The following is a 100,972-nucleotide window of genomic DNA, read 5'->3' as shown; positions in this document are numbered from 1 at the left end:
GCCGCCCGCCGCGCTCAACCGCCGCGCAACGCCCGTATGTTCACCTCAACTGCGCCGCATGCGCCCTCCCGCGCAGCGGGTTCGTGCTTCCACCAAACTGTGCCGGTTGCGATTCTTTATAGCGCGGAGGACCGTAGCACCGCTTTCGGCAACGGCCGGGGCACTTTGGACGCGATGGAGGCTGACCGACGCTCAAATCTCCTCCACGCGATAGGTAGGAGTTCCTGACCAAGTCAGCCTGAAGATCGATCCCTGCGCCACCGATTGAACGGCATGTGGCCATAATGCGACGATGCAGGTGCCGCCTGCGTGCCTAACCGATGGGTAAATGATCCCATTCAATCCTGCCCCGCGCGTTGATGCGGCGAGCGCGTTCCCGGGCGGATAGCCCATCGCCGGATCGGGGTTGAGCGAAGCGTGATCGCGGGCATTCCGCAAATCGACAAACTCGCCAGCCATGCTGGCGTACATCTCGGCATAATCGACCACGGCGTTGAAATCGCCAGTATCGGCAAGCGCTTTGGTCAAGTGATGGCCCACCTCCTCGACACACGTTTCAACCACAAGCGCCGCATACCAGGCGCCGCGATCGGTGCCATTGTAGCGGTTGGACTCGCGCGGCTTGGCATAAGCAAAGCTGGCGTTGATGAACCGCGCGTGCGGAACGCCGTGGACGAGTTCGTCGGCGGGAAGGCCACCCGTACCGCGCTCCTCGGCAACACGACGACTGCTGGTGGCTCCTTCGATCTCCGCCAATGCGGCAAGCTCGTCCTCGTCATCGACGAGGTCGCCGAGCACAGGGGGTCGCAAGCGAGCACTGGCGACGAGGCGGATCGTGCGCGGGAAAGCGTCGCGAACGACCGGAAGGCCGTCCACGCGCGCCGGATCAGAGACCGCCACGCAAGGCGTCGATGTACTGACGGGTCTCGAGCATCCTCGGAATCCCGCCCTCGATCATGGCGGCGACCGGCGACAGCCGCTCGAAGACCGGATCGCGGTTGGGAAGCTTCGGCCAGCGATCGGCCATACTGTCCGCGAACAGCAGATGAAGCCCTTTGAATGTGCCGACGAGCGCCGAAACGCGGGTCAACTGATCCTGGCTCAACTCGCCATCCCATTTTCCAGCTTTGATCCTATCCCAGGTGCTCGCCGACACCCCAAGCAGCGACGCCGCCTCGGCATTGCCGAGATCCCAGTGCTCACGCAGCCGAACGAACGCCTTTAGCGCCGTTGCGGTCAATCGACGACGGTCGGCTTCGGCGGCGAAGGTCTGAAGCTCGTCGCTGTGCGGAACCAGCGGGCGATCGAGTTGAACAACATTGCTCATATTGCGTCTCCTGATGCGCAGATGCGCGTCAAATGACATTATGTCAATAGATAGCCGCAATTGCGTCACCCCGCGTCGTGGCGCGTCGAGACCGTAATTCTCTCGACAGCCAACGGAGCCGATCCTTGCGAGCATGAACCCGAGCGGCTGCTTTGCCCTTGGGGCGGAGCGCCCAATGACCCCGACCAAGTTGCTGATTGGCCAGATCCTCACCGTGTTCGCGATCGTGATCGCAGGCGTCTGGGCGGCGACGCAATGGGCGGCGGCGATGCTGGCCTATCAGCCCGAGCTTGGCGCGCCCTGGTTCCTGCTGTTCCATACCCCGGTTTACCGGCCGTGGGCGATCTTCGCCTGGTGGTATCACTTCGATGCTTATGCGCCGCATGTCTTCGACAAAGCGGGGACGCTCGCCGGCGCCAGCGGGTTCGTCGGCTGCGGCGCCGCCATCTTCGGTTCGTTGTGGCGTGCCCGGCAACAGCGCCATGTCACGACCTACGGTTCGGCGCGCTGGGCCGAGACCCGTGAGATGGAGCACGCGGGGCTGCTCAGTGATTCCGGGGCATTCCTCGGCCGTTATCATGGCCGCTATCTCCGTCACGACGGGCCGGAGCATGTCATGGCGTTCGCGCCGACCCGCTCGGGCAAGGGCGTTGGCCTGGTCGTCCCGACACTGCTGAGCTGGACCGGTTCGGCGGTCATCCACGACATCAAGGGCGAGAACTGGCAGCTTACCGCCGGTTGGCGCGCTCGCTTCAGCCACGCGCTGCTGTTCAACCCCACCGACGCGCGCTCGGCGCACTATAACCCGCTGCTTGAAGTTCGTCGCGGCGAGAACGAGGTCCGCGATGTCCAGAACATCGCCGATATCCTGGTCGATCCCGAGGGCGCACTCGAACGCCGCAACCATTGGGAAAAGACCAGCCATTCGCTGCTGGTCGGCGCGATCCTCCACGTCCTCTACGCTGAAGAGGAGAAGACGCTGGCGCGGGTCGCGACCTTCCTTTCCGATCCGCAACGTCCCTTCATCGCGACGCTCAAGCGGATGATGACAACCAATCATCTCGGCACCAAGGACGCGCCGCAAGTTCACCCCGTCGTGGCGTCCGCGGCGCGCGAGGTGCTGAACAAGTCGGACAATGAGCGTTCGGGTGTGCTCTCGACCGCCATGTCATTCCTCGGTCTGTATCGTGATCCCACCGTCGCCGAGGTCACGTCGCGCTGCGATTGGCGGATCGCCGATCTCATCGAATCTAAACAGCCGGTCTCGCTCTATCTCGTCATCCCACCGTCGGACATCAGCCGCACCAAGCCGCTGATTCGCCTGATCCTCAACCAGATCGGCCGGCGGCTGACCGAACGGCTCGACACCGCCGATACGGCAATCCGCAAGCACAAGCTGCTGATGATGCTGGACGAGTTTCCGGCGTTAGGTCGGCTCGATTTCTTCGAGACCAGCCTAGCCTTCATGGCCGGCTACGGCGTCCGCGCCTTCCTGATCGCTCAGAGCCTCAACCAGATCGAGAAGGCCTATGGCGAACACAACTCGATCCTCGATAATTGCCATGTCCGCGTGGCGTTTGCGACTAACGACGAGCGCACCGCGCGCCGTATCTCCGACGCGCTCGGTACCGCGACCGAGCAGCGGTCGATGCGCAACTATGCCGGTCACCGACTCGCGCCCTGGCTCGCGCACGTCATGGTCAGCCGACAGGAGACCGCGCGACCGCTCCTGACACCCGGCGAGGTGATGCAACTTCCGCCCGCCGACGAACTGGTGCTGGTGTCCGGGCTGGCACCGATCCGCGCGCAGAAGCTGCGCTATTACGAGGATCCCAATTTCACTGCGCGCGTAGCGGCCCCACCCGCGCTGGCGAGCGGCATTTATGCCGACCGGCCCCAGGCACGCTCGAACGATTGGGGCAATTTCGCGCGCCGCCCCGACGCGCGTCTCGTGCGTGCCGAGGATGCCACCGAGCGCGAGTCCGAAGATGGCGGCCTTCAGCAGCAACGTCATCCGGGATTGGCGGAAGAGGCCGCGCCGAAGCGCGAAGAGCCGAAGCAGCTCGAGCTGATCCCGGCCGAACAGGACGATGGCGATCCCGCGACCGACCAAAAGGCGATGGACCGCTCGCGCGGCCTGAGCGCGGTGGCGCGTGGATACGGGTTCAACGAGAGCGGGCGCGACCTGCTGCCGGGGTTCTGACGCCATGAAGGTCCGCCAGAACCTCTATATCGATCAGCCGCTGAGCGACGCGCTTGATGACCTGGCCCGCAGGCCCGGCACGTCCAAGTCGCAGATCGTCAGCGACGCGTTGGCCGCGTACATCGCCCGGCGCGGCGCGAAGGAAATCGACGATCTTCTGAAGGGCAGGCTCGACCGTATCTCGCGCGAGATCGGCCACGCCCGCCGCGACATCGAAGTGCTGCTCGAAAGCCTGTCGCTGTTCGTCCGCTATCAGCTCACCGTCACCGCCCCATTGCCCGACGCGGACGGCCCGGCGCGCGCGGTCGGGCGCGAGCGGTTTGAGGCGTTCGTCGCCCAGGTCGGCCGCCAGATCGGCTCGGGCAAGCGCAGCATTGGCGCGGCCGAAGGCGACGACTCCGCAAGCACGGAGGCACTGCGATGAGCGAGACGCTTTCCTCAGATCGCCGCCGAGCGATGCTGCGCACAGCGATGGGGCCGACCATCGCAGCAGCGCTCGCCGATCCGCTCGTCATCGAGATCATGGTCAATCCCGACGGCGCGCTACGGCTTGATCGCCTTGGCGAAGGCCGCGTCGACACGGGCACACGCTATGATCCCGCACAGATCGAGCGGATCATTCGCCTGGTCGCGAGCCACGCGCGAACTGAGGTTCATGCGGCATCGCCGATCATATCGGCCGAACTGCCGCCGCACGGTGACGGCGCGGGCGAGCGGTTCGAGGGCGTGCTGCCGCCGGTGTCGTTGGCGCCATGCTTTTCGATCCGCAAGCCCGCGGCGAAGATCTACACCCTGTTCGATTATGTGAACGACGGTATCATGCCCGCCGACACCGCGCGGCTTCTGTCGTTGGCGGTGGTGGACCGGAAGAACATTCTTGTCGCTGGCGGCACCAGCTCGGGCAAGACCACGCTCGCCAATGCGCTGCTCGCCGAGATGGCGCATCTCGACGAGCGAGTGATCCTGATCGAGGACACGCGCGAACTGCAATGCGCCGCCTCCGATGTAGTGGCGCTACGCACGCGTGCCAGTAATGCGAGCGGGGTCGGTGCGGTCGCGATGGCCGACCTCGTCCGCTCGACGCTGCGCCTGCGCCCCGACCGCATCATCGTCGGCGAGGTTCGCGGCGCCGAGGCGCTCGATATGCTCAAGGCCTGGAACACCGGCCATCCTGGCGGCATCGCCACGGTCCATGCCAACAGCGCTGTGTCGGCACTCTATCGGCTCGAACAGCTCGTGCAGGAAACCGTCATCACGGTGCCGCGCCGACTGATCGCCGAAGCCATCGACGTGATTGTGTTCATCGCCGGCCGCGGCCTCGCCCGACGCGTCGAGACGATCGCCCGCGTCGCCGGTGTCGATCCCGACGGCGGCTACGCCGTCATCGACCTCACTCCCGATCCAACGACTCAAACCCAAGGAGAATGACCATGCGCCTGTCCCGCATTTCTGACCGCAATCCGGCTATCCTGATCGGCGCCGCACTCGGCCTCGCGCTTGTTGTCGCGACCAATGCCGAGGCCGCCGGATCAGGCATGCCTTGGGAAGAGCCGCTTCAGAAGGTGCTGGAATCGGTGCAAGGGCCGGTCGCCAAGATCGTCGCGGTGATGATCATCATCGTCACGGGCCTGACGCTGGCGTTCGGCGAGACCGCGGGCGGGTTTCGGAAGCTCATCCAGATCGTCTTCGGCCTCTCGATCGCATTCGCCGCGTCGAGCTTCTTCCTGTCCTTCTTCAGCTTTGGCGGCGGGGCGCTGATCTCGTGATCGGCACGGGTAATCATATCGAGGGCTTCGAGGCGCCGCTGCACCGGTCGCTGGCCGAACCGATCCTGCTTGGCGGCGCACCGCGGGCGATCGCGATCGTCAATGGCACGGTCGCGGCCGCTCTTGGCCTGGGCCTTCAGCAATGGATCGCCGGGCTCTTGGTCTGGGCTTTCGGCCACACGCTCGCTGTGTTCGCCGCCAAGCGCGATCCGGACTTCGCGCCCGTGCTGGCCCGCCATCTTCGCCAGAAGGGGCATCTCGGATGTTGAGCTTGCGCGAATACCGCAACCGCGCCGACCGGCTGGCGGATCATCTGCCGTGGGCTGCGCTGGTCGCGCCGGGTGTTGTTCTCAACAAGGACGGCAGCTTCCAGCGCACCGCCCGCTTCCGTGGGCCGGACCTCGAATCTGCAACCGAAGCCGAACTCGTCTCAGCCTGCGCACGGGCCAACAATGTCCTCAAGCGCTTTGGCACCGGCTGGGCACTGCATTTCGATGCCGAGCGGCTTGAAGCGCTTGGCTATCCGGCAAGCCACTTTCCCGATCCAGCCTCTTGGTTGGTCGATGAGGAACGGCGCGCGGGGTTCGAGAATGCGGGCCAGCATTTCGAGAGCCGCTATCATCTGACGCTCACCTATATGCCGCCCGCCGATCAAGCCGACACGGCTGGCCGCGCGCTGATCGAGCGCAGCGACGATATGAAGGGGCGCGATTGGCGGCAAGCGCTCGCCACCTTCGTCGCCGAGACCGATCGCGCGCTCGACCTTCTGTCCGGCTTCATGCCTGAAGTGCGCGCGCTGAATGACTCCGAGACACTGACGTTCCTGCACGGCACGATTTCCGCGCGGCGTCATGCGGTCAGCGCGCCCGAGACACCGATGTATCTGGACGGACTACTTGCCGACACGCCGCTCACCGGCGGGCTGGAGCCGCAGCTGGGTGATGCGCATCTCCGGACGCTCACCATCCTCGGTTTTCCAGGTGTGAGCCGACCCGGGATCCTCGACGCGCTCAACCATCAGGATTTCGGCTATCGCTGGGTCACGCGCTTCATCGCGCTCGACAAGACCGATGCGACCAAGGCGCTCACCAAGCTGCGCCGGCAATGGTTCAACAAACGCAAGTCGATCACCGCCCTGTTGCGCGAGGTCATCTACAACCAGCCCGTCCAGCTGCTCGACAGCGACGCCGACAACAAGATGGTCGATGCCGATCTCGCGCTTCAGGCGCTCGGTGGCGATCATGTCGCGTTCGGCTATCTGACCACGACGATCACCGTCATCGATACCGACCGCGCCCGGGTCGAGGCCAAGGTCCGGCAGGTCGAGCGGATCGTCAACGGCCTCGGCTTCACCACCATCCGCGAGAGCATCAACGCAGTTGAAGCCTGGCTCGGCTCGTTGCCGGGCCACGTCTATGCGAATGTTCGGCAACCGCTTATCCATACCCTGAACTTGGCGCACCTGATGCCGCTATCGTCGGTCTGGGCGGGGCCGGCGCGCAACGCCCATCTCGACGGGCCGCCGCTCATCTATGCGGAGACCAGCGGCTCGACGCCGTTCCGGTTGGCCACCCACGTCGGCGATGTCGGCCATATGCTGATCGTCGGCCCCACCGGTGCCGGCAAGTCGGTGCTGCTCGCGCTGCTCGCGTTGCAGTTTCGCCGCTATGCCGGCGCGCAGGTCTATGTCTTCGACAAGGGCTTCTCGGCCCGCGCCGCGGTGCTCGCGATGGGCGGCGCGCACCATGCGCTTGGGCTTGGTGGCGAGCATGACGGCGAGGCCCGCGCCATCGCCTTCCAGCCGCTGCGCCATATCGATCGCGCCGGCGAGCGGGCCTGGGCGGCCGAATGGGTCGGAGCGCTGCTGGCGCACGAGAAGGTGTCGGTAACCCCTGAGGTAAAGGAAGCCCTCTGGTCCGCACTCAATAATCTCTCGACTGCGCCGGTCGAAGAGCGGACGCTGACCGGCCTGTCGCTGTTACTGCAATCGACCGCGCTGCGATCGGCGCTTGCGCCCTACACGCTGGAAGGCCCGTTCGGGCGATTGCTCGACGCAGCCGATGACGATCTCGCCATCGCGGATGTGCAGTGCTTTGAGACCGAGGCGCTGATGGGCCAGGCCGGTGTCGTCGCGCCGGTGCTGACCTATTTGTTTCATCGGCTCGAGGAACGGTTCGACGGTCGGCCCACCTTGCTGGTGCTCGACGAGGCGTGGATATTCCTCGACCATCCGCTGTTCGCCGCGCGCATCCGCGAATGGCTGAAGACGCTGCGCAAGAAGAATGTGGCGGTGGTATTCGCCACCCAGTCGCTCGCCGACATCTCCGACAGCAGCATTGCGCCGGCGATCATCGAAAGCTGCCCGCAGCGCATCCTGTTGCCCAACGATCGCGCGATCGAACCGCAGAGCCGCGCCGCCTATGAACGCTTCGGGCTCAACGACCGGCAGATCGAGTTGGTCAGCCGCGCGACGCCGAAGCGGCAATATTATCTGCAATCCGCCCGCGGCAACCGGCTGTTCGAACTGGGGCTGGGGCCGATCGCTCTCGCCCTGTGCGGCGCCTCCGACCCAGCGACGCAGGCGCGCATCGATACGATCCTGGAGAAACAAGGTGACCGCGATTTCGCAGGCCACTTCCTGCGCGATGCCGGCCTCGATTGGGCCGCCGCCCTGCTCGCCGACTTTCCCGATCCTCAAAACCCCCAAGAAGGAGAATGATGATGCGTATTCCAATCCAGAAATACCTGATCGCCGGTGCCCTGGGCGTTGGCGCCGCCGGCTCGATGGTCATGGCCGTGACTGTGATCAGCACGCCGGCTCTTGCCCAGATCACCGTGTTCGATCCGGGCAATTACAGCCAGAACATCCTCACCGCCGCCCGCACGCTCCAACAGGTCAACAATCAGATTCAGTCGCTCCAGAACCAGGCGACGATGCTGATCAATCAGGCCAAGAACCTGAGCCGGATCGATTTCCCGCAGCTCCAGGCGATCACCCAGACGCTGCGACAGATCGACCGGCTGATGGGCCAGGCGCAGGCGATCCGGTTCCAGGTCTCCGGAATCGATCAGCAGTTCGGCCAGCTCTTCCCCAGCGACTTCGGCCAAGCGCTGCGCACGAACCAGCAGGTGATCGGCGCACGCTCGCGCCTCGATGCCAGCATGGGCGCGTTTCGCCAGACCATGACCGTCCAGGCACAGGTCGTCGAGAATGTCTCAGCCGACGCGCAGACGCTCGCCGACATCGTGTCGCGGAGCCAGGGTGCCGAAGGGGCGCTTCAAGTCGGCCAGGCGACCAATCAGCTCCTCGCGCTTACCGCCAAGCAGCAGTTCCAGATCCAGAACCTGATGGCCGCGCAATACCGCGCCGAGGCGACGGAAGCGGCACGCCGCGTCCAGGCGGAACAGGAGGCGCGGATCGCGACGAGGAAGTTCCTCGGAACGGGCCAAGCCTACACGCCGCGCTAACGAGACCGGCCGTGGCGGCACGCCCCCTGCCGTCATGGTCGCAGCCCGCGGGGTTCCGGCACCGCTCCCCACCGGAACCCCGCGGCACCAACCATCTTTGAGGACATTTTCGCAGTGAACGACCTCAACGTCATCGACCGCTTCATGGAAACCTTCATCCGCTACATCGACAGCGGGTTCGGGCTGCTCGGCGGCGACGTTCATTTCCTGACCACCGTGCTGATCGGCATCGACATTACACTAGCCGGTCTGTTCTGGGCGATGGGCGGCGAGGACGACATCATCGGCCGCTTCCTGAAGAAGATCCTCTATGTCGGCGCGTTCGCGTTGATCCTGAACAGCTTCTCGACTCTCGCCGACATCATCTTCCGATCATTCGCTGGCCTCGGCCTCACCGCGGGCGGGGGCGGGATGACCGCAGATGACCTGCTCAAGCCCGGCCGCCTCGCCGGTGCCGGATTCTCCGCGGCGTGGCCCCTCCTCGAACAAGCCTCGCAGATGCTCGGGTTCACCAGCTTCTTCGACAATTTCCTGACGATCATCGTGCTGTTGATCGCCTGGGTGATCGTGATCTGCGCCTTCTTCATCCTCGCAGTGCAGCTCTTCATCACGATCATCGAGTTCAAGCTGACGACGCTCGCCGGGTTCGTGCTGGTGCCGTTCTCGCTCTGGAACCGGACCAGCTTCCTCGCCGAACGCGTGCTCGGAAACGTCGTCAGCTCTGGCATCAAGGTGATGGTGCTCGCGGTGATCGTTGGCATTGGCTCGGGTTTCTTCACCGAGTTCGTCTCGGCGTTGCAGGGGCAGGAACCCGATATCGCCCAGGCGATGACCCTCGTGCTCGCCAGCCTCGCTTTGTTCGGCCTAGGTATCTTCGGTCCCAGCATCGCATCCGGTCTGGTCGCCGGTGCGCCCCAGCTTGGCGCTGGCGCAGCGGTCGGTACGGCGATCGGCGCGGGTGCAGCGTTCGCGGTCGGCGGTGGTGCCGTGGTTGCCGCCGCGCGCGGTGTCGCCGGCGGTGCGCTCGGCGCGATCCGGGCCGGCACGGCGATGGGATCGGCGGCTTCCACCGCTGCTCGGCTCGGGCGCGAGACCGGCGGTTCGAGCATCGGCGGCATGGCGGCCGCCGCCAAGGGCGCCATCGCGCAGAAGGCCAGCAGCACATTGGGATTGCGTGCGGCGGCCGAAGGCGGCCGTAATGCCGCATGGTCCGCGCTGAACGGACCGACCGGCTCATCAACGCCATCAAGCGGCAGCAGTGGCAGCGGCGCGGGCAACAACGATGCCGCGCCCGCCTGGGCGCAAAACCTGCGGGCCGAACAGTCCGCCCGGCATCATCGGCAGCTTGCCTATCACACCCTCAAGGAGGGCGACCGCGGTGGCGCCTCTGCCACCCCCGACATCAAGGAAAAGGAGTAAGAGCCATGCGATTCAAGCGCGCCGTACAGCGTTATGGGCGGACGCCCGAACCCGAGACGCCTTACCAACGGGCCGGGCAATTATGGGACGAGCGGATCGGCTCTGCGCGAGTCCAAGCGCGGAACTGGCGACTCATGGCGTTCGGCGGTCTGTTCCTCACGACTGGCCTGTCCGCAGGCCTAGTCTGGCAGTCGATGCAAAGCCGTGTCGTATCCTATGTCGTGGCGGTTGACGCTTTGGGCGAAGCACAGGCCGTTGCGCCCGCCGATCAGGACTATCGGCCGACCGATCCGCAGATCGCTTGGTTCCTTGCGCGGTTCATCACCGACATCCGCGCCAAGTCGCTCGATCCGGTGCTGATGCGCGAGAACTGGCTACAGGCGTATGATTTCGTGACCCCGCGCGGGAGCATCGCCCTCGGCGAATATGCGCGCTCGGCCAACCCGTTCGCCGACATCGGCGACAAGACAATATCGGTACAGGTCACCAGCGTCGTCCGCGCGTCCGACACCAGCTTTCAGGTAAAGTGGACCGAGAGCGCGTTCGAGCGCGGTTCACAAGCTGGCACCTCGCGCTGGACCGCGATCCTCACCGTCACGGTCAAGCCGCCGAAGAATGCGGACACGCTTCGGAAAAATCCGCTCGGCCTCCACGTCGATGCGATCGACTGGAGCCGTGAACTCGACGTCCCGGCGACGGCGCCAACGCCGCCGCCTCCGACATACTCGCCACCGTCGAACATCCCGCTCGGTTCCCCGCTCGCCCCCGACCTCGCCCAGCCTGCGTAATCCCAACAAGAGATCCGTCCATGAAACACGCCCTTATCGCGGTGACCGCGCTTGCCAGCGCCGGGTCCGCCTTCGCCCAGTCCACGCCGCCCGTGCCGCAGGCCACGATCGCGCCGTCTGTTCCGATATCGAACCCGACGCCGCCCCCGGTCGTGGCGATCGCGCCACCCATCATGCCCCACCGCCGATTGCCACCCTCGGCCGCCGAACTGCGCGTGCGCGCCGCCAACCGAGGGGCAACGCGGGAGCCTGCGACGCGCGCGTTCGTCAACGCTGTCCAAGTCTATCCCTATAGCGACGGCGTGCTCTACCGGCTCTTTGCCGCGCCCGAGCGGGTGAGCGACATCGCGCTCCAGCCGGGGGAAGCGATCGTCTCCGTCGCCGCCGGGGACACGGTGCGCTGGACCGTCGGCGACACCACCAGCGGCAGCGGCGAGGCCAAGCGCGTTCATATCCTCGTGAAGCCGTTTACCGCCGGACTCAGCACCAACCTCATCATCACCACCGATCGCCGCGCCTATCATCTCCAGCTGGAGAGCACGTCGGCGACGGCGATGGCCGCGCTGTCCTGGACCTATCCGCAGGACGAGCTGATCGCGATCCGCCGGGCGGCGGAGCAGGCGAAGGCGGGCACGCCGATCGCGACGGGGCTGGCGCTCGACCAGCTCAATTTCGGCTACCAGATCACCGGCGATACGCCGCCGTGGCGACCGCTTCGCACGTTCGACGATGGCCATCAGACTTTCATCGAATTTCCGGCGAGCATCGCCGTCGGCGAGGCACCGCCGCTGTTCGTACTCGGTCCCACCGGCGACGCGCAGCTCGTCAACTACCGCGTGTCAGGGCGCTTCTATGTCGTGGACCGCTTGTTCAGCGCTGCCGAACTGCGGCTTGGCGAGAAGAAGCAAGCCGTTGTGCGGATCGTCCGCGACGTTGGCGATCACCGCCAGAACCGGCGGAGGGCATCATGACCGAGGAAACAACGGAGCCGACCGCGCCCGCCAAGGCCGATCCCGAAACGCTGGTGCTGCGAGGCACGCCAACGCGCGTAGCGCAGTTCCGGCGCGGGGTGATCATTGCTATCGCCGCGCTCGGTTCGACCGCGCTCGTCGGCGTTGCCTGGGTCTCGCTCAAGCCTGCGACATTCAAGATCGTCGCCGGCAACGACGACCGCGCCGAGAGTAGCTCCAAGGCACCAGCCGACGCGCTTGCCAACGCGCCAAAAGGCTATGGCGACGTCCCCCAGCTCGGCCCCCCTTTACCAGGCGATCTTGGGCGGCCGATTCTCGATCATCAGCGCTCGTTGGGCTTAGCACCGCCACCTGTCGGGACGGACGTGGTGGCGCAGGCGGTCGAAGCGGAACTGCAGCGTGTGGTGGCAGAGCGCAAGGCCGCACGCGAATCCGGCGTTATGATGCAAATATCGGGCGCGAACCGCCCAGCATCGGCGGCGCCGGCCGAGGCAACTGCGATGTCTGCCGCGCCGGGCGAAGGTGCGGTGAAACCACGGCTCGCGCTCGATTCCGACCGCGATCCGAACAGCCAGCAGCGCAAAACCGATTTCCTCGCCGCCAAGGACGATAGTGGCGACATCAATCCGCACGCGCTCGTGCCGGCGGTGTCGCCGTGGACGTTGAGCGCGGGCAGCGTGATCGCAGCCAGCCTGATCACCGGGCTGAACTCCGATCTTCCCGGACTGGTGACCGCGCAGGTCACCGAGAATGCTTATGACAGCGTGACCGGCCGAACCTTGCTCATTCCGCAGGGGTCTCGGCTGATCGGCAGCTATGACAGCGTGGTCGCGTTTGGGCAGAAGCGCGCGCTCGTCGTCTGGCAGCGAATCATCCTGCCCGACGGCTCGTCGATCCGCATCGACAATGTGCCGGCGACCGATGCCGCTGGTTATGCGGGGTTATCCGACAAGGTCGATGTCCATACCTGGCAGCTTTTGAAAGGCGTTGTGCTGTCGACGCTACTCGGGGTCGGGACCGAATTGAGTTTTGGCAGTAACGAGAGCGATCTCGTCCAGGCGATCCGCGAATCCGCGCAACAGAGCGGATCGCGCGCGGGCGATCAGATCGTCACGAAGAACCTGAATACCCAGCCGACGCTGCGGGTGCGCCCCGGCTGGCCGCTGCGCGTCGTGTTCCACAAAGATGTCGTGCTGCGCCCCTGGCAAATGGCGGGGAGGTGAGAATGACCGATCTCAAACTCACCAGGCTGCCCGATCGCACGCCGGTCAAGCTGGCGATCACCGTGCCGCCGGAACTCCATCGTGCCCTCAGCGACTATGCCAGCGCCTACGAAGCGACCTACGGGAAAGCGGAGAGCGTCGGCGATCTGATCCCCTATATACTCCAATCGTTCATCGATGCGGACAAAGCCTTCGCCAAACGTCGAAACGATAAATCGCCATCGGGCCGCACATGACGGCCTTTGGGGAGATTTGCGCGCCGGAGGAGCGGCTGACGGTTCGCATTCCCACGGCGATTTCGATGCTCGGGCTCAGCCGGTCCAGGTTCTACAAGCTCATGGACAGCGGCCTGATCGCGACGATCAAGGTGGGTAGAGCGCGGCTCGTCGTCCTGAAAAGTCTGAACGAGTTCGTTCAGCATCAGCTTGACGCCTGACTCGGCGCGGCGCGTGTCCGGGGTGTCGCTATCGTAACACGACGACGCCGCTGGACAGGGCGCTTGATGGGTTCCGCCAGCCGTTTCTTCTTCTCCCGGGCCGTCTCGTCGCCGGCACAGAACCGACCCCAATCATCCATCAGCTTGCGGCGTTTCTCGAAGAAATCGGTGCGCCGATAGGCGGCCTCGACCTTGTTCTCGACCGCATGGGCAAGCGCCGCCTCCGCAATCTCGCGCGGCACATCGGTTTCTTCGGCTACCCAATCGCGAAACGTCGAGCGGAAGCCGTGTACCGTAACCCCAATTTCCATTCCGCGTAGAATTTCCAGCAGGGTCATGTCCGAGAGCGTCGATTGCGAAATCTGGCCCGGAAATACCAGATCACAATCCTTGATCCTGACGCCGTTCGCTTGACGGAACACCTCCGTAGCTTGTGGCGACAGCGGGATGGCATGCGAAACCCCGGCTTTCATGCGCTCCCCAGGGATCGTCCAGATCGTCAAATCCTTGTTGAACTCGTTCCAACGCGCACCGCGGACTTCGCCTGACCGAACGGCGGTCAGGATCAGCGCCTCCAGCGCGAGCCTGCCGACATTGAACGGCTTCGCCCGTATCGCCTTGAGGAAGTCGGGCAGATCCACATGGTCCATTGCCGCGTGATGCGTCGATTTGCGCGGCTGACGCGCCAAGCCTTTGGCGATTGAGCGCATCGGCGCTTCCGTTGCGCGAAACCCCTTTGCGTAGGACCAGTCGAGAACCGTTCCGATGCGCTGTTTCACGCGCCGTGCCGTTTCAGGAACTTTGAGCCAGATTTCCGCGAGAACGTCGCGGATCAGCGGCCCCTCGATTTCATCGACCCGCAAATTGCGCAACTTCGGGAAGGCGTATTTCTCCAACGTCGTGAGCCACTGGTCTGTGTGCTTCCCGTTCTTCCATGCTGGAAGCATTTCCTTATGAACCTGTTTGGCAGCCTGCTCGAAGGTAGGAACGACGATGCGTTCCTTCTTCCGTTCTTCGAGCGGATCGACGCCAGCACGGGCGAGCTTGCGCATATCTGCCGCTTTGGCGCGCGCGGCTGTGAGCGGCGCGTCTTCCAAACGGCCCAGGCCGATATCGCGCCGACGACCGTTAATCTGGACGCGCAACAGCCAGCTCTTTCCGCCGCTCGGGCTGATTTGCAGCATCAGCCCGTCGCCATCGGAGTAGCGGCCAGGCTCGGTGAGGTCGCGTACCTTGTCTTTGGTCAGGTTGCCCATGCCCGGAATATAGCAGATTCAGGCGTGAATTGAAGCCGTCCAGCCCCACACAACCCCACACCCAACCCCACAGTCGTCAGAAAACGTCCGGACACACGGAGAAACGTCAAAGGACATTTTATCAATCTTTTCAGTGTCTTCTAGGACATCTGGGTATGTCGGAGGATGCCGGAAAATGCAAAATTGGCGGAGACGGAGGGATTCGAACCCTCGGTGCCAGTAAACCCGGCACGGCGGTTTAGCAAACCGCTGGTTTCAGCCACTCACCCACGTCTCCAGACCCGGCGGCAAGCGGCGGCTATAGCGAGGGCATGCCCGACGATCAACAGGGCGATGACAGTTAGATGATCGCGCACCAAATTGTCACGGTTCCGCCATTGGGCGCGAAATCGACTCAGGTCATCGCTGCGTTCATTGCGGGTCAATCACGACACGCGCTAGGCTTTGTAATTGGGCGCGTCGGGGGAGTGATACCATGCGCAAGTTTATTTCGACGATCATCGCGGCAACACTGATGCTGGGCACCGGACCCGCGGGATTCGCGCAGGTCCGCACGATCGATCCCAACCAGGCGATCGATTCCGACTTGTCCCGCCCGTCAGCGCAACCGCGGGATGCGCCCGTCCCCCTCGACCAGGCGCCGTCCTATCCGGAATATACGCCGCCGGCCGATCAGGACCCGGCCAACCCGCAGGCGCAGTATAATACGCCACAGGACAGCGCGTCCCAGTATTCGCAGCAATCCGACATGCCGCAGTCCGACATGCCCCGCTCTGCCGACCCGGCACAGGATGCCAATCGCGCGAGTGCCGAAGCGGAAGTCGCGACGGCCACCACTTTCAAGCGTGAAGAATTGCTGGTCGCCGCAGAGCACACGTTCGGCAAGGGCGCTTCGGGCCTTGCCGGGATGCTTGAAAAGCTGCTCAAAGAACAGGGCGAGCCCAGCGCCTATATCGCCGGCAGCGAAGCATCGGGCGCGATTGTCGTCGGTCTGCGCTATGGCAAGGGCGAACTGTTCCACAAGGTCGAGGGGCAGCAAAAGGTCTATTGGACCGGACCATCGATCGGCTTCGATCTGGGTGGCGACGGCAACAAGGTCTTCGCGCTGGTCTATAACCTCCATGACTCGGAAGATCTCTACAAGCGCTTCCCTGCGGGCGAAGGCCGACTGTATTTTGTCGGCGGGCTTGCCGCGACTTATCTGCGGCGCGGTAATATCGTCGTCATTCCGATCCGTCTTGGCGTTGGATGGCGCCAGGGCGTCAATATCGGCTACATGAAGTTCAGCCACACATCGAAGTGGTTCCCGCTGTAACAGCCATCTTCTCCGACACCAGGGCCTCCCTGTCGCACGGCGCTGAACGCGCTCGAACGGCTCTCCGTTGGTTGCTCGCTGCGGCATATCTGTTCGCCGGTATCGCGCATCTGCGATCGCCCCAGACATTCCTGGCGATCACCCCGGACTGGGTTCCGTTTCCACTGGAGACGATAATGGTCACCGGGATATGCGAGATCGCGGGCGCGCTCGCCTTGCTTACGCCAAAGCTGCGCTGGATCGCGGGAGTGATGCTCGCTGCCTATGCGGTTTGTGTTTACCCCGCCAACATCAAGCATGCGATCGACGGCATCGCGATCGGCGGCAAGACGCTCGGCCTGTGGTACCATATTCCGCGCCTTGCGTTTCAGCCGGTCATCGTCTGGTGGGCGCTGTTCGCCGGCCGCGTGATCGACTGGCCGTTCCGGCGGCGCGCCTATTCCAATTAGGATATGACCATGACCGATTCGATCGATGATACGATCATCGAAACGCCCGACGGCCCAATGACCTGGGCGCAGTGGAAAAAGAAGAACCCGGTGCAAATCCCTTCGCGCCGTACCAAGGGCAAGGACCTGCCGGTCAAGGTCAAGCTGATCACCGAGAAGAAATAGCTCCCCCCGTTTCAGCGTCTCAGCCGAACTCGACCGCCTCGAACCGGATCGGCTCGCCGATCGCCGCCTCGGCCAGCACACCATCCCACATCACACGGCGGCCGCGCACGATCGTACCGATCGGCCTGCCGGTCAGCTCCATGCCGGTAAAGGGCGACCAGCCGCATCGTGACGCGAGCCAGTCATCGGTGATCGTCCAGCGCGCCTTCAGATCGACGATCGAGAAATCTGCGTCATAGCCGGCGGCGATCCTGCCCTTGCCAATGATATTGAAGACGCGCTGCGGCCCGGCGCTGGTCAGATCGATCACGCGTTGCAGCGTCGTGCGGCCATGCGCGACATGGTCGAGCATCAACGCCAGCATCGTCTGCACGCCGGGCATGCCGCTCGGGCTGTCGGGATAGGGCTTGGCCTTTTCCTCGCGCGTATGCGGCGCATGATCGGAGCCGAGAATGTCGGGCACGCCCTGGTTTAGCCAGTGCCACAATCCGTCGCGGTGCGCGCCGGAGCGGATCGGCGGGTTCATCTGCGCCCAGGTGCCGAGCCGGGGATAAGCCTCCTCGCCCGCCAGGGTCAGATGCTGCGGCGTCACCTCGCAGGTCGCGATATCCTTATTCTGCCCGAGCAGTTCCAGTTCCGCCGGGGTGGTCACGTGCAGCACATGGATACGCCGCCGAGCCGCGCGCGCGAGGTTGAGGATGCGCCGCGTGGCGAGCAACGCGCTTTCATCATCGCGCCACACTGGGTGCGACGACGCATCGCCCGCCACCCGCTCGTTCGTGCGCGCATTCATCCGCGCTTCGTCCTCGGCATGGATGGCAACCCGGCGATGGCCCGATGCCAGCACCTCGGCGAGCGAAGAATCCTCCGCCACCAGCAGATCGCCGGTCGATGCGCCCATGAAGATCTTGACGCCCGCCGTGCCCGGCATGCGCTCAAGCTCGGCGAGGCTCGCCGCATTATGGTTGGTCGCGCCAACATAAAAGGCGTGATCGCACCACATGCGGTGATGCGCGCGCGTCAGCTTCTCTTCGATCGCCTCGGCGCTGTCGGTATTGGGTTTGGTGTTGGGCATCTCGAACACCGCGGTCACGCCGCCGAGCACCGCCGCGCGGCTGCCGCTTTCCAGATCTTCCTTGTGAACCAAGCCGGGCTCGCGGAAATGGACCTGAGTGTCGATCACGCCGGGCAGGATATCGAGCCCGGTACAATCGATCGTCTCGTCCGCATCGCCGACCGGTCGATCCGGCGCGCCGATCTCGACGATCTTGCCGTTGCGCACGCCGATGCTCGCCTGTAGCGGCCCGGCGGGCAGATGAACGGTGCCATTGGTCAGCATCAGGTCGAACTTGGCCATTATCCGCCTCTTTCACTGGGCCCCTTCAACTGGGGTCACCGCACCCCTACCTGTTCATCATGAGCGAAACCACCCCGACGATGCTGGACGACCGTGCGCTGATCCGGATCGCCGGTGAGGATGTCCGCAGTTTCCTGCAGGGCCTTGTCAGCGCGGACACGATGGGGCCATTGCCGGCCTGGTCGGCGCTACTCACCGCGCAAGGCAAAGTGCTGTTCGATTTCATCATCTGGGCCGACGGTGACGGCGTCCTGATCGATTGCGAGGCCGATCAGCTCGATGCGCTTATTCGGCGTTTATCGCTCTATCGGTTGCGCCGGTCGATCACGATCGCGCGAGACGAAAGCCTGGCCGTCCATTGGTCGCGCGACGCCGGTTTGGGTACCCCCGATCCGCGCCCCGACCCGCGCCCCGACCCACGCCTTGCCGAACTCGGCCATCGCTGGCTCGCACCTCCAGCCGCACCCGCCAGCGGCTGGCGCGCACATCGCCTGTCGCTTGGCGTGACCGAAGGGCAGGCCGAACTGGGCAGCGACAAGATCTTGTGGCTCGAATGCAATGCGCGTGAACTGAACGGCGTCAGCTTCACCAAGGGTTGTTATGTCGGTCAGGAGAATACCGCGCGCATGCATCACCGGTCGAAGGTCAACCGTCGCCTGGTCGTCGCACCGCTCGGCGAACCCGGCGAGCGGACACGCGCTTGTTATCCCGAACTCGGCCTGATGGTTGAGCACCGCCGGGCCGAGGCGCTTGGCGACGCTATCATACCCGGCTGGCTCGCCGCCGCGCTATAACCCGCCAAACTCTATAACTCGCCGAACTCTATAGCCCAAACGTCACCATCCCGCGTTCGTCGATCGACCAGGCGGGGTTCCACGCGATCTCCCAGGCATGCTCGTCAGGATCGGCGACATAACCGCGAAATCCGCCATGCTCGGGCGCATCGCCGGGCCGCAAGATCGTTCCACCCGCCCGGGCCAGCCGATCTATCAACGGCTGAACGTCATGCTGTCCGGGCACATTATGCGCCATCGCGAACGCTCCCGGCCGGCACAAACCGCTCCGCTGCATATCGGTTTCGAGCGCTGACTGCAGCCACGTTCCGAGTATCAGGCCATTCATCTGGTAAAAGATGATCTCCTCATTCTCGAACACCGGCATCCAGCCGAACCCATCGCCATAGAAAAGCCGCGAACGGGCCAGATCGGCGACGCCGATGGTGATGACGGAAATCTGTTGCTGCATGGTCCACACTCTTACGTTCGCTGGCGCACCATCTGTCGGCGTTCTCAGTCGCGAGACCGATGGCTAACGATCGGACAGAACACCCGCAGGTCAGCGCCCGATTGAGCTATAGGCGAAACCGGCGCGCTCGACCTCGGCGGGTGGATAGACATTCCGCAGATCGACCATCACCGGCGCGGCCATGACGCCGGCAAGACGCTTCAGGTCGAGCGCTCGGAACACGTCCCATTCGGTTACGATCACCACCGCATCCGCGCCCGTCGCCGCCTCATAGGCGTTGCTGCAATAGGTGACGTCGGGCATCATCGCCTTGGCCGGCTCCATCCCCTCGGGATCGTAACCGCGCACCTTCACGCCGGCATCGAGCAGGCTCTGCACGATCGCCAGGCTCGGCGCATCGCGCATATCGTCGGTGTTTGGCTTGAACGTCAGACCGAGCACCGCCACGGTCTTTCCCTTTGCCCCTGTCGTGCCGTCGCCGCCCAGCGCGCGGATCACCTTGCGGCCCATCGCGCGCTTGCGGTTGTCGTTGACCTGGACCACCGCCTCCACGATCCGCACCGGCGTTTCATAGTCCTCGGCCGTCTTGAGCAGCGCAAGCGTATCCTTGGGGAAACACGATCCGCCATAGCCCGGGCCGGCATGAAGGAACTTCGAACCGATCCGGTTGTCGAGCCCGATGCCGCGCGACACGTCCTGCACGTCCGCGCCGACCGCCTCGCACAAATCGGCAATCTCGTTGATGAAGGTGATCTTGGTCGCGAGAAATGCGTTCGCGGCATATTTGATCAGCTCGGCGGTGCGCCGGCCAGTAAACAGAATGGGGCTCTCGTTGAGGTAGAGCGGGCGATAGATATCGCGCATTACTTGCATCGCGCGCGTATCCTCGGTGCCGATCACGATCCGATCGGGCCGCTTGAAGTCTCCGATCGCGGCACCCTCACGCAGGAATTCGGGGTTCGAGACGACCGCGATATCCATGTCCGGCGCGACCTCGGCAAGGATCTCCTCAACCTTGTCGCCCGTGCCGACCGGGACGGTCGACTTGGTCACCACGACGGTCGGTCCGGTCACCGCTGCGGCGATTTCGCGTGTCGCGGCGAAGACATAGGAAAGGTCGGCATGGCCGTCTCCCCGTCGTGACGGGGTACCAACGGCAATGAACACCGCATCCGCACCGGCAACCGCGCTCTTCAAATCGGTGGTGAAGTTCAACCGCCCCGCCGCGACATTGGCCGCGACCAGCTTGTCGAGGCCAGGTTCGAAGATCGGCATCCGGCCAGCTTCGAGCGCGGCGATCTTCGATTCGTCCTTGTCGACGCAGATCACGTCATGGCCGAAATCCGAAAAGCAGGCGCCGGAAACCAGACCAACATAGCCCGAGCCGATCATCGTGATGCGCATTGTGAAACCAATCCCATTTATTGCGGGCGTCGCCGCCCGTGTCTCCGCGACCCTCTAGCCGAACATGATCCAATTGCCACCCCATTGGGACGTACAAAGGGATAGTGGCGTCAGTTCACGGTCGATGGCGCATCGGGCCAATCCTGGAGAGCGCGCCATCAAAAGGCGGCACGGTCGCCGCGAACCAGTGCGCGCTTCAGGCAAAACAAAAGGGAGGCCAGCAATGCTGACCTCCCTTCCGTTTTTCGTACGAGACTTAGGCTTAGTTGCCCGAGCCAGGTCCGTAGCTGATTTCCACGCGACGGTTTTCCAGCTCGCGAACGCCATCGGCGGTCTCGATACGGGGACGGCTTTCGCCGAACGCCGAGGTGGAGATCACGCCGTCGGGGATCGAACGCGAAGTCAGGTAACCCTTCACCGCGTCTGCACGACGCTGCGAGAGGCCCAGATTGTACTTCGGCGAACCCGACTTGTCGGCGTGGCCGGCAAGCATGACCTGCGTGTTACCGCAATTCTGGTACTGCGAGATCGCGTTGTCGAGCAACGACGCAGCCTGCGGCGTAACGTCCGACTTGTCCCACTCGAAGAACACGATGTACGGCCCAGGCGAGCACTGCATTGCCTCAGGAGGCGGTGGCGGTGGCGGTGGCGGTGGAGGAGGCGGTGGGGGCGGAGGAGGCGGCGGCGGCGGTGCAGCCGGCTCACCGAAGTTGTAGGTCAGACCGCCCAGAATGCTGTGCGACCGATAGCGACCTTCAAATTCACGACCCGTAACATCGACCAGACCAACCTTGGCGGCGTTGAAGAAGCGATACTTCAGCGTCGCGTCGATATGGCTGCTCAGCGGAGCGCGGATACCCGCAAGACCCTGCCATGCGAACACGGTGTCGGAGTCGTCCAGGAATGGACCGTTGGTGTTCAGCGCATAGCCGTTCGCCTTGATGCGAGCGACACCGACGCCGCCGCCGACAAAGCCCTGAATGCCGTCATCGTCGCCGAAGTCGAGCAAACCGTTCAGCATGAAGCTGAGCGCCGAAGTCTTTCCGCCGGCATAGTCATATGTGCCTGCGGGGAATGCCGGGTTGAGAGCGCCGTTCGCCAGATAGACCGGAGTCGTCGTGGTCGAACGATATGACTCAACATTCGCACTCTTGTAGCCGACTTCCGCTTCGACGCGGAAAGGGCCAAAGTCATAGCCGATGACGCCATCGACGTCGTAGCCATATTTACTGTCGACCTGGCCAGCACCCGTCAGGGCACCGATGTCGAAATTGATGTCTTCCACGATCATCGCGCCACCTTCGACGCCCACGTACCACGAATCGTCGCGGGCGAGAGCTGGTGTGGCGAGAGCAGTGGAGGCAAGCGCCATTGCGATGGCAAGCTTCCGCATAAAAATCCCCTTTCGTCGTTGTCACTCGGACAGCGCAAACTCCCTACCCAAAGGTTGGTTTCCACGCAAGCGCACAAATTTTTCGCGCTGTTGCCCGAACGCAACAGAAAGCAGGCAATTCCCTATATTTCGATTGAGAGCCTCAGGCGCTTGCTGAGCGATGGCAATGGACGTTGACGACGGGCAGATACCCTTTCCATCGACCGTATTTTGGGCATCGATCCGACGCGCGGTATCGCGAAAACCACGCAATTGCGCGATTGTCGATGGATGATGTCGATGATTCATATCGTCGCCGGATCGGACCAGCGCCTTACCGCGCAAGCTCCTCTTCGCGGCCCCAGCGCCGCCAATGGCATTCCTAGGGCGATTTTTCCGCTCGGACAGATAGCGGACAGCGAGTGAAGATCGACGTTTCCGAACGGAGCGATTCTTTTCCTGCGCCTAGTCGGCTGGCCGCGGTCGATCGAGGCCTTGCCGATTCGCTTCGGCGCTCACTTCCTTGCCTTGGGAAGTCGATCCTGGTTCGGCGTGGTGGAAACTGTCGCTATCGGGCAACAGGCTGCTTGATCAAGGCTTGGGCGGAACTGCGTCGTCGCCGCAATATCCCGCACCGCGGCATTGCAACCGAATAGCCGCAAACAAGCCATGAATCGCAACCGGATCGGATCAATTTGTTCGACGGAATATCCGTGAAGGTCTTTCGTCAGGCCGGCGAGTCAGGCCGAACGAACCGCCAGCCAAATCAAGTGGCGCGCGCCTTTGCCGCCGCTTCCTGACCGAACCACGATTTCCTCAACGGCGAATCCGTCGCGCAGGCGCCGCGCGAACGCCGCATCCGCGCCCGCCGACCAGATCGCGAGTACGCCGCCGGGCCGCAACGCGGACCGTGCTGCGGCAAGGCCGCGCGTCGAATAAAGCGCGTTATTGCCGCCACGCGTCAACGCGTCCGGGCCGTTATCGACGTCGAGCAGGATCGCGTCATATGCCTCCGACTCCGCCCGGATCAGCGTGCCAACGTCGATTTCGATCACCGCCACCCGCGGATCATCGAGACTCCCTTCATGCACCGCCGCCATCGGCCCGCGCGCCCAGTCGATCACTGCCGGCACCAGCTCGGCGACCGTCAGCCGGCCGGCCGCGCCGAGCACTGCCAGCGCGGCGCGCAAGGTGAAACCCATACCCAGCCCGCCGATCAGCACATTCGCGTCTGCACGCCCAACCCGCTCCAGCGCGAGGGTCGCCAGTGCCTCTTCTGACCCGCGTACCCGGCTGCTCATCAATTCGTTGCCGCCGAGCATGATCGACCAGTCGTCACCCCGCCGAAAAAGCTTGAGCACGCCGCCCCCGGGTATTCTGGCCCCGGGTATTTCGGTCCCGGGTATCTCAGCGCTGTCGATCAATTCGCGTGGAACCATGGCCTGATCTAACGGGGCGATGGCGCTTGCACCACCCTTTCGGGAGATTTGTCTCGACGAACCGTTCCGCATGTCCAGGGAACCCGATCGGTACCCGCATGGTTGTTCGGCACACGTTCTGTGAAGTCTGACCGGCCGGACGACCCCGGCCTTTGATAAGGAAAAAGCCGATGCTCTGGACAATCGCCATCATCCTGCTCGTTCTCTGGGCGCTTGGCTTCGGCCTTCATGTTGCAGGCGGATTGATCCACATCCTGCTCGTGATCGCAGTGATCGTCGTCGCTTTCCGCTTGCTCAGCGGACGAAGCGCGGTCTGACCAAGCTATGACATGCAAGGATCGGCGAAACGCGCCCGCGTCTCGCCGATCCTTTCAGTCTAAAGCCGATCTTTGGAATCCGGCGATATAATGCGGCGGATCCCGACCTCAATCCTTACTCAGCGGCACTTCACCTGCTGGTTGTTCTGGTCAATCGATTTACCCGCGACCCCGCCGACGATCGCGCCCAGGATCGTGCCGACGCCGCGCGAATGGCCGCCATCGATCACATTGCCGAGAACACCGCCGCCGATCGCACCGACGATTAGTCCGGTCGTGCCATCATTGCGCTTGCAATAATAACGCCCGTCCTGGCCGCGATAGACCCGGTCGTCCGAACTCAGCACGCGCTCCTGATAATTGCCCTCGCGATAATAGCGCGACGGTTCGTAACCGGATTCGACCCGGTCGTCGTTGTAACCCGACGCGTCGTTATAGCCGCCCGGGCCGCCATAGCCGGACCCACCGTTATAACCGCCCGGTCCGGGACGCCCGCCGCCGCGGTTGCGTGCCTGCTGATAGCGATCATATTCCTGCTGGAATACGCGAAGCTCATCCTGCAGTCGCTGTTGTGCCTGCTGGAAGCGCCGCTCTTCCTGCCGTGACTGGGCGCTGGCGGGCGCTGTGAATGCCACCAGGCTGGTGGCGCAAAGCGCGGCGACGATCATGAAACGAGACATATATGTTCTCCGGTTTGGTTCGCTGATCCTCAACCGTCATGGACGCTCTTTGTTGCGTCGCTGTCAAATCGTTACGCATCCGATATCGCTACATCGCGCCGCAACGGCGAGGATTTCAGGCCGCCACCTCAGGCGATCCCGTCGACCACTGCCGCCCAGGCGGCGATTTCATCGTTGAAATGCCGATCGACCTTCATATCGCCGGCGATCCCGCGATCGGCATCGACCTCGGCCGATCCGCTCCAGTCATAGGTCGCGTTGCCGGACAGCCGGACCATCCCGTCACTCTCCGCCTGTGCCCTGACCAGGCCGCCGCGATTGAACACGTTCAATTCCACACCAAACTCTGCCCGCCCCGTCAGGCATGCCGCGAACACCGACGCGGCCATCGCGCTGCCGCAACTATCGGTCAACCCGACCCCGCGTTCGAACGTGCGTACGAACAGGTCCGCGCCGCGCTGTTCGACGAAAGAGACGTTGGCGCGGTTGGGCAGCCATGCGGGCGCCGCCTCACAGGCTTCGCCGACCGCGACCAGTTCCTTTTCGTCGACCGTCTCGACAAAGCTCACCAGATGCGGATTGGGCATCGCGACCGCAGTGAAATTGCGCCGCGAGGGCAGCATCGCGATGGGCCGCTGTACGATCTCATGTCCCGCCCCGGTGTCCGCTTCGATCAGCGGCCAGTGCGTCACGTCGAGATCGGCCGGCCCAACCGTTTCGCGCACGCTGACCACGCCCGGCGCAAGGTCGGCATCGCGTTCGGCACGGGCGCTCGATGTCTTCAGCCGCACCTCGGCCCGATCGATTCCCAGCGCATCGAAACCCGCGCGCGCCACGCAGCGCAGGCCATTAAGGCATGTCTCGGCTTCGCTCCCGTCGGAATTGAACATGCGCATGCCGAAATCGTGCAGCTTGTCGCCATCGGTCAGCAACAACAGGCCGTCGCCGCCGACCGGCCCGCGCCGATCGGCCAGCGCCCGGGCAATGCCGGCCCAGGCGACATCGTCGAGCTCGATCGCGCGCGCGTCGATCAACGGGAAATCATTACCCGACCCATGGCATTTGACGAAGTCGAACCGCATTTCGGGGCTTATAGCGAAGCGGTGCGCTTCGCGCCATGATCGACATTCGACCTCGCGCGCCAAATCGACGAGCGCGACTGCGGCCGAAGAGTCTGTTTGAAAATGCGCCGGCAGGCGCATTTGGCGGTATCGGCCCGCTCCCCCTCCCGGCCACCCATTCAGGATATGCTGTGGGTGGCCGGGAGGGGGAGCGGGCCGGCACTGCCTTGAAATTCGCTCTTTCGCGAATTTCCAAACAGACTCTTGATTACCAGCGCATCACATAACCGATATCGGGCCTTGCCCGGCCCGCCACCTGATCACGCCAGACGCGCTGCATCGCCTCTGGCCCGCGCTGTTCCTCGACCGTCACCCAGCCCGCCGCATCGATAACGAAGGTGCGCCAGCGTTCGGCCACCGCGCCCTGGAAACCGTCCTGCCCGATCGCGCCGATCAGCGCCGCGGCCGCATCGGGCGCGAAGAACCAGACCGGCCTGGGTCCGCTCGTCATGCCCGCCCCGCTCTTCATGCCCGAATCGCCGCCTTCGTCGTGATGCGTCACGCCGACCTTGAGGATATGGACGAGCCGTTCGGCCAGCCGCGCATGAACATCGGAAAGCACGCCGGCATTCCCGGCAAAATCGACCAGCACTGCATGACCCGCCACGTCCAGCTCATCGAGCGCGTCATAGGTGATCACCTGATCGTACAACCCAGTATCCTGGACGAAGCGGAGATTGGATTTGCTGGTCAGGCCGACCCGCCTGATGCCCGGGCTGCTCGTCCGTGCGACATGGGCGAGTCCCATCGCGGTCTTGCTCGACGCGCTGGTCAGGATCACGGTGCCGGCACCATGCCAGTCCTGACGGCGCAGCTGATCATCGATCAGGAAGCTGGTCAGGAACAACGGCTCGAACAACATCCGTTGATCCTCGCGCGCCGGATCATGCGACGGGTCGGCGGCGAGCCGGCGATACTGGTTATAGACCGCCGCCATCGGCTGACGATGAGCGGCCATATCGCGAAACATTCCGCTCGAAACCTTGCCCGGTTCGACGATCAGGTGAGTTGCCGTCGGCAGATAACCATAGACCCGCTCGCCAACCGCGATCTCCGGATGCCGCGACGCCGTCACGCGCGCATGGCCCCAGACCGGCACAATCCCCCAACCTTCCGCGGCGGGAAAGAAATACCAGTATTTGACCTGCTCGCCCACCACCGCATAGGTGACATTATTGGCGGTCAGCGCGAACGCCTCTATCTCCAGCAACACTTCGCCGTCGCTGGGCTCGGGCGCGATCGTCTCGTTGATCGCGGTTTGCTCAAGCGCATCCTTGCGCACCATCATCTCGCGCTTGATCGGCATCGCTTTCTCCCTGGGGTCGATCGTTCGATAGCTATTTTCGTGGCAAGAGTCAGCGCGGATGAGGTCAGACCGCCTCCAGCCGCCGATGCTGCCCGGTCGGGACGGTCACACGCACCGTATCGCCGGGTCGTATCTCACCGCCAGCCACCACGACTGCCATCACGCCGGCCTTGCGGATCAGCGATCCATCAGGCGCGCGCGCCAGCACCGCCTGCATCAGTCCTGCCTGAACCGCCTCGAGTTGAAGACAGGGATTGCGCAGGCCGGTGATGCGAATCCGTGCATCGTCCCCGATGCGAAGGATCGTGTCGGTCGGCAGATCGAGCAGCGCGATCCCTCTCACGGTGATGTTCTCGCCGATCCGACCAGGGCCGACCGCAAAGCCTCGCTCGGCTAATTCGTCGAACAGCTCGGCATGGATGAGATGGACTTGGCGCAAATTGGGCTGGTCCGGATCCTTCGCGACCCGCGACCGGTGCTGGACGCTCACGCCGGCATGCGCATCGCCCGCGACACCCAGCCCCTCGATCAGATGAATTAAGTCGCGGCAAGGCTTGGTGAAGCGATGCGCATCGTCGCACGCCACCGCCACCACATGCCCGATCTCGCCAGCTTCGTTCATCCTGAACATCATGGCTCATCGAAATGTCGAAAACCAGCATGGGGTTGATCCCGGCATATGAACACTTGCCAGATCGGCCCGTTTATCGCACAGATATAAAACCGATCTGGTTAGGGATGATGATCGATGATTACCGCGATCCGCGAAGTCCGCCGCGCCAGAGGAATGACGCTCGACGATGTTGCGCGGCGCTGTGCCCCGCCGACCACCGCGCAGACGATCGGCCGGCTCGAGACGGGAACACGCACGGTATCGGTCGGCTGGCTCAACCGCATTGCGGGTGCGCTCGGCGTTACCGCGGCGGATCTCGTCAGGCTGCCGACGCGCAGCGACATTCCGGTGGCGGCGATCCTCGATTCCGGCGGCGTCCATGCGCCGAAGCATGAAACCACGCTCACCCCGCCATCTCCCGGGCCCGGCCTGGTCGCGGTAACCGTGGCGGCCGGAATCGGCGATTATCGCAGCGGTGACGAGCTTTGGTGCGAAACACTGGCGCCCGACAGTTTCGCGCAGGCGATGAACCGCGATGTGCTGGTCCCCCGCCCCGCCGGCCGCTTCCTGTTCGGTCGCCTGATCGGGCGAGAGGACGGCAAGCTCCATCTGCTTCCACTCGGGCCGGGCGGGCGCCAGCAAGTCGTCGCCGATCCACCCTGGATCGCCCGCGCGGTTCGACTGGTGCGTTCGCTTTAGATTCGGGGGTGGTGGGCGATGACGGGCTCGAACCGCCGACATTCTCGGTGTAAACGAGACGCTCTACCAACTGAGCTAATCGCCCCCATGCGCCGCATGCCAAAAGCTGACCGTGCTGGCAAGTTTCAAGCGGCCGATATCAGGAGATCGGCAGGCCGGCCCGCTTGATCGCCGTCAGGTAACCGGTCATGCCCATACTCGCCATCGGTGACAGCGCCATGAAGGCGCGGCGGCGATCGAAAGGATCGGCGTGCCGCTCGAGCAAGCCCGCTTCGCTCATCTTGGCGATCCAGCGCAGCGCGGTGGTCGGCGCGACAGCCGCGGCGATGCACAGGCTCGACACCGAAACCTGGGAACGCTCCAGTTCGGCGGCATAAAGATCGAGCAGCATGTCCCAGGCGGGGTCCTCGAGCAGGCTGGCCTCGAAATATTGCGCGCGCAAGCGCCGCGCCCGGATCGCGGCACGGATTTCCTGCGCATCGATGACCACGGCGTCGGCCCCGGCTGGTGCGGCGTACGGCATGCGCCGTTCGCCAACGAGCCGCATCGTGCGTTCGGGAAATTCGGTACCCTCGCTCCGGGTCAGCCGAGCGAGCGTCTCGGCGATCCGGGCGACCTCCTCGTTCAGCCGCCTAAGCCGGGTCTCTTCGCTGTCACGGCCCGATTCGCGCGCGAAATCGGCGCGCGTTCGCGACGCAATCGTCAGTGCGACAACGCGCTCGGCGACCGAGGGCCGGCAAAGCAATTGCACATGCGACCCGAATATCGTCGCAGCGACCAGGTCGATTTGCTCTTCCGCCAGCGTCACGATGATCCGCGCGCGCCGGTTGAGCGCAACGCTGTCGAGCAATGCCAGGACCACGGCAATGGTTTCCGGGGGTATCGATACCGCCTCGACGACGATCACATCGATCGCGGGATGGTCGGCGATTCGGTCGGCGACCTGATCCCAGCGCAGCGTCGCCTCGATCCGCCCACCGGCCAAAACCGCCGCTTCGGACACCAGTTGCGCCGCGCCGGTATCGTCGGCCACGATCAACATCTGTGGTGTCACCGCATAATATGACGCCGCCGTGTCCATTCTGCCCCGCCCCATTACCCTGACCCGTTCGCAAACTACGTAGTTTGCAGGGTGTGCGGTAGCCGACCTTGTCCATAATGGACCTAATCGCCGGCCGAACACGAAATTTGCTCGAAACCCCGGTCACACGGGACAGCAAATCACGTCAATCGAGTGACTTGACGATTTCCTCGACCATCTTCTTGGCGTCGGCGAGCAGCATCATGGTGTTGTCCATGTAGAACACATCATTGTCGACACCGGCATAACCGACACCGCCCATCGAGCGTTTGATGAACAAGACGGTCTTGGCCTTTTCCACGTCGAGCACCGGCATGCCGTAGATCGGCGATGACTTGTCGGTCTTCGCCGCCGGGTTGGTCACATCGTTGGCGCCGATCACGAAGGCGACATCGGTCTGCGCGAATTCGCTGTTGATGTCCTCCAGCTCGAACACGTCGTCATACGGCACATTAGCCTCGGCGAGCAGCACGTTCATATGCCCCGGCATACGCCCGGCGACCGGGTGGATGGCGTATTTCACGCGCACGCCATGCTCCTTCAGCTTGTCACCCATTTCGCGCAGCGCATGCTGTGCCTGCGCCACCGCCATGCCGTAACCGGGAACGATGATGACCTGTTCGGCCTGTTGCAGCAGGAACGCCGCATCCTCGGCCGAGCCGCGCTTCCATGGCCGGTCGGTCGCCGCCGCGCTGCCTGCGCCACTGGTGTCTCCGCCAAAGCCGCCGGCGATGACGCTGATGAAACTGCGGTTCATCGCCTTGCACATGATGTAGCTGAGGATCGCGCCCGACGATCCGACCAGCGCGCCGGTGATGATCATCGCGGTATTGTGCAAGGTGAAGCCCATCGCCGCCGCCGCCCAGCCCGAATAGCTGTTGAGCATCGACACCACGACCGGCATGTCTGCGCCGCCGATCGGGATGATCAGCAGGAAACCGATCGCGAAGCTCAAGCCCGTGATCGTCCAGAACACCCATTGGCTCTCGTCCTGAGTGAAATAGCCGACCAGCCCGACGATCCCGGCGAGTACCGCCAGGTTGATGACGTGCCGCGCGGGCAGCATGATCGGCTTGCCACCCATATTGCCGTTGAGCTTGAGGAAGGCGATGACCGAACCGGAAAAGGTGATCGCGCCGATCGCGACGCCAAGGCCCATCTCGATCTTGCTGACGGTCAGGATCTGGCCGTCGGGCCCAAGGATACCGAATGCTTCCGGGTTGAGATAGGCGGCGGCCGCAACCAGCACTGCGGCCATGCCGACCAGCGAGTGGAACGCCGCAACCAGCTGCGGCATGTCGGTCATCGCGATCTTCCGCGCGGTGACGATGCCGATTGCCGCACCGATGCCGATCGCGGCCACGATCTCGATGATGCCGACATTCATATGGAGATAAAGCGTCGTCGCGACAGCGAGCGCCATGCCCGCCATGCCGAGCCGGTTGCCCCGCCTGGACGAGGTCGGGCTCGACAGGCCACGCAGTGCGAGGATGAAGCACACGCCGGCAATGAGGTAGGCGAGTGCGGCCCAGGCGGGCGTGGCGATGGCGGCTTCGTGCATTGTCTTATCCCCTTGTCGTCACCCGGCGCATCGCGCGGGTAACCACCCCTTTTACTTGGCCGCCGGGCGGTCCTTCTTCTTGTACATGGCGAGCATGCGTTCGGTGACCGCGAAGCCGCCAAAGATGTTCACACTGGCCAGCGCGACCGCGATCAGCCCGAGCCATTTCGAGGTGGTCGAGCCCGCCGCCGCCGAGGCGATCAGCGCGCCGACGATGATCACCGACGAGATCGCGTTGGTCACCGCCATCAGCGGCGTGTGCAGTGCGGGCGTGACCGACCAGACGACATAATAGCCCACGAAACAGGCCATCACGAAGATCGACAGGATTGCGATGAAGTCCATGATTGTCCCCTAACGGTCCATCTAGCGGTCTAGTTTCTGGGCAAGAAAGCTTTGCAGCCCGCGCATATCGGTATTGCGCCCGACCTTGAATTCGATCGGTTCATGGCCGGACAGAAAGATCTTGATCTCGGCATCGAGATCGAACGTGCCCGCCGTCTCGACCGCGAAGGCGGTGATCGAACGATACGGCACGGTCAGGAATTCGCGCTTGCTGCCGGTAATGCCCTGCACGTTGATGTACAGCACGCGCCAGTTGGTGAAGGCGATATAATCGCGGATCGTCTTGTAGACGAAATAGATCGTCTCGCCATCGGTCAGCGCCTCACCGTGCTTGTCGATCAGTTCGCGCGGGTCGGCCGCGGTGGCGTTCAAGAGTCCCACTAGAGATACTCCCCGGCACGGGGAGGGGGACCATTTGCCTCTTCCGGCAAATGGTGGAGGGGGCGGGCCGCATACACGGCGATCGCTTCGGCTGCGGCATCCGGGTCTTTGAGGATGCGAGCGGCCGCGACGTGCAGGACGTTCAATCCGTTTTCCTGAAGAAACGCGTCACGCCGTTCGTCGCGCTGCGGGCGTTCGCCACGATTATGGCCTCCGCCATCCACTTCGATCGCGAGAGCCGCTTCACGACAATAAAAATCGATCACATAAGGTCCAACCGGATGCTGACGGCGGAATTTGAGGCCCGACTTCTGACCGCGTAAACGCCGCCACAACATTGCTTCTGGCAAGCTCATCTCTTTGCGCAGCTTGCGGGCGAGTGCCACCTCCGGGCGGAGCGTGTGCGGCACGCCCCCTCCACCGCCTTCGGCGGTCCCCCTCCCCGTTCCGGGGAGGATCATGCAGTTAGCCGTGAATTGACGATCTGCCCGCCCCTGGTCAGCCGGATCGCGTCACCGATCTCCTCGTCGAGCACCGGCTTGCCGCTTTCCTTGTCCCAGAAGGCGCTGAGGAAATTGTACAGGTTGCGCGAGAACAGGGCGCTGGCATCCGCCGCGAGGCGGCCGGCGACGTTCTTGTGGCCGACGATCTTGACGCCGCCGATCGTCACGACCTCACCCGCGACCGCGCCTTCCACATTGCCGCCGGCCTCGACCGCGAGATCGACGATCACGCTGCCCGGCTTCATGCTCGCGACCTGCGCGGCCGAGATCAGCCGTGGCGCGGGGCGCCCCGGAATCAGCGCGGTGGTGATGACGATGTCCTGCTTGGCGATATGACCGGAGACCAGTTCAGCCTGCGCCGCCTGATATTCGGGCGACATCTCGCCGGCATAACCGCCCGATCCCTCGCCCTCGATGCCCGCGACATTCTCTACGAAGATCGGTTTGGCGCCGAGCGATTGAATCTGCTCTTTCGTCGCCGAGCGCACATCAGTCGCGGAAACCTGCGCGCCGAGGCGGCGGGCGGTGGCAATTGCCTGAAGGCCGGCAACGCCGACGCCCATCACGAAAACGCGCGCGGCGGAAATCGTGCCCGCCGCGGTCATCATCATCGGAAAAGCGCGGCCATATTCGGATGCCGCATCGAGCACAGCCTTGTAACCGGCGAGGTTCGATTGCGAGGACAGGATATCCATCGACTGCGCGCGGGTGATGCGCGGCATGAATTCCATCGCCAGTGCCTCGATACCCGAGGCGGCATAAGCATCGACCCGTGCGCGCTCAACGAACGGGTTGAGGCCCGCGACCAGCCAGGCGCCAGGTGCGGCCCCGCCGATCGATGCCGGATCGGGCCCCTGCACACCAAGGATGATATCAGCACCCTTCAGCGCTTCCGCCCGGCCGCCGACCTTTGCCCCCATCTCGGCATATTGGGCGTCGGCGATCGATGCCGCCTCGCCCGCACCGCTCTCGACCGCGATCTCCGCGCCGAGCGCGATGAATTTCTTGACCGTTTCCGGCGTCGCGGCAACGCGGCGCTCGCCCGGGACTTGTTCCTTGAGGACCGCGATCTTCACCGGGGTCTAGGCGATCAGCCAGATGACCGCGGCTGCGATCACGGCACAGGCGACAGCGCCCCATTTCAGCAGGCCGATGATGCTGTGGTAGGTCGCTTCGTGCGCTTTCATATCACCGTTGCCGGCCATGATCTCATTCCCTGGTTGTCGGTTCCCCGATTGCGCTTAGCGGCCTGCGCGCCGTCCCTCAAGTCCTGTCCCATGAGTCCCATTAGGGGCCAGTTTAAGCCCGTCTTTACCCGGCATCGTTAAGGTTACCCGTGAACGGGGTAACTTGGGTATGGCCGAATGACGCGCAACGGACAGCGCCTGCTGATGCTGATCGACGACGAACCGGCGCAGCGCCGACTCGTCGCCGCGCTCGCCGCCCGTCGCGGCTGGCGCGCGGTGTTCGCGCAGGATGGCGAAATGGCGATCGCTATGCTCGGAACGCAGGACGGCATGCAGCTCGATGCGATCCTGCTCGACCATTGGGCGCCCGAGGCCGACGCCAGCGCGCTGATCGCCGAGATTCGCGAACGCCGCCCGGCGCTCCCCTTGCTGATGCTCACCGCCAACGGATCGGTCGCGCAAGCGGTCGCCGCGATGCGTGCCGGCGCGACCGACTTCCTGGTCAAGCCGCTCGCCCCCGAGCGCTTGCTTGCCGCCCTCGACGCGGCTGTCGCCGGCAAGACGTCGGGCGAACTGCGCCCGCTGAGCGAAAAGATACCCGCGCTGCTCGCGTTCGACGAGATCGTCGGCTCGGCGCCCGATTTCCGCGCCGCGCTCGCCATCGCCGCCAAGGCCGCCCGTGCCCGTGTCGCGGTGCTGCTCGAAGGTGAAAGCGGCGTCGGCAAGGAAGTCGTCGCCGAGGCGGTCCATGCCGCGTCCCCGCGCGGCAAGAAGCCGATGATCACGGTCAATTGCGGCGCGATCCCCGCCAATCTGGTCGAGAGCGAGCTGTTCGGTCACGAAAAAGGCGCCTTTACCGGCGCGTTCGAACGCAAGATCGGCCGTTTCCAGGAAGCCGATGGCGGCACCCTGTTCCTCGACGAAGTCGGCGAGATGCCGCTTGAGACGCAGGTCAAACTGCTTCGCGTGCTGCAATCCGGCGAAATCCAGTCGATCGGCGCGCGTCACACCCGCGAAGTCGATGTCCGCGTCATCGCCGCGACCAACAAGAGGCTGATCGAAGAAGTCGAGGCGGGCCGGTTCCGCGAGGACCTTTATTACCGCCTCAACGTCGTGCAGGTGACGATCCCGCCTTTGCGTGAACGCACCGGGGATATCCCCGCGCTCGCCCGCCATTTGCTCGCACGGATCGCGCAGCAGCCCGGCCTGCGTCCGCTCGGCATCACCGACGATGCGCTGGCGCTGCTTGGCCAATATGACTGGCCGGGCAATGTCCGCCAGCTGCAGAACGCGCTGTTCCGCGCCGCCGTGCTGTGCGACGGCGCCGCATTGACCCGTGACGATTTCCCGCAGATCGCCGCGCTCGGCGCACAACGCCACACCACGCCGGGACCATCGCCGATGGCGACCAGTGGCGGTGTCACGCTGTTCCACGCCGACGGTAATCTGCGCGCATTGGAAGAGATCGAGGCCGATGTCATCCGCCTCGCCATCGGCCATTATCGCGGCCGCATGACCGAGGTTGCGCGGCGCCTCGGGATCGGACGATCGACCTTGTATCGCAAGCTCGGTGAACTCGGGATCGACAACGCGGCGGCGTAAGGCTGGGCCTCCGAAACCAAGTCGGATGCGGGCGTCCGGGGCACGGTGATTCAACCGGCATTGCTGACCCGACAACTGGCCGATAATCATGCCGAGTTCCCGTGGCTGCGGGAAACTTGCGGGAAATATGCTTTTTTGCGGATTCTGCGGGAAACTGCGGGAAAAACTGCGGGAAAACCGACATGCGCGCACGGGAAAAATGCCGGCGCTTAACGGGAAAATCGGGAAATGGCTGGTGGGCATGATCTGCTCGCTTGCGGTCCGTTCGATTCAAGACGATCCGTCGGAAAAGCCGGCATGACGATGTCCGAAAGCGATGTGAATCGATCGGTAGACCATCGCCCGTTCTCGGCTCCATTCGCGACGTCGGGCTAGGATCGGACATGACCATTTCAGCGATGGACGACCGGGTTGCCTCGATCATTGCCGATCTGCGGAACCATGCCGACACCGGCTATCGCGACGATCTGGCGGCGCGATACGGGATCATCGCGCCAACCGCGATCGGCGTCCGCATGACGGACATCAAGGCGATCGCAAAACGGCTTGGGCGCGACCATCCACTCGCACTGGCACTCGCACTCTGGGCGAGCGACATCTATGAGGCGCGGCTGCTCGTGTCGCTGATTGCCGATCCGGCCCTGACGACGCCGGAAATCATGGACGCATGGCGTGGCGATTTCGACAATTGGGCGATCTGCGACACATTGTGTTTCAATCTGTTCGACCGCACGCCCCATGCGCTGGACAAGGTCCGCGCGTGGAGCCGGCTGAACGATGAGTTCGGCCGCCGCGCCGCGTTCGCTTTGCTCGCCAGCATCGCGCTGCATGACCGCAAGGCGCCGGACGAGCCATTCCTCAATTGCCTGCCGCTGATCGAGGCCGCAGCGACCGACCCGCGCAATTTCGTCAAGAAAGGCGTGAACTGGGCGCTGCGCGCGATCGGCGAGCGCAATGTGGCGCTGAACCGCGCCGCGACCGAGCTTGCCGAACGGCTTGCCGAATCGGATGACCGGACCGAACGTTGGATCGGCAAGGATGCGCTCAAATCTCTGACCGGCCCGAAGCTGAAGGCAAAATTCGATCTGTAGGACCATCAGCGTGGCGGCGTAATCGCCGATCCAGCCAACGTCGGTGGCTGGAAGGAGCGAGGGAGGGAACAACGATCCCATCCATGCGCTGTTCCGCAAATACAGGAAGCCAAGCCATGCTGGGTATTGCCGCACTCATCGCCGCCGCACTGTTCTCGGGCGCCGCGATCTATGTTCTGGTTGCCGAACACCCTGCGCGCGCCACGCTCAACGCACGTGCACAGCTGACGCAGTGGAAGCCGTCCTATGCGCGCGGCACGGTAATGCAGGCCGGGCTCGCGCTGCTCGCCGGGCTGCTCGGGATCGCCACCGGGCTTATCGGGGGCGGCACGCTGTGGATTATCGGCGGCGTAATGATGCTAGGGGCGATCGCCTATACGTTCCTGGTCATCTGGAAGCTTAATGGGCAGCTCAAGGCGACGCCGCTCGACCAGGCTTCATCCGAGACGATCGCGATGCTGCATCGCTGGGGCCAGCTCCACGCCGGGCGCACCGCGATCGGGGTCGTGGCGATGCTGATCTATGCGATCGCGCTCTGTGGTGCGGCTTAGGGTATTTTCGAACCGGACTGTTACGCCATCCGTTCGTTTCGCGCGAAGTCGAGAAACTTTACGCAGCGCTGGCGGCCTGTTTCTCGACTGCTTGCCGCTGATCGAAGCTGCGGCGACCGACCCGCGCAACTACGTCAAGAAAGGCGTGAGCTGGACATTGCGCACGATCGGCGAGCTCAATATGGTGCTGAACCACGCCGCGACCGAGCTGGCTGACCGGCTTGCCGTATCGGACCGAAAGATGGATCGGCAAGTACTGTTTTGAAATCGCTTACCGGGCCGAAGCTCAAGGCGAAATTTGGTCTTTAGATCGTGAACGACAAGCGGGAACATCCGATTTTGGCGGATTTGCGACGGTCAGCTTATGAAGGAGCCGCCCTCGAAGGCTGCCGGCGGCGTTACGCCAAAGCCGTAGGCATTAAAGCGTTGAAACGAGTTATTCGGGACGATAGACTCAAGGCGGAAGGGGGTAGTGGGTCAGTTTGAAATCTAGGGTAGGGTAAAGCTTTGACTGTAGGAAAAGTGCGTGTCGTCCTCTGCATGTCAATGTTACTGGCGCTGCTAGGGGGCTACCCAGCTGTGGCCCGTGCGCAAACCGGCGGCATCGTGGTGGTCGATCGTCAGGAGGGCTCACCGGGCGCTACCATGAGCTTACCCATGAGTGGCGTTACCCCGGCGCCCGCGCTCAGCGCAGCAAGTCGGGCAGCAGCGGTCGCCGCGGCCGCCGCAGTCGTGAAGCCCGGCGGCTACAAGGCTTTGCAGGGCAAGGTCGATATTCAGGTAATTGCCTTCACGCGCACTGCCGAAGGGGTTACCTGGCGCAAAGACAATCTCGCCGATCCACTCAGTCGGTGGGCGGCGGGATGCACGCCGCTTGCGCCCGAAGACCTCGGGGTGCAAAAATTGAACAGCCGTGCATACTTCCTGATTCGCCTCAACTGCCCGACGCTGGAGGCCGAAACGCCGGTGCGCCTTCTCACAGTGGGAGTAGACGGCGCGGCGGTGCGCACCCTCTTTCTGACGATCACGCAAGTGCCCTTTTATCAGACGGCACAGCCGGCGCGCGGCGCGCCGGGCGATCGCCGAATGCCCTTGCGGGGCGGCCCTTGGGACGGCCTGACGATCGGCGACGTTGTCTCTCCCGGAGGCAAGCCGACGCGCGCGCTCGAACCTTCATCGCGCGATGCCTCGCCGCTTCCACCGGCCTACGCTCCAGCTGTCGCGAATTTTTTAAAAGACTATGGGGATGGGCTCCTCGGCCCCTCGACCACATCCGTCGATGTCGGACCGAACAACCGAGCTTGTCGCTATGTCGGCAACACACCATGCGTATTGCTGAGCAATTTCCAGGGTATGCCATTTGACGAAAAATGCGTTCCTAACGCGCCATATTATTTGCGCGATAGCGACCGCGTCCGCATCGAATGGATGTTCAACGGCAAGCTTTATTACATCACGTGGCTGTCGGTGCGGCACGGCAAGATCATCGACATCGGCACGGCGCCGGCCGATATCCCTTATTTCCGGCCAAATTAGGCCGACCTGACATTCTTGATAGCCATATTCTCTCAGCGGCGACATGAACCAAGTTGGTGCACGATGAGACTTGAAAGCACCTCGACTGAACCAATGGCTACTATCAAGCGAGGCTATCACGTTCGCGAATGGCGAGCACTGGGTCGGTAGTCGCTGGGCTACTTTTTCTCCTCAAAAGTATCCGATCGTTTTTGGGAAGCGGTAGGCAGCTCTGCGACGGCTGGGCGGCGAAGAGCGTGGAAAGCAAACTCAAAAACCGGTCGGGCTGAACCTGTCGAAGCCCCCATGCCACAGGCGACCTCCCGCTCTTGGCGAGCTGTCCTTCGACAGACTCAGAGCGAGCGTTGCAAAATGCGACTGCTCCACTCGCTCTTTAGCCCGCGACCAGCGCCTGGTCCTTCATTCCGCGCCAGACCTTCAGCGCCTGCGCGGTTTCGGCGACGTCGTGGACGCGGAGCAACTGCACCCCTGCCTCCGCGCCCTTCAGCGCCAGTGCGAGCGAACCGCCGAGCCGTTGATCCGCCGGCGCCTCATTGGACAGCGCACCGATCATCCGCTTGCGGCTCGCCCCCAGCATGATCGGGCAGCCAAGGCCATGAAACAGCGCAAGACCATTCAGCAAGGCGAGATTGTCCTGCAGCGACTTACCGAAACCGATGCCCGGATCGACAATGATCTTCGCACGATCGATCCCGCCCGCGACCGCCGCGGCGATGCGCGCCTCGAGCCAGTCATAGACTTCGGTCAGCACGGCCTTGTAACCGGTGCCGCCATGCGGGCCCTTTTTCGGGTCGGGCGAATGCATCAGGATCACCGGGCAACCAGCACGCGCGACGATTTCCAGCGCGCGGTCATCCCATAGCAGCGCCGAGACGTCATTAACGATCGCCGCCCCGGCCTTGAGCGCCGCTTCCATCACCGCCGCCTTGCGCGTATCGATCGAGACCAATGTCCCGCCGCCCGCCAGTTTCTCGATCACCGGGACGACGCGGGCGATCTCATCGCCTTCCCACACGGTCGGCGCGTTGGGACGGGTCGATTCGCCGCCGACATCGATCAGCGCCGCGCCTTTCACCGCCATGTCGAAGCCAGCGCCCGCCGCGTCATCATGCTTGCCGCCGTCGGAGAAACTGTCGGGCGTGACGTTGAGGATGCCGGCGATCAGCGGCTGATCGAAGCGCAGCACCCGATCGCCGAGCGTCAGCGGCGTGCGTGGGGTGGTGATTGCCTGATGGAGTTTTGCGGCGCGTTCGTCGGATCCAAGTGCGCGGTCGAAATCGGCGATCTGGACGGTACGCCGTGCGCCGCCTTCGATCACTTCATAGGCGGCGAACCACTGCATCCCGCCGGCAAGCCGCACGACCTCGCCATCGCGGCCGACCGGCGTGTCGACAAACTGGATCGGGCGGAGGTGGAGGGGCGGTGCAGTCATGATTACTTCCTTCCAGTGTCCCTTCGCTCACCTGCCCAGGTGCTGGGAACCGGCATCACGTCCGTCGCGATGGCGTACCGATCGCCCCGCCACAAGGGCGAATGATCCATATTGCGCCAAACCGATGAGTTTCGATCAGCACAGTTAGTCTGTGGGGCAGTTTCGCTGCGGCCCTGAGTGCGGCGCGTCGATTCAACCATTTCGTCCGCCCGCTACAACTCGCTCCGTCACGATGGCGAGGCGATCACGCGCCGGTCCGTGACGTCACGGGAGATGTCGGTGCAGATACCATCCGAACTTGACGATGCGGTCGATCCGGGCCGGGCGCAGCGTCGGCTTACGTTACAACTCCATGCGCGGATGATGACCGATCTGACGCTGCTGACCGGCGGCAAGCGCCTGCCGAGCGATGGAGATCCAGACCGAGCTGCGCCGCGCCGCGCAGGCTTATGGTGTGTGGACCCCACAGCTTGAAGCGGCCTGGCAAAAGCGGACGAGCAGTGTGCAGTCGGGGTTGCAATTAGCGTCATATGGGACGCCCGACGGCTTCGCCGCAGACGGCATCGCCAGTGTCACGATGCATGGGCCGATCCGTGATGCCGCGGTCAAATATGCGCCGGTTGAGCCTAAATCCGGCGCCGGCGTCGCAGAGTCTCGCGACCTTGTTCGAACCCAGGTGCAGGATCTGTCCGTGCAGCCCGTCGGCTGGCCCGAGCCCGTCAATGACCAACGTGTTGTCGGCAATTCCCAAAGCACCGATGGTCAACCGAACGCCGCCGTCCCTGAATTCACTGTGCCGGCCAACCAAACCGCCCGAAGGATGGATGGTACCACGCCGGTCGGGGACTATGTTCGGGGGAAAAATGTCCCGGTCGAGGAAAACTCGGCAATTCGGCTGAGCGAAGTCAATGCCTGGCTGAAAGCCGCCACGGTCCAGAATGCCGCCAATTTGGCGATCGAGCAGGCCAAGCCTAAACGCCCTCTTACAGCTGGCCCTGGAATTGACACGGCCAGCTCGCTGACCAATTCGTACGACAACGCCAGGACCGGGTACGAGCTTGCTTCGCTGGCCGAGTCATCGCGCGCCCTCGTCGCTGCCAACCCTGATTCCCCGGAATCCGATAAAAACCATCTGCTGGAATTCGCCAATGCACTGGAACTGGCATCGACCGCGATGTCGGACGGGCGATGGATTGGCGCGAATCCGATTTCCGATTTCTTCAGCTATAATGGGATCGATTATCCGGATTTCGCCCTCGCCAATCAGGCTCGTCTGCATAACCAGTCGACGCAGCCGAGCGTTTCGGCGCTAACCCCGGAAATGATCGAGGAGCGGGAGAAGGCTGCGCTGGATCGACAGATCCTGGCAGACCGTAATGACGCCTTGCCGAGTGCGGTCGAGCGGACTTATTTTACGGCGCGGGCGCAGGGCGCGAGCCTGGCGGAACTCAAGCAGGTTATTGCCCGAGGCCAGTTCATGGATGCCACGCTTGGCGTCGCCGGGGCCGTTGCTGGGGCCGGTGCGGCCAGAGATGGTGTATCGCAGGCGCGACCTCCGGTCAGCTATGGCACCGCCATCACGAAATTTGACAATCGACCTTCCGGTCTGGCCGAAGGCTCTTTCCTCGATCTTTCGCGCGCCGCCAATTACCAGCCGGGCTTCTATCGTGCGCACCCAGGCGCAATCCGCTATGGTCAGCATGCGGCCAGCCCGAATTTCAGTAAGGATGGAACGATCCGCGAGCTCATCGCGGAACTCAAAAACGGCAAGTCACCCGATCTGGTTGGAACTCCGATCAGAGTGATCTTTCTGAATGGGAAGGCATTCACGCTGGATAACCGCCGGCTTGTGGCTTTCAAGGCCGCCAAGCTCAATAACATCCCAATTCAGGTAATGAGCCCCAATGACCCGACTGTCTTGAATTTGTTGAAGAATAAGACGCGAATGGACCCTATCGCTGGAGAAGGTCATGTCATTGCGATCGTTCCAAAAAACGGCAAATCAAACCAAGCCGAGATACGACGAGCGCTTCGTGAACGCAATCTTATTAAGGGACAAAATAAATGAATAGAAGCGAGGAAGAAATAACATATAGTGATTTTGTAGAACACCCAGTGTGGCATTTTGATTATGAGACTGAAGAATACTCTCCAGTTTTATCACTTGATCACCCAATTGATTCGATTGACTATTTGTTCTACCGGGCGAAGTTCACGTCCCCTCAGGGATTTGAATTCGAAGGGCGATTAACGTCGACAGGAGAAGATGCCATTGCTGTATTTCGTAATGGACGGTGGTATGGAGCAAACAAAGCTTGGAAAGAAATATCCATTGCTCAATTCTACAAGCTCGCCCTGGACAGCACAGATCTCGATATCAGTGACGGGCTTAGGCTATTCCCGCTGACTTTTCAGACAATAATTAATCAAGATCCGTTTATTGATTGGTCCGGTATTTTTGATCTTCCTCGATAGATCATATTTTTTTGTCAATTTTCTCAACCGGGCCTCGACCTTCGCCGGGGAAGCAAAGAAAAAATTAACTGGCTAAAGAGGTAACCCCGGCCAAGTCCGGGGTGACGGATATGCTAGAGTCGTTTTCAGCTGAATTGAATCGGCACCTGAAAACGACTCTAAATCTGCGTCGCGAGCAGATAGGTCTGGCGCAGATCGTCGATCGGCTTCAGCCCGTTGGGCGTCTCATAATGCCAGAAGGTCCAGCCATTGCAGGCCGGTGCGCCCTGCAGGACCGAGCCGAGCTTGTGGATCGATCCGGTCGTATCGCCCGACATGACCGACCCATCGGCGCGTACCGTGACGCGGTGGCGACGCTTGGCATCGGTCAGCACGGCGCCGGCGACGAGCATACCGTTTTCGACGATCGTGCCGAACGCGACGCGCGGTGCGGCCTTGGGGCTCTGCATCGTCTTCAAGGCGGATTCGTCGAGCGGCAAGGCCGCCTCGATCCGCTCGATCGCCGCCGCGCAATAATTTGCCTCGCGTTCGATCCCGATCCAGCGCCGGCCGAGCCGTTTGGCCACTGCGCCAGTCGTGCCGGTGCCGAAGAACGGGTCGAGCACCACGTCACCCGGCTTGGTGCACGCCAGCAGGATGCGATAGATCAGCGCCTCGGGCTTTTGCGTCGGGTGGACCTTCACCCCGTCGCGCTTCAATCGCTCCTGCCCGCCGCACACCGGGAATTCCCAGTCGCTGCGCATCTGCAATTCGTCGTTCAGCGTCTTCATGCTGCGATAGTTGAAGGTGTAGCGCGCCTTTTCACCCATCGACGCCCAGATCAAAGTCTCGTGCGCATTGGTGAAGCGGGTGCCCTTGAAATTGGGCATCGGGTTGGATTTGCGCCACACCACGTCATTGAGAATCCAGTAACCGAGATCCTGGATCGCCGAGCCGACCTTGAAGATATTGTGATAGCTGCCGATCACCCAGATCGCGCCATTGTCCTTCAGGATGCGTTTCGCCTCGGTCAGCCATTCCCGAGTGAATTTGTCATAAGCCGCAAGGCTGTCGAACTTGTCCCAGTCATCGGTCACCGCATCGACATGGCTGCCATCGGGCCGGCTGAGATCACCGCCGAGCTGCAGATTGTACGGCGGGTCGGCGAAGATCATATCGACCGACTTGGCCGGCAGCGCGCGCATCGCGGTGATGCAGTCCTGCATGATAATCTGGTCCAGCGGCAGGCCATCGACCACCGGCGCATCAACGCGCGCCTTAACCTTATCGATAACACCCATTCGTCACGCCCCCGTCTCTAGCCCGCCCATCCCTGCGGATGTGCGGACTCCGGTCAAGCGGAGATTAGTTAACGATTGCGGTTGCCAAATCGTTAACGAAGCGGAACATTTTGGGAAGGCGGCTAGATGTTGAGTCGGCGGGAGTCGGCGGACTCAATCCATGGTGTGTGGCGTAAAAGACTCACACGCCGAATTCCGGCGCTTAAAAATCGAGAAACATCTGCGCGACCGGCCGGAAGCTGCGCCGATGCAGCGGCGAGGGCCCATATTCGCGCAGTGCGGCGAGGTGCGTGCGCGATCCGTAACCCTTGTTCGAATGCCAGCCATAATGCGGATGCGCCTCGGCATGGGCGATCATGATCGTGTCGCGGGTATGCTTGGCGATGATCGACGCGGCGGCGATCGACAGCGAGATCGCATCGCCCGAGACGATCGCGGTCGCCGCATGGCCCCAGCGCGGCAGGCGGTTGCCGTCGACCAGTACATGGGCGGGCAAGCAACCAAGCGCCTCGACCGCCAGCGTCATCGCCTTCATCGTCGCCCAATAGATGTTGAGCGTGTCGATCTCATCCGCCTCGACGATGCCGACGCCGATCATCGCGCAGCCGCGCAGCCGGTCGTGCAGCCGCGCACGTTCGGCCGGCGACAGTTTCTTCGAATCGTCGATGCCTCGCGGAATGCCCTTGGCGGGCAGGATCACCGCGGCCGCGACCACCGGTCCGGCAAGCGGCCCGCGCCCGGCCTCGTCAACACCCGCAACGGGCGCGAGGCAGAGCTTTTCGTGGCGCAGCGAGGGTCGGACAGAAGCGGACGACCTTTTGCTTTCGGGTGATGCGGTCATAGAAAGTCCGTTACGAATTGCTGACCCATGGGGCCATGCCCTTTGCCAAGGCCGGGCGCTTCGATCAGCGCGATACGGACGAAGGATACCGCGCGGGAGAATGCATCGACGATTGGCATTCCGTCACCAAGCCCACAGGCAAGTGCGCTCGCCAGTGTGCAACCCGTGCCATGCGTACTGGTCGTTTCGATGCGTTTGCCGCTGAGCTCGGCAAGCAGACCAGCCGGGGCCCAGAGCCGATCGGTGACGATGTCGGTTGCTCCATGCCCGCCCTTCTCGATCAGATGGCAGCCATAGTCGAGAATGACCGCGCGTCCCCCCAATGCCTCAAGCTCCGGCAGGTTCGGCGTGACGACCGAAGCCAGTCGCATCAGCCGCCCGAACGCTGCGATCGTCGCCTCGTCCGCGAGCACCGATCCGCTCGTTGCGACCATCACCGGATCGAACACGATCGGCACGGCGAGCTGTTCCAGCCGCGCCGCCACCGCATGAGCCGTCTCGGCCGATCCGATCATGCCGATCTTCACCGCATCGACGCCGATATCGCCGACCACCGAATCGATCTGCGCGATGACCATATCGGTCGGCACCGGGTGCACTGCCTGCACGCCCAGCGTGTTCTGCGCGGTGATCGCGGTGATCGCGGTCATCGCGTGGCCGCCGAGCATCGTCACCGTCTTGATATCGGCCTGAATCCCGGCACCGCCGCCCGAATCCGACCCGGCGATGATCAGGATGCGCGGTGCCACTGCGGGCCTTTATAGATCCGTATCGTCGATGCGGGATGGCGCTCCAGCCGGGGTCCGGTGCGGGTTGGACGGTCGATCAGCTCGCCGCCGCAATTGGGGCAATTATCGTCCATCGCCTCGGCACAGGCCGCACAAAAAGTACATTCGAACGAGCAGATGAACGCGCCCGGCGCATCGGCGGGAACGTCAACGCCGCAGCGTTCGCAATCGGGTCTCATTTCAAGCATGGGCATACCTTAGCCATAAAATCCGCTCGTTTCGAGCGAAACGAACGGGTTAATTGGTGCCTTTCAGCCCGCCGCAATCCGCACCGCGTCGCAGATGCGGTCCACAAGGCGCTCGACCTGCGCCGAATCGTCGCCTTCGGCCATCACCCGGATCACCGGTTCGGTACCCGAAGGGCGGATCACCAGCCGCCCCTTGCCGTCGAGCTCGGCCTCCGCCTCGGCGATCACTGCCTTGACCGTTTCGTTGTCGAGCGGCTTGCCGCCCTTGAAGCGGACGTTCTTGAGCAATTGCGGCACGGGATCGAAGCGGTGCAGGAACTGGCTGGCCGGCGCGCCGGCCCAGACCAGTTCGGCGAGCACCTGAAGCGCGGCGACCAGCCCGTCGCCGGTGGTCGCGTAATCGCTGAGGATGATATGCCCCGATTGCTCGCCGCCGACATTATACCCCTGGACGCGCATCGCCTCGAGCACTTGCCGGTCGCCGACACCGGTGCGGATCAGGCCGATGCCCTGCGCCGCGAGATGACGTTCGAGCCCGAGGTTAGACATTACCGTCGCAACCAGCCCGCCATTCTTCAACCGCCCGGCGCGCGCATAACCGCTGGCGATCGTCGCCATCAGCTGGTCGCCGTCAACGACATGGCCGAGTTCGTCGACCACGATCAGCCGGTCGGCATCGCCGTCGAGCGCGATGCCAAGCTGCGCCCCCGAAGCAACGACCGTCTCGCACAACAGGCCGGGCGCGGTCGAACCGACGCCATCATTGATATTCTTGCCGTTCGGGCTGACCCCGATCGCGATCACGTCGGCACCCAGTTCCCACAGGGCGGAGGGCGCGACCTGATACCCCGCGCCATTGGCGCAATCGACGACGATGCGCATACCGTCGAGCCGCAGGCTTTCCGGGAAAGTCGATTTGGCGAAATGAATATAACGACCCTTGGCATCGTCGACCCGCCGGGCGCGGCCGATATCCGGTCCGGGAACGAGCGGAATATCGCCATCGATCAGTGCCTCGATCGCCAGTTCGTCCTCATCGCTGAGCTTGTAGCCATCCGGGCCGAACAGCTTGATCCCGTTATCGGCATAGGGATTGTGGCTGGCGGAGATCATCACGCCGAGATCGGCGCGCATCGAATGAGTCAGCATGGCGACGGCGGGCGACGGCATCGGGCCGAGCAGCACCACGTCCATGCCGACGCTGGTGAACCCGGCAACCATCGCCGATTCGAGCATATAACCGGACAGACGCGTGTCCTTGCCGATCACGACGCGGTGCTTATGGTCGCCGCGCTGGAAGTGCGCGCCCGCCGCCATGCCGACCTTCATCGCCATCGCCGCGGTCATCGGATGCGCGTTGGTCGCACCACGAATACCGTCGGTGCCGAAATATTTCCTTGCCATTCCGCGCATTCCCATCCGCTATGCGAGCAGCGTTTCTAGCGCCATCATCGTAAAAGCAGCCATATCGAAGGATCAGCATGTCGCAAGCCACCCGTATCCTTCTCGCGCTCGTCGCCGGACTGATTATCGGAATCATTGCCGCCTCGCTCTCGCCCGACTGGGCGCTCGGCGCGACCAAGATCACTCAGCCGATCGGATCGGCCTGGCTGCACGGATTGCAGATGGTGATCGTGCCACTGATCGTCGGCCTGCTGGTGACCGGCGTCGGCGCGACCGCCGATGCGGCACGCGCCGGGCGGATCGCCGGGCGCTCCGTGGTGATGTTCGTCATCCTGCTGTGGAGCGCGACGATCATGTCGGCGCTGCTCGTGCCGTTGCTGCTCGACCTGTGGCCATTGCCGTCCGCCTGGGCCGAGGCCCTGCGCACATCGCTGAGCGGTGCGGCGGCGCCCGCCGGCACGGTGCCGAGCCTCGGTGCGTTCTTCGACACGGTGGTGCCGACCAATGTCGTGACCGCGGCGGCGGCCGATGCGTTTCTGCCGCTGACCGTGTTCGCGATCACCTTCGCCTTTGCGATCACGCGGCTGGCGCCCGAACCGCGCGCTCTGCTGACCAATTTCTTCCAGGCGATCGTCGATACGATGCTGGTGATCATCACCTGGGTGCTGAAGCTTGCCCCGATCGGAATTTTCGCGCTGGCATACGGCGTCGGTGCGCAGACCGGCGCGGCGGCGTTCGGTGCACTGCTCCATTACATCGTCACCGTTTCTGCGATCGGGCTGATCGTGTTGCTCGCCGCCTATCCGGTGGCGGCGATCTTCGGACGGGTGGGCATCCTGCGCTTCGCCCGCGCGGTCGCCCCGGCACAGGCGGTCGCGATCAGCACGCAATCCTCGCTCGCCTCGCTCCCCGCGATGCTCAAGGCGAGCGCCGAGCTTGGCGCGCCCGCGACCAGCGCGGGCATCACCTTGCCGATCGCGGTGGCGATCTTCCGCGCGACCAGCCCGGCGATGAACCTGGCGGTCGCGCTGTATGTCGCGCACCTGCTTGGCGTGCCGATCGGGCCCGGCGCGCTCGCCGCCGGCGTCGCGACTGCCGCGATCACCACCATGGGATCGGTCAGCCTGCCCGGCACGATCAGTTTCTTCGCCTCGGTGGCGCCGGTCGCGGTGGCGATGGGGGTGCCGATCGAGGCGTTGGGGCTGCTCGTCGCGGTCGAGACGATTCCCGACCTGTTCCGCACCGTCGGCAACGTGACGATGGACGTCGCCGTCACGATATCGGTCGCGCGCGCCGATCGCGGCAGCGCCGAAGCGGACCCCGAGACGATCGCTTGAAGTATCTCATGCGAGAGATGAGAATGTCAGTCTTCGTGGTGTGAAAGAGCGGGGTGGCGGGAAGCGAAGTGCCAGGAAGGATTCCTCAAACCCAGCGCCACACTCCCGCTGCCCAGCCCGCCAGCGGCAGATGCGCCCAGGTCGCAACCAGCCACAACACGACCCCACCGGCGATATCATGGGGCCGGAAACCCCCGAAATTCGCGCGGCCGGCGACGATCGCTGCAAACGGCCAATAGCTCGTCTTCGACTCCCATGCCGGCCAGCGTTCCGGCTGCAACGCTTCCTTCTTCTTGTCCTGCAACGCCGCCCCGGCCAGTGCGAGAATGATCACTGCGCCCGACAGAACGATGTTGGCGGGTGCCGGAAACACCGCGATATGGCTCGCGCCCCACAGGGCAAAAGCCCACATCATCGGATGCCGCGTGACCGCGAACACGCCGCGCGCCTCCGCTGGCGCGGCGCCCGGTGTACCCGGATTTGGCAGGGCGGGATTGCCGATCAACGACCCGATCAGCAGCACGCTCGCGATCAGCATTACCACCGTTACCACCGCCCACAGGCTGTCGCTGACCTGCCAGAGCGGCACCTCCGGCCCGGCCGCGCGATAAGCGAGGGCAAGCCAGCCGAGCGTGATCGCCGCGACGAGCGAATAGAGGCCGAGGAATGGCCCATCCCCGATCTTCGCGACGATCGGCCGCCTGAGCGGATGCGACAGCAGGAAGTGCGAGCCGACGAACGCGACCGCCGCTGCGAGGACCATTTCCGTGCCGTTCATCGTCGACCTCCCCGATTATTTGACGCCGTGCATCCATTTTTTGAGCGGCCAGGCGAGAAGCAGGAGCAGTATGCCCAGGCCGATCGCCCATTCCGAAATCAACGTGAACACGCCGCTATAGGTCGCGAGGCTAACCTTCAAATTGGTCACCTGACCACCCACCGTATCGACGCTGGCGATCTGTGCAATCATCCCGGCAAAATATTGCGCCACTGAAATCGACAGGAACCATACGCCCATCATCAACCCGACCACGCGGGCGATGGATAGCTTTGTAATCATGCTGAGGCCGACCGGCGAGATGCACAATTCAGCGAAGCTGTGGACGAAGTACAGCCCGGCGAGCCACCACATCGCAACCTTGAAATCGGGCCCGACGAACGTCGTGCCCCAGACAAGGACAAGGAAGCCCAGGCCGACGCCGATCAGTGCGATACCGAATTTCACCGGAATCGACGGTTCGATCCCCTTCTTCGCCATCTTGGTCCACATGATGCTCATGATCGGTGCCAGGGTGACGATGAAGAACGCATTGAAGAACTGCGTCTGGCCGGCCGAGATTGGAATACCAAGCAGATATGGGTCGGTATTGCGATCGGCAAACAGCGTCAGCGACGAACCCGCCTGTTCGAACAACGTCCAGAATACGACGTTGAAGATGATCAGCACCATCGCGGCGAGCATCATCTGAAACTCTTCCTTGCTGCCCTTGTTGAACGACCAGACCAGGATGCCTGGCACCGAGATCAGGAAGGTGCCGAAGAGCAATTTTCCCATCAGCGAGAGCGACGCGATATAACCGACGATGCCCGAACCGGGCTCGGGCGGGGCCATGTTCATCAGATTGACGAACAGCAGGTAGAAGATCGGCACGCCGAGCAACGCGGCGGCATAGATACCGAGCGCGCGGTCCTTTTGCCCTTCGCGCACCGGCGGCTCGCCATAACCGGCGAGCTTACCCCCATCGAACTGGATCAGGGTCCAGGAAAACGCCATGCCGATCGCCGCCAGGCCGAAACCCGCCCACCAGCCGACCGCGTCCGCCAGGAACGGGCAGAGAATCTGCGACCCGAGTGAGCCGAGATTGATCCCCATATAGAAGATGGTGAAGCCGGAATCGCGACGCCGATCGCCCTGTTTGTACAGTTCGCCGACCATGGTCGAGATATTGGGTTTGAAAAAGCCATTGCCGACCGACACCATCGACAGGGCGACGAGCATCAGTGCGAGATAGAAGGGGCTGCGATCGGCATCGGATTCGAAGCCGCCCTTGGCGATAGTGCGCGTGGTGGACCCGTCCGGCGCAAGCAGCGCGACGCTGCCGTCGTCATTGCCCTTGATCTTCAGCTTTTTGTCGCCGTCGACCACATAACGTGTCTCGGCCTGGCCGGCCGTCGCGATCTGCACCTCGTAACGCTGGCCGTCGATCTTGGCGAAGGGCGTTGCGGTCTGGCCGCCGAAACAGAGCGTGAAGTAACCGAGCGACATCAGGATCGCGCCGAACTTCACCGCGCGTTTCGAGCCGAGATACTGGTCGGCGAGATATCCGCCAATCAGCGGGGTCAGATACACAAGGGCGGTATAGCCGCCATACAGGCCGGTCGCGGCGCGGTCGCCGAAGACGAAATGCTTGGTCAGATATAGCGTCAGCAGCGCGCGCATGCCGTAAAAGCCGAAGCGCTCCCACATCTCGGTGGTGAACAGCCGCGCAAGTTGCGGCGGATGGCCGAACCAGGTCTTGCTCTCTGCCGGATTCTCGTGGCTGATATCCGGCTCTCGCGGATTGTCCGCAGTCGGGGTGTCCACCATTTTTACTAGCTCCCTGAATGTCTTGGCGCCGTCGAAACGCGGCGTTGCTGATGGCGCGGGAGACTAACGGCAATCGCCGGGGTGTAAATATGTCGTGCCGTACCTAGATGGCGGCATGTTCAACGACCTTTCCACCCCGCTTACCTATCTCGCCACGCGCCGATCGGGCAAACCGCGCGACCTGGTCGCGCCCGGGCCCGACGATACGCAGCTTGCGACGATCCTGCAGATCGCCGGCCGCACGCCCGATCATGGCAAGCTCGCGCCATGGCGCTTTGTGATCGTGCCGGCCGAGGCGCGCGAAAGCTTCGCGGCGATGCTGGTCGACGCCTATCGGCTCGAGCGCCCGCAGGCCGCACGGATCGAGATCGAAGCGATCGAGCAGTTCGCGCACCAGGCACCGACCTTGGTCGTCGCGCTCTTTTCGCCGCGAATCGAAAGCCATATCCCGTTATGGGAGCAGGAATTATCGGTCGGCGCGGCGTGCATGAACCTGCTCCATGCCGCCAACACGATGGGTTTTGCCAGCGGCTGGCTGACCGGATGGGCGACCTACTCCGACGCCGTGCGCGATTCGTTCGGCGGCGCGCCGGAACGAATTGCCGGCTTCATATTTCTCGGCACGCCGAAAAAGGAATTTGAAGAGCGTCCACGCCCGGATTTGCGCACGATTATTACCAATTGGGACGGGTAAAGTTGCTGGACTAATCAGCCAATTGCTGTATTAAAGCAGCATGACAGCGCTTAATTCCGAAGACAGTCCGGTCTATATCAAGCTGCGGGCAACCATTTCGGCAGCGATCCTGCGTGGCGATTTCCGCGCGGGCGACCAACTTCCCTCGGTCCGGGCGCTGGCCGCCGAACACGGCGCCAATCCGCTGACCGTGGCCAAGGCCTATCAGAGCTTCCAGGACGATGGTTATGTCGAGGTCCGTCGCGGCGTCGGCATGTTCGTACTGCCTGGCGCCGCCGAAAAACTGCGCATCGCCGAGCGCGACCATTTCCTGAATACCAGCTGGCCGCGCATCCGCGACCACATCACCCTGCTCGGGCTGAGCGCGAGCATCCTGCTGGAGCGCGAGAACGTCTGATCGGCGAGCCGACCTCCCCGTCGGATGATTTCCCGACCCCGTCATCGAACCGTCACCCTAATGTCCTAGCGCCGCCTTGAGTGGCCATGCGTTCGGCCACCCGAAGCACAGGGAGACGCACGCCGATGCTTGCCGCCAAATCGCCCAAAAACCGTGCCGTCCGCGCCGCCGTTCATCGCCACGATCATCTGTCGAAGCAGGGGCTGCTCGAACGCGCCTTCACCTTCGCCTTTCGCGGACTGGTCTATGCGCAGATCTGGGAAGACCCGGCGGTCGACATGGAAGCGCTGGCGATCCAGTCCGACAATCATGTCGTCACGATCGCCTCGGGCGGCTGTAACGTGCTGTCCTATCTGACCGCAGATCCGCGTGCGATCACCGCGGTCGATCTCAACACCGCGCATATCGCTCTCAACCGGCTCAAGCTGGTCGCGGCGCGCCATTTGCCCGATTACGAGGCGTTCCACCGTTTCTTCGCGCGTGCCGACAGCCAGGCCAATGTGCTCGCCTATCGCGCCTATATCCGCCCGCATCTCGACGAGACGACGCGGCGCTATTGGGAGGGGCGCGACCTGATCGGCCGGCGGCGCATCGCCGGCTTTGCGCGTGGCGTCTATAAAAGCGGCCTGCTGGGCAATTTCATCGGCGCGGCGCACCTCGTCGCCCGGCTCGGCGGGGTCAATCCGAAGATCCTGCTCAAGGCACGGACGATCGAGGAGCAGCGCGAGATCTTCGACCGCGACTTCGCACCCCTGTTCGACAAGGGTTTCATCAAATGGCTGACCGACCAGCCCGCTTCGCTGTTCGGCCTGGGCATTCCACCGGCGCAATATGAAGCGCTGGCAGGTGACGAAAAGATGGCCGTGGTGCTGCGCGAGCGGCTCGAAAAGCTTGCTTGCGATTTCGACATCAAGGACAATTATTTCGCCTGGCAGGCGTTCGGCCGCGGTTATGGCCGCGGGCCCATGGCCTCGCTGCCGCCCTATCTGCAGCACGATCATTATGACGAGATCGTCGCGCGCGCCGACCGGATCGACGTGCGCCACACCAATTTCACCGACTATCTGCGCAGCCGGCCCGATGGCTCGCTCGATCGTTATATCCTGCTCGACGCGCAGGACTGGATGACAGACGAGCAGTTGAACGACCTGTGGAGCGAGATCACGCGCACTGCGCGCGGCGGCGCGCGCGTCCTGTTTCGTACCGCCGGCGCACCGACCATCCTGCCCGGGCGCGTGGCCGACGCGATCCTGTCGCGCTGGGATTATCGTGCCGGGGAGTCACTCGATTATACCAGGCGCGACCGCTCCTCGATCTATGGCGGGGTGCATCTCTACATCCTGGAGGCCACCGCCTGAGATGGGGTCGTCTCATGCCGGGCATATGGATGCGATCTATCGGACGCAGCGTCATTTCTACGACCTGACGCGCAAATATTATTTGCTCGGCCGCGACCGGCTGATCCGCCGCCTCGCCCCACCCAAAGGCGGCAGCGTGATCGAGATCGGCTGCGGTACCGGTCGCAACCTGATCGTGGCGGCGAAAGCCTGGCCCGAGGCGCGCTTCTACGGCATCGATATCTCCGAGGCGATGCTGGAGACGGCACGCGCGAATGTCGCCAAGGCCGGCCTTACCGGCCGCATCACGCTGGCGCAGGGCGACGCGACCGCTTTCGATGCGCAAGGATTGTTCGGCATCGCGAGTTTCGACCGGGTGTTCCAGAGCTATACGCTGTCGATGATCCCCGACTGGCGCGGCGCGTTGCGCGAGGGCGCGGGCAAGCTTGCACCCGGAGGGCGGCTCGACCTGGTCGATTTCGGGCAGCAGGAAAGGCTGCCCCGCGCGTGGCGAGCGCTGCTCCTTGCGTGGCTGGCCAAGTTCGACGTATCGCCGCGCGCAGAGATGAAGGCGGCGATCAAGGAGGTCGCGCACGGCCTTGGCGCGCGAGGCGACTTCACGCCGCTCTATCGCGGTTATGCCTGGGCCGGGGCGATCGAACGGGAGGGTTGATGTCAGCCCATTCCCTGAAGGGCAGCATTTCACGCGCTTGTCGGTAGCCCGCCCGAATCGGTACCATGCCACACTCAATGAAAGTCCCGCGACTTGGGGATGATCCGCACGTCGCGCGGGTGGCGGTGCTTGCCCGCGCCCGGATGGCGCGGCGGCTGCGGATTTTCGAACACATCGGCGCGCGACAGCTGTGGCTTGGCCTGGTCGGTATCGGACAGATGGTCGAGCAGGTCGGTGCAGTCATGGATATGGCTCGCCATAAGATGGACCACCCCTTCCGGGCTCTTCTGCAATTCGCCCTCGACCATCATCAGCCGCGACGCCATCACCGCGCGGCGGAAGCGTTCGAACATCCGCGCCCACAGCACGATATTGGTGACGCCGGTTTCGTCCTCGATCGTGACGAAGATCGCATTGCCCTTGCCCGGGCGCTGGCGGACCAGGACGATGCCGGCGGTCTTCACGCGGCGGCCATTGTTGGTTGCCGATGTCTCCGCGCAGCTCAACACGCCCCGGGCGGTGAAGATCGGACGCAGGAAGCGCATCGGATGCGCCTTTAGCGACAGCCGCGTCATCTGGTAATCGGCGACGACATGCTCCGCATCGGTCATTACGGGCAGCGCCATGTCGGCTTCCTTGCCCAGTTCCGCCGCGCGGGCCGCGGCGAACAGCGGCAAAGCGGCTGACGGCGTGCGCCGCGCGTCCCACAGCGCATCGCGCCGGTCGAGCCCGATCGAGCGAAACGCATCGGCATCGGCGAGCAGGCGCAGCGCGCGTTCGGGCAAGCCAGCGCGACGGGCGAGCGTTTCGATCGAAGTGAAGGTGCCGCCTTCACTGCGTGCCTTGGACAGGGCGTCAGCCCATTCCTGCTTGAACCCGCTGATCTGACGCATGCCCAGGCGCAAGGCGAAGGCGTAATGTCGAATGCCATCATCCTTCTTCACCCGAAAACGGGGGTGGCAAAGCGATGTAGAGAGATTTGGGTGGACCGGCTCCAGGCTGTTATCCCACCCGCTCGCATTCACATCGACCGCGCGCACTTCGACGCCATGCTCGATCGCATCGCGTACGATCTGGGCGGGCGCATAGAATCCCATCGGCTGCGAATTAAGCAAAGCGCAGGCGAACACCGCCGGATGATGGCATTTGATCCAGGACGAAACATAGACCAGTCGGGCGAAGGACAGCGCATGGCTTTCGGGGAAGCCATAGCTGCCGAATCCCTCGATCTGCTTGTAGCAGCGTTCGGCAAAGTCGCGTTCGTACCCGCGCCCGACCATCCCCTCGATCAGCTTCTCCTTGAAGTTGTGCATGCCGCCGACATTGCGAAACGTCGCCATGGCGCGGCGTAGCTGGTTCGCCTCCGACGGTGTGAACCCGGCGGCGGTGATCGCCAGTTTCATCGCCTGTTCCTGAAACAGGGGGACGCCGTAAGTGGAACCCAAAAGAGTATAGAGTTCATCAGCCGGGCCATGATTTGGGCTGGGCTCAGGGTATTCCACGGCCTCAACCCCCGACCGTCGACGCAAATAGGGGTGAACCATGTCACCCTGGATCGGCCCGGGACGAACGATCGCGACCTGTACGGTCAGGTCATACAGGTTCCTCGGCTTCAACCGCGGCAGCATGTTGATCTGCGCCCGGCTTTCGACCTGGAACACGCCGATGCTGTCGCCCTTGCACAGCATGTCATAAACCGCCGGATCGTCGGTATCGATATCGACCTCGAGATTATGATCGCCCAGCCCGTGATCGCGCAGCAAATCGAAGCTCTTGCGGATGCAGGTCAGCATGCCGAGCGCGAGGACATCGACCTTCATCAGGCCGAGTGCATCAATATCGTCCTTGTCCCATTCGATGAAACTGCGGTCCGCCATCGCCGCATGATGCAGCGGCACCGTCTCGTCGAGCCGGTTCTCGGTCAGCACGAAGCCGCCGACATGCTGCGACAAGTGGCGCGGAAACGGCGCGGAGAGGATCTGATCCATGATGAAGCGCAGCCGCACGATTTCGGGATTGTTCAGGTCGAAGCCGGCATCGACGATGCGCCCGTCCTCCATATCTCCCGAATAGCTGCCCCAGACGGTGCTCGCCATGCGTTCGGGAATATCCTGGCTCATGCCCAATGCCTTGGCGACTTCGCGCACCGTGCTGCGCGATCGGTAATGCGCCACGGTCGCGGCGATGCCCGCACGGTGCCGACCATAGCGTTTGTAGATATATTGCATCACCTCCTCGCGCCGCTCATGTTCGAAATCGACATCGATATCGGGCGGCTCGTCGCGCTCCTCCGACACGAAGCGCGAGAAGAGCAGGTCATGCTGCATCGGATCGATCGAGGTGACGCCGAGCAGAAAGCAGACCGCGGAATTGGCGGCCGAGCCGCGCCCCTGGCACAGGATCGGCGGGTTTCGCGAACGAGCGAACCGCACCAGATCATAGACGGTCAGGAAGTAATAGGCGTAGTTGCGCTGGCGGATCAGGGAGAACTCCTCGGTCAGCGAGGCAAGAACCTTGTCGGGCATGCGATCATAGCGATCGATCGCCGCCTGCCAGGCGATGTGTTCCAGCCAGGCCTGCGCTTCCCACCCTTCGGGCACCGGTTCGTGCGGGTATTCGTAGCGCAATTGCCCCAGGTCGAAGTCGATGCGCGACAGCAGGATTTGAGTCTGCGCGATGGCATCGGGGCAGTCGCGGAACAGCCGCGCCATTTCCTCGGGGCTTTTCAGATGCCGCTCGGCATTGGCCTCGAGCCGCTTGCCCGCCGCGGCGATCGTCGTGCCTTCGCGGATACAGGTCAGCACATCATGCAACGGCCGCTGCCCGGGCGTGGCGTAGAGCGCGTCATTGGTTGCGATCAGCGGCACCCCCGCCGCATGCGCCGTCGCTTGCAGCTTGCTCAGCGTGCGGCCGTCACGACCCCGGCGCGGCATCGCCGCCCCGAGCCAGACCCGGTCGGGCGCGACGCGTAACAGACGAGACAGTACATCGCCGACATCCTCGGGCGGTGATGTGACGAGACGCAGCAACGGCCTGGGCGGATCGCCCACGTCGTCGAAATTATAGTCCACCGGGTTGCGGTGCGCCTCTTCCTCCCGCGCGGTGGCATAGGGCAGCACGATCAGCAGCAGATCCTGGCTATAATCGAGCAGGTCGTCGAATTCGAGGATGCAGCTGCCCTTAACCGCAGCCAGATTGCCGACCGTCAGCAAGCGCGTGAGCCGCCCCCAGCCATAACGCGTCGCGGGATAGGCGACGATGTCCGGCGTGCCGTCGGAAAACACCAGCCGCGCCCCGACCACGAGCCGCAGATGCACCTCGCAGCTGGCCCATTCCTCCGGCGTCAGCACTTCCGCTTCGCCCTGGGCCTTCTTGTCGGCAAGCCATGCCACGCGCGCCTTGTCCGGTGCTTCCCTGAGCGCACTATAGGCACGCACCACGCCGGCCACGGTATTGCGGTCGGCGATGCCGATAGCTGTCATGCCGAGCTTGTTCGCCTGATGGACGAAGTCCGACGGATGCGATGCCCCGCGCAGGAAGGAATAATTGGTCGCCGCGACCAGTTCGGCGAACTCGGTCATCTTAAGCCCCTTCCCTTCAGGGGAGGGGTTGGGGGTGGGGTCGTGCAACGAGCGTAACGTTTCTGGATAGGCCCCACCCCAACCCCTCCCCTGAAGGGAAGGGGCTTAAAATCGAGCTTCATCACGCGAACATCTTCGTCAGGATCGCTCACGCGAACAGGCCATGCACATACCAGCCCGGATCGCGCTTCTCGGTGCCGTAGAGTCCATGCCGGAACACCCAGAAGCGCCGCCCACGCGCATCCTCGATGCGGTAATAGTCGCGCGTCAGGCCGCTGCCCCCCGCCCCGTTGGCGCCGCGCTTCCACCATTCGGCGGCGATGCGTTCGGGGCCTTCGAAGCGCGTCACCTCATGCAAGGTGCGGCGCCAGCGGAACTGGCGCGGCGGGCCGTCGGGGACTTCGGCGGTGACCTGGATCGGCTGGGGCGGATCGAACAGATGCAAAGGTCGCAGCGGCGGCTCGCCCGGTTCCGCTTCGGGCCAGTTTTCGGGCGAAACCGTCTCGATCGCGGGCAGCGCCAGCACTGCCTGTTCGGGGATATGCGTGTCGCGCGGGGTGAGCCGGCGGAAGCGGCCCCGCCCCATACGCACGCTCAGCCGGTCGATCAGCGCGGCCAGCTCGCCTGCCGCGACCTCGCCGCCTTCGAGCAGCAATTGCGTCGGCGCGAGCGGGGCGAGCGCGGGCACCGCGAGCCGGATCAGGTCGAAACCGAAGCCGGGGTCGAGCGGATCGGCCAGGCTGTCGAGCCGTTCGTCGAACAGCCGCATCACGATCGCTGGATCGCGCACCGCGAGACTGGTTTCGACCGCGAGATCGATCGCGAGCCCGTCGCTACGGAAGAAGCGCGCGGCGAAGCGGCGGCCGCCGAGATGGCGCTCCTCCATCGTCTGCGCTGCTTCGGCGACCAGCTCGCCAAGGATCGCCAGCGCGTGCTCGGTCCGCGCGATCGGCTCGGCCAGGCGACGCTCGACCAACAACGCCGGGGCCATACGGCGCGGGGTGATGCGGCTGTCCGATTTGCCAAGCAGCCGCGCAAGCAATGCCGTCACATCCTCGCCAAAGCGGGTCGAGAGCGGTGCGGTCGGGCGACCGGCGAGATCGGCGATGGTCTTCAGCCCGGCGCGGCGCAGCGCCAGTTCGGTCTCCTCATCCAGGTCGAGCGCGGCGATCGGCAAGCGGCGCACCGCGGCCTGTTCGTCGGTCGCCGGCATGGTCTGGTAGCGCGCCAGTGCTTGCGCCGCCTCGGGCGTGCCGGCGATCGCATGGCGCAGTTTCATGCCATACGCGGTCAACCGCGCCTCGATATCGGCGGCGAGCGCGACTTCATTGGCAAAGCCCCAGCTACAACCGGTGCCGCAACCGGTGATGTCGAGCGTCAGCCCATCGGGCGGATCGACCGCGACCAGCGGCGTATAGCGGTCGCAGCCATCGGCGATGCGTTCGAGCAAGGCGAGGTCGGCGGCCGGATCATGATCGATCACGGCAAGTTCGGGCACTCGCGCCCGCGCATCGGCCAGCGTCAGGCCCAGTCCGAGCCCCAGGCTCTGTGCCGCCGCATCGACCGCGACGAGGCGCATCGTGCCGCGCTGCTTCTCGACGAACACATACGGCGCATCATCCGGCACGCCGACTCGGGCGAGGCGATTGGCGGGAAACAGCGGAAACCACAGCGCCAGATAGCGCCGCGCTCCGATCGACTTGGGGATTGTTTTGGGGATAGATTTGGGGTCCGGCTCTGGGTCCGACTCCGGGCGGAGTGCCGGTCTGGCTGGTACCCGCCTGGTCACGGAAGATAGCCTGGTCACGATCCCACTCCAAAATCCATCGCCCCCCGGCCCTCCCGCCGCGCTGGCGCACCAATTCCACCTCAAGCGCGGTGTGCCCCGGGGCATCCGCCTCAAGCGGCGATGCCGCGACGCTACGCACGCGCCAGCGCGTATGCGCCGCACTTGGCGCGTCCTCGGCAGCGACGCGCAACAATAACGCGGTCACGCCCGAACTCTCCGCCGCCACCGCCAGCCGCCGCGTCGCGGTCAGGTCGAGCGCACGCGGGCTCTTCCACAATTCGATCACCGCCACCCCGACATCGGGACAGCGCACCACCTCCGCCGCGACGCGCAGCAGCGACAGCGCATCGGGCAGCACCCCGATCACCAGCCGCGCCGGATCGATCCCGAGATCGACCAGCCCCGGTGCATAAAGCCCACCCCCACCACGCTGCGCATCGCCTTCGCGCAGCCACATGATCGTCGCCCCCGACCCAGGCCCTGGCGGCGCGACACGCCGCGCCAGCATCGAGGCGAAACCCGCCGCGCTGCTCGCATCATCGGCTTCACCGGCAATCACCTCATGCAAATGCCCGCGCGCCAGCCCGCCTTCCAATCGCGCATCGATCCCGGCATGACCGAGCGACGCGAGATTGGCAGACTCGGCCGCATGCATTCCCCCCATGGCAGCGATCCGCCGCCGAAGCGCGGTAAGGGGTGAGAGCGACTCGGCCATTATCGTTCCTGATATGTTCTTTAAATGGGCGCAGGAGCGGGGGTGAGTCAAGGCGGATCGAGCATGCGAGATTGAATCAATGCCTCCAACCGGATCGGCCCATCCGAATCCGATGCGCCGCTAATATGGTCAAGCTTCCCGCAGCTGCGGGAAGCTTTGCGGGAAAATGCTTTTTTGAGCGTTCTGCGGGAAGCTGCGGGAAAAACTGCGGGAAAATCGACACGGCGTAACGGGAACTTCTCGGACGCTTTACGGGAATATCGGGAAATGGCGGGGGCGGAAATCATGGGTCTGCTCGGCTCCGTGTCTGCCCGACTCAACTGGTCGGTCGGCCGGGCTTAACCGTCATGCAATGACCCGCCGGAGCAGAGATGGCGATGTCGGAACACAATGTGAATCGCACCGGGCGATATCCCATTATCCGCGTCTCCGCACCGACAGCCCTGGCTCATGCCTTAACCAGCGAGACTGTCAGTCCGCCGCTAAAGCCGAAGGCGCCGCGATCTCCCGCACCGTCATTCGCTTGAACGCCTCGACCAGCGCGCGGCCCTCGGCCGGTTCGACCGAGATCGCGAGCCGGATCGTCGCTTCGCCCAGTTCCCAGATGAGGAACGCCGCCATTTCGAGTCGCGCCGGGTCGATCGCCGGATGCGCCCGCGCCATCGCGGCGGCCAGCATCGCGCCGCAAATCCGGCTCTCGGCCAGTTGCAGCGCCATCAATTGCTTGTCCGCCTGCATCCCCGACCAGATGTCGCGCATCACCGGTTCGGCCATGACGATCTCGTAATATTGATCGATCAGCCCGGCATAGGCTTTAAGCAGATCGTCGAGCGTCGCCACGCCGGTCAACGCCTCCTCGATACAGGCGCGGCTCGCGGCATTGTACCGCTCGGCGAGCGTACGGATCAGCGCGCTCTTCTCCGAGAAATATTGATAGAGCGAGCCGATCGAGATGCCGGCCAGCGCCGCGACCTCGTTCATCTTCACCTGATCACTGCCGGTGCGCACGATGAGCTCCGACGCCATAGCGAGAATGCGTTCGAGCCGATCCCGGCTGCGCTGCTGCATCGGCTTACGCCGCGCCGCCGGGGTTTCCTGATCAAGACGATCGGTCGCGTGTTCGATTATGTCCATTCGCGCTCCAGGCTGTTGACAAGCCAAAATGTGAGTATATATCACATTTAATGTGAGTAATGCTCACGTTAAGGCGAGGAGTGGACCATGACAAGCGGAAACATGACGGCCCTGCCCGGCACCATTCTCGTGCTCGGCGGCACTGGAAAGACCGGCAGCAGGGTGGCAGCGCGGCTGTGGGACACGGGCCATCAAGTGCAAATCGGATCGCGTTCGGCAACGCCCCGTTTCGACTGGGACGATCGCGGAACCTGGGGCGCGGCGCTGGCCGGCGTTTCCGCGGTCTATGCCGCCTATCAGCCCGACCTTTGCGTACCCGGCGCGGTCGAGACCGTCACCGATTTTTTCGACGTCGCGGCCAAGGCGGGCGTCGCCAATGTCGTACTGTTGTCCGGACGCGGAGAACCCGAGGCCCTGGATGCCGAATGCGCGCTGCAGGCGACCGCACTCGACTGGACGATCATCCGCGCGAGCTGGTTCTTCCAGAATTTCAGCGAGAATTATTTCCTCGACGAAATCCTTGCCGGCGAGATCGCGCTGCCCGACGGCCTTGCCGATGAGCCGTTCGTCGATGCCGAGGATATCGCCGACATCGCCTTCGCGGCGCTGACCGGCAACCGCCACAACCACCAGATCTATGAAGTCACCGGACCGCACGCGATCGGCTTTCCCGATGCGATCGCGCAGATCGCAACCGCCACGGGCCGCGAGATCGCTTATCACAAGATGCCGATGGAGATGTATCGCCAAAGCCTGGAGGCCGCGCAGCTACCCGTCGATGTCATCGACCTGATCGTCTATCTCTTCGACACCGTGCTCGACGGGCGCAACCTTCGCACCACCGATGACGTCCAACGCGCACTCGACCGCGCGCCGGGCAATTTCGCCGATTATGTCGCGCGCACCGCAGCGACCGGCGTGTGGGAGGCGAAGCGATGACCGGCAAATCGATCCCAACGCTGCTCCTGCTTGCCACCGCCGTCACCAGCGCGCTGACCGCAGGCGTGTTCTACGCCTTTTCCTCCTTCGTGATGGCTGGTCTCGGCAAGGTTTCGGGCGATCAGGGCGCCAATGCGATGAATGCGATCAACCTGACCGTTATCACACCAAGCTTCATGATCCTGTTCATTGGCACCACGCTGCTCTGCACCTTGTTGGGCGGCTGGGCGCTGATGTCCTTCTCGGACCTGGACTCCAAGCTTATCCTGACCGCTTGCCTCGCCTATCTGATCGGCTGTTTCGGCGTGACCATGGCGTTCAATGTCCCGCTGAACGATCAGCTCGCCGCTGCCTCCCCGGCCGAAATCGGCGCGATCTGGCAGAATTACCTGCGCGTCTGGACGCAGTGGAACACAGTCCGCACGGTCGCCCCGACGATCTCGGCGATCCTTTTGATCATCGTGCTTATTCGGCGCTGAGCGGAAAAAAATCGCCTCGACACACCCGCTTAAGGAAAACAATCCTTAACCGGGTCGCGTTAAACCCGTTCCAGCGATCGGAACGGGCCGACCGGCCAAGCCGCGGAACCAAGATGAGCTTCATGCAGGAGATCGGTACGCTGGAGCGGCAACTCCGAACCAGTCGCCAGATGTTCCGCGCGAGTTTCCATGCCGCGGCGATCGGCAAGGCGATCATCAGCGTCACCGGCCAGTGCGTCGAAGTGAACCACTCCTTTGCGACGATGCTCGGCTATGCGGCCGAAGATCTTACGGGCATGCACTTTTCCGACTTCACCCACCCTCATGACATCAAGGCCGACCTCCATCTGTTCGAAAGCGTGATGCGCGGCGAGCGCGACACTTATCAAATGGAGAAACGCTATCTGCGGCACGACGGCGAGATCCTGCATGTCCTGCTCAGCGTGACCGTGGTGCGCGAAGAGGACGGCACACCGATCCAGTTCATCTCCGAAATCGTCGACCTGAGCGAGCGCCGGCGAGTCGGCCTCGAACTGCAGGAGGCGAACGCCAGGCTGCGTGAGCAAGTGGTGCGCGATCATCTGACCGGATTGTACAATCGTCGCGGTTTTGAGGAGATGCTCTCCACGCCGATCGGGACGGGCAATCTGGGCGCTCGTTCGGCCTGTCTGTTGCTGATCGACCTCGACAATTTCAAGCATATCAACGACCATATGGGTCACACGGCCGGTGACATGGTGCTGTGCGAAGTGGGCAAAAGGTTGCCGCGACAGGTGCGCGAGAGCGATTATGTCGCGCGTGTCGGCGGAGACGAATTCGGCATCATCCTGCTCGATGCCGACCGGTCTCTCGCCGAGACGATCGCCGAACGGATCGTCGTCGAACTCGGGTCGGCCTTCCAGATCAAGGGATCATGCGCGCATATCGGCGCGAGCGTCGGGATATCCTGTTCCGGCGGTGGCAAGGTCACCCTGCGCGAGATGATGGCCCAGGCCGATGTCGCGCTCTACGCCGCGAAACGCGCCGGTCGCGGGCAATGGAGTCTGGCGACCTAACTTCCCCTTCTACAAGGGAAGAGCTCGGCGCTTCGCACCGAGTGATGCGCTTCGCTGTCACACCCTCCCCTTACCCCTGCCATGAAGGGAGGGGATTGAAACAGCGGACTTAGCCGCCCCCGTTCAGGCGCCGCAGGATTCGCGGACGATCAGGTTGGTGGGCAGGCGTTCGGGCTGATAATTATTCTCGTGATCGAGGATCCTCGACACCAGTTTTCGTCCACCCTCCTGCGTGTCCTGCCGGATCGTGGTCAGCGCCGGCGTGCTCAGGCGGCTGAGCAGCATATCGTCATAACCGACCACCGAAACATCTTCGGGCACCGACAGGCCGACGCGCCGGATCGCGCGGATCGCGCCGAGTGCGATCAGGTCGCTCGACGCCACGATTCCGTCGAACGCCACGCCGCGGCGAAGCAGGCCGCTGACCGCCGCTTCGGCGGATTCCAATTCGAATTCGACCGGCGCGACCAGCTTTGGATCGACCTCCAGCCCGCTCTCCTTCATGCCGTCGAGATAACCGCGGCGGCGCTGCAATGCCTCGGGATCATTGCCGCCGAGAAAGATGATCGTCTTGCGGCCCATCCGCGCCAGATGCAGCGTGGCCCGCCTGCCGCCGGCCAGATTGTCGGTGCCGATCGAGCAATATTTCTGCCCCGGCAGCTCGGCACCCCACACGACGAAGCGCGCATCGGTCCCGGCCAGCCGGTTGAGTGCATCGTGCAGCATGCTCTGGCCGAGAAAGATCACGCCGCTGGCGCGGCTCGTCGTGGTGGTCAGGACCAGGTCCTCGTAATTCTTCGGCGCGGTATGGCTGACGGTGACATCGCACGCCCGCGCACGCGCCGCCTCGCCGATATTGGCGAGCAGTTCGAGGAAGAACGGATGCGACAATGGCAGCGGCCCGCCGCGCATATGCGGCGTCACGATGGTGATCGCGCCTTCCGCGCCGATCGGGCCGGATGGCATGTAGTGGCGGAACGGATATTCATGGTCGCGCGCCAGCGCCCAGATGCGCTGTTTGGTACGCGTGCTGATCAGCGGCTGATCGTTGAGCGCGCGCGACACCGTCGAAACCGAGACTCCGGCGAGCTTGGCTAGGTCCTGCAGTGTTGTATTGTTGTTGCTCCTGCTGCCCATTGCGTCCAAGCTTAACCACCGATTTCGACCACCTTAATGCATCGAAACGGGGGGAATGCAAGCAAGGGGAGGACCGCGTGCGACAACGCGGGATCGGTACAGCGACCCACATGGGAACCCGAATGGCGGCCCGAATGCCGGGGAGGCCGCGCCTTGCATTCTTTCAGATATGGAACCTGTGCTGCGGCCTGTTCGGGGTGCAAATCGCCTGGGGCCTGCAGAACGTCAACACCAGCCGCATCTTCCAGACGATGGGCGCGGACGTCGATGAACTCGCCATATTATGGATCGCGGCACCGATCACCGGCCTGCTGGTGCAGCCGATTATCGGCCATCTCAGCGATCGCACGCGCGGGCCGCTCGGTCGCCGCCGGCCCTATCTGCTTGGCGGCGCGATCCTGAGCGCGCTGGCGCTGTTTGCCATGCCCAATGTCCATTCGCTGCTGTCGGCAAGCCTGATGCTGTGGCTGCTCACCGCGTCGATCAATGTCGCGATGGAGCCGTTCCGCGCCTTCCTCGCCGATATGCTGCCCGAAGAACAGCGCACTACCGGCTTTGCGATGCAGGTATTCTTTATCGGGCTTGGCGCGGTCTTCGCATCGGCTTTACCCTGGATGCTGACTCACTGGTTCGGGGTGAGCGGCCAGGCCGGACCGGGGCAGTTGCCGCTATCGGTTCATCTGGCATTCTATATCGGCGGCACGACTCTGCTCGTGGCGGTAATGTGGACGGTGTTCACCACGACGGAGAGTCCCGGCCCGCTCGACACACCCGAGCTGGCCGGCCACACCGTGCCGACCGCCAGCGGCAGCGCCGCGCTCACGCGCGCCGGCATGTTATGGGCGATCGGCGGAATCGCGCTCGCGCTGATCGCCGCGGTGCAGGGATATGAACGCGAAATCTATGTCGTCGCGGCGATCGCCCTGCTGTTCGGCGTGACGCAGATCGCAGCGGTGTGGCTGCGCCGTGCCGGCCGGACCTCGCTTGGGCTGATCGAGATCGTCGAGGACATATTGCACATGCCCCGCGTGATGCGACGGCTGGCGGTGGTCCAGTTCTTCACCTGGTTCGGCATGTTCGCGATGTGGGTCTATGCCGTCCCGGCGGTCGCCACGCGCCATTATCGCACCACCGACGTCGCATCCGCCACCTATGGCGCGAGTGCGGACTGGGTCGGCATATTGTTCGCGGGCTATAATGGCGTGGCGGCGATCGTCGCTCTTCTGCTGCCCGCGCTGGTTGCGCGGATCGGCCGGCGCGCGAGCCATGCTTTATGCCTGCTGCTCGGCGCCGTGGGGCTGGTCGGGTTCGTCCTGCTCGACGATCCCCGGCTGTTATGGTTGCCCGCGATCGGCATCGGCTGCGCCTGGGCGTCGATCCTCTCGATGCCCTACGCGATGCTGTCCGACGCGGTGCCATCGCATAAAATGGGCGTCTATATGGGCATTCACAACATGTTCCTGGTGCTGCCGCAGCTCATCGCCGCCACCGTACTCGGCTTTCTGGTCGAGCATGTGTTCGGCGGGCAGGCGATATCGGCGCTTGCCCTGGCGGCTGGATCACTCGCGCTGGGCGCTGTCTGCACATTGGCCATTCCCGAAAAGACCGACTGCGCCACCATCGCTTGAACTTTCGACCATCCCGCGCACCGTAGTGATCCGGCTCTGGCGAGTCGGCGATTTTTCGCTGCGTCGAGCCCGATCAATGCAAATGTTGCATAAACTGCTTCGCTCTGGATTGGTTTTCGGGAAATGCGCGCGTCATTCATCAACGCATGATTACTGATCCCGGGACCGATTTACTCGATTGTCGCCGAAAATATCCTGTGATATCAACTGATAAATCAGTATCGCGTCAGGTGAGATTATCGCTCTTGCGTTCGCCGCAAGTTTACGCAAAGATATGCAAGTTGGAGCTTGGGGGTCGATCAGCGATCCTGCGGCTCGATCATCCAGCGGGCATGACTGCAACAAAGCAGCGCCGCGGACCGAGGGGGGATATTTTATGGGATTTCGCGCACCGCGCGCGCTGCCTCGATCGGGCCGGAACACCGCCATGCCGGTGTTCGCGATCGCGGCGCTTCGAACATCTTTGCCATTACCGACCCGGTGCCGCGCGGCGCCGGGCATTCGGTTGACGGCCTGAATTGGGGATGGTGTCGGGCAAGGCTGCCCCGGCATCTGTGTAGTGGAAGATCGATCGCTTCGTTCGAGAAGCGGCAAACGGGAGGGGATATGATGAAAGACATGCGTTCGAATCGGGGCCGTGGCGCCATTTTGTGTGGGGCGTCGCTGACGGCGCTGATGGCGATGGGCTTGGGTGGCGCTGCACAGGCGCAGACGTCGCTCGCTGCCAACGCAGTGGCCGATGCAGCGGTCCAGCCGCAATCATCGTCCGGCAGCGCGCCGGCGACGGACGTGGCAGCCGACGATACCGACATTGTCGTGGTCGGCGTGCGCCAGGCGCTCGCAACCGCGCAAAATACCAAGAAGAACGCCGACACGGTGGTCGATTCGATCTCGGCGACGGACATCGGCGCCTTTCCCGACAAGTCGGTCGCGGCAGCACTTCAGCGCGTGCCCGGTATCACCGTCTCGCGCCTCCAGTCGAGCGACGACAGCACCCATCCTTCGGGCGAACCGACCGGCGTGCTGATCCGCGGCCTGCCGCAGGTCCGCACCGAGTTCAACGGCCGCGACAGTTTCTCCGCCGACGCATCGCGCGGGCTCAACTTCAACGACGTCTCGCCGGAACTCATGGCGGGCGTCGACGCCTACAAGAACCAGACCGCCGAGATGATCGAGGGCGGCATCGCCGGAACGGTCAATTTGCGCACTCGCCTGCCGCTCGATACCGAGGGCCTGCTTGTCGCGGGCAATTTCAAGGCCACTTATGGCGACCGGTCCAAGGACTGGAATTATGAATATTCCGGTATCCTGAGCTATTCGGCCGATACCGCCATCGGCAAATTCGGCCTGCTCGCCAATTACGCCCATTCGCATGTCGTGACGCGCACCGAGAGCGTGATCATGGACAAGATCGACACCTATTGCTCGGCCGGTGCGGTCGATGCCTTAGGCCAGGCGATCATCAGCGCCGACGGCACGATCGGCTGTACCGCCAATCCGTTCGGCGGCACCAGCTGGGCCTATGCGCCCGACGGTATCCGCTATTCGCAGGTCGATTATGATCGCACCCGGCGCGGCATCGCGCTGGCCGCGCAATATGAGGATCCGACCGGCGATTTCCGCGCCAGTGTGCAATATAATGATTCCAGATATCGCAATGCCTGGCTCGAGCGCGCCTCGCACACGCTCTTCGACGGCAATTATTACGGCACGTCCGCCTTCAACCCGCGCTCGTCAACCACCCTCGGCCCAGCACCCGGCACGTCCGCCTTCGTGTTCGGCCCGAACGGAATGCTGCAATCGGGCACGCTGACCCAGGGTCATGGCACTTGGCGCGGCAGTTTCGACAGTGTGCAGACCGCGATCGACACCGGCTCGGCCGTTCCCGGCCTGCCGTTCGTCAATTTCTGCGGCGCCGGATCGTCCTGCAGTTCGCTGCGCGATGGCCTTTACTTCCAGAACGAAGCACGGAACTTCGATCATAGCGAACGGACCCAGGATCTTTCCGCCAATATCAAATGGGATCTGAACGACCGGCTCCACCTCAATCTGGATGTGCAGAAGATCTGGGCCCACACCAAAAACAACGACATTCTGGTCGCCGTCGGATCGATGGCGAACATGGAATACAGCGTGGACCGCGACGGCACGCCGACGGTCAATCTGTTGCCGGGTTCGAACGTCAATTATGCGCCGGGCGGGCTCGCCAATCCGCACAATTACTGGCTTCCGTTCATCCAGGGCCATCTGGAAGACAATGACGCGGACGAGTTCGCGCTGCGCGGCGACGTGGAATATGAGTTCGCCGATGGCGGTTGGCTCAACTCGCTCAAAGTCGGTGTGCGCTATGCCGATCGCAGCCAGACGGTGCGCTATTCGACCTTCAACTGGTCGCCGATCGCCGCCCCCTGGAACTGCAACGGGCCAGGCTTCAACATCGACAACACCGCGCCGGCCGTTTACCCCGCCTGTGCGCAGCCGCATGACGATTTCCAGGGCTATGGTGCGGGTATCTGGGAATCGACCAGCCTGGGCAGCGGTTTCTACAATGGCAATGTCTATGACAATGGCAATTTGGTCTATCTGAACCGCGAGACGCTCAGGAATTTCGACTCTCTCGTCTCATCGCTGAGCAAGCCTAACACCAACTCGCCGCTCGACCCCGGCTGGTCGCCGATCTGCGACCGGAGCGGCCTCATCGCCGATAGCTGTTTCCTGCCGCAGGAAGTGATGCAGGTAAAAGAAAAGACGACCGCCGGCTATGCGATGCTGCGCTTCGGCGGGGATGACAAGACGATCTTCGGAGACGTTGGCATTCAGGGCAATATCGGCGTCCGCGTGGTCAGGACCAGTATCGACAGCGTCGGCAATATCGGTTTTCCGAATGCGAATACTTTTGATAATGCGACACCCTGTTCGGGTCCCCGGCCCGTCAATTGGGTCGTAAATCCAAGCTGCTTTCTGACACCTACGGTTCGAGCCTTCGCAAATGGCGGAAGCGAAGCCAACAATTACAAGACAGACTATACCAACGTCCTGCCGACCTTGAACGTTCGCTTCGGTCTCGACAGCAAGCAGTTCATCCGCTTCGCGGCATCGCGCGCCATGTCCCGTCCGGATTTCGGCCTGTTGCGGAATTTCGTCGCCATTCAGGCACCGGTCTACGACGGCACCGCAACCTCCCCCTATATCGTGCGTGACGCACAGGGAAACATCACGGGATATAATTTCGTGTTCCGCGCGGAATCGGGTTTTGCCGGACTGAAGCCGGTACTCGCCGATCAGTTCGACCTCACCTATGAACGTTATATGGGCAAGAGCAGCTCATTCAGCTTCGGCGCGTTCTACAAACAGCTGCACAACAGCATCGCCTATGGCGACTTCACGCGTGAACTCACCAACAATGGCTCGACCCAGACGGTGTTGTTGCGCGGGCCGCGCAACGAGAAGGGCGGCGGCAAGCTCTATGGCTTCGAAGCTGCGTACCAGACCTTCTTCGACTTCCTGCCCGGAGCGCTCAAGGGTCTGGGTACCCAGGTCAACTACACCTTCGTCAAACAGTCGGGGATCAACAATTCGAACCTGATCGCCGTGGGCGCGCTCGATGCCGGCGGCACCGGTGGCCAGGGCGCCGGGCTGGACGTGAGCGGCGGCCGCGGCCCGGTGATCGATTCGCATCGCCTGGCGGGTATCTCCGATCACACCTTCAACATTGTCGGCCTGTACGAATATGGCCCGGTCGGCCTCCGCGTCGCCTATAACTGGCGGTCGCGCTTCCTGACCAACAATCTCGACTGCTGTATCGGCCTGCCGGTGTTCCAGAAGGCAGCCGGTTTCCTCGACGGGTCGCTGCGCGTCTCGGTCAATAAATATATCGAGCTGTCGGTCGAGGGATCGAACCTGCTCAACACGACGACGGTGTATCAGCAGCAGATCTTCGGCGACACGATAAGGACACCGGGCGCCAAGCCGGTCTTTCTCGACTCGAACTGGGGACGCAGCGACCGGCGCTTCCAGTTCGGCGCGCGGTTCAAGTTCTGACCTTCCCTTGGCGTCGTCGCGCACTGCGGCGACGCCTTTTTTCCGATGTGGTCGGGTAACAGACGCGCGTGCAGCAGGAAGAAGCAACCATGCCCCCGCCCCCGTTCGGGATCGTCCCCCGGTTCAGGATCGTCATCGTCGGCGGCGGCACGGCTGGCTGGATGTGCGCGGCGGGGCTGATCGGGCGGCTCGACCCGGCGGACTATGCGGTCACCCTGATCGAGTCGGACGAGATCGGCACGGTCGGCGTCGGCGAGGCGACCCTGCCGCACATCAAGATCTTCAACGACATGCTCGGCATCGACGAAGCCGAATTCATGCGCGAGACCCAGGCCACGTTCAAACTGGGCATCCAGTTTCGCGACTGGCACCGCAAGGGCGAGGCTTATATCCACCCGTTCGGCGTGTTCGGCGAACCATGGGGCGGGGTCGATTTCCAACATCACTGGGTCCGTGCACGACTGGCGGGCCGCGACGTCGCACCGCTCGACGCCTATTCCTATGCGGTCACCGCTGCCCGGCTCCATGCCTTTGAATTTCCCAACGAAGACCTCAAATCGATCCGCTCGACCTATGCTTATGCCTATCATTTCGACGCCGGCCTTTATGCCCAGTTCCTGCGCCGGTGGACGGTCGCGCGCGGGGGCCGGCGGATCGAGGGTCTGGTCAACGACATCGCGCGTGACGCGCAATCGGGCGATATCACGGCGCTGACGCTGAAATCCGGCGAGCGGATCGAAGGCGATCTGTTCGTCGACTGCACGGGTTTCCGCTCGATGCTGATCGGCGGCACATTTGACGTCGCATGGCAGGATTGGACGCACTGGCTGCCATGCGATCGCGCGCTGGCGGTGCCGTGCGACCGGACGGATGACTTCCCGCCCTATACGCGGTTGACGGCGCAGCGCGCCGGCTGGACCTGGCGCATTCCGCTGCAGCACCGGACCGGCAATGGTTACGTCTTTTCGAGCCAGTTCATCGAGGTCGAGGACGCACGCGACACGTTGCTCGCCCAACTCGACGGTGCGGCGCAGGGAGAGCCGAGACTGCTGCGCTTCTCGCCCGGTCGACGGGTTCGGGCATGGGCGGGCAATTGCGTCGCGATCGGCCTGGCGAGCGGTTTTCTCGAACCGCTGGAATCGACCAGTATCTTCCTGATCCAGGCCGCGGTCATCGACCTGATCAACCTGATGCCGTCCGCCGGTCAAAGCGGAAAGATCGACCCGCGGCTGGCGAGCGAGTTCAACCGTCTCGCCGAGATGCAATATGAGCGTGTGCGCGACTTCCTGATTCTGCATTACATCGCCAATGAGCGGATCGGCGAACCGCTGTGGGACTATGTCCGCGACATGACGGTGCCCGACAGCCTGGCACACAAGATCGAACTGTTCCGATCGCGCGCGACCGCCCCCAATTACCAATATGGACTGTTCGCGCGCGACAGCTGGCTGTCGGTGCTGATCGGGCAAGGGATCATGCCGGGCGGTTATGACCGGCTGGCCGATGCGCTTGACCTCGACACGCTCGACACGAAGCTGACCGACCTGGCCGACCGGATCGCGACCAACACTGCGGCGATGCCGTCGCACAGCGAGTTCGTAGCGGGGTATTGTGCCGGCGCCGATGTGGCGGGGATGCCGTCATGAGTGACCTGGCGCCGAGCCGGGTGGTGGTCGCCGGCCGCGACGCGGCGTTGTGGATCTCGGCCAGCGTCATCCAGCGCGCGCTGGGGCCGGCCGGGGTGAAGGTCGAGGCGGTCGAGCTGCCGAGCCGATTGCGCGCCGCCGATGTCATCGTGACGCAGCCGCCGCTCGAGGCGCTGCACAACCAGCTGCGGCTCGATGAGGCCGTGTTGCTGCGTACGACCGGCGGCAGTTTTTCCTTCGGGCAGAATTTCGTCGACAGCAGCGGCACGACCCCGTCCTTCATGCACGCGAGCGGATCCTATGGCGCGCCGATCGATCGCAACGCCTTCTTCCCTTATTGGGTCAAGGCACGCGCGTTCGGGCTGGATGTCGCGTTCGAGGATTTCTGCCTGACCGCCGCCGCCGCGAAGCAGGGGCGGATGATGCTGCCGGACGAAGCAACCGAGACGTTTGGCCGGACCGATTATGCCTATCACCTGCCGGCCATTCGTTATGTCGCCACGCTGAAATCGCTGGCCGCTCGGTTCGGCGTGGTCATCAATCGTGCGAGCGAGATGAGCGTCGAGCGCGACGCCGAACACGGTATCCGCGCGCTGACACTCGACGGTGGGCGCCGAATCGATGGCGAACTGTTCGTCGATACGACCGGACCAGAAGCGTTGCTGATCGGCAAAGCACTGGGCGTCGGGCGCGAGTCCTGGCGCGCGCAATTCGGGGTCGATCGCAAGCTGAGCGCGCAGGCACCGCACTTCGCCTCGGTTCCAGCCTATGGCGAGATCCGCGCTTCGGCCGCAGGCTGGACCGGGCTGTTCCCCAGCCAGATCGCGACCCATCTCGTCCACGCTTATTCGAGCGCCCGGTGCAGCGACGATGACGCGCTGCGCGCCATGGTGGTGGCATCGGGGCTGAACGTCACCGACGCGGCGATCGAGACGATCGATCCCGGTCGAAGTCTCTCCGCATGGGAAGGCAATTGCATCGCGATCGGCGCGGCCGCGTGCGCATTCGACCCGGTCCATGGCGTCGATCTCCATGCAAGCCAATTGGGGCTGGTCCATCTGCTTCAGCTGTTCCCGGTGAGCGGGCAGTTCGCCGCCGAACGCGCCGAATACAACCGGCTGATGCGATCCGCGCAGGAGCGCGTGCGCGACTTCCAGGCGGCCTATTATGCGCTCAACCGCTATGGCGATTCCCCGTTCTGGTCGGCGGCGCGCGAGGGCGAGCGGCCGGACTCGCTGGCGCACAAGATCGCGACCTTCGCGGCACGCGGCGATGTCGCGCCGATGGAGGACGAGAGCTTCTCGATCGACAGCTGGCAGGCGCTGTTCGTCGGCCTGGGGCTGATGCCCGAAACCTGGCCGCCGGCGATCAATCGTACCCAGGCCGATTTAATGAAGCAGGAGTTCCGCCGCATCCTGGGTTTCATCAAGCAGGAGGTGCTGAAACAGCCGACGCACGATGGGTATCTGGCCAGCTTCTGCCGGAGCGAAGCGGCATGAACGCGGCCGTGGCACATCACCTGGAGATCGACCCGTTCGATGCCTTGCCGCGCGTCGCGAGCGGATCGGCCGCCTCCCCCGCCGAGCTGCAGGCCCTGGCGGCGGCCGGACTACCGCTGGTGCTGACCGGCCTGTTCGATACCTGGCCGGCGCTGGCGGCGGGGCGACAATCGGCCGAACGGCTCAACGACTATCTTCGGGCGATGGATCGCGGCCTACCGGGGCCGGTGATGGAAGCGCCGGCGCGGAGCGGCGGGCGCTTTGGTTATGCCGCCGACCTGCGCGAGTTCAGCTTCTCCAAGCGTCAGCGTGCGATGCGCGAGACGCTCGACCGGATCGAGCGGCTGACCGGCATGCCCGATGCGCCCTATGTCGCGATCCAGATGCTGCCACTGGCCAGCGACCTGCCCGATTTCGTGCGTGACAACCCGATGCCGCTACTGCCGGCCGTGCCGCCGCGCTTGTGGCTGGGCGGCGCAGTACGCACCCAGACGCATAACGATCGCGACCATAATCTCGCTTGCGTGATTGCGGGCCGGCGGCGCTTCCTGCTCTTCCCGCCCGACCAGGTCGGCAATCTTTATATCGGCCCGTTCGACAACCCGCCGCCTTTGTCGCTGGTCGATCCCGAAGCGCCCGATCTCGATCGTTTCCCGCGTTACCGCGACGCGATCGGCGCGGCGCAGGTGGCATATCTCGCGCCGGGCGATGCGATCCTGATGCCGAAATATTGGTGGCATCATGTGACCTCGCTCGATCCGTATAATGCGATGGTCAATTACTGGTGGGGCGACGCCGCAACCGGCATCGAAAACCCAAACGACATATTCCTGACCGCCCTGCTCGCGATCAAGGATCTGCCGCCGGGCGAGCGCACCTATTGGCGTGCGATGTTCGAGACATATGTTTTTGCTGACGACGACAACGCCGTTGCGCACATCCCCGCGCCGCTGCGCGGCCTGCTCGGGCGCGCCAGCCAGCACTTGCGGGCGACATTGAAACAGCAATTGCTCAAGGCCTTTCTCAAATCCCCCTGACGCCGCCGCCCCGGCCCCTTGCTCCCCAGAAAAGAGACCTGATGATGATCTTCCGTTCCCTCCTAACGCTTGCCGCATTAAGCGGTGCGACCGCCGCGCAAGCCGCAACGCGCGAATGTGCCCAGTCGCCGGGCAAGGTGATCGAGGTCTGTGTGTTCGTCGAGGGCGGCCAAGCCTTTTACGCCGTGAGCCGCAAGGGCGCCGTCGTGCTCGCGCCCTCTGCGCTTGGGCTGCAGTTCGCGGGCGAGCCGGGTACGCGCTACAGTGCGGTGAGTGCCGCGCGGCGCACGACCTCGGACAGCAATTGGGAACAACCCTGGGGCGAACAGCGCCTCATCCGCGACAATCATACCGAGTTGAGCGTGACGCTGTCCGGCGACACGCCGCTCAACAAAAGCGTCGGCCTGACCTTCCGCCTGTTCGATGACGGGATCGGGTTTCGCTACGGCTATGGCGCGATTCCCGCCGGCCAGGCCGTGTCGGTGACTGGCGACCGCACCCAGTTCCACACCGTCGGTGCCTATCAGGCCTGGTGGTATCAGGGCCTCGGCCAGGAGCGCGACGAATATCTCTATACCCAGACCGATGCGCGGCGCATCACGCTCGCCGAGACGCCGCTGACCCTGAAAGGCGAGAACGGGCTGTACCTGTCGTTCCACGAAGCGGCTCTGGTCGATTTCCCGAGCATGCTTCTCGAAGGTAATGGCACCGGCACCTTGACCGCTTGGCTAATGCCCTGGCCGGACGGCGTGCTGGCGCGCAAGACCGGTCCGTTCACCACGCCGTGGCGCACCATATTGATCGGCGACAGCGCCGGCGCGCTCGCCGACAGCCGGATCGAACTCAATCTCAACGAGCCGAGCAAGATCGCCGATATCTCGTGGTTCAAGCCGGGCAAATATGTCGGCGTGTGGTGGGAAATGCATCTCGCCAAAACCACCTGGGGCAGCGGCGTGCGACATGGAGCGACCACCGCCAATGTCGAACATTATATGGACTTCGCCGCAAAGTACGGATTCGACGGCGTGCTGGTCGAGGGCTGGAACCAGGGCTGGGATGGCGACTGGATCGCCAATGGCGACAAGTTCAGCTTCACCAAATCCTATCCCGATTTCGACCTGAAGTCGATCATCGCTTATGGCAAAGCCAAGGGCGTCAAGCTGATCGGGCATCACGAGACCGGCGGCGCGGTGGTCAATTACGAGAACCAGATCGAGGACGCGATGAAGCTCTATCAGAGCGTTGGCGTGTCCGCGGTGAAGACCGGCTATGTGCGGCACAGCGGTGAGATTATCGACGCACAAGGTGGCCATCAATGGTTCGCCGGGCAATATATGGTGCGTCACAATTTGCACGCAGCCCAGGTCGCGGCGAAATATCACATCGCGATCGACGCGCATGAACCGGTCAAGGACACCGGCATGCGCCGCACCTGGCCGAACATGATCAGCCGCGAAGGCGCGCGCGGCCAGGAATTCAATGCCTGGGGCAGGCCGACCAACCCGCCCGAGCACACCGTGATCCTGCCCTTCACGCGCATGCTGGGGGGGCCGATGGATTATACCCCGGGCATTTTCGACATCCCGCGCGGCACGACCGAACTGACACGGCGCGTACAATCGACCTTGGCGACGCAGCTCGCGCTCTATGTCGTGCTTTACAGCCCGGTGCATATGGCGGCCGACCTGCCGGAGAATTACGAAGCGCGGCCTGACGCGTTCCAGTTCGTCCGCGACGTACCGACCGATTGGGAGACATCGAAGACGCTGGCCGGCGAGATCGGCGACTATATCGTCGTCGCGCGCCAGCCACGCAGCGGCAAGGACTGGTTCCTCGGCGCGCTGACCGATGAGTCCGCGCGCAAACTGACCCAGCCGCTCGACTTCCTCACGCCGGGCAAGAAGTATGAAGCGCAAATCTATCGCGACGGGCCGGGCGCGGATTACCGCACCAACCCGACCGCGCTTCAGGTCGTCAAACAGGCCGTGACCAGCAAGGATAGCCTGACCTTCGATATGGCGCCCGGCGGCGGCACGGCGATTCGGTTCAGGCTGATCGATTGATGCGGTAGCGATTCCCCAATATCAGGCGGCGGCGTTATACAGGCGATATGAGGCGGCAGCGCAGGATCAGGATTTTCTTCGATGGCGGCTGCCGCCCCAACCCCGGCGAAATGGAGATCGCGGTCGTCGCGTTGGGCCGCACTTATGTCTCGCAGAATCTCGGGCTCGGTACGAACAGCGACGCCGAGTGGCTGGCGCTGATCGAGGGTTTGCGTATCGCGCGGTCGCTCGACCTGACCAACTTCGTGCTGGTCGGCGATTCCGCGATGGTGGTGAACCAGGCCAATGGCGCTAAATGCGGCAGCACCGAACTTCGCGCCCATCTGGAAACATTCCGGGCACTCGCTTTGCCTTTGGGCAGCGCGCGGGTCAGACGGATCGGGCGAGCGCAGAATCTCGCCGGGATCGCGTTGGCGAATTTACACGATCGCTGAACGGGCCCACCTGGCTTCGCGGCTTGCGCGGACGGTTAGAGTCGTACGCCCGGTCGATGCGGTCGAGTGATGCCGGGCTTTCTGCCGGCGGCGCGCGCTGTTAGCATCGTGCCCGATCAGAGGCGCGACGCGGGATATTCCAGATGACCGACACTTGTCCCCATCAACAGGGCATCGCGGATGTGACGCCGAGCGCGGATGGCTGCGAGGAATGTATGCGCATCGGCAGCTGGTGGGTCCATCTACGGCTGTGCCGGACCTGTGGCCATGTCGGTTGCTGCGACGATTCGCCCAACAAGCACGCGACCAGACATTACCATGCCACCAGCCATCCGATCATCGAGGGTTATGATCCGCCCGAAGGATGGGGCTGGTGTTATGTCGATGAAATCGACTTCGACCTGAGCGACCGGATGACGCCGCACCCGCGGCCGATCCCGCGATTCATCTAGGGCAGGGGAAATGATGCGATGTCGATAAAAGCCGCGCTGCTGGCGCTTTACCTGTCCATCCCTGCGGTCGCGCATGCCGCGCCCGGCGCGGAGATGCTGCGCTGGAAGGCGCAGGCGGCGCGGGTCACCATCACGCGCGACGATTGGGGCATTGCGCATGTCGCCGGGCGCAGCGACGCCGATGCGGTGTTCGGCATGATCTACGCCCAGGCGGAGGATGATTTCGGGCGGGTCGAGGCCAATTACCTGACCGCGCTGGGCCGCACAGCCGAGGCGCAGGGCGAGGCGAAGATCTGGCAGGATCTGCGCCAGCGTCTCTATGCCGATCCGGTCGGCCTGAAGGCGCGCCATCGCGCCAGCCCGGCCTGGCTGCGCAGCCTGATGCAGGCCTGGGCCGATGGGCTGAACTATTATCTCGCGATGCACCCGCAAGCGCATCCTGCTGTGCTGACCCGTTTCGAGCCGTGGATGGCGCTGTCCTTCACCGAGGGTAGCATCGGCGGCGATATCGAGCGGATTCCGCTATCCGGCCTGGCCAGTTTCTACGGCAAGCAGCAAGTCGCCGCGACCGCCGAGGAGCGCGGGGCTATTCCGAAAGAACCACGCGGATCGAACGGCATCGCGATCGCACCGAGGAACACGGTCGCCGGCCGCGCGCTGTTGCTGATCAACCCGCACACCAGTTTCTATTTCCGGTCCGAGCTGCAGATGACCAGCAGCGAGGGCCTCAACGCCTATGGCGCGGTGACCTGGGGACAATTCTTCATCTATCAGGGCTTCAATTCGAAGGTCGGCTGGATGCACACATCGTCCGGCGTCGACAATGTCGATCAGTTCGCCGAAGACATGGTGCGGCAGAATGGCAAGACCTTCTATCGCTATGGCAAGGCATTGCGGCCGGTGACCAGCGACACGATCGCCCTCGCCTTTCGCAAGCCCGACGGATCACGAAGCGAGCGATCGTTCACTGTCTATCGCACGCATCATGGGCCTGTGGTCGGCGAGCAGAAAGGACGCTGGATCGCCCAGGCGCTGATGTGGAAACCGATACCCGCGCTCGAACAAAGCTGGCTGCGCACCAAGGCGACCGATCTCGGCTCCTATCTCAAGGTCGCGGCACGCCAGGCCAATTCATCCAACGATACGCTGTTCGCCGACAGCAAGGGAGAGATCGCTTATCTCCACCCGCAATTCGTCCCGATCCGCAGCGATCTGTTCGATTATACTCAGCCTGTCGACGGATCGGATCCGGCGACCGACTGGAAGGGGCTGCATCCGCTCGCCACGCTGCCGAGCGTGATCGATCCCACGGTCGGCTGGGCCAAGAACACCAATAACTGGCCGTGGACGGCGGCCGGCCGGGACAGTCCAAAGGCGGCGGATTTCCCGCGATACATGGACGATGCGGGCGAGAATGCGCGTGGCGTGCATGCCGATATGCTGTTGGCGGGTCGGCATGATTTCACACCCGAGCGGTTGATCGCGGCGGCGTATGACAGCTACCTGCCCGCCTTCGCCACGTTGATCCCGCAGCTCACCGCCGCCTTCGACGCGCTGCCCGCCGCCGACCCCGCGCGCGTCAGGCTCGCCGGGCCGATCACTGCGCTGAAGGGTTGGGATTATCGCTGGGGCGCCCAATCCGAGGCGACCTCGCTAGCTGTGTTCTGGGGTGATGCGCTGTGGGGCGAGGTCGGGTCGTTCGCTCAGGCCGAGCGGATCGACATGCCCTCCTATATCGCCAAGCGCGTTTCGCCCGAGGCGAAGCTGGCGGCGCTGAGCGCGGCGGTCGATCGCCTGACCCGTGATTTCGGCGGCTGGCGCGTACCATGGGGCCGGATCAACCGCTTCCAGCGGATCGACGATTCGATCGAACCGCATTTCGACGACAAGAAGCCGAGCATCGCGGTACCGTTCACCTCGGCGCAATGGGGTTCGCTCGCCTCTTTCGGGGCGAAGCGTTATCCGAATACGCGCAACTATTACGGTAGCAGCGGCAACAGCTTCGTCGCGGTGGTCGAGTTCGGCCCCAGGGTCCGTGCCTGGGCAGTCACCGCCGGCGGCGAAAGCGGTGATCCAGCGTCACCGCATTTCAACGATCAGGCGCAGCGTTACGCCGATGGTCGGCTGCGCCCGGTCTATTTTTATCCCGAGGATCTGAACGAGCATGTTGCACGGCGGTATCATCCGTGATCGCCACTGCCCGTTCGGGCTGAATGTCCCTTCCCGCGGGCCGCTTTCGTCCTAGCGCTTCGTAACCGCCTTCATCGATGCAGCGGTCTTTTCCGCCCCTGCCATCACTCGCAGGATGTTGCCGCCGGCCAGCTTCGCGATGTTCGCGTCGCTCCAGCCGCGCCGCATCAATTCGGCCATCAGCTTGGGATAGGTCGAGACATCGCCAAGGCCATCGGGCAGATTATTGCCGACGCCATCGAAATCCGATCCAATGCCGACATTGTCGAACCCCGCGACACGCGCGATGTGATCGATATGGTCGGCGACCTGCGCCAGGGTTACGCGCGGCGCCGGATGTTCCTTGCGCCAGGCGTCGAGCGCGGCGGTCGCCTTGTCCGGCTGACCGATCAGCAAGCCGCCATAGGGCGGTGAGTTGAGCCGGGCGCGTTCCGCCGCTTCATCGGCGGCCCAGCGCCGATAGGCGTCGGAGACATAATTCGGCGCGTAGTTTACCATCACCAACCCGCCATTTGCCGCGACCAGTTTGAGCACCTCGTCGGATACGTTGCGCGGATGATCGTCGAGCGCCCGTGCGCTCGAATGCGAGAAGATCACCGGCGCCTTCGACACGCGCAGCGCGTCGCGCATCGTCGCTTCGCTGACATGGCTGAGATCGACCAGCATGCCGAGCCGGTTGAGTTCGCGCACCACGCCTTCGCCGAACTCGGTCAGGCCGTCATGCTTGGGATTGTCGGTGGCGGAATCGGCCCAGTCGATCGTCCGGACATGAGTCAGCGTCAGATACCCCGCGCCAAGATCATGATAGGCGCGCAGCACCGCCAGGCTGCCATCGATCTGGCCGCCGCCCTCGACGCCGATCAGCGACGCGATGCGGCCTTCGCGCTGGATGCGCCGTACATCGTCGGCGGTGCGGGCGAGTGCGAAAGTTTCCGGGTAGCGCGCGACCATGCTGTGAACCAGGTCGATCTGCTCGATCGTTTCCTTGACCTGTTCGGGTCCGGGCAGGTCGGCCGACACAAAGACCGACCAGAACTGACCACCGACCATGCCCTTGCGCAGGCGTTCGATATCCGTGTTGTACGGCGCCGGCTTGCGATCGAGGCCGCGACGCAGGTCGAGCGTCCAGCGCCCCTCGCCTTCGCGCTCGCGCAGCACCTCCGGCCAGTCGTTATGACCGTCGATGATCGGCGTCGATTTGAGTACGCGCGCGACGCGTGCCGCCTCGTCCTGCGCCAAGGCAGGCGCGGCACAGGCGAGCAGCGCCGTCGATACGAACAGGCCAGTGCCCTTGATGGTGCGGATCATTTGGCGGGAGCGACCGGAGCGAAGAGAAGATCTTGATAATCGTAACTGAAATCCGCAATTGGAGAGACCGGCTTCATCGTGATTCGCTCCACTTTACCCTCGGCATCGAGGCCGAAGGTCACATATGCCGGTTCGATCGTCTTGTCGTCAAACCGCGTGACGAACGTGTCATATTGCCAATGTTCGAGCCGCCCGCCCATGCGCGGGGTCGATTTGAAATCGATCGTCAGGCCCGATTTACCCTGCGCGACCGCGATATTACCGTACCATGGATCGGCGAACGTGCCGGTGTAGCGCGTCAGCGCGAGCGACGGCCCGACCTTGGCCGGCCTGGTCCCGCTTGCCTTGAACATCGCCAGCCCCTTGGCGACGCGGTCCTTTTTGTAAGCGGCGAATTTCTCCGGCCATCCCGCCTTGGGCAAGTCCATATAATGGTCGAGCAATTCGTACATCAGCCCGATGATCAGTTCGCCGTCCTCGCTGTTGATTTCGATCGAGAATCCGACATTCTTTTCCGGGATCAGCACGACCGCGGTCTGGAACCCGAACACCGCGCCGCCGTGCCAGATGATCTTCGCGCCGCGATAGTCCTGCACGTCCCAGCCCAGCGCATAAGTGTAGAACATCGGCTGAGTCAGTTTCAAGCTATCGGGCTTGGGCGAGATCGGCTGCAGCGTCACCGGCGCCCACATCTCCGCCGCCTGCACTTCGCTGTAGAGCTGCCCGCCGCCGGGCAGCTTGCCGTGCGCGAGCTGGACGGCAAGCCATTTCGCCATGTCGGTCGGGCTGACCGCGAGACCACCTGCCGGTGCCGCGTTGCGCGCCAGGCCGTCGCGCTCGTCGATCACTTCCTGATTGCCGATGCCGCGCAACCCGCTGCTCATCCGCGCATGCGGCTGGGCCCGGTCGGCGGTGGCGAAATAGCTGTCATCGTCGCTGGTCGATACGGTCATGCCAGCCGGTTTCAGCACATGATCGACGACATACTTCTCCCAGGTCTCACCCGAGACGGATTCGATCAGCTGGCCGGCGACCATGTAGAGGACATTGTCATAGGCATAGCCGCTGCGAAAACTGGTCGCCGGCTTGATATAGCGCAGCCGCTTGACCGCTTCGGCGCGCGGCAGGTCACTACGCGGCACGAATAACAGGTCACCCGCGCCGAGGCCAAGGCCGCTGCGATGGACCAGCAGGTCGCGGATCGTCATCTCGCGCGTCACCCAGGGATCGTACATCTGGAAGCCGGGCAAGCGGTCGATCACCTTGTCGTCCCAGCCGATCTTGCCGGCATCGACCAGCGTGGCAAGCGCCGCCACGGTAAACGCCTTGCCGGTCGATCCGGTCGGGAAGATGGTATTGGGGGTGACCGGATCGTTCGAACCGAGTTTCTTCTCACCCCAGCCTCGCGCCAGCACGGTCTTGCCGTCCTCGACGATGGCAATCGCCATGCCGGGCACGCCGGTCGCCTTGCGCAAGGTTTCGACACGCGTCTCGAGATCCTTGGGCGGCGCCGCCCAGAGCGGCGTAGCGAGTTGGGTCGATGCGAGCGCAAGTGCGAATACGAGCCGTTTCATTGGACCTCCGGGGTTGGATTGTCGCGACGCCACAGGCGGAAGACGCCGAGCGTCATCAGCGGCAGGACGTAGACGGCGAGGAAGATATAGGCGAGCGCGCGGTACCCCTTGGCGATCAGGGTCACGAGCCCGAAGCGATCGGCAAGCAGCATGCACATGACGAGCAGCGCGATCGCGATCGTCAGCCGCCAGCCATTGCCGAGTACCGCGCCGCGCCGGATATGCCAGGCCTTGGCGACGCGTTCGTTGACGGCATGGACCGCGCCCGTGCCGCTTTCGAGCAGGGCGGCGAAGATCATCAGCTGAAACAACAGGTGGAATACCGGATTGCCGAGCTTGGTCAGCAGGTAATCCGATGGCAGCACCTCGGTGCCGATCTGCGGATAAAAGGCGATCATGCACACAAAGAAGATGATCGCCGGGATCATCGCCAGCGGCCCCGCGATCAGCCCGGCGACCAGCGCGTCGCGGTCGCTGGTCATGTGGCGCAGCACCGGCAAGATCACCACCGCGCCGATGATGTTGTAGCCGGCATAAGTGATGCCGCCGAGCGCCCAGCCATCCGAGACGGCCGGTATGGCGAAGCCGGTGGCGATACGGTCGCCGAAGCCGGACAATGCGAGCACCAGGAACAGAGCATAGACGCCGTAGAGCAGGAACGAGACATATTTGAACAGCTGCTCGACCGCCGTGTTGCCGTAACCGGCAAAGATCGCGATCCCGGCCATCAGCGCGAGCGTGCCGATGATCGGCGGCAGCCCGAGCGCGGCCTGCGCGATTGCCCCCGCCGCTGCACCGAACACCGCGAGGATCAGCACGATGAACAGGATATAGGCGATCTCGAACACCGCCCAGCCGCGGCCGAGCAGCGCCTCGAAGAAGCTGCGATAGTCGCGCGCGCCGGTCATTCGCGCGAACAGGAAGGTGGCGGCGGCGACCGCACTCCAGATCAGCATCGCCAGGATCATGCCGGCGAGCCCGCCCCATGGGCCGCTGGGCAGGAAGAATTCGGCGAGTTCGCGCCCGGTCGCATAGCCGCCACCGATGATCACCGCCTTGAAGGCGAACCCGGGCAGCAGGAAACGCTGGAACCAGCTCGGCCCGGCGCCTGCCGCCGCCTGCGTCATGCGAGGCAAGCGTCGATGAGTTGCTCGAATGCAGCGCCACCGCGGATCGGGTCGGCGACCGGGAGGCCGAGCCGGTTGGCCTCGGCAGCGATCAGCGATTCCGCTGTATCCGCGCCGAGCGCCCCAGTGTTGAGGCTGATCCCGACGCAACGGATCGCCGGATTGGTCAGCCGGCCGAGCGCCACGGTCTGTTCGATCACCGTCTCGATCGAGGGCAAGGTATAACCGGGATGGCCGAGCATCGCGGTGCGTCCGGGCTCATGGCAGACGACGAACAGATCAGGCTGACTGCCATGGAGCAGACCCAGCGTCACCGCGCCATAGGCCGGATGGAACAGCGACCCCTGCCCCTCGATCACATCCCAATGATCGGCCGGCGCGTCGGGGCTGAGCATTTCCGCCGCGCCGGCCAGAAAGTCCGACACCACCGCGTCCATCGGGATGCCACCCCCGGCGATCATGATGCCGGTCTGCCCGGAGGCGCGGAAGTCGGCCGCGACGCCGCGCGCCTTGAACGCGCGGGCGATTGCCAGTGCGGTATATTTCTTGCCCAACGCGCAATCGGTGCCGACGGTCAGCAACCGCTTGCCGCCGCGTTTTGCGCCAGTGCCGACGCGAATACCCGGCGGCGGCGTGCGCACGTCGATCAGGTCGCGACCAAGGCGGTCGGCGGCGTTGCGCAAGGCGGGCATATCGCCGAGCTTCATATGCATGCCGCTGACCAGGTCCAGCCCGGCCTCGAGCGCCTCGACCAGACCGCCGATCCAGCTCTCGGGGATCATGCCGCCCGCATTGGCGACGCCGATGATCATCGCACGCGCGCCCTTCAGCCGCGCCTCGGCCGGAGAGAGGCGCGGCAATCCGGTCGAGACTGCCGCGCCAGCGAGCACGAATTCGCCGACGCAGGAGTCAGGTGCCCAGTCGCGCAGGCCGAACGCGGTCTTGGCATAACCCGGTTCGGTCGTGTCCCCCAGGAACAGGAGATAGGGTTGCGGTATTTGCTCGAACATGGATTCGCGCGGTTTACGCCGCTTAAGTGCGCTTGCCATATTGTCGCTCATCAGAAGCTGACGCCAAGGCTCGCGCCAATCGTGCGCGGCCGGATGACGCCGGTGTCGATCGCGCCGGCCGGATAATTGCCCAGCGCACCCGTCGATTGTTTGCCATCGCTGTCGCCCAGATTCTTGACATAGGCCTCGATCGAGAAGCGATCCAATGTCACGCCCGCCCGCAAATCGATGACTTCGTACGAGGCAATCTGCCGCTGGCGACCGTTGGCCGTGCGGAAGGCGTTATCGAACGCCGCATTCTGCTTTGACAGGAAGCGGAGCGAGCCGCCGAGATAGGCGGTCGCCTGATCGCCAACCGCCCAGTGATAGTCGCCGTTCGCGCTGACGCTGATTTTCGGCGTGTAAGGCAGCTTGTCGCCCGCCCGTCCGCCTACCAGGTTAGGACCGGGAACGCCGTTGGTGATGACAGTCGTGTCGCTGGTCAGCCGAGCATTGGTATAGGCACCGTTCAGCGACACCTCGAAACCCTTGATCGGCCGCATCGACGCGGTGAATTCGACGCCATCGCTCTTCGCGCCACGACCGTTGGTATTGACGTTGAACGAACCGATCGCGGCAATCAGCTGAATACGGCTCCAATCGATATGGTAGGCCGACAGGTCGATGCTGAACGTCCGATCGGGTGTCTGGAACTTCACGCCAGCTTCATAGCTGATCACCGAATCCGATTGATAGGTCCGGACACTGTCCGGCGCGCCGGGCGCGAGCGCGTTCGGGCCGCCGGGGCGGAAGCCCTTGGCAACGCGCGCGTAGATTGCGAGGTCTTTGCCGAACTTGAGCTTGGGCGCGACCGAATAGGTGAACACGTTGTCCGACGAATTCTGTGACAGGTCGGACGTGCCGCCGGTGAGTGCCGGCAGTCCGTCGGTGGTCTGACGCCCAATCTGGCTGTTGTGACTGTAGCGGCCACCAAGGTCGATATCGAACATGTCTCCCAGGTGGACAGTCGCATTGGCGAAGCCAGCAATTTCCTCATATTTCGAATTGAGCCCGACAAGCGCCAGTAGCGGGAGGGTCGTGATGACGGTGGGGCCAGCAAGCGCGTTAATGGTGCCGGCCGGAAGCGTCGTGATCGGGGTCAATGTTCCAGGCGCCACCAAGATATATTGTTGACGGATCAGACCCTTCTCGTGCGTGTAATAGCCGCCGAGAACCCAATCGAGCACTGGGCTGCTAGACGAGGCCAGGCGCACTTCCTGGGTGAATTTGTCGACATTGGTGTTCTGCGCGAGAAGAGCTTCATTCGGGAGGAACGCAGTCGGCGTCGCACCAACCCCGGGCACCTGGAAGATGAAGCCGAACGTGCCGCTCAACGAATTTGTTATGTCGGTCCGCTGCGTTTTGTGCTGCGTGCTGTAGCTGCTCGACGAGGTCAGCGTGGCAAAACCGAGATCGAAATCGGCGACGCCGTTATAGATGCGATAATCGATATTCTTGAACGGCGCGACGAAGATGGACTGGGTTGGACGACCGTAAAGCGTCTTCAGCGTCGCCGGGTTGCTCTCGACCGTGGTCGGTGCGTCGGTTTCGATATTCTGCACCAGCGCGTTCAGGCGGAACGACATCGTGTCGGTCGGCTTGAACAGCAGCGATGCACGACCGCCAAAGTTCCGCGAGCCGTTGATATTGTCACGAACCCGCGATCCGCCGGTGCCGATCGAATCGATGAAACCGCCATCGTTACGGTACGACCCCGAAGCGCGAAAGGCGAGCGTGCTCGACAGCGGTACGTTGACGACGAGATTGCCGTAATAGGATGTGTCACCGCCCCTGGTCGTCTCGACACCGGCGCGGCTGCGCACGAGGAAATGTTCGGTATCGGGCGCGTTGGTCACGAACTTGAGCACGCCACCGAGCGAGCTTGCACCGTAGAGCGTGCCCTGCGGCCCGCGCAGCACTTCGATCCGCGCCACGTCGAAGGTGTCGAAATCGCCGGCGAGGATCGCGCCGTTGGCAAGGCCGCTGCTCGACCCGAACGGAGTCTCGTCCTCATAAACCGCGACCGTCGAGGCGACTCCGCCGGTGTTGAGGCCGCGAATGACGAGGCGGCTTTCCCCGGGCGTCGACTGGGTAAGCTGGAGGCCTGGAATGAGCTTCAGATAGTCGCCGAACGTCGCCGCGTGCTGCTCCGCGAGCGCAGCGCCCGATACTACCGTGATCGATTGCGGCACATCGATCACAGTCTGTTCGCGCTTTTGCGCGGTGACGATGATGTCCTCATCGGACAGCGTGGCGGCATCTTGCGCGAAAGCGGGCATTGAAAGTGCGAGCAATGATAGAGCCGTCGAGGTCGCGAGCGTCTTGCGAATATTGGTCATGATCTTTTCCCCTTAAATATAGTTCGAGCCGTCTTCGCGGCGTTTTGTTACTTCCAGACAGCGCCGAGCAGGCGGCGGAAGTTGCCGCCGAGCACCAGCGCGATATTGGCGTCGGACCAGCCGCGCCGGATCAGTTCCTCGGTCAGGTCGAACATCTTCATCGGATGATCGAACCCCTCGATGTCGATCTTCTCGCGAAAGGCGTAGCTCGCCTTGTAACTTGCCTTGAGCCGGGCATATTGGTCCGGGGGCATGTCGTCATAGCCGTTGAGATCGGCGTCCGAGCCGATCCCGACATGGTCGATCCCGATCAGCTTCACGACATGATCGATATGGTCGACCATGTCCGACAGGGTGGTCGGATCCTTGTCCTTGACGAACATGCGCACACCGCTGATGCCCATCACGCCATCGGTCTTGCCAAGCGCGAGGATCGCCTCGTCGGTCTTGGCACGCGGATGGTGCGACAATGCGCGGCAGTTGGAATGGGTGATGGCGATCGGCTGTTTCGACAGCTTGATCGCGTCGAGCGTGGTGCGGTCGCCGCTATGCGACACATCGACGAGCATGCCCGCCGCGTTCATCGCCGCGATGATGCTCTCGCCGAAATCGCTGACCCCGCCATCGACCCGGTCGGTGCTGCCCGACCCGATCAGATTCTGCGAATTATAGGTCAGCTGCGCGCAGCGCAGGCCAAGCCGATAGAACAACAGGACATCTTCGGGCGCGGAGAATTGTTCGGCATTCTGGATGCCCATGATCATGCCGATCTTGCGCTCCTTCTTGGCGCGATCGAGATCGTGCACGCTGCCGACGAGCGAGAAGAGGTCGCTGTTGCGCCCGGCGAAACCCTGCCATGCGGCAAGGAAGGTCAGCGCCTCCTCACGTGCCTGTGGCCCGCCAATACCTTCGGAATTATGGAAGCCGGTGATCCCGCAGCTGCGAAAATCAGCGATTTGTTGCGCGGTCAGCGGGCGTGAAAAGACGTCGGGCGAAAAGTCGATCTTGGGCACTGCCAGCATGTCGATGACCAGAGTCTTTTCGATCAGGTCGAGCGCGCGCTTCGAATATCGCTTCGTCGAGCCCGGCGCGGCAGCGAAGCTGCCGGAATTGATCATCGGGAAACCAAGTGACGAGCCCGCGACCAGGCCTCCGATCACGACGCGACGGCTGAAGCGGGGCAATGTGGTCATATCGATCCCCTTTCTCGTGTTCGTGGCCTATTTGGGATACTATTGTCCTGATCGGAGAATTGTCAATGGCTATCGTAAAGGCCAGGTGGTTTGCTGACGATTCAGGCGTTTATGGCGCGTACAGCTTCGGCTTCCAGGGCGATGACGGCTTCGCGCATGCCGGTCGGCGCGCCGAAACCGCCTTCGCAATTGACCGTGAGCGCAACCGTCGTGCCGCGATCGGGGAAACTCTTCATCCGCGCGACGAAACCCATCAGGCCACCGGTGTGCGAAATCACCCGCCCCTGCTCACTCGTCGCCACCTGAAGGCCCATGACATGGCCGCTCGGTGCACGCTTCGCGCCTTCGCCTTCCATCGCGAGCGTGCCGTCCGTCAGCCGCGCCGGCGCGAGCATCGCCGCCAGACTCGCGGGTTGGAGCACATGCCCGCCCAGCAGCCTGTCGTGCCAGCGGCACAGATCGGTGACGGTCGAGCGGACATTGCCCGCCGCGCCGACAAAGCTCAGCGAGAGGAACGATGCGTTGGCAAAGCCGGTGCCGGCCGCGGACGGCGTATAGCCAGAGACTCGCCCGGGCACGATCTCCGCCGAATCATCGACGCGAGTATCGCTCAGGCCCATGGGATCGAACAGCTTTTCGCGCAACAGCAGGGCCAGCGGTGCCCCGGCCACCCTGGCGGCGACCATGCCGAGCAGGACATAGGCGGTGTTGCTATAGGCCCAGCTCTTGCCCGCCTCGAATTTGAACGATGTACCCTTTGTCAGCAGGATCTGGATCAACTCGGCATCGTCATATTCGGACCGGGCGGTGTTGAGCAGCAGCTTCACATTCTCGATATCGGTGTAATTGCCGAGCCCGCTCGTATGGTTGAGCATCTGGCGGATCCTGATCGTACCGGCGCGCGGAAATTCCGGCATGTGCCGCGCAAGCGGATCGTCGAGCGACAGCTTGCCCTGTTCGGCGAGCAGGAACAGCGCGGCCACGGTGAATTGCTTGCTGAGCGAACCGATCCGCCACGGGCTGTGCGGCGCGGGAACTGTGCCCGTCTCCATGTTGGCGAGGCCGGCGTAGAAGCTGTGGACGATCTTTCCGTCGCGCATCGCGGCATATGAAACGCCTGGCGCAAGACCCTTGGCGATCACTTGATTGGCGGCCGCATCCGCGTTCTCCCACGCGCCCGGTGTCGATGCGCGCGCGATTGGAGCCGCTGCCACGACACCGGCGATGCCCATGCCGAGTGCGCCGCGTCGGGTCAGTGTTGCGCCGGTCATGCGGCAATCCTTTCGGCAGGAGAAATCCAGGTCGGATCCACGCTCCGCACCTGGCGATCGAGCGAGCGCAGCAATGCGGCCGCAACCAGCGCGATGACCGCGAGCAAGGCGAAGAACGACGCATGGGCGGTGCGGCTCCACAACATGCCGACCAGCCCGGCCGACAGGCTGCCGCTGAAAATCGCGAGATACCAGGCTGCAACGGTGGTCGCGCCAAGCCGTGGCGGCGCGAGCCGCGCGAACAGGCCAAGCCCGGTCGGCAGGATGAACAGTTCACCAAGTGTGAAGACCGCAAAGAACAGCACGAACCACAGCCAGTCGGCGCGCGCACCGCCGCCGGTCCATTCGACCAGTGCCAGCAACAGATAAGCGGCCGCAACGATGGTCGCGCCCAGCGCCATGCGCCGCGCCGGCGACGTGTCGCGTCCGGCATCGGCACGCCGCCGCCAGTATGCGAGCAGGGGCGGCGTCATCAACATCACCATCAGCGGGTTGAGTGACTGGAACCAGGTCATCGGGATCGACGCGCTGCCCAGTGATCGATCGACGCCAGTATCGGCCCATAGCGCGACGGTATTGCCGACCTGTTCATAAGCACCGCGGAACACGGTGACCGACAAAGCGATGGCGAGCAGCACCATGAAGGTCCGCTTGTGATCGGCCCAGCGCGTCGCGGGCAGATCCTCGGTCGGCACGCGCGGTGCCTCGGGCGGGAGGTAGCGCTGGCCCTTCACATAAATGATCAGGCCGAGCAGCATGCCGATCCCGGCGGCGCCGAAACCATAATGCCAGCCATAGACTTCACCCAGCGTGCCGCAGATCAGCGGCGCGAGGAATCCGCCGATGTTGATGCCGACATAATAGACATTATAGGCCCAGCTACGGCGCGGATCGCCCGCCTTGTAAAGGTCGTTGATCTGGCTCGGCAGGCTCGGCAGGAACAGGCCGTTGCCCAGCGCGATGGTGACCAGCCCGGCATAGAAGAGCGCTTCGAACGTCATCATGAAATGCCCGGCGGCCATGATGCTGGCGCCGATGATCACCGCGCGGCGCTTGCCCAATAACCGGTCGGCGATCACCCCGCCGATGATCGGCGTGAAATAGGCGCAGGCGGTGTAGGCGCCATAGATGAACGACGAATGCCCCTGCCCCAGCAGCAGCTGCTTGGTCATATAATAGACCAGCAGCGCACGCATGCCGTAATAGGAGAATTGCTCCCACATATTGGTCAGGAACAGCACGGTGAGTCCGCGCGGCTGTCCGAACCAGGTCGGTTCGGACGCCGGTTCGGACCCCGGTTCGGACCCCGGGCCTGCCCCCCTGCCCGGCCCAGTCCCTGCCCCCGTATCGGTCACGCGGCGACCCGAGCTTCGGCGCCCCACACCGCTTCGGGACACCAGGCGGTGCCGTCGCGATAGACCATGCCCGGCGTGCGATCCTGTTTGAGGAAGATCGGCCCGTCCAGATCATTAAGGTCGCAGACCTGGCCGAGCACGAAACCAGGCGCCATGCCCAGGCTGGAACAGACCATGTTGCCGACCATCACGCCGAGCCCAGCCTCGCGTGCGGCAGCCGCAATCATCAGCCCCTCGGTCAGGCCACCACATTTGTCGAGCTTGATGTTGAACACATCGAACCGGCCGACCAGCGCGGGGACGTCGGCGAGCGTCAGCGCGCTTTCGTCCCCCGCGATCGGGATCGGCGAGCGATAACCGTCGAGATCAGCTTCGCGACCGCGCGCGAGCGGCTGTTCGATCAGCGACACATTGGCCGCGACCATCGCCGCGACCAAAGCGTCGAGATCGCCGATCGCAAAGCCCTGATTGCCATCGACGCCAAGCCACACATCGGGCCGCGCCGCCCGGATCGCCCCGACCCGAGCGATATCGAGATCAAGCTCGCCGGTGAGCTTGATCTTGATCGAGCGGGCATGGTCAAACGCCTTGGCGCCAGCCGCCATTGTCGCCGGATCGTCGGCGCCAAGGGTGAAGGTGGTGACCAGCGGACGCGGCGCATCGAGCCCCGCCAGCGCCCAGACCGGCTTGCCCGTTTGTCGGGACTCCAGCTCCCACAACGCCGCATCGATCGCATTGCGCGCGCCGCACGCTGGCAACAGATCGCGTAGTTCACTGCGCGAGATGCCGTTCTCGACCGCCCCCCGTGCCTCCTCGACGGCGGCAAGCATCGCCGGCACGTCGTCGCCGAGATAATAGACCCCCGACGCCTCGCCGCGCCCCTGGTGATCGCCGTCGTCCAGGGTGACGATGATCACGTCCGAGCTGTCGAATACATAACCCGAGATGCGAAAGGGTGCGGCGAGCCGGAGGGTTTCGCTGACCACCGACAGCTTGATCCTGGCCATCAGTAAAGCACCGTCATGGCGAGCAGGCCAAAGGTCCATGTCACATAGAGCACGGTCAGCATCGCGATCAGCACCAGCACCGACCACAGCTTGCCGAACCAGCCGCGCTTGCCCGTCCAGGTCAGCCACAGGTTCCAGCCGGCGAGCAGCACTCCGCCGACAAAGACGATCGCGCCGAGGATCTGAAGCGACCACAACATGCCGTCCGACGACGCGGTGAGGTTGGCAATATCGCCGGTCAGCTTCGAAAAGCCGATCATCCAGGCGACCAGCATCACCAGCACCAGTCCGGCGCCGGCACGAACGCCGCGATAGGCCTGACGGGCACGTCCTTCGATCGCGAGCGGCGCCTTGTAGCGACGGCGGATCAACGCGGCGACCGGCCATTGCAGCAGGGTCAGCGCGAGAATGCCGAGACTGACATAGAGCAGCGGCATGATCCAGGCGGAGGATTGCGAGGCGGGCGCGCGGTCGAAGACCATGAACGGCGAGACACCGTCGATGCTCCAGCGCACGACCTTGCCATCTACGACCTTGGCGGCGAGGCGCTCATGCCCGCCGACCTGGCGCCATACGAACGGGGCGATCTCGACCCATTTCATCGGCACGCCGTTAAGGTCGTGCGCCAGCGGCACGACGAGATTGCCCTTGCCGTCGATGCTGATCGCGACCTGCCCGATGAGATTGCCGATCGCCATGAAATTGGTTTCGTCGCGGCGGCTGTTGAACCAGTGGCCGACCATCAGCTTGGCATGTTCGGCCGAGGTCTTGGCGTCGACCTTGCCGTCGGCGGGTGCGATCGACGGGAGATAGCGGTCGGCGAAATCCTGGAACATCGCACCGCGCAGCGCGCCGACCGCGCCGTTCTTTCCGGCGCTGTTGAACGAAACATAGAAGCCGACATTTTCTTTTGTGAATAGATGCAGCGAGGTGTGAAAGACGGTGGTGTCGCCGAGATGGGCGATGACCTGGCGACCGTTGATGTTGGTTTCGAAGAAACCGAGCTCCATGCGGTTGAGCGGCGGCACGACGTTAAGTGGGGAATCATGCATGATCCGCGCGGTCTCGGGCTTCATCAGCCCGGCGCCCTGATTGAGATGGGCGACCATGAACCGCGCCATGTCGGTGCCGGAAGAGGCCAGGCTGCCGGCCGGTGCCGGACCGACGATCTCATATTTGATCGGATCGGCCGAGGCCTGCGGATAACCCGTCGCCATCAGCGGCGCGAGTTGCGCGGGCAAAGGCTGGCGGAAGCTCGAATGAGCCATGCCGAGCGGCTTGAAGATGCGCTGATCGACATAATCATCGAACGACAGACCGCTGGTCCGCTCGACGATATACCCGGCGAGTGCGGTCGCATAGTTCGAATAAGCCGGCGTGCTGCCCGGCGCGAAGATGCGGTGCGGCAGCCCCTCCTTCACATAATTGCCGAGCGTCTTCAGGTTCTTCGGATCGAAGAACATGATGTCCTTGCCATGTTCCTCGAAGCCCGTGGTGTGCTGCATGATCTCACGCATGGTGACGGGCTTGCCGTCCTTTGGCGGGATGGTGAAATCGAGATATTTGTTCACGTCGGCGTCAAGGTCGATCTTGCCCGCCTCGACCTGCTGCATGACCGCGGTCCAGGTGAGCAGCTTCGACACGGAACCGGGACGGAACAGGGTGAGATCGGGATCGACCGGCTTGCGCTTGGCGATATCGGCATAGCCGAAGCCGCGCTTGGAGACGATCTGGCCGTCCTTGACCACGACCACTACCGCGCCGGCAATGTCGCCGGTCTTCAGCGCATAGGGCATGTAACCGTCGAGCCACGCGTCGAGATCCTGCTTGTTCAATGGCGCCTGCCCTTCGCCAAGCGGCGCGGCGGGAGTCGCAGCGGCAATCACCGGCTTGCCGGCAAGGGTCGGTGCGAGCGTCGGCGCCAGCGGCGCCGACTGCTGCGCTGCGGTAACGCCCCCGATCAGCAGCAAGGCTGCCGCGGCGAATAACTTGATCGATCGCATGTCCAGGTCCCTCTTTTCCGGTTTCCCCTGCAGTCGGGATTGCCTCGCTGCGGATGAACCATTACCTTGGTCGAAATGTTCTGATTGGGACATGATGATCCTAATCAGAGAATTGTCAATATGGCTCCGGGAAGATTTGGCACCGCATGGCATCGACCAACCCCACACTCGGCGCGCTGCTTCGAGGTCTGCGTAATCGTGAAGGCTGGACGCTTAAGGAGATGAGCGCGAAGAGCGGCATCCCCGTCTCGACCCTGTCGAAGATCGAGCATGACCGCCTCACCCTGACCTATGACAAGCTGCTGCAGTTGAGCCAGCGGCTCGGCCTGCGCATGTCCGAGCTGTTCGCCGAATCGACCAGCGCGGCGGAACAGCCGGTCACCGCACGACGCAGCATCAGCGACATGGCGCGCGCGGTGCATGTCGAAACGCCCAATTACGATTATTATTATCTGTGCACCGAACTGCGCCGGAAACGGATGATCCCCGTGCTGACCAAGATCCGCGCCAAGAGCGTCGCCGAGTTCGGCGAGCTGGTCCATCATTCGGGCGAGGAATATATCTTCGTTATCGAAGGCGGGATCGAGATCCACACCGAATTCTACGATCCGGTCGTGCTCGAAAAGGGCGAATCGATCTATATCGATTCGAACATGGGCCACGCCTATCTGACCGCGCCGGGCTATGACGAAGCGCTGGTGCTCGGTGTGTGTTCAAGCGCCGATGAAGGTCTGATGGAATCGCTGCTGACACTGCACGGCGATGGCGAGGGTGCCGCACCGGCAAGGACCGAGGCTACGAGTTAGACGTCCCCATCCAGCGCGTCGGACTTCACAGGGATCGGGTGCTGCCTGTCCGCTCGAACGCGGATGCACCATCACCTGATCACGAATAGCGCTGCTCCGCCCATGGATCGCCGCGCATGTGATAACCGTTGACCTCCCAAAAGCCGGCTTTGTCCGCGCCAAGGAAGTCGATGCCCTTGATCCACTTCGCGCTCTTCCAGAAATAGAGGTGCGGGATGATCAGGCGTGCTGGACCGCCATGCTCGCGGGTGATCGGTTTGCCTTGCCAGCCATGCGCGATCAGCGCGTGTTCGGACGCGAAGTCGGCGAGCGGGACATTGGTGGTGTAGCCGTCATAGCCATGGAGCATCAGGAACCCCGCTTCGTCGCGCGGGCCCACCAGGTCGATCAGGTCGCTGGTCGCGACGCCGGTCCAGTCATTGTCATAGCGCGACCAGGTCGTGACGCAGTGAATGTCGGTGCGCAGCGTCGTTTGAGGCAGCGCCATGAACGCCGCCCAGTCGAGATCGACCGGGCGTTCGACCATGCCGCCGATCCTGAGCCGCCAGCGTTCACGCGCGATATCGGGTTGCTTGCCCAAATCGAGCACCGGCCAGTCACGCACCAGATGCTGGCCGGGCGGCAAGCGTTCCGATTCCGGGCGCGTGACATGGCCGGTGAGGAACTTGCCTTCGCTCGCCCAGCGCTGTTTGGAGCGAGTCAGCTTGCTGTCGTCGGGCAGATCGTCATCGGACATGGTCATCGCCTCGCTCGGCTTCGGATGGCGTGAGTCTAGCCAATCCGGGCACCTTGCTCCATCGCGATTGCCCACCGCCGGGGACGAAACGATGCGTTCGGACTGCAGCGGGCATCATTGCCGGCATTTTGACCCGTCACTTGCGCGAAAATTGGATGCTTGGTGGTTCGCCCGGCCTCCCATGGCGACACGAACCGTAACAGCCACCGCTTTTCCTGGTTCGGCTGCTAGCGCCACGTCCAATCAGCGTGTCGACGTCGATCGAGCCGTATCGCTCACCCTTCGCGGAGCGTCGCCAGCGCAGCTAGCGCCCCGCCTGCTTCGAGCAAAGCGAGCCAATGTTCCAGTTCGTCGCGGAGCGGGGCATTTGCGGCGAGTGATGCCGGGAAGATCGTGTCCAGCGCGAGCAGCGCGGCGACCCGGTCACGTGCGTCGTTTGCGCCAGCAACCGCCGTGGCGGTGCGTGCGGCCAGCGGATCATCGACGGTGATCGCGGTGTCGGCATCGTCGCGCCCGCCCTGCCAGCGCATCCACGCGGCGACCGCCAGCGACAGTGCCGGTGACGAAAGACCGCGCGCCCGGCGCCAGGCAAGCGGGGCGAGCAATCGTTGCGGCAGTTTCTGCGAGCCGTCGGCGGCGATCTGGCGCGTGCGATGGGCAAGCGTCGGGTTGCCGAAACGGGCCATCAGCGCGGCACGATAGGCCGCGAGATTCAGGCCGGAAGGCGGGGTGAGCGAAGCCTGGCTCTCGTCCCACAGCGCCTCGACCAGATACCGGCCATTGTCGCGCGCGACGAACTGGTGGACGAAGTCGATCCCCGCCAACCCTCCAAGATAGGCGATCGCTGAATGTGCGCCGTTGAGCAGGCGGAGCTTGGCCGCTTCCCACGGCGCGACATCATCGGTCAGTTGCACGCCGAGCGCGACGAAGTCGGGGCGCGGGCCGCAAAAGCGATCTTCGATCACCCATTGGAAATAGGGTTCGGTGACGACCACCGCCTGATCCTCGATGCCAGTAGCGGCCGCGAAAGCGGCGATGTCGTCGGCGGTGGTCGCGGGAACGATCCGATCGACCATCGTGCCGGGGAAGGCTGCGGTCTCGGCGATCCAGCGCGCCAGGCCGGGGTCTCGCGCATCGGCCGCGTCGAGCACGGCACCACGCAGCCGGGCGCCATTGTCCGACAGATTGTCGCACGACACGGTGGAGAACGGCGCGAGGCCGGCCGCGCGCCGCGCAGCGAGCGCAGCGACGATCAGCGTGGCGGCGGTGGGTGCGGTGCCGGTCGCGGGCAAATAGCCCTTTTCGGTTATGGTCAGCGTAACGACATGCGTGTCCGGGGCGGCGAGAGCGGCGATCACCCGCGCAGGATCTTCGGGAGCGACCAGCACGTCACGGATCGCACCGACTAAGCGGTGCCGCGCGGCCCCGCCATTTCGCTCGACCACAGCGTAGAGCCAATCCTGCGGCCGCAGGCGGTCGCGAATCTCGGGCGAGCGCATCGATACGCCGGCAATCCCCCATCGCGGATCGCCGGCGGCGAGCGCATCGTCGAAGACGATCGCCTGATGCGCGCGGTGAAAGGCACCGAGGCCGAGATGGACGACCCCGGTGCGGATCGCCGCGCGGTCATAAGCCGGCCGGGCGACGCCATCGGGCAGCCGGTCGAGCATGGTCGCCGACAGTCTCACCGCCTGTTCACACCAGCCGCTCCGGCGCGACGGGTTCGTAGCGCGGGGCCAGCAGATGGACGACAAGCAATGCCAGCAGATAGGCGCACGCGGCGACCGCGAAGATCGGCTGGTAACTACCGACGGTTTCCAGGATCACGCCGGCGAACTTCGCCATCAGCATGCCGCCCATCGCACCGGCAAGGCCGCCGAGACCGATCACGGTGCCTGCGGTACCGCGCGGGAAAAGATCGCCGGGCAGTGCGTAGAGATTGGCCGAAAAACCCTGATGCCCGGCACAGGCAAGACCGATCAACGCCACCGCCCCCCACATGCCTGGCACATAAGTCGCGCCGGCGATCGGTACGGCACACAGCGCGGCGGCGAGCATCGCCAGCTTGCGCGCGCGGCCGACGCCGACGCCCCGCCCGATCAGCCGCGACGACAGCCAGCCGCCACCGATCGAACCGATATCGGCGAGCAGATAGATCGCGACCAGGGGCGGACCGAATGCCAGCATGGTGATGCCATATTGCTTGTTGAAGAAATCCGGCAGCCAGAACAGGAAAGTCCACCACACCGGGTCGATCAGGAAGCGCGCGAGCAGATAGGCCCAGCTCTGGCGTTGCGCGAGTACGCGGCGCCACGGCACCGCGCGCTGCACGATCGCCGGCTCGGCCTCGATCCAGGCGAGCTCTTCGGCGGTGACGCGCGGGTGTTCGCGCGGTCGGCGATAGAAGAACAGCCATGCGGCGAGCCATATCACCGTGAGCAGGCCGGTCAGGACGAACGCCCAGCGCCAGCCCATCGTCACCGCGATGACCGGTACGATCAGCGGGGTGACGATCGCGCCGACATTCGATCCCGCATTGAAGATGCCGATCGCCAGCGCACGCTCACGCCGCGGAAACCAGTCGCTGGTCGCGGCAAGCGCTGCGGGAAAAGTGCCGGCCTCACCGATCGCCAGCACGATTCGCGCCCAGGCCATGCCGGCGGTCGAGGTGAACAGGACATGCGCGAGATGGCCGATCGTCCACAGTGTGACCGCGACCACATAGCCGACCCGCGCGCCGAACCTGTCGACGAAGCGCCCGAACCCGACATAGGCGATGCCATAGGCCGCCTGGAACCAGATCGCGAGATCGGCATATCCAGTCTCGGTCCAGCCATAACGATGTGTCAGGTCGGGCTTCAGCGTCGGCAGGACCAGCCGGTCGATATAGGACAGCACGACCGCGGCGAAGAGCAGGGCGCACACGACCCAGCGGACTCGCCCGTGCGGCTTGACCGCTTGAGTTTCGGTCAGGCTCACCAGCTGAACAAGGTGCCGTCTTCCAACCGGTTCACCGGCAGGTAGGCGCGCTTATACTCATATGTCGCGGCCAGATCCTCGTCGATCTCGACGCCGAGCCCGGGTGCGTCGCCGGGGTGCATCATGCCCCGGTCGAAACGATAGGCATGCGGAAACACCGCGTCCGTCTCCGGCGTATGGCGCATATATTCCTGTACCCCGAAATTGGGTACCGACAGGTCGAAATGCAGCGCCGCCGCCATCGCCACCGGCGACAGGTCGGTCGCGCCGTGACAGCCAGTGCGGACATTATGCAGATCGGCGAGCGCGGCGATGCGGCGCAGATGAGTCAGGCCGCCGGCATGGACCACGGTCGCGCGGATATAATCGATCAGCTGGTTCTCGATCAGCTCGCGGCAATCCCAGATCGAATTGAAGATCTCCCCGACCGCGAGCGGCGTCGTCGTGTGCTGCCGGATCAGGCGAAACGAGTCCTGATTCTCCGCCTGGGTCGCATCCTCGAGCCAGAACGGCCGATAGGGCTCGAGATCCTTGCCCAGCCGCCCGGCTTCGATCGGGGTCAGCCGGTGATGCGCGTCGTGGAGCAGATGGACGTCCCAGCCAAGCGCGTCGCGCGCCTGCTGAAACAACGGCGCGACCGAGCGAAGATATTTCTCGGTCGACCACAGATTCTCGCTCGGCAAATCGGCGTCGGCGGGTTCATAGAAATAACGATCCTTCGACACGCCATAGGTCGAGGCAAGGCCGGGCACGCCAGCCTGGAGCCGGATCGCGCGATAACCTTCGGACTGATAGACCAGCGCCGCATCGACCGCTTCCTCGATGCTCGCGCCATTGGCATGGCCATAAACCATCACGCCGTCGCGTGCCGCGCCGCCAAGCAGTTGATAGACCGGCAGGCCCGCGACCTTGCCCTTGATATCCCATAACGCCATGTCGACTGCGGCGATCGCGGTCATGGTCACCGGCCCGCGACGCCAATAGGCACCCTTGTAGAGATACTGCCAGATATCCTCGATCCGGTGCGCATCGCGGCCGATCAGCAGCGGTACGACATGATCGGCGAGGTAGCTTGCGACCGCGAGTTCGCGGCCATTGAGCGTCGCGTCGCCGATCCCGGACACACCCTCGTCAGTCTCGATCTTGAGCGTGACGAAATTGCGTCCGGGGCAGGTAACGATGACCCTGGCGTTGGTGATCTTTGGCATGGGCCTCCGTCAGTGTCGGGAATCGTGATCAGAAGGAATAGGAAGCGCGGACACCGGCATAGCGCCGGAAATCGCGCGGCAGATAGCTTTGCGTCGCGGTCGCGCCACCATAATTGCCGCGCGAGTCGGTTATGTTCGAGAAATATTGTTTGTCGAACAGGTTGTTGACGAACGCGACCAGTTCATAGCCGCGATCCCGATCACGAATACCCGCCGACAGATTGACGATGGTGTAGCCGCGCTGGACCGTTTCCGGATCCTGGTTGAGCGAATAGTTGATCTTGCTTTGATAGGTGGCGCTGCCCTGGATCAGGCCCTGGAAAGGCAGCGAGCCGAGGTCGTGCGAGAAATCGAAACTACCCGCCAGCTTCCATTCCGGTGCCTGTGGCGGACGCTTGCCAGCAAGGTTCTGGCTCGCCGGCCGGCCACCCGTTCCCGCAACGCAGCCGGGCGACAGGCCGATGGCGACCGGATAGCATTGGGCATCGGGGAATTCGGTGATCGCGGCGTCGAGATAGGTGCCCGAAGCCCCGATGGTCAGCCCCGGAAAGACCCGTGCCGATGTTTCGAGTTCGATGCCGCGGGTCTTCAGCCGGCCGACATTGGTCAGGCGATAATTGACCGATCCGTCTGAGAAGGTCTCGATCCCCTGCGCCTGGAAATTCTTGTAGCGGGTATCGAACAGCGTCAGGTTCACAGTGACGCGCCGATCGAAGAACTGGGTGCGCGCGCCGATCTCGTAATCGTCGGACGTTTCCGGCCGCACTGGCCCGGCCAGCGCGCGGTTGCGATTGAACCCGGTGCCCAGATCATAGGATTGCCCCTTGTGTCCGGTCGCGAAGGTACCGAACAGCATGATGTCGTCGCCCAGCTTCTGCTGCAGTCCCGCCTTGTAGGTGGTGTAGGTATCACCAGCATTGCCCGAGAAGAAGGCGCCGCCGTTCCGGATATCGCGGAAGGTATAGGCGATGTCCTCATGCCCGCGACGGATGCCGCCGATCACCGTGGTTTGCGGCAGGATGTCGAATTCGAGCTGCCCGAACGCCGAATAGGCATCCGATTTCGAGGTCGCGAACCAGCGCGCCTGCGAATAGACCGGCCCGCGGGTGAAATCGCGCGAATAGTCCACATTCGCGTAGAACAGCCCGAGCGTATAGCGGAAGCGGTCGGTGCCCGGCGACACCAGCCGGATTTCCTGCGTGAACTGGGTCGATTTGAACGTACCGGTCTGGCGATTGTCGAATGCCGCGACCGCCGATTCGTCCTGATCGAGCTGATCGTGGAGCGTAAAGGCATCGTGCGACGCGATCAGCATCAAGGTCGGGCCGCCGAGATCGCCGACGATGCGCAGCGACTGCGCGAAATCGTGATATTGCGTGCCGGAATTGATGTTGTTGACGACATCGTCGTTGTCCAACCCGGCGCGCACGCCCGGCGCGTGCACTGCGGGCGTCAGGCCCGGCGTGTTACGCAGCAAGGCATTGGGGTCGAGCCGCGCGAACGGGCGGCCGATGGTCGTCGTACCGTCGATATAATCGACCCCCAGAGTCACGTTGAGCGTGCTGGTGGGATCCCAGACAAGCTTGTT

At 63.6% G+C, this 100,972-nt stretch carries 93 protein-coding genes and 2 tRNA genes (1 of these 95 running past the window's edge); 46 read left to right on the top strand and 49 right to left on the bottom strand.

Going from position 1 to position 100,972, the window contains the following annotated elements; genetic code table 11:
* Positions 1 to 192: 192 nt before the first annotated feature.
* Positions 193 to 756, bottom strand: a complete 564-nt coding sequence (locus ACVWZA_RS14085; protein WP_457311870.1) for an RES family NAD+ phosphorylase — start codon at positions 754 to 756, stop codon at positions 193 to 195.
* Between the two features lie 130 nt (positions 757 to 886).
* A complete protein-coding gene (locus ACVWZA_RS14080) occupies positions 887 to 1,327 on the bottom strand; it encodes an antitoxin Xre-like helix-turn-helix domain-containing protein (RefSeq protein WP_457311869.1) in 441 nt (146 codons plus the stop codon).
* A gap of 175 nt (positions 1,328 to 1,502) precedes the next feature.
* Here ACVWZA_RS14080 and ACVWZA_RS14075 point away from each other — a divergent pair, with 175 nt between their 5' ends.
* The 13 genes from ACVWZA_RS14075 to ACVWZA_RS14015 all read left to right on the top strand — a co-directional run bounded on the left by ACVWZA_RS14075 (position 1,503) and on the right by ACVWZA_RS14015 (position 13,601).
* The gene (locus ACVWZA_RS14075; RefSeq protein WP_457311868.1) at positions 1,503 to 3,530 is read left to right on the top strand and encodes a conjugal transfer protein TraG; all 2,028 of its coding nucleotides are present in this window, start codon (positions 1,503 to 1,505) and stop codon (positions 3,528 to 3,530) included.
* Positions 3,531 to 3,534: 4 nt separating this feature from the next.
* Entirely contained in the window at positions 3,535 to 3,954 is a 420-nt protein-coding gene (locus tag ACVWZA_RS14070) for a ribbon-helix-helix protein, CopG family (RefSeq protein WP_457311867.1), read from the top strand.
* Complete coding sequence (gene trbB, locus ACVWZA_RS14065) at positions 3,951 to 4,958, top strand: P-type conjugative transfer ATPase TrbB (RefSeq protein WP_457311866.1); 1,008 nt, start codon at positions 3,951 to 3,953, stop codon at positions 4,956 to 4,958. The genes ACVWZA_RS14070 and trbB overlap by 4 nt, the downstream gene beginning before the upstream one ends.
* Positions 4,955 to 5,296 (top strand): TrbC/VirB2 family protein, encoded by a 342-nt coding sequence (locus tag ACVWZA_RS14060; RefSeq protein ID WP_457311865.1) that lies wholly within the window; start codon positions 4,955 to 4,957, stop codon positions 5,294 to 5,296. Before trbB ends, ACVWZA_RS14060 begins: the two co-directional genes overlap by 4 nt.
* On the top strand, positions 5,293 to 5,565 hold the full coding sequence (locus ACVWZA_RS14055) for a VirB3 family type IV secretion system protein (protein WP_457311864.1): 273 nt from the start codon (positions 5,293 to 5,295) through the stop codon (positions 5,563 to 5,565). Before ACVWZA_RS14060 ends, ACVWZA_RS14055 begins: the two co-directional genes overlap by 4 nt.
* Positions 5,559 to 8,015, top strand: coding sequence for a conjugal transfer protein TrbE (gene trbE / locus ACVWZA_RS14050; RefSeq protein ID WP_457311863.1), 2,457 nt, complete (start codon positions 5,559 to 5,561; stop codon positions 8,013 to 8,015). The genes ACVWZA_RS14055 and trbE overlap by 7 nt, the downstream gene beginning before the upstream one ends.
* Before the next feature lie 2 nt (positions 8,016 to 8,017).
* Positions 8,018 to 8,764, top strand: coding sequence for a P-type conjugative transfer protein TrbJ (gene trbJ / locus ACVWZA_RS14045; RefSeq protein WP_457311861.1), 747 nt, complete (start codon positions 8,018 to 8,020; stop codon positions 8,762 to 8,764).
* Positions 8,765 to 8,878: 114 nt separating this feature from the next.
* Complete coding sequence (gene trbL, locus ACVWZA_RS14040; protein WP_457311859.1) at positions 8,879 to 10,183, top strand: P-type conjugative transfer protein TrbL; 1,305 nt, start codon at positions 8,879 to 8,881, stop codon at positions 10,181 to 10,183.
* A gap of 5 nt (positions 10,184 to 10,188) precedes the next feature.
* Positions 10,189 to 10,971, top strand: coding sequence for a conjugal transfer protein TrbF (gene trbF, locus ACVWZA_RS14035; protein ID WP_457311858.1), 783 nt, complete (start codon positions 10,189 to 10,191; stop codon positions 10,969 to 10,971).
* Positions 10,972 to 10,991: 20 nt separating this feature from the next.
* Positions 10,992 to 11,942, top strand: a complete 951-nt coding sequence (gene trbG / locus ACVWZA_RS14030) for a P-type conjugative transfer protein TrbG (protein WP_457311857.1) — start codon at positions 10,992 to 10,994, stop codon at positions 11,940 to 11,942.
* Positions 11,939 to 13,165 carry a TrbI/VirB10 family protein gene (locus ACVWZA_RS14025; RefSeq protein WP_457311856.1) on the top strand — a complete coding sequence of 409 codons (1,227 nt, stop codon included), beginning with the start codon at positions 11,939 to 11,941 and terminating at the stop codon, positions 13,163 to 13,165. Before trbG ends, ACVWZA_RS14025 begins: the two co-directional genes overlap by 4 nt.
* A 2-nt stretch (positions 13,166 to 13,167) precedes the next feature.
* Entirely contained in the window at positions 13,168 to 13,401 is a 234-nt protein-coding gene (locus tag ACVWZA_RS14020) for a DUF2274 domain-containing protein (protein ID WP_457311855.1), read from the top strand.
* Positions 13,398 to 13,601, top strand: a complete 204-nt coding sequence (locus ACVWZA_RS14015) for a helix-turn-helix transcriptional regulator (RefSeq protein ID WP_457311854.1) — start codon at positions 13,398 to 13,400, stop codon at positions 13,599 to 13,601. The genes ACVWZA_RS14020 and ACVWZA_RS14015 overlap by 4 nt, the downstream gene beginning before the upstream one ends.
* On the opposite strand, the gene ACVWZA_RS14010 is transcribed toward ACVWZA_RS14015, so the two are convergent.
* Together ACVWZA_RS14010 and ACVWZA_RS14005 are read right to left on the bottom strand one after the other, a co-directional pair.
* Positions 13,586 to 14,857, bottom strand: a complete 1,272-nt coding sequence (locus ACVWZA_RS14010; RefSeq protein WP_457311853.1) for a tyrosine-type recombinase/integrase — start codon at positions 14,855 to 14,857, stop codon at positions 13,586 to 13,588. The genes ACVWZA_RS14015 and ACVWZA_RS14010 overlap by 16 nt on opposite strands.
* A gap of 184 nt (positions 14,858 to 15,041) precedes the next feature.
* Positions 15,042 to 15,134, bottom strand: a tRNA-Ser gene (locus ACVWZA_RS14005).
* Positions 15,135 to 15,332: 198 nt separating this feature from the next.
* On the opposite strand from ACVWZA_RS14005, the gene ACVWZA_RS14000 reads away from it, so the two are divergent.
* From ACVWZA_RS14000 to ACVWZA_RS13990, 3 genes are read left to right on the top strand one after another with little or no spacing between them, the layout of a single operon-like run.
* Positions 15,333 to 16,172, top strand: a complete 840-nt coding sequence (locus ACVWZA_RS14000) for an EipA family protein (RefSeq protein WP_457311852.1) — start codon at positions 15,333 to 15,335, stop codon at positions 16,170 to 16,172.
* Positions 16,157 to 16,621, top strand: a complete 465-nt coding sequence (locus ACVWZA_RS13995; protein WP_457311851.1) for a DoxX family protein — start codon at positions 16,157 to 16,159, stop codon at positions 16,619 to 16,621. The genes ACVWZA_RS14000 and ACVWZA_RS13995 overlap by 16 nt, the downstream gene beginning before the upstream one ends.
* Before the next feature lie 9 nt (positions 16,622 to 16,630).
* Positions 16,631 to 16,786 (top strand): hypothetical protein, encoded by a 156-nt coding sequence (locus tag ACVWZA_RS13990; RefSeq protein ID WP_457311850.1) that lies wholly within the window; start codon positions 16,631 to 16,633, stop codon positions 16,784 to 16,786.
* Positions 16,787 to 16,805: 19 nt separating this feature from the next.
* Here ACVWZA_RS13990 and ACVWZA_RS13985 read toward each other — a convergent pair whose 3' ends face one another.
* Entirely contained in the window at positions 16,806 to 18,143 is a 1,338-nt protein-coding gene (locus tag ACVWZA_RS13985) for a dihydroorotase (protein WP_457311849.1), read from the bottom strand.
* Positions 18,144 to 18,202: 59 nt separating this feature from the next.
* Here ACVWZA_RS13985 and ygfZ point away from each other — a divergent pair, with 59 nt between their 5' ends.
* Entirely contained in the window at positions 18,203 to 18,937 is a 735-nt protein-coding gene (gene ygfZ, locus ACVWZA_RS13980) for a CAF17-like 4Fe-4S cluster assembly/insertion protein YgfZ (RefSeq protein WP_457311848.1), read from the top strand.
* Between the two features lie 28 nt (positions 18,938 to 18,965).
* On the opposite strand, the gene ACVWZA_RS13975 is transcribed toward ygfZ, so the two are convergent.
* The 3 genes from ACVWZA_RS13975 to ACVWZA_RS13965 form a co-directional block, all read right to left on the bottom strand.
* On the bottom strand, positions 18,966 to 19,388 hold the full coding sequence (locus tag ACVWZA_RS13975; RefSeq protein ID WP_457311847.1) for a VOC family protein: 423 nt from the start codon (positions 19,386 to 19,388) through the stop codon (positions 18,966 to 18,968).
* A gap of 90 nt (positions 19,389 to 19,478) precedes the next feature.
* Entirely contained in the window at positions 19,479 to 20,792 is a 1,314-nt protein-coding gene (locus ACVWZA_RS13970) for a UDP-glucose dehydrogenase family protein (RefSeq protein ID WP_457311846.1), read from the bottom strand.
* Between the two features lie 262 nt (positions 20,793 to 21,054).
* A complete protein-coding gene (locus tag ACVWZA_RS13965; protein WP_457311845.1) occupies positions 21,055 to 22,185 on the bottom strand; it encodes an OmpA family protein in 1,131 nt (376 codons plus the stop codon).
* 210 nt (positions 22,186 to 22,395) lie between these two features.
* Between ACVWZA_RS13965 and ACVWZA_RS13960 the strand changes: the two genes are divergently transcribed.
* The gene (locus ACVWZA_RS13960) at positions 22,396 to 22,590 is read left to right on the top strand and encodes a hypothetical protein (protein ID WP_457311844.1); all 195 of its coding nucleotides are present in this window, start codon (positions 22,396 to 22,398) and stop codon (positions 22,588 to 22,590) included.
* Positions 22,591 to 22,904: 314 nt separating this feature from the next.
* Here the strand turns inward: ACVWZA_RS13960 and ACVWZA_RS13955 are convergent, their stop codons facing one another.
* Positions 22,905 to 23,603: a spermine/spermidine synthase domain-containing protein gene (locus tag ACVWZA_RS13955; protein ID WP_457311843.1), complete on the bottom strand. Its 699-nt coding sequence runs from the start codon at positions 23,601 to 23,603 to the stop codon at positions 22,905 to 22,907.
* A 170-nt stretch (positions 23,604 to 23,773) separates the two neighbouring features.
* Between ACVWZA_RS13955 and ACVWZA_RS13950 the strand changes: the two genes are divergently transcribed.
* Positions 23,774 to 23,920: a lmo0937 family membrane protein gene (locus ACVWZA_RS13950; protein ID WP_457311842.1), complete on the top strand. Its 147-nt coding sequence runs from the start codon at positions 23,774 to 23,776 to the stop codon at positions 23,918 to 23,920.
* A 119-nt stretch (positions 23,921 to 24,039) separates the two neighbouring features.
* Here the strand turns inward: ACVWZA_RS13950 and ACVWZA_RS13945 are convergent, their stop codons facing one another.
* From ACVWZA_RS13945 to ACVWZA_RS13930, 4 genes are all read right to left on the bottom strand, one after another.
* Positions 24,040 to 24,600: a glycine zipper 2TM domain-containing protein gene (locus ACVWZA_RS13945; protein ID WP_457311841.1), complete on the bottom strand. Its 561-nt coding sequence runs from the start codon at positions 24,598 to 24,600 to the stop codon at positions 24,040 to 24,042.
* Between the two features lie 128 nt (positions 24,601 to 24,728).
* Complete coding sequence (gene dapF, locus ACVWZA_RS13940) at positions 24,729 to 25,682, bottom strand: diaminopimelate epimerase (protein ID WP_457311840.1); 954 nt, start codon at positions 25,680 to 25,682, stop codon at positions 24,729 to 24,731.
* Positions 25,683 to 25,929: 247 nt separating this feature from the next.
* Positions 25,930 to 27,027, bottom strand: a complete 1,098-nt coding sequence (locus tag ACVWZA_RS13935; protein ID WP_457311839.1) for a DUF2855 family protein — start codon at positions 27,025 to 27,027, stop codon at positions 25,930 to 25,932.
* 64 nt (positions 27,028 to 27,091) lie between these two features.
* A complete protein-coding gene (locus ACVWZA_RS13930) occupies positions 27,092 to 27,649 on the bottom strand; it encodes an MOSC domain-containing protein (protein ID WP_457311838.1) in 558 nt (185 codons plus the stop codon).
* Between the two features lie 126 nt (positions 27,650 to 27,775).
* Between ACVWZA_RS13930 and ACVWZA_RS13925 the strand changes: the two genes are divergently transcribed.
* Positions 27,776 to 28,339: a helix-turn-helix domain-containing protein gene (locus ACVWZA_RS13925; protein ID WP_457311837.1), complete on the top strand. Its 564-nt coding sequence runs from the start codon at positions 27,776 to 27,778 to the stop codon at positions 28,337 to 28,339.
* Positions 28,340 to 28,348: 9 nt separating this feature from the next.
* Here the strand turns inward: ACVWZA_RS13925 and ACVWZA_RS13920 are convergent.
* From ACVWZA_RS13920 to ACVWZA_RS13885, 8 genes are all read right to left on the bottom strand, one after another.
* Positions 28,349 to 28,424, bottom strand: a tRNA-Val gene (locus tag ACVWZA_RS13920).
* 54 nt (positions 28,425 to 28,478) lie between these two features.
* Entirely contained in the window at positions 28,479 to 29,420 is a 942-nt protein-coding gene (locus ACVWZA_RS13915; protein WP_457311836.1) for a hypothetical protein, read from the bottom strand.
* 145 nt (positions 29,421 to 29,565) lie between these two features.
* Positions 29,566 to 30,981 (bottom strand): NAD(P)(+) transhydrogenase (Re/Si-specific) subunit beta, encoded by a 1,416-nt coding sequence (locus tag ACVWZA_RS13910; protein ID WP_457311835.1) that lies wholly within the window; start codon positions 30,979 to 30,981, stop codon positions 29,566 to 29,568.
* Between the two features lie 51 nt (positions 30,982 to 31,032).
* On the bottom strand, positions 31,033 to 31,326 hold the full coding sequence (locus ACVWZA_RS13905) for an NAD(P) transhydrogenase subunit alpha (protein WP_457311834.1): 294 nt from the start codon (positions 31,324 to 31,326) through the stop codon (positions 31,033 to 31,035).
* 21 nt (positions 31,327 to 31,347) lie between these two features.
* Positions 31,348 to 31,707 carry a PH domain-containing protein gene (locus ACVWZA_RS13900; RefSeq protein WP_457311833.1) on the bottom strand — a complete coding sequence of 120 codons (360 nt, stop codon included), beginning with the start codon at positions 31,705 to 31,707 and terminating at the stop codon, positions 31,348 to 31,350.
* Entirely contained in the window at positions 31,707 to 32,117 is a 411-nt protein-coding gene (locus ACVWZA_RS13895) for an endonuclease domain-containing protein (protein ID WP_457311832.1), read from the bottom strand. Before ACVWZA_RS13895 ends, ACVWZA_RS13900 begins: the two co-directional genes overlap by 1 nt.
* A 47-nt stretch (positions 32,118 to 32,164) precedes the next feature.
* Positions 32,165 to 33,286: an NAD(P) transhydrogenase subunit alpha gene (locus ACVWZA_RS13890; RefSeq protein ID WP_457311831.1), complete on the bottom strand. Its 1,122-nt coding sequence runs from the start codon at positions 33,284 to 33,286 to the stop codon at positions 32,165 to 32,167.
* 6 nt (positions 33,287 to 33,292) lie between these two features.
* Positions 33,293 to 33,415, bottom strand: a complete 123-nt coding sequence (locus tag ACVWZA_RS13885) for an aa3-type cytochrome c oxidase subunit IV (RefSeq protein WP_457311830.1) — start codon at positions 33,413 to 33,415, stop codon at positions 33,293 to 33,295.
* Positions 33,416 to 33,574: 159 nt separating this feature from the next.
* Here ACVWZA_RS13885 and ACVWZA_RS13880 point away from each other — a divergent pair, with 159 nt between their 5' ends.
* The 6 genes from ACVWZA_RS13880 to ACVWZA_RS13855 all read left to right on the top strand — a co-directional run bounded on the left by ACVWZA_RS13880 (position 33,575) and on the right by ACVWZA_RS13855 (position 38,177).
* Positions 33,575 to 34,999: a sigma-54-dependent transcriptional regulator gene (locus tag ACVWZA_RS13880; RefSeq protein WP_457311828.1), complete on the top strand. Its 1,425-nt coding sequence runs from the start codon at positions 33,575 to 33,577 to the stop codon at positions 34,997 to 34,999.
* 88 nt (positions 35,000 to 35,087) lie between these two features.
* Positions 35,088 to 35,300: a hypothetical protein gene (locus tag ACVWZA_RS13875; protein WP_457311827.1), complete on the top strand. Its 213-nt coding sequence runs from the start codon at positions 35,088 to 35,090 to the stop codon at positions 35,298 to 35,300.
* Positions 35,301 to 35,382: 82 nt separating this feature from the next.
* The gene (locus tag ACVWZA_RS13870; RefSeq protein ID WP_457311826.1) at positions 35,383 to 36,090 is read left to right on the top strand and encodes a DNA alkylation repair protein; all 708 of its coding nucleotides are present in this window, start codon (positions 35,383 to 35,385) and stop codon (positions 36,088 to 36,090) included.
* Between the two features lie 116 nt (positions 36,091 to 36,206).
* Positions 36,207 to 36,641, top strand: a complete 435-nt coding sequence (locus tag ACVWZA_RS13865; RefSeq protein WP_457311825.1) for an anthrone oxygenase family protein — start codon at positions 36,207 to 36,209, stop codon at positions 36,639 to 36,641.
* Positions 36,642 to 36,732: 91 nt separating this feature from the next.
* Positions 36,733 to 36,906, top strand: coding sequence for a hypothetical protein (locus ACVWZA_RS13860; protein WP_457311824.1), 174 nt, complete (start codon positions 36,733 to 36,735; stop codon positions 36,904 to 36,906).
* Between the two features lie 275 nt (positions 36,907 to 37,181).
* Positions 37,182 to 38,177, top strand: coding sequence for a hypothetical protein (locus ACVWZA_RS13855; RefSeq protein ID WP_457311823.1), 996 nt, complete (start codon positions 37,182 to 37,184; stop codon positions 38,175 to 38,177).
* Positions 38,178 to 38,550: 373 nt separating this feature from the next.
* Here ACVWZA_RS13855 and folP read toward each other — a convergent pair whose 3' ends face one another.
* Positions 38,551 to 39,609: a dihydropteroate synthase gene (folP, locus tag ACVWZA_RS13850; RefSeq protein ID WP_457311822.1), complete on the bottom strand. Its 1,059-nt coding sequence runs from the start codon at positions 39,607 to 39,609 to the stop codon at positions 38,551 to 38,553.
* A gap of 409 nt (positions 39,610 to 40,018) precedes the next feature.
* On the opposite strand from folP, the gene ACVWZA_RS13845 reads away from it, so the two are divergent.
* Both ACVWZA_RS13845 and ACVWZA_RS13840 read left to right on the top strand, forming a co-directional pair.
* Positions 40,019 to 41,677, top strand: a complete 1,659-nt coding sequence (locus ACVWZA_RS13845; protein WP_457311821.1) for a hypothetical protein — start codon at positions 40,019 to 40,021, stop codon at positions 41,675 to 41,677.
* Positions 41,674 to 42,084 carry a hypothetical protein gene (locus ACVWZA_RS13840; protein ID WP_457311820.1) on the top strand — a complete coding sequence of 137 codons (411 nt, stop codon included), beginning with the start codon at positions 41,674 to 41,676 and terminating at the stop codon, positions 42,082 to 42,084. Before ACVWZA_RS13845 ends, ACVWZA_RS13840 begins: the two co-directional genes overlap by 4 nt.
* 158 nt (positions 42,085 to 42,242) lie before the next feature.
* Here the strand turns inward: ACVWZA_RS13840 and ACVWZA_RS13835 are convergent, their stop codons facing one another.
* The 5 genes from ACVWZA_RS13835 to glmM form a co-directional block, all read right to left on the bottom strand.
* Positions 42,243 to 43,364, bottom strand: coding sequence for a DNA methyltransferase (locus ACVWZA_RS13835; protein ID WP_457311819.1), 1,122 nt, complete (start codon positions 43,362 to 43,364; stop codon positions 42,243 to 42,245).
* 202 nt (positions 43,365 to 43,566) lie between these two features.
* The gene (locus ACVWZA_RS13830; protein ID WP_457311818.1) at positions 43,567 to 44,205 is read right to left on the bottom strand and encodes a ribonuclease HII; all 639 of its coding nucleotides are present in this window, start codon (positions 44,203 to 44,205) and stop codon (positions 43,567 to 43,569) included.
* Entirely contained in the window at positions 44,202 to 44,954 is a 753-nt protein-coding gene (gene thiD / locus ACVWZA_RS13825) for a bifunctional hydroxymethylpyrimidine kinase/phosphomethylpyrimidine kinase (protein WP_457311817.1), read from the bottom strand. The genes ACVWZA_RS13830 and thiD overlap by 4 nt, the downstream gene beginning before the upstream one ends.
* Complete coding sequence (locus ACVWZA_RS13820; RefSeq protein WP_457311816.1) at positions 44,936 to 45,181, bottom strand: DUF1272 domain-containing protein; 246 nt, start codon at positions 45,179 to 45,181, stop codon at positions 44,936 to 44,938. Before ACVWZA_RS13820 ends, thiD begins: the two co-directional genes overlap by 19 nt.
* 63 nt (positions 45,182 to 45,244) lie before the next feature.
* A complete protein-coding gene (gene glmM, locus ACVWZA_RS13815; protein WP_457311815.1) occupies positions 45,245 to 46,585 on the bottom strand; it encodes a phosphoglucosamine mutase in 1,341 nt (446 codons plus the stop codon).
* 77 nt (positions 46,586 to 46,662) lie between these two features.
* Between glmM and ACVWZA_RS13810 the strand changes: the two genes are divergently transcribed.
* The gene (locus ACVWZA_RS13810) at positions 46,663 to 47,922 is read left to right on the top strand and encodes a dicarboxylate/amino acid:cation symporter (protein ID WP_457311814.1); all 1,260 of its coding nucleotides are present in this window, start codon (positions 46,663 to 46,665) and stop codon (positions 47,920 to 47,922) included.
* Positions 47,923 to 48,007: 85 nt separating this feature from the next.
* Here ACVWZA_RS13810 and ACVWZA_RS13805 read toward each other — a convergent pair whose 3' ends face one another.
* On the bottom strand, positions 48,008 to 48,700 hold the full coding sequence (locus ACVWZA_RS13805) for an NnrU family protein (protein ID WP_457311813.1): 693 nt from the start codon (positions 48,698 to 48,700) through the stop codon (positions 48,008 to 48,010).
* A gap of 15 nt (positions 48,701 to 48,715) precedes the next feature.
* Positions 48,716 to 50,509 carry a peptide MFS transporter gene (locus ACVWZA_RS13800; RefSeq protein ID WP_457311812.1) on the bottom strand — a complete coding sequence of 598 codons (1,794 nt, stop codon included), beginning with the start codon at positions 50,507 to 50,509 and terminating at the stop codon, positions 48,716 to 48,718.
* Positions 50,510 to 50,624: 115 nt separating this feature from the next.
* Here ACVWZA_RS13800 and ACVWZA_RS13795 point away from each other — a divergent pair, with 115 nt between their 5' ends.
* From ACVWZA_RS13795 to ACVWZA_RS13780, 4 genes are all read left to right on the top strand, one after another.
* On the top strand, positions 50,625 to 51,203 hold the full coding sequence (locus ACVWZA_RS13795; protein WP_457311811.1) for a nitroreductase family protein: 579 nt from the start codon (positions 50,625 to 50,627) through the stop codon (positions 51,201 to 51,203).
* A gap of 40 nt (positions 51,204 to 51,243) precedes the next feature.
* Positions 51,244 to 51,600 carry a GntR family transcriptional regulator gene (locus ACVWZA_RS13790; RefSeq protein ID WP_457311810.1) on the top strand — a complete coding sequence of 119 codons (357 nt, stop codon included), beginning with the start codon at positions 51,244 to 51,246 and terminating at the stop codon, positions 51,598 to 51,600.
* Positions 51,601 to 51,725: 125 nt separating this feature from the next.
* Positions 51,726 to 52,958 carry a DUF3419 family protein gene (locus ACVWZA_RS13785; RefSeq protein ID WP_457311809.1) on the top strand — a complete coding sequence of 411 codons (1,233 nt, stop codon included), beginning with the start codon at positions 51,726 to 51,728 and terminating at the stop codon, positions 52,956 to 52,958.
* 25 nt (positions 52,959 to 52,983) lie between these two features.
* A complete protein-coding gene (locus tag ACVWZA_RS13780) occupies positions 52,984 to 53,610 on the top strand; it encodes a class I SAM-dependent methyltransferase (RefSeq protein ID WP_457311808.1) in 627 nt (208 codons plus the stop codon).
* 74 nt (positions 53,611 to 53,684) lie between these two features.
* On the opposite strand, the gene ACVWZA_RS13775 is transcribed toward ACVWZA_RS13780, so the two are convergent.
* The 4 genes from ACVWZA_RS13775 to ACVWZA_RS13760 form a co-directional block, all read right to left on the bottom strand.
* Positions 53,685 to 57,191 carry an error-prone DNA polymerase gene (locus ACVWZA_RS13775; RefSeq protein WP_457311807.1) on the bottom strand — a complete coding sequence of 1,169 codons (3,507 nt, stop codon included), beginning with the start codon at positions 57,189 to 57,191 and terminating at the stop codon, positions 53,685 to 53,687.
* Between the two features lie 148 nt (positions 57,192 to 57,339).
* Entirely contained in the window at positions 57,340 to 58,770 is a 1,431-nt protein-coding gene (locus ACVWZA_RS13770; protein ID WP_457311876.1) for a Y-family DNA polymerase, read from the bottom strand.
* Positions 58,771 to 58,807: 37 nt separating this feature from the next.
* On the bottom strand, positions 58,808 to 59,695 hold the full coding sequence (locus tag ACVWZA_RS13765) for an ImuA family protein (protein WP_457311806.1): 888 nt from the start codon (positions 59,693 to 59,695) through the stop codon (positions 58,808 to 58,810).
* 471 nt (positions 59,696 to 60,166) lie between these two features.
* Positions 60,167 to 60,829 (bottom strand): TetR family transcriptional regulator, encoded by a 663-nt coding sequence (locus tag ACVWZA_RS13760; RefSeq protein WP_457311805.1) that lies wholly within the window; start codon positions 60,827 to 60,829, stop codon positions 60,167 to 60,169.
* An 87-nt stretch (positions 60,830 to 60,916) separates the two neighbouring features.
* Here ACVWZA_RS13760 and ACVWZA_RS13755 point away from each other — a divergent pair, with 87 nt between their 5' ends.
* The 3 genes from ACVWZA_RS13755 to ACVWZA_RS13745 all read left to right on the top strand — a co-directional run bounded on the left by ACVWZA_RS13755 (position 60,917) and on the right by ACVWZA_RS13745 (position 63,302).
* Positions 60,917 to 61,768: a hypothetical protein gene (locus ACVWZA_RS13755; protein ID WP_457311804.1), complete on the top strand. Its 852-nt coding sequence runs from the start codon at positions 60,917 to 60,919 to the stop codon at positions 61,766 to 61,768.
* Complete coding sequence (locus ACVWZA_RS13750) at positions 61,765 to 62,247, top strand: anthrone oxygenase family protein (protein ID WP_457311803.1); 483 nt, start codon at positions 61,765 to 61,767, stop codon at positions 62,245 to 62,247. The genes ACVWZA_RS13755 and ACVWZA_RS13750 overlap by 4 nt, the downstream gene beginning before the upstream one ends.
* Positions 62,248 to 62,360: 113 nt before the next feature.
* Positions 62,361 to 63,302, top strand: coding sequence for a diguanylate cyclase (locus ACVWZA_RS13745; protein ID WP_457311802.1), 942 nt, complete (start codon positions 62,361 to 62,363; stop codon positions 63,300 to 63,302).
* A 123-nt stretch (positions 63,303 to 63,425) separates the two neighbouring features.
* On the opposite strand, the gene ACVWZA_RS13740 is transcribed toward ACVWZA_RS13745, so the two are convergent.
* Positions 63,426 to 64,439 carry a LacI family DNA-binding transcriptional regulator gene (locus ACVWZA_RS13740; protein ID WP_457311801.1) on the bottom strand — a complete coding sequence of 338 codons (1,014 nt, stop codon included), beginning with the start codon at positions 64,437 to 64,439 and terminating at the stop codon, positions 63,426 to 63,428.
* Between the two features lie 134 nt (positions 64,440 to 64,573).
* On the opposite strand from ACVWZA_RS13740, the gene ACVWZA_RS13735 reads away from it, so the two are divergent.
* The 9 genes from ACVWZA_RS13735 to ACVWZA_RS13695 all read left to right on the top strand — a co-directional run bounded on the left by ACVWZA_RS13735 (position 64,574) and on the right by ACVWZA_RS13695 (position 79,429).
* Positions 64,574 to 66,067, top strand: coding sequence for an MFS transporter (locus ACVWZA_RS13735; RefSeq protein WP_457311800.1), 1,494 nt, complete (start codon positions 64,574 to 64,576; stop codon positions 66,065 to 66,067).
* Positions 66,068 to 66,685: 618 nt separating this feature from the next.
* Positions 66,686 to 70,108, top strand: coding sequence for a TonB-dependent receptor (locus ACVWZA_RS13730; RefSeq protein WP_457311799.1), 3,423 nt, complete (start codon positions 66,686 to 66,688; stop codon positions 70,106 to 70,108).
* An 89-nt stretch (positions 70,109 to 70,197) separates the two neighbouring features.
* Positions 70,198 to 71,754, top strand: a complete 1,557-nt coding sequence (locus ACVWZA_RS13725) for a tryptophan halogenase family protein (RefSeq protein ID WP_457311798.1) — start codon at positions 70,198 to 70,200, stop codon at positions 71,752 to 71,754.
* Positions 71,751 to 73,253 (top strand): tryptophan 7-halogenase, encoded by a 1,503-nt coding sequence (locus ACVWZA_RS13720; protein WP_457311797.1) that lies wholly within the window; start codon positions 71,751 to 71,753, stop codon positions 73,251 to 73,253. The genes ACVWZA_RS13725 and ACVWZA_RS13720 overlap by 4 nt, the downstream gene beginning before the upstream one ends.
* Entirely contained in the window at positions 73,250 to 74,290 is a 1,041-nt protein-coding gene (locus tag ACVWZA_RS13715; protein WP_457311796.1) for a cupin-like domain-containing protein, read from the top strand. The genes ACVWZA_RS13720 and ACVWZA_RS13715 overlap by 4 nt, the downstream gene beginning before the upstream one ends.
* Before the next feature lie 41 nt (positions 74,291 to 74,331).
* Positions 74,332 to 76,353, top strand: a complete 2,022-nt coding sequence (locus ACVWZA_RS13710; protein ID WP_457311795.1) for a glycoside hydrolase family 97 protein — start codon at positions 74,332 to 74,334, stop codon at positions 76,351 to 76,353.
* Between the two features lie 47 nt (positions 76,354 to 76,400).
* A complete protein-coding gene (locus ACVWZA_RS13705) occupies positions 76,401 to 76,787 on the top strand; it encodes a reverse transcriptase-like protein (protein WP_457311794.1) in 387 nt (128 codons plus the stop codon).
* 143 nt (positions 76,788 to 76,930) lie between these two features.
* Positions 76,931 to 77,239, top strand: coding sequence for a UBP-type zinc finger domain-containing protein (locus ACVWZA_RS13700; protein WP_457311792.1), 309 nt, complete (start codon positions 76,931 to 76,933; stop codon positions 77,237 to 77,239).
* An 18-nt stretch (positions 77,240 to 77,257) separates the two neighbouring features.
* The gene (locus tag ACVWZA_RS13695; RefSeq protein ID WP_457311791.1) at positions 77,258 to 79,429 is read left to right on the top strand and encodes a penicillin acylase family protein; all 2,172 of its coding nucleotides are present in this window, start codon (positions 77,258 to 77,260) and stop codon (positions 79,427 to 79,429) included.
* A gap of 51 nt (positions 79,430 to 79,480) precedes the next feature.
* Here the strand turns inward: ACVWZA_RS13695 and ACVWZA_RS13690 are convergent, their stop codons facing one another.
* The 10 genes from ACVWZA_RS13690 to ACVWZA_RS13645 form a co-directional block, all read right to left on the bottom strand.
* A complete protein-coding gene (locus ACVWZA_RS13690) occupies positions 79,481 to 80,737 on the bottom strand; it encodes a dipeptidase (RefSeq protein WP_457311790.1) in 1,257 nt (418 codons plus the stop codon).
* Positions 80,734 to 82,311 (bottom strand): serine hydrolase, encoded by a 1,578-nt coding sequence (locus tag ACVWZA_RS13685; protein ID WP_457311789.1) that lies wholly within the window; start codon positions 82,309 to 82,311, stop codon positions 80,734 to 80,736. The genes ACVWZA_RS13690 and ACVWZA_RS13685 overlap by 4 nt, the downstream gene beginning before the upstream one ends.
* The gene (locus tag ACVWZA_RS13680) at positions 82,308 to 83,438 is read right to left on the bottom strand and encodes a YkvI family membrane protein (protein ID WP_457311788.1); all 1,131 of its coding nucleotides are present in this window, start codon (positions 83,436 to 83,438) and stop codon (positions 82,308 to 82,310) included. The genes ACVWZA_RS13685 and ACVWZA_RS13680 overlap by 4 nt, the downstream gene beginning before the upstream one ends.
* Positions 83,435 to 84,487 (bottom strand): DUF1611 domain-containing protein, encoded by a 1,053-nt coding sequence (locus tag ACVWZA_RS13675; protein ID WP_457311787.1) that lies wholly within the window; start codon positions 84,485 to 84,487, stop codon positions 83,435 to 83,437. Before ACVWZA_RS13675 ends, ACVWZA_RS13680 begins: the two co-directional genes overlap by 4 nt.
* An 11-nt stretch (positions 84,488 to 84,498) precedes the next feature.
* Positions 84,499 to 86,826: a TonB-dependent receptor gene (locus tag ACVWZA_RS13670; RefSeq protein ID WP_457311786.1), complete on the bottom strand. Its 2,328-nt coding sequence runs from the start codon at positions 86,824 to 86,826 to the stop codon at positions 84,499 to 84,501.
* Between the two features lie 47 nt (positions 86,827 to 86,873).
* Positions 86,874 to 88,019 (bottom strand): dipeptidase, encoded by a 1,146-nt coding sequence (locus tag ACVWZA_RS13665; protein WP_457311785.1) that lies wholly within the window; start codon positions 88,017 to 88,019, stop codon positions 86,874 to 86,876.
* Between the two features lie 101 nt (positions 88,020 to 88,120).
* Positions 88,121 to 89,290, bottom strand: a complete 1,170-nt coding sequence (locus tag ACVWZA_RS13660) for a serine hydrolase domain-containing protein (RefSeq protein ID WP_457311784.1) — start codon at positions 89,288 to 89,290, stop codon at positions 88,121 to 88,123.
* Complete coding sequence (locus ACVWZA_RS13655) at positions 89,287 to 90,645, bottom strand: peptide MFS transporter (protein ID WP_457311782.1); 1,359 nt, start codon at positions 90,643 to 90,645, stop codon at positions 89,287 to 89,289. The genes ACVWZA_RS13660 and ACVWZA_RS13655 overlap by 4 nt, the downstream gene beginning before the upstream one ends.
* Positions 90,642 to 91,652: a dipeptide epimerase gene (locus tag ACVWZA_RS13650; RefSeq protein ID WP_457311781.1), complete on the bottom strand. Its 1,011-nt coding sequence runs from the start codon at positions 91,650 to 91,652 to the stop codon at positions 90,642 to 90,644. The genes ACVWZA_RS13655 and ACVWZA_RS13650 overlap by 4 nt, the downstream gene beginning before the upstream one ends.
* Positions 91,652 to 93,655: a serine hydrolase domain-containing protein gene (locus tag ACVWZA_RS13645; RefSeq protein ID WP_457311780.1), complete on the bottom strand. Its 2,004-nt coding sequence runs from the start codon at positions 93,653 to 93,655 to the stop codon at positions 91,652 to 91,654. Before ACVWZA_RS13645 ends, ACVWZA_RS13650 begins: the two co-directional genes overlap by 1 nt.
* Positions 93,656 to 93,801: 146 nt before the next feature.
* On the opposite strand from ACVWZA_RS13645, the gene ACVWZA_RS13640 reads away from it, so the two are divergent.
* Positions 93,802 to 94,461 (top strand): helix-turn-helix domain-containing protein, encoded by a 660-nt coding sequence (locus ACVWZA_RS13640; protein ID WP_457311779.1) that lies wholly within the window; start codon positions 93,802 to 93,804, stop codon positions 94,459 to 94,461.
* A gap of 79 nt (positions 94,462 to 94,540) precedes the next feature.
* On the opposite strand, the gene ACVWZA_RS13635 is transcribed toward ACVWZA_RS13640, so the two are convergent.
* The 5 genes from ACVWZA_RS13635 to ACVWZA_RS13615 form a co-directional block, all read right to left on the bottom strand.
* Positions 94,541 to 95,197, bottom strand: coding sequence for a sulfite oxidase-like oxidoreductase (locus ACVWZA_RS13635; RefSeq protein WP_457311778.1), 657 nt, complete (start codon positions 95,195 to 95,197; stop codon positions 94,541 to 94,543).
* Positions 95,198 to 95,472: 275 nt separating this feature from the next.
* Entirely contained in the window at positions 95,473 to 96,867 is a 1,395-nt protein-coding gene (locus ACVWZA_RS13630) for a mannitol dehydrogenase family protein (RefSeq protein WP_457311875.1), read from the bottom strand.
* 25 nt (positions 96,868 to 96,892) lie between these two features.
* Entirely contained in the window at positions 96,893 to 98,176 is a 1,284-nt protein-coding gene (locus ACVWZA_RS13625) for an MFS transporter (RefSeq protein ID WP_457311777.1), read from the bottom strand.
* The gene (gene manD / locus ACVWZA_RS13620; protein WP_457311775.1) at positions 98,173 to 99,384 is read right to left on the bottom strand and encodes a D-mannonate dehydratase ManD; all 1,212 of its coding nucleotides are present in this window, start codon (positions 99,382 to 99,384) and stop codon (positions 98,173 to 98,175) included. The genes ACVWZA_RS13625 and manD overlap by 4 nt, the downstream gene beginning before the upstream one ends.
* A 28-nt stretch (positions 99,385 to 99,412) precedes the next feature.
* Positions 99,413 to 100,972, bottom strand: the 3' portion of a protein-coding gene (locus ACVWZA_RS13615; protein WP_457311774.1) for a TonB-dependent receptor. Its footprint extends 750 nt past the window's final position; 1,560 of the gene's 2,310 nt are visible here — the last part of the coding sequence; its start codon lies off the right edge, out of view; the stop codon is at positions 99,413 to 99,415.

Source organism: Sphingomonas sp. UYAg733, from assembly GCF_054057355.1.
The sequence above is the reverse complement of the archived record's forward strand: the minus strand, read 5'-3'. Positions and strand labels throughout refer to the sequence as shown.

Coding starts and splice junctions, on each gene's coding strand:
- glmM (WP_457311815.1), bottom strand. CDS start 46,585: ATGGCAAGGAAATATTTCGGCACCGACGGTATTCGTGGTGCGACCAAC.
- ACVWZA_RS13730 (WP_457311799.1), top strand. CDS start 66,686: ATGCGTTCGAATCGGGGCCGTGGCGCCATTTTGTGTGGGGCGTCGCTG.
- ACVWZA_RS14080 (WP_457311869.1), bottom strand. CDS start 1,327: ATGAGCAATGTTGTTCAACTCGATCGCCCGCTGGTTCCGCACAGCGAC.
- trbB (WP_457311866.1), top strand. CDS start 3,951: ATGAGCGAGACGCTTTCCTCAGATCGCCGCCGAGCGATGCTGCGCACA.
- ACVWZA_RS13690 (WP_457311790.1), bottom strand. CDS start 80,737: ATGATCCGCACCATCAAGGGCACTGGCCTGTTCGTATCGACGGCGCTG.
- ACVWZA_RS13760 (WP_457311805.1), bottom strand. CDS start 60,829: ATGGACATAATCGAACACGCGACCGATCGTCTTGATCAGGAAACCCCG.
- ACVWZA_RS13990 (WP_457311850.1), top strand. CDS start 16,631: ATGACCGATTCGATCGATGATACGATCATCGAAACGCCCGACGGCCCA.
- ACVWZA_RS13725 (WP_457311798.1), top strand. CDS start 70,198: ATGCCCCCGCCCCCGTTCGGGATCGTCCCCCGGTTCAGGATCGTCATC.
- ACVWZA_RS13830 (WP_457311818.1), bottom strand. CDS start 44,205: ATGACCGCATCACCCGAAAGCAAAAGGTCGTCCGCTTCTGTCCGACCC.
- ACVWZA_RS13790 (WP_457311810.1), top strand. CDS start 51,244: ATGACAGCGCTTAATTCCGAAGACAGTCCGGTCTATATCAAGCTGCGG.
- ACVWZA_RS13680 (WP_457311788.1), bottom strand. CDS start 83,438: ATGACGCAGGCGGCGGCAGGCGCCGGGCCGAGCTGGTTCCAGCGTTTC.
- ACVWZA_RS13685 (WP_457311789.1), bottom strand. CDS start 82,311: ATGAAACGGCTCGTATTCGCACTTGCGCTCGCATCGACCCAACTCGCT.
- ACVWZA_RS13800 (WP_457311812.1), bottom strand. CDS start 50,509: ATGGTGGACACCCCGACTGCGGACAATCCGCGAGAGCCGGATATCAGC.
- ACVWZA_RS13635 (WP_457311778.1), bottom strand. CDS start 95,197: ATGTCCGATGACGATCTGCCCGACGACAGCAAGCTGACTCGCTCCAAA.
- ACVWZA_RS13775 (WP_457311807.1), bottom strand. CDS start 57,191: ATGACCGAGTTCGCCGAACTGGTCGCGGCGACCAATTATTCCTTCCTG.
- ACVWZA_RS14070 (WP_457311867.1), top strand. CDS start 3,535: ATGAAGGTCCGCCAGAACCTCTATATCGATCAGCCGCTGAGCGACGCG.
- ACVWZA_RS13870 (WP_457311826.1), top strand. CDS start 35,383: ATGACCATTTCAGCGATGGACGACCGGGTTGCCTCGATCATTGCCGAT.
- ACVWZA_RS13965 (WP_457311845.1), bottom strand. CDS start 22,185: ATGCGGAAGCTTGCCATCGCAATGGCGCTTGCCTCCACTGCTCTCGCC.
- ACVWZA_RS13785 (WP_457311809.1), top strand. CDS start 51,726: ATGCTTGCCGCCAAATCGCCCAAAAACCGTGCCGTCCGCGCCGCCGTT.
- folP (WP_457311822.1), bottom strand. CDS start 39,609: ATGACTGCACCGCCCCTCCACCTCCGCCCGATCCAGTTTGTCGACACG.
- ACVWZA_RS13705 (WP_457311794.1), top strand. CDS start 76,401: ATGAGGCGGCAGCGCAGGATCAGGATTTTCTTCGATGGCGGCTGCCGC.
- ACVWZA_RS13710 (WP_457311795.1), top strand. CDS start 74,332: ATGATGATCTTCCGTTCCCTCCTAACGCTTGCCGCATTAAGCGGTGCG.
- ACVWZA_RS13935 (WP_457311839.1), bottom strand. CDS start 27,027: ATGCCGATCAAGCGCGAGATGATGGTGCGCAAGGATGCGCTTGAGCAA.
- dapF (WP_457311840.1), bottom strand. CDS start 25,682: ATGCGGTTCGACTTCGTCAAATGCCATGGGTCGGGTAATGATTTCCCG.
- ACVWZA_RS13835 (WP_457311819.1), bottom strand. CDS start 43,364: ATGGGTGTTATCGATAAGGTTAAGGCGCGCGTTGATGCGCCGGTGGTC.
- ACVWZA_RS14020 (WP_457311855.1), top strand. CDS start 13,168: ATGACCGATCTCAAACTCACCAGGCTGCCCGATCGCACGCCGGTCAAG.
- ACVWZA_RS14060 (WP_457311865.1), top strand. CDS start 4,955: ATGACCATGCGCCTGTCCCGCATTTCTGACCGCAATCCGGCTATCCTG.
- ACVWZA_RS13755 (WP_457311804.1), top strand. CDS start 60,917: ATGACAAGCGGAAACATGACGGCCCTGCCCGGCACCATTCTCGTGCTC.
- ACVWZA_RS14015 (WP_457311854.1), top strand. CDS start 13,398: ATGACGGCCTTTGGGGAGATTTGCGCGCCGGAGGAGCGGCTGACGGTT.
- ACVWZA_RS13885 (WP_457311830.1), bottom strand. CDS start 33,415: ATGGCCGGCAACGGTGATATGAAAGCGCACGAAGCGACCTACCACAGC.
- ACVWZA_RS14000 (WP_457311852.1), top strand. CDS start 15,333: ATGCGCAAGTTTATTTCGACGATCATCGCGGCAACACTGATGCTGGGC.
- ACVWZA_RS13865 (WP_457311825.1), top strand. CDS start 36,207: ATGCTGGGTATTGCCGCACTCATCGCCGCCGCACTGTTCTCGGGCGCC.
- trbJ (WP_457311861.1), top strand. CDS start 8,018: ATGCGTATTCCAATCCAGAAATACCTGATCGCCGGTGCCCTGGGCGTT.
- ACVWZA_RS13930 (WP_457311838.1), bottom strand. CDS start 27,649: ATGAACGAAGCTGGCGAGATCGGGCATGTGGTGGCGGTGGCGTGCGAC.
- ACVWZA_RS13905 (WP_457311834.1), bottom strand. CDS start 31,326: ATGGACTTCATCGCAATCCTGTCGATCTTCGTGATGGCCTGTTTCGTG.
- ACVWZA_RS13855 (WP_457311823.1), top strand. CDS start 37,182: ATGTCAATGTTACTGGCGCTGCTAGGGGGCTACCCAGCTGTGGCCCGT.
- ACVWZA_RS13745 (WP_457311802.1), top strand. CDS start 62,361: ATGAGCTTCATGCAGGAGATCGGTACGCTGGAGCGGCAACTCCGAACC.
- ACVWZA_RS13795 (WP_457311811.1), top strand. CDS start 50,625: ATGTTCAACGACCTTTCCACCCCGCTTACCTATCTCGCCACGCGCCGA.
- ACVWZA_RS13875 (WP_457311827.1), top strand. CDS start 35,088: ATGCCGAGTTCCCGTGGCTGCGGGAAACTTGCGGGAAATATGCTTTTT.
- ACVWZA_RS13945 (WP_457311841.1), bottom strand. CDS start 24,600: ATGTCTCGTTTCATGATCGTCGCCGCGCTTTGCGCCACCAGCCTGGTG.
- ACVWZA_RS14010 (WP_457311853.1), bottom strand. CDS start 14,857: ATGGGCAACCTGACCAAAGACAAGGTACGCGACCTCACCGAGCCTGGC.
- ACVWZA_RS13820 (WP_457311816.1), bottom strand. CDS start 45,181: ATGCTTGAAATGAGACCCGATTGCGAACGCTGCGGCGTTGACGTTCCC.
- ACVWZA_RS13975 (WP_457311847.1), bottom strand. CDS start 19,388: ATGCAGCAACAGATTTCCGTCATCACCATCGGCGTCGCCGATCTGGCC.
- ACVWZA_RS13630 (WP_457311875.1), bottom strand. CDS start 96,867: ATGCTCGACCGGCTGCCCGATGGCGTCGCCCGGCCGGCTTATGACCGC.
- ACVWZA_RS13845 (WP_457311821.1), top strand. CDS start 40,019: ATGGAGATCCAGACCGAGCTGCGCCGCGCCGCGCAGGCTTATGGTGTG.
- ACVWZA_RS13765 (WP_457311806.1), bottom strand. CDS start 59,695: ATGGCCGAGTCGCTCTCACCCCTTACCGCGCTTCGGCGGCGGATCGCT.
- trbE (WP_457311863.1), top strand. CDS start 5,559: ATGTTGAGCTTGCGCGAATACCGCAACCGCGCCGACCGGCTGGCGGAT.
- ACVWZA_RS13925 (WP_457311837.1), top strand. CDS start 27,776: ATGATTACCGCGATCCGCGAAGTCCGCCGCGCCAGAGGAATGACGCTC.
- ACVWZA_RS13910 (WP_457311835.1), bottom strand. CDS start 30,981: ATGCACGAAGCCGCCATCGCCACGCCCGCCTGGGCCGCACTCGCCTAC.
- ACVWZA_RS13750 (WP_457311803.1), top strand. CDS start 61,765: ATGACCGGCAAATCGATCCCAACGCTGCTCCTGCTTGCCACCGCCGTC.
- ACVWZA_RS13715 (WP_457311796.1), top strand. CDS start 73,250: ATGAACGCGGCCGTGGCACATCACCTGGAGATCGACCCGTTCGATGCC.
- ACVWZA_RS13660 (WP_457311784.1), bottom strand. CDS start 89,290: ATGACCGGCGCAACACTGACCCGACGCGGCGCACTCGGCATGGGCATC.
- ACVWZA_RS13645 (WP_457311780.1), bottom strand. CDS start 93,655: ATGCGATCGATCAAGTTATTCGCCGCGGCAGCCTTGCTGCTGATCGGG.
- ACVWZA_RS13810 (WP_457311814.1), top strand. CDS start 46,663: ATGTCGCAAGCCACCCGTATCCTTCTCGCGCTCGTCGCCGGACTGATT.
- manD (WP_457311775.1), bottom strand. CDS start 99,384: ATGCCAAAGATCACCAACGCCAGGGTCATCGTTACCTGCCCCGGACGC.
- ACVWZA_RS13970 (WP_457311846.1), bottom strand. CDS start 20,792: ATGCGCATCACGATGATCGGCTCGGGCTATGTTGGTCTGGTTTCCGGC.
- ACVWZA_RS13950 (WP_457311842.1), top strand. CDS start 23,774: ATGCTCTGGACAATCGCCATCATCCTGCTCGTTCTCTGGGCGCTTGGC.
- ygfZ (WP_457311848.1), top strand. CDS start 18,203: ATGAGCGAAACCACCCCGACGATGCTGGACGACCGTGCGCTGATCCGG.
- ACVWZA_RS13665 (WP_457311785.1), bottom strand. CDS start 88,019: ATGACCACATTGCCCCGCTTCAGCCGTCGCGTCGTGATCGGAGGCCTG.
- ACVWZA_RS13675 (WP_457311787.1), bottom strand. CDS start 84,487: ATGGCAAGCGCACTTAAGCGGCGTAAACCGCGCGAATCCATGTTCGAG.
- ACVWZA_RS13720 (WP_457311797.1), top strand. CDS start 71,751: ATGAGTGACCTGGCGCCGAGCCGGGTGGTGGTCGCCGGCCGCGACGCG.
- ACVWZA_RS14075 (WP_457311868.1), top strand. CDS start 1,503: ATGACCCCGACCAAGTTGCTGATTGGCCAGATCCTCACCGTGTTCGCG.
- ACVWZA_RS13650 (WP_457311781.1), bottom strand. CDS start 91,652: ATGGCCAGGATCAAGCTGTCGGTGGTCAGCGAAACCCTCCGGCTCGCC.
- ACVWZA_RS13915 (WP_457311836.1), bottom strand. CDS start 29,420: ATGGACACGGCGGCGTCATATTATGCGGTGACACCACAGATGTTGATC.
- ACVWZA_RS13955 (WP_457311843.1), bottom strand. CDS start 23,603: ATGGTTCCACGCGAATTGATCGACAGCGCTGAGATACCCGGGACCGAA.
- ACVWZA_RS13695 (WP_457311791.1), top strand. CDS start 77,258: ATGTCGATAAAAGCCGCGCTGCTGGCGCTTTACCTGTCCATCCCTGCG.
- ACVWZA_RS13770 (WP_457311876.1), bottom strand. CDS start 58,770: ATGCGCCTCGTCGCGGTCGATGCGGCGGCACAGAGCCTGGGGCTCGGA.
- ACVWZA_RS13670 (WP_457311786.1), bottom strand. CDS start 86,826: ATGACCAATATTCGCAAGACGCTCGCGACCTCGACGGCTCTATCATTG.
- ACVWZA_RS13840 (WP_457311820.1), top strand. CDS start 41,674: ATGAATAGAAGCGAGGAAGAAATAACATATAGTGATTTTGTAGAACAC.
- ACVWZA_RS13700 (WP_457311792.1), top strand. CDS start 76,931: ATGACCGACACTTGTCCCCATCAACAGGGCATCGCGGATGTGACGCCG.
- ACVWZA_RS13780 (WP_457311808.1), top strand. CDS start 52,984: ATGGATGCGATCTATCGGACGCAGCGTCATTTCTACGACCTGACGCGC.
- ACVWZA_RS13805 (WP_457311813.1), bottom strand. CDS start 48,700: ATGAACGGCACGGAAATGGTCCTCGCAGCGGCGGTCGCGTTCGTCGGC.
- ACVWZA_RS13740 (WP_457311801.1), bottom strand. CDS start 64,439: ATGGGCAGCAGGAGCAACAACAATACAACACTGCAGGACCTAGCCAAG.
- ACVWZA_RS13640 (WP_457311779.1), top strand. CDS start 93,802: ATGGCATCGACCAACCCCACACTCGGCGCGCTGCTTCGAGGTCTGCGT.
- ACVWZA_RS14025 (WP_457311856.1), top strand. CDS start 11,939: ATGACCGAGGAAACAACGGAGCCGACCGCGCCCGCCAAGGCCGATCCC.
- ACVWZA_RS13985 (WP_457311849.1), bottom strand. CDS start 18,143: ATGGCCAAGTTCGACCTGATGCTGACCAATGGCACCGTTCATCTGCCC.
- trbG (WP_457311857.1), top strand. CDS start 10,992: ATGAAACACGCCCTTATCGCGGTGACCGCGCTTGCCAGCGCCGGGTCC.
- ACVWZA_RS13880 (WP_457311828.1), top strand. CDS start 33,575: ATGACGCGCAACGGACAGCGCCTGCTGATGCTGATCGACGACGAACCG.
- trbF (WP_457311858.1), top strand. CDS start 10,189: ATGCGATTCAAGCGCGCCGTACAGCGTTATGGGCGGACGCCCGAACCC.
- ACVWZA_RS13735 (WP_457311800.1), top strand. CDS start 64,574: ATGCCGGGGAGGCCGCGCCTTGCATTCTTTCAGATATGGAACCTGTGC.